Origin of the sequence: Micromonospora musae, from assembly GCF_003626635.1 — a bacterium.
Lineage (GTDB): Bacteria > Actinomycetota > Actinomycetes > Mycobacteriales > Micromonosporaceae > Micromonospora > Micromonospora musae.
The window spans coordinates 1-115,343 of the sequence record NZ_RAZT01000018.1; the positions used below are offsets into that span (position 1 = coordinate 1).

95 protein-coding genes, 4 tRNA genes and 1 riboswitch (1 of these 100 running past the window's edge) are annotated in these 115,343 nt (G+C 72.0%); of the genes, 49 read left to right on the forward strand and 50 right to left on the reverse strand.

Annotation, left to right across the window (positions count from 1 at the left end):
- From D7044_RS32495 to D7044_RS27895, 4 genes are all read left to right on the forward strand, one after another.
- Positions 1 to 193: hypothetical protein (locus D7044_RS32495; RefSeq protein WP_199716793.1), on the forward strand; the 193-nt coding region annotated here is incomplete at its 5' end.
- Positions 194 to 418: 225 nt separating this feature from the next.
- Positions 419 to 1,039 carry an L-threonylcarbamoyladenylate synthase gene (locus tag D7044_RS27885; protein ID WP_120680693.1) on the forward strand — a complete coding sequence of 207 codons (621 nt, stop codon included), beginning with the start codon at positions 419 to 421 and terminating at the stop codon, positions 1,037 to 1,039.
- Positions 1,040 to 1,069: 30 nt separating this feature from the next.
- Complete coding sequence (locus D7044_RS27890; RefSeq protein ID WP_120690667.1) at positions 1,070 to 1,528, forward strand: SRPBCC family protein; 459 nt, start codon at positions 1,070 to 1,072, stop codon at positions 1,526 to 1,528.
- Positions 1,518 to 2,081, forward strand: a complete 564-nt coding sequence (locus D7044_RS27895; protein WP_120690668.1) for a TetR/AcrR family transcriptional regulator — start codon at positions 1,518 to 1,520, stop codon at positions 2,079 to 2,081. The genes D7044_RS27890 and D7044_RS27895 overlap by 11 nt, the downstream gene beginning before the upstream one ends.
- 9 nt (positions 2,082 to 2,090) lie before the next feature.
- On the opposite strand, the gene D7044_RS27900 is transcribed toward D7044_RS27895, so the two are convergent.
- The 3 genes from D7044_RS27900 to D7044_RS27910 all read right to left on the reverse strand — a co-directional run bounded on the left by D7044_RS27900 (position 2,091) and on the right by D7044_RS27910 (position 5,435).
- On the reverse strand, positions 2,091 to 4,277 hold the full coding sequence (locus tag D7044_RS27900) for an FUSC family protein (RefSeq protein WP_120690669.1): 2,187 nt from the start codon (positions 4,275 to 4,277) through the stop codon (positions 2,091 to 2,093).
- 120 nt (positions 4,278 to 4,397) lie between these two features.
- Complete coding sequence (locus D7044_RS27905; protein ID WP_120690670.1) at positions 4,398 to 4,730, reverse strand: putative quinol monooxygenase; 333 nt, start codon at positions 4,728 to 4,730, stop codon at positions 4,398 to 4,400.
- Positions 4,731 to 4,865: 135 nt separating this feature from the next.
- A complete protein-coding gene (locus D7044_RS27910) occupies positions 4,866 to 5,435 on the reverse strand; it encodes a DinB family protein (protein ID WP_120680703.1) in 570 nt (189 codons plus the stop codon).
- 89 nt (positions 5,436 to 5,524) lie between these two features.
- Between D7044_RS27910 and D7044_RS27915 the strand changes: the two genes are divergently transcribed.
- Positions 5,525 to 6,478: a helix-turn-helix transcriptional regulator gene (locus D7044_RS27915; protein WP_120690671.1), complete on the forward strand. Its 954-nt coding sequence runs from the start codon at positions 5,525 to 5,527 to the stop codon at positions 6,476 to 6,478.
- A 246-nt stretch (positions 6,479 to 6,724) separates the two neighbouring features.
- Here the strand turns inward: D7044_RS27915 and D7044_RS27920 are convergent, their stop codons facing one another.
- The 3 genes from D7044_RS27920 to D7044_RS27930 all read right to left on the reverse strand — a co-directional run bounded on the left by D7044_RS27920 (position 6,725) and on the right by D7044_RS27930 (position 9,183).
- Complete coding sequence (locus D7044_RS27920) at positions 6,725 to 7,468, reverse strand: N-acetyltransferase (protein WP_120690672.1); 744 nt, start codon at positions 7,466 to 7,468, stop codon at positions 6,725 to 6,727.
- Positions 7,469 to 7,563: 95 nt separating this feature from the next.
- Positions 7,564 to 7,866, reverse strand: coding sequence for a hypothetical protein (locus tag D7044_RS27925; RefSeq protein WP_233563304.1), 303 nt, complete (start codon positions 7,864 to 7,866; stop codon positions 7,564 to 7,566).
- A gap of 300 nt (positions 7,867 to 8,166) precedes the next feature.
- On the reverse strand, positions 8,167 to 9,183 hold the full coding sequence (locus tag D7044_RS27930; protein ID WP_120690673.1) for a methyltransferase: 1,017 nt from the start codon (positions 9,181 to 9,183) through the stop codon (positions 8,167 to 8,169).
- A 316-nt stretch (positions 9,184 to 9,499) separates the two neighbouring features.
- Positions 9,500 to 9,687, forward strand: a riboswitch (cyclic di-AMP (ydaO/yuaA leader).
- Here D7044_RS27930 and D7044_RS27935 point away from each other — a divergent pair.
- Positions 9,685 to 10,299 carry a LysM peptidoglycan-binding domain-containing protein gene (locus tag D7044_RS27935; RefSeq protein WP_120690674.1) on the forward strand — a complete coding sequence of 205 codons (615 nt, stop codon included), beginning with the start codon at positions 9,685 to 9,687 and terminating at the stop codon, positions 10,297 to 10,299. (Overlaps the previous riboswitch by 3 nt.)
- Before the next feature lie 165 nt (positions 10,300 to 10,464).
- Here the strand turns inward: D7044_RS27935 and D7044_RS32730 are convergent, their stop codons facing one another.
- Complete coding sequence (locus tag D7044_RS32730) at positions 10,465 to 11,961, reverse strand: hypothetical protein (protein WP_199716795.1); 1,497 nt, start codon at positions 11,959 to 11,961, stop codon at positions 10,465 to 10,467.
- Positions 11,962 to 12,278: 317 nt separating this feature from the next.
- Here D7044_RS32730 and katG point away from each other — a divergent pair, with 317 nt between their 5' ends.
- From katG to D7044_RS27965, 5 genes are all read left to right on the forward strand, one after another.
- Positions 12,279 to 14,507 (forward strand): catalase/peroxidase HPI, encoded by a 2,229-nt coding sequence (katG, locus tag D7044_RS27945; protein WP_120690675.1) that lies wholly within the window; start codon positions 12,279 to 12,281, stop codon positions 14,505 to 14,507.
- 779 nt (positions 14,508 to 15,286) lie between these two features.
- A complete protein-coding gene (locus tag D7044_RS27950; protein ID WP_120680724.1) occupies positions 15,287 to 15,949 on the forward strand; it encodes an ABC transporter permease in 663 nt (220 codons plus the stop codon).
- Positions 15,949 to 17,148: a betaine/proline/choline family ABC transporter ATP-binding protein gene (locus D7044_RS27955; RefSeq protein ID WP_120690676.1), complete on the forward strand. Its 1,200-nt coding sequence runs from the start codon at positions 15,949 to 15,951 to the stop codon at positions 17,146 to 17,148. The genes D7044_RS27950 and D7044_RS27955 overlap by 1 nt, the downstream gene beginning before the upstream one ends.
- Positions 17,149 to 17,248: 100 nt before the next feature.
- Positions 17,249 to 17,950, forward strand: coding sequence for an ABC transporter permease (locus D7044_RS27960; protein ID WP_199716796.1), 702 nt, complete (start codon positions 17,249 to 17,251; stop codon positions 17,948 to 17,950).
- A gap of 46 nt (positions 17,951 to 17,996) precedes the next feature.
- A complete protein-coding gene (locus tag D7044_RS27965; RefSeq protein WP_158610039.1) occupies positions 17,997 to 18,968 on the forward strand; it encodes a glycine betaine ABC transporter substrate-binding protein in 972 nt (323 codons plus the stop codon).
- Positions 18,969 to 19,136: 168 nt separating this feature from the next.
- Here the strand turns inward: D7044_RS27965 and D7044_RS27970 are convergent, their stop codons facing one another.
- On the reverse strand, positions 19,137 to 19,970 hold the full coding sequence (locus D7044_RS27970) for an aldo/keto reductase (protein WP_120690678.1): 834 nt from the start codon (positions 19,968 to 19,970) through the stop codon (positions 19,137 to 19,139).
- 215 nt (positions 19,971 to 20,185) lie between these two features.
- Between D7044_RS27970 and D7044_RS27975 the strand changes: the two genes are divergently transcribed.
- The 4 genes from D7044_RS27975 (at position 20,186) to D7044_RS27990 (ending at position 26,465) form a co-directional block, all read left to right on the forward strand.
- Complete coding sequence (locus D7044_RS27975) at positions 20,186 to 20,947, forward strand: hypothetical protein (RefSeq protein ID WP_120690679.1); 762 nt, start codon at positions 20,186 to 20,188, stop codon at positions 20,945 to 20,947.
- A gap of 121 nt (positions 20,948 to 21,068) precedes the next feature.
- Positions 21,069 to 22,037, forward strand: a complete 969-nt coding sequence (locus tag D7044_RS27980) for a hypothetical protein (protein ID WP_120690680.1) — start codon at positions 21,069 to 21,071, stop codon at positions 22,035 to 22,037.
- Positions 22,038 to 22,161: 124 nt separating this feature from the next.
- A complete protein-coding gene (locus D7044_RS27985) occupies positions 22,162 to 25,515 on the forward strand; it encodes an ATP-binding protein (protein ID WP_199716797.1) in 3,354 nt (1,117 codons plus the stop codon).
- A gap of 281 nt (positions 25,516 to 25,796) precedes the next feature.
- Positions 25,797 to 26,465: a hemerythrin domain-containing protein gene (locus D7044_RS27990; protein ID WP_120690735.1), complete on the forward strand. Its 669-nt coding sequence runs from the start codon at positions 25,797 to 25,799 to the stop codon at positions 26,463 to 26,465.
- 139 nt (positions 26,466 to 26,604) lie between these two features.
- Here the strand turns inward: D7044_RS27990 and D7044_RS27995 are convergent, their stop codons facing one another.
- The 5 genes from D7044_RS27995 to D7044_RS28015 form a co-directional block, all read right to left on the reverse strand.
- Positions 26,605 to 27,642, reverse strand: coding sequence for an SEC-C domain-containing protein (locus D7044_RS27995; protein WP_120690681.1), 1,038 nt, complete (start codon positions 27,640 to 27,642; stop codon positions 26,605 to 26,607).
- 208 nt (positions 27,643 to 27,850) lie between these two features.
- A complete protein-coding gene (locus tag D7044_RS28000) occupies positions 27,851 to 28,678 on the reverse strand; it encodes an SDR family oxidoreductase (protein ID WP_120690682.1) in 828 nt (275 codons plus the stop codon).
- A 213-nt stretch (positions 28,679 to 28,891) separates the two neighbouring features.
- Positions 28,892 to 29,545 carry a response regulator gene (locus D7044_RS28005; protein ID WP_120690683.1) on the reverse strand — a complete coding sequence of 218 codons (654 nt, stop codon included), beginning with the start codon at positions 29,543 to 29,545 and terminating at the stop codon, positions 28,892 to 28,894.
- Positions 29,542 to 30,759, reverse strand: coding sequence for a sensor histidine kinase (locus D7044_RS28010; RefSeq protein WP_325050922.1), 1,218 nt, complete (start codon positions 30,757 to 30,759; stop codon positions 29,542 to 29,544). The genes D7044_RS28005 and D7044_RS28010 overlap by 4 nt, the downstream gene beginning before the upstream one ends.
- A gap of 78 nt (positions 30,760 to 30,837) precedes the next feature.
- The gene (locus tag D7044_RS28015; RefSeq protein WP_233565146.1) at positions 30,838 to 31,812 is read right to left on the reverse strand and encodes a hypothetical protein; all 975 of its coding nucleotides are present in this window, start codon (positions 31,810 to 31,812) and stop codon (positions 30,838 to 30,840) included.
- Positions 31,813 to 32,107: 295 nt separating this feature from the next.
- Here D7044_RS28015 and D7044_RS28020 point away from each other — a divergent pair, with 295 nt between their 5' ends.
- Positions 32,108 to 34,177, forward strand: a complete 2,070-nt coding sequence (locus D7044_RS28020; protein WP_120690684.1) for a hypothetical protein — start codon at positions 32,108 to 32,110, stop codon at positions 34,175 to 34,177.
- 59 nt (positions 34,178 to 34,236) lie between these two features.
- On the opposite strand, the gene wrbA is transcribed toward D7044_RS28020, so the two are convergent.
- The 4 genes from wrbA to D7044_RS28040 all read right to left on the reverse strand — a co-directional run bounded on the left by wrbA (position 34,237) and on the right by D7044_RS28040 (position 39,186).
- Positions 34,237 to 34,836 (reverse strand): NAD(P)H:quinone oxidoreductase, encoded by a 600-nt coding sequence (wrbA, locus tag D7044_RS28025; RefSeq protein WP_120690685.1) that lies wholly within the window; start codon positions 34,834 to 34,836, stop codon positions 34,237 to 34,239.
- Between the two features lie 200 nt (positions 34,837 to 35,036).
- Positions 35,037 to 36,347, reverse strand: coding sequence for a Na+/H+ antiporter NhaA (gene nhaA, locus D7044_RS28030; RefSeq protein WP_120680749.1), 1,311 nt, complete (start codon positions 36,345 to 36,347; stop codon positions 35,037 to 35,039).
- A 361-nt stretch (positions 36,348 to 36,708) separates the two neighbouring features.
- Positions 36,709 to 38,208 carry an MFS transporter gene (locus D7044_RS28035; protein WP_120680752.1) on the reverse strand — a complete coding sequence of 500 codons (1,500 nt, stop codon included), beginning with the start codon at positions 38,206 to 38,208 and terminating at the stop codon, positions 36,709 to 36,711.
- 402 nt (positions 38,209 to 38,610) lie between these two features.
- Positions 38,611 to 39,186, reverse strand: a complete 576-nt coding sequence (locus D7044_RS28040; protein WP_120690686.1) for a helix-turn-helix domain-containing protein — start codon at positions 39,184 to 39,186, stop codon at positions 38,611 to 38,613.
- A 325-nt stretch (positions 39,187 to 39,511) separates the two neighbouring features.
- On the opposite strand from D7044_RS28040, the gene D7044_RS28045 reads away from it, so the two are divergent.
- From D7044_RS28045 to D7044_RS28095, 11 genes are all read left to right on the forward strand, one after another.
- Positions 39,512 to 41,473, forward strand: a complete 1,962-nt coding sequence (locus tag D7044_RS28045; RefSeq protein WP_233565147.1) for an ABC transporter ATP-binding protein — start codon at positions 39,512 to 39,514, stop codon at positions 41,471 to 41,473.
- A gap of 626 nt (positions 41,474 to 42,099) precedes the next feature.
- The gene (locus D7044_RS28050) at positions 42,100 to 43,398 is read left to right on the forward strand and encodes an ABC transporter substrate-binding protein (RefSeq protein ID WP_120680756.1); all 1,299 of its coding nucleotides are present in this window, start codon (positions 42,100 to 42,102) and stop codon (positions 43,396 to 43,398) included.
- A 152-nt stretch (positions 43,399 to 43,550) separates the two neighbouring features.
- Positions 43,551 to 44,429: a carbohydrate ABC transporter permease gene (locus D7044_RS28055; protein ID WP_233565148.1), complete on the forward strand. Its 879-nt coding sequence runs from the start codon at positions 43,551 to 43,553 to the stop codon at positions 44,427 to 44,429.
- A 5-nt stretch (positions 44,430 to 44,434) separates the two neighbouring features.
- The gene (locus D7044_RS28060) at positions 44,435 to 45,349 is read left to right on the forward strand and encodes a carbohydrate ABC transporter permease (RefSeq protein ID WP_233563310.1); all 915 of its coding nucleotides are present in this window, start codon (positions 44,435 to 44,437) and stop codon (positions 45,347 to 45,349) included.
- A 2-nt stretch (positions 45,350 to 45,351) separates the two neighbouring features.
- Positions 45,352 to 47,286: a glycoside hydrolase family 127 protein gene (locus D7044_RS28065; protein ID WP_120690688.1), complete on the forward strand. Its 1,935-nt coding sequence runs from the start codon at positions 45,352 to 45,354 to the stop codon at positions 47,284 to 47,286.
- Positions 47,287 to 47,461: 175 nt separating this feature from the next.
- Positions 47,462 to 52,195: a discoidin domain-containing protein gene (locus D7044_RS28070; protein WP_233565149.1), complete on the forward strand. Its 4,734-nt coding sequence runs from the start codon at positions 47,462 to 47,464 to the stop codon at positions 52,193 to 52,195.
- Positions 52,196 to 52,254: 59 nt separating this feature from the next.
- Positions 52,255 to 55,434, forward strand: coding sequence for an OmpL47-type beta-barrel domain-containing protein (locus D7044_RS28075; protein ID WP_120690689.1), 3,180 nt, complete (start codon positions 52,255 to 52,257; stop codon positions 55,432 to 55,434).
- 38 nt (positions 55,435 to 55,472) lie between these two features.
- Positions 55,473 to 56,105: a hypothetical protein gene (locus tag D7044_RS28080; RefSeq protein ID WP_120680764.1), complete on the forward strand. Its 633-nt coding sequence runs from the start codon at positions 55,473 to 55,475 to the stop codon at positions 56,103 to 56,105.
- 64 nt (positions 56,106 to 56,169) lie between these two features.
- Complete coding sequence (locus D7044_RS28085) at positions 56,170 to 57,219, forward strand: WxL protein peptidoglycan domain-containing protein (protein WP_120680766.1); 1,050 nt, start codon at positions 56,170 to 56,172, stop codon at positions 57,217 to 57,219.
- 162 nt (positions 57,220 to 57,381) lie between these two features.
- The gene (locus D7044_RS28090; RefSeq protein ID WP_120680768.1) at positions 57,382 to 57,885 is read left to right on the forward strand and encodes a levansucrase; all 504 of its coding nucleotides are present in this window, start codon (positions 57,382 to 57,384) and stop codon (positions 57,883 to 57,885) included.
- A 163-nt stretch (positions 57,886 to 58,048) separates the two neighbouring features.
- Positions 58,049 to 59,788 (forward strand): amidohydrolase, encoded by a 1,740-nt coding sequence (locus tag D7044_RS28095; RefSeq protein WP_120680770.1) that lies wholly within the window; start codon positions 58,049 to 58,051, stop codon positions 59,786 to 59,788.
- Positions 59,789 to 59,809: 21 nt separating this feature from the next.
- On the opposite strand, the gene D7044_RS28100 is transcribed toward D7044_RS28095, so the two are convergent.
- A complete protein-coding gene (locus D7044_RS28100) occupies positions 59,810 to 60,937 on the reverse strand; it encodes a hypothetical protein (protein WP_147434732.1) in 1,128 nt (375 codons plus the stop codon).
- Between the two features lie 178 nt (positions 60,938 to 61,115).
- Here D7044_RS28100 and D7044_RS28105 point away from each other — a divergent pair, with 178 nt between their 5' ends.
- Positions 61,116 to 61,631 carry a GNAT family N-acetyltransferase gene (locus D7044_RS28105; protein ID WP_199716799.1) on the forward strand — a complete coding sequence of 172 codons (516 nt, stop codon included), beginning with the start codon at positions 61,116 to 61,118 and terminating at the stop codon, positions 61,629 to 61,631.
- Between the two features lie 31 nt (positions 61,632 to 61,662).
- On the opposite strand, the gene D7044_RS28110 is transcribed toward D7044_RS28105, so the two are convergent.
- The 5 genes from D7044_RS28110 to D7044_RS28130 all read right to left on the reverse strand — a co-directional run bounded on the left by D7044_RS28110 (position 61,663) and on the right by D7044_RS28130 (position 67,036).
- On the reverse strand, positions 61,663 to 62,634 hold the full coding sequence (locus D7044_RS28110; protein ID WP_199716800.1) for an NADP-dependent oxidoreductase: 972 nt from the start codon (positions 62,632 to 62,634) through the stop codon (positions 61,663 to 61,665).
- A gap of 180 nt (positions 62,635 to 62,814) precedes the next feature.
- Complete coding sequence (locus D7044_RS28115) at positions 62,815 to 63,750, reverse strand: PfkB family carbohydrate kinase (protein ID WP_233565150.1); 936 nt, start codon at positions 63,748 to 63,750, stop codon at positions 62,815 to 62,817.
- Complete coding sequence (locus tag D7044_RS28120; RefSeq protein WP_120690691.1) at positions 63,747 to 65,270, reverse strand: purine-cytosine permease family protein; 1,524 nt, start codon at positions 65,268 to 65,270, stop codon at positions 63,747 to 63,749. The genes D7044_RS28115 and D7044_RS28120 overlap by 4 nt, the downstream gene beginning before the upstream one ends.
- 30 nt (positions 65,271 to 65,300) lie before the next feature.
- Complete coding sequence (locus D7044_RS28125) at positions 65,301 to 66,320, reverse strand: ADP-ribosylglycohydrolase family protein (RefSeq protein ID WP_233565151.1); 1,020 nt, start codon at positions 66,318 to 66,320, stop codon at positions 65,301 to 65,303.
- A complete protein-coding gene (locus tag D7044_RS28130; protein ID WP_120680776.1) occupies positions 66,317 to 67,036 on the reverse strand; it encodes a GntR family transcriptional regulator in 720 nt (239 codons plus the stop codon). The genes D7044_RS28125 and D7044_RS28130 overlap by 4 nt, the downstream gene beginning before the upstream one ends.
- A 242-nt stretch (positions 67,037 to 67,278) precedes the next feature.
- Between D7044_RS28130 and D7044_RS28135 the strand changes: the two genes are divergently transcribed.
- A complete protein-coding gene (locus D7044_RS28135; protein ID WP_120680778.1) occupies positions 67,279 to 68,271 on the forward strand; it encodes a suppressor of fused domain protein in 993 nt (330 codons plus the stop codon).
- 40 nt (positions 68,272 to 68,311) lie between these two features.
- Here the strand turns inward: D7044_RS28135 and D7044_RS28140 are convergent, their stop codons facing one another.
- Positions 68,312 to 69,586 (reverse strand): hypothetical protein, encoded by a 1,275-nt coding sequence (locus D7044_RS28140; protein WP_120690692.1) that lies wholly within the window; start codon positions 69,584 to 69,586, stop codon positions 68,312 to 68,314.
- 194 nt (positions 69,587 to 69,780) lie between these two features.
- On the opposite strand from D7044_RS28140, the gene D7044_RS28145 reads away from it, so the two are divergent.
- The 5 genes from D7044_RS28145 (at position 69,781) to D7044_RS28165 (ending at position 73,416) form a co-directional block, all read left to right on the forward strand.
- Positions 69,781 to 70,146: an ADP-ribosylation/crystallin J1 gene (locus tag D7044_RS28145; protein ID WP_120690693.1), complete on the forward strand. Its 366-nt coding sequence runs from the start codon at positions 69,781 to 69,783 to the stop codon at positions 70,144 to 70,146.
- A 103-nt stretch (positions 70,147 to 70,249) separates the two neighbouring features.
- Entirely contained in the window at positions 70,250 to 70,798 is a 549-nt protein-coding gene (locus D7044_RS28150; RefSeq protein WP_120680784.1) for an RNA polymerase sigma factor, read from the forward strand.
- 1 nt (position 70,799) lies between these two features.
- Positions 70,800 to 71,837, forward strand: a complete 1,038-nt coding sequence (locus D7044_RS28155) for a CU044_5270 family protein (protein WP_120690694.1) — start codon at positions 70,800 to 70,802, stop codon at positions 71,835 to 71,837.
- A gap of 65 nt (positions 71,838 to 71,902) precedes the next feature.
- Positions 71,903 to 72,313: a cupin domain-containing protein gene (locus D7044_RS28160; RefSeq protein ID WP_120680788.1), complete on the forward strand. Its 411-nt coding sequence runs from the start codon at positions 71,903 to 71,905 to the stop codon at positions 72,311 to 72,313.
- Between the two features lie 212 nt (positions 72,314 to 72,525).
- Positions 72,526 to 73,416 carry a universal stress protein gene (locus D7044_RS28165; RefSeq protein WP_120690695.1) on the forward strand — a complete coding sequence of 297 codons (891 nt, stop codon included), beginning with the start codon at positions 72,526 to 72,528 and terminating at the stop codon, positions 73,414 to 73,416.
- Between the two features lie 95 nt (positions 73,417 to 73,511).
- Here the strand turns inward: D7044_RS28165 and D7044_RS28170 are convergent, their stop codons facing one another.
- The 12 genes from D7044_RS28170 to D7044_RS28225 form a co-directional block, all read right to left on the reverse strand.
- Positions 73,512 to 74,225 carry an alpha/beta fold hydrolase gene (locus tag D7044_RS28170; protein ID WP_120690696.1) on the reverse strand — a complete coding sequence of 238 codons (714 nt, stop codon included), beginning with the start codon at positions 74,223 to 74,225 and terminating at the stop codon, positions 73,512 to 73,514.
- A gap of 122 nt (positions 74,226 to 74,347) precedes the next feature.
- The gene (locus D7044_RS28175; protein WP_120680794.1) at positions 74,348 to 75,112 is read right to left on the reverse strand and encodes a DUF427 domain-containing protein; all 765 of its coding nucleotides are present in this window, start codon (positions 75,110 to 75,112) and stop codon (positions 74,348 to 74,350) included.
- A 117-nt stretch (positions 75,113 to 75,229) separates the two neighbouring features.
- Complete coding sequence (locus D7044_RS28180; protein ID WP_120690697.1) at positions 75,230 to 76,432, reverse strand: vWA domain-containing protein; 1,203 nt, start codon at positions 76,430 to 76,432, stop codon at positions 75,230 to 75,232.
- The gene (locus D7044_RS28185) at positions 76,432 to 77,601 is read right to left on the reverse strand and encodes an AAA family ATPase (RefSeq protein WP_411711006.1); all 1,170 of its coding nucleotides are present in this window, start codon (positions 77,599 to 77,601) and stop codon (positions 76,432 to 76,434) included. The genes D7044_RS28180 and D7044_RS28185 overlap by 1 nt, the downstream gene beginning before the upstream one ends.
- The gene (locus tag D7044_RS28190; protein WP_120690699.1) at positions 77,598 to 79,256 is read right to left on the reverse strand and encodes an ankyrin repeat domain-containing protein; all 1,659 of its coding nucleotides are present in this window, start codon (positions 79,254 to 79,256) and stop codon (positions 77,598 to 77,600) included. Before D7044_RS28190 ends, D7044_RS28185 begins: the two co-directional genes overlap by 4 nt.
- The gene (locus D7044_RS28195; RefSeq protein ID WP_120690700.1) at positions 79,253 to 80,389 is read right to left on the reverse strand and encodes a leucine-rich repeat domain-containing protein; all 1,137 of its coding nucleotides are present in this window, start codon (positions 80,387 to 80,389) and stop codon (positions 79,253 to 79,255) included. Before D7044_RS28195 ends, D7044_RS28190 begins: the two co-directional genes overlap by 4 nt.
- A complete protein-coding gene (locus tag D7044_RS28200; RefSeq protein ID WP_120690701.1) occupies positions 80,386 to 81,735 on the reverse strand; it encodes an SDR family NAD(P)-dependent oxidoreductase in 1,350 nt (449 codons plus the stop codon). The genes D7044_RS28195 and D7044_RS28200 overlap by 4 nt, the downstream gene beginning before the upstream one ends.
- Positions 81,736 to 81,759: 24 nt before the next feature.
- A tRNA-OTHER gene (locus D7044_RS28205) sits at positions 81,760 to 81,832 on the reverse strand.
- Between the two features lie 36 nt (positions 81,833 to 81,868).
- Positions 81,869 to 83,428 carry an ankyrin repeat domain-containing protein gene (locus tag D7044_RS28210; protein ID WP_120690702.1) on the reverse strand — a complete coding sequence of 520 codons (1,560 nt, stop codon included), beginning with the start codon at positions 83,426 to 83,428 and terminating at the stop codon, positions 81,869 to 81,871.
- Positions 83,429 to 83,454: 26 nt separating this feature from the next.
- Positions 83,455 to 83,527: transfer RNA gene (locus D7044_RS28215), tRNA-Ser, on the reverse strand.
- A gap of 27 nt (positions 83,528 to 83,554) precedes the next feature.
- Positions 83,555 to 83,630 (reverse strand) — tRNA-Asp (locus D7044_RS28220).
- Between the two features lie 31 nt (positions 83,631 to 83,661).
- Positions 83,662 to 83,734, reverse strand: a tRNA-Gly gene (locus tag D7044_RS28225).
- A 61-nt stretch (positions 83,735 to 83,795) separates the two neighbouring features.
- On the opposite strand from D7044_RS28225, the gene D7044_RS28230 reads away from it, so the two are divergent.
- Positions 83,796 to 84,314 carry an HAD domain-containing protein gene (locus D7044_RS28230; RefSeq protein WP_120690703.1) on the forward strand — a complete coding sequence of 173 codons (519 nt, stop codon included), beginning with the start codon at positions 83,796 to 83,798 and terminating at the stop codon, positions 84,312 to 84,314.
- Positions 84,315 to 84,380: 66 nt separating this feature from the next.
- Here D7044_RS28230 and D7044_RS28235 read toward each other — a convergent pair whose 3' ends face one another.
- On the reverse strand, positions 84,381 to 84,845 hold the full coding sequence (locus tag D7044_RS28235; protein WP_233565152.1) for a MarR family winged helix-turn-helix transcriptional regulator: 465 nt from the start codon (positions 84,843 to 84,845) through the stop codon (positions 84,381 to 84,383).
- 107 nt (positions 84,846 to 84,952) lie between these two features.
- Between D7044_RS28235 and D7044_RS28240 the strand changes: the two genes are divergently transcribed.
- Positions 84,953 to 85,369, forward strand: coding sequence for an SRPBCC family protein (locus D7044_RS28240; protein WP_120690705.1), 417 nt, complete (start codon positions 84,953 to 84,955; stop codon positions 85,367 to 85,369).
- 115 nt (positions 85,370 to 85,484) lie between these two features.
- On the opposite strand, the gene D7044_RS28245 is transcribed toward D7044_RS28240, so the two are convergent.
- Positions 85,485 to 88,715 carry a S8 family peptidase gene (locus D7044_RS28245; protein ID WP_147434733.1) on the reverse strand — a complete coding sequence of 1,077 codons (3,231 nt, stop codon included), beginning with the start codon at positions 88,713 to 88,715 and terminating at the stop codon, positions 85,485 to 85,487.
- Between the two features lie 183 nt (positions 88,716 to 88,898).
- Here D7044_RS28245 and D7044_RS28250 point away from each other — a divergent pair, with 183 nt between their 5' ends.
- Positions 88,899 to 89,399: a SigE family RNA polymerase sigma factor gene (locus tag D7044_RS28250; protein ID WP_120690707.1), complete on the forward strand. Its 501-nt coding sequence runs from the start codon at positions 88,899 to 88,901 to the stop codon at positions 89,397 to 89,399.
- On the forward strand, positions 89,392 to 90,120 hold the full coding sequence (locus D7044_RS28255) for a hypothetical protein (RefSeq protein WP_120690708.1): 729 nt from the start codon (positions 89,392 to 89,394) through the stop codon (positions 90,118 to 90,120). Before D7044_RS28250 ends, D7044_RS28255 begins: the two co-directional genes overlap by 8 nt.
- A gap of 9 nt (positions 90,121 to 90,129) precedes the next feature.
- Here the strand turns inward: D7044_RS28255 and D7044_RS28260 are convergent, their stop codons facing one another.
- On the reverse strand, positions 90,130 to 91,941 hold the full coding sequence (locus D7044_RS28260; RefSeq protein WP_120690709.1) for a glycoside hydrolase family 15 protein: 1,812 nt from the start codon (positions 91,939 to 91,941) through the stop codon (positions 90,130 to 90,132).
- Positions 91,942 to 91,971: 30 nt separating this feature from the next.
- Positions 91,972 to 92,448 (reverse strand): hypothetical protein, encoded by a 477-nt coding sequence (locus D7044_RS28265; RefSeq protein WP_120680822.1) that lies wholly within the window; start codon positions 92,446 to 92,448, stop codon positions 91,972 to 91,974.
- A gap of 392 nt (positions 92,449 to 92,840) precedes the next feature.
- Here D7044_RS28265 and D7044_RS28270 point away from each other — a divergent pair, with 392 nt between their 5' ends.
- Together D7044_RS28270 and D7044_RS28275 are read left to right on the forward strand one after the other, a co-directional pair.
- Positions 92,841 to 93,920, forward strand: coding sequence for a glycosyltransferase family 2 protein (locus D7044_RS28270; protein WP_120690743.1), 1,080 nt, complete (start codon positions 92,841 to 92,843; stop codon positions 93,918 to 93,920).
- On the forward strand, positions 93,907 to 95,067 hold the full coding sequence (locus D7044_RS28275) for a glycosyltransferase (protein WP_120690710.1): 1,161 nt from the start codon (positions 93,907 to 93,909) through the stop codon (positions 95,065 to 95,067). The genes D7044_RS28270 and D7044_RS28275 overlap by 14 nt, the downstream gene beginning before the upstream one ends.
- 110 nt (positions 95,068 to 95,177) lie before the next feature.
- Here the strand turns inward: D7044_RS28275 and D7044_RS28280 are convergent, their stop codons facing one another.
- The 4 genes from D7044_RS28280 to D7044_RS28295 form a co-directional block, all read right to left on the reverse strand.
- Positions 95,178 to 96,779 carry a hypothetical protein gene (locus tag D7044_RS28280; protein ID WP_120690711.1) on the reverse strand — a complete coding sequence of 534 codons (1,602 nt, stop codon included), beginning with the start codon at positions 96,777 to 96,779 and terminating at the stop codon, positions 95,178 to 95,180.
- Positions 96,776 to 97,639 (reverse strand): hypothetical protein, encoded by an 864-nt coding sequence (locus D7044_RS28285; RefSeq protein ID WP_120680828.1) that lies wholly within the window; start codon positions 97,637 to 97,639, stop codon positions 96,776 to 96,778. Before D7044_RS28285 ends, D7044_RS28280 begins: the two co-directional genes overlap by 4 nt.
- A gap of 190 nt (positions 97,640 to 97,829) precedes the next feature.
- Positions 97,830 to 99,677, reverse strand: a complete 1,848-nt coding sequence (locus tag D7044_RS28290; protein WP_120690712.1) for a glycoside hydrolase family 15 protein — start codon at positions 99,675 to 99,677, stop codon at positions 97,830 to 97,832.
- 175 nt (positions 99,678 to 99,852) lie between these two features.
- A complete protein-coding gene (locus D7044_RS28295) occupies positions 99,853 to 101,100 on the reverse strand; it encodes a hypothetical protein (protein ID WP_233565153.1) in 1,248 nt (415 codons plus the stop codon).
- Between the two features lie 658 nt (positions 101,101 to 101,758).
- On the opposite strand from D7044_RS28295, the gene D7044_RS28300 reads away from it, so the two are divergent.
- Complete coding sequence (locus tag D7044_RS28300) at positions 101,759 to 102,691, forward strand: hypothetical protein (protein WP_120690713.1); 933 nt, start codon at positions 101,759 to 101,761, stop codon at positions 102,689 to 102,691.
- Between the two features lie 136 nt (positions 102,692 to 102,827).
- On the opposite strand, the gene D7044_RS28305 is transcribed toward D7044_RS28300, so the two are convergent.
- Positions 102,828 to 103,484, reverse strand: coding sequence for a hypothetical protein (locus D7044_RS28305; RefSeq protein WP_147434734.1), 657 nt, complete (start codon positions 103,482 to 103,484; stop codon positions 102,828 to 102,830).
- A 25-nt stretch (positions 103,485 to 103,509) separates the two neighbouring features.
- Positions 103,510 to 104,385: an alpha/beta fold hydrolase gene (locus tag D7044_RS28310; protein WP_120690714.1), complete on the reverse strand. Its 876-nt coding sequence runs from the start codon at positions 104,383 to 104,385 to the stop codon at positions 103,510 to 103,512.
- Between the two features lie 405 nt (positions 104,386 to 104,790).
- Here D7044_RS28310 and D7044_RS28315 point away from each other — a divergent pair, with 405 nt between their 5' ends.
- Genes D7044_RS28315 through D7044_RS28330 form a run of 4 tightly spaced genes read left to right on the forward strand, consistent with a single transcriptional unit; the run spans position 104,791 to position 110,265 of the window.
- Entirely contained in the window at positions 104,791 to 106,647 is a 1,857-nt protein-coding gene (locus D7044_RS28315) for a methylmalonyl-CoA mutase family protein (protein WP_120690715.1), read from the forward strand.
- A complete protein-coding gene (gene scpA / locus D7044_RS28320) occupies positions 106,647 to 108,866 on the forward strand; it encodes a methylmalonyl-CoA mutase (RefSeq protein ID WP_120690716.1) in 2,220 nt (739 codons plus the stop codon). The genes D7044_RS28315 and scpA overlap by 1 nt, the downstream gene beginning before the upstream one ends.
- 8 nt (positions 108,867 to 108,874) lie before the next feature.
- On the forward strand, positions 108,875 to 109,876 hold the full coding sequence (gene meaB / locus D7044_RS28325) for a methylmalonyl Co-A mutase-associated GTPase MeaB (RefSeq protein ID WP_120690745.1): 1,002 nt from the start codon (positions 108,875 to 108,877) through the stop codon (positions 109,874 to 109,876).
- 20 nt (positions 109,877 to 109,896) lie between these two features.
- Complete coding sequence (locus tag D7044_RS28330) at positions 109,897 to 110,265, forward strand: hypothetical protein (RefSeq protein ID WP_120690717.1); 369 nt, start codon at positions 109,897 to 109,899, stop codon at positions 110,263 to 110,265.
- Between the two features lie 66 nt (positions 110,266 to 110,331).
- Here D7044_RS28330 and D7044_RS28335 read toward each other — a convergent pair whose 3' ends face one another.
- The gene (locus D7044_RS28335; RefSeq protein ID WP_120690718.1) at positions 110,332 to 110,787 is read right to left on the reverse strand and encodes an HIT family protein; all 456 of its coding nucleotides are present in this window, start codon (positions 110,785 to 110,787) and stop codon (positions 110,332 to 110,334) included.
- 117 nt (positions 110,788 to 110,904) lie between these two features.
- Here D7044_RS28335 and D7044_RS28340 point away from each other — a divergent pair, with 117 nt between their 5' ends.
- A complete protein-coding gene (locus tag D7044_RS28340; RefSeq protein ID WP_199716801.1) occupies positions 110,905 to 111,363 on the forward strand; it encodes a hypothetical protein in 459 nt (152 codons plus the stop codon).
- 28 nt (positions 111,364 to 111,391) lie between these two features.
- Here D7044_RS28340 and D7044_RS28345 read toward each other — a convergent pair whose 3' ends face one another.
- Positions 111,392 to 112,126 (reverse strand): GNAT family N-acetyltransferase, encoded by a 735-nt coding sequence (locus D7044_RS28345; protein WP_120690719.1) that lies wholly within the window; start codon positions 112,124 to 112,126, stop codon positions 111,392 to 111,394.
- 240 nt (positions 112,127 to 112,366) lie between these two features.
- Between D7044_RS28345 and D7044_RS28350 the strand changes: the two genes are divergently transcribed.
- The gene (locus D7044_RS28350) at positions 112,367 to 112,987 is read left to right on the forward strand and encodes a dihydrofolate reductase family protein (RefSeq protein WP_120690720.1); all 621 of its coding nucleotides are present in this window, start codon (positions 112,367 to 112,369) and stop codon (positions 112,985 to 112,987) included.
- Between the two features lie 66 nt (positions 112,988 to 113,053).
- Here D7044_RS28350 and D7044_RS28355 read toward each other — a convergent pair whose 3' ends face one another.
- Positions 113,054 to 113,407 carry a hypothetical protein gene (locus D7044_RS28355; protein ID WP_199716802.1) on the reverse strand — a complete coding sequence of 118 codons (354 nt, stop codon included), beginning with the start codon at positions 113,405 to 113,407 and terminating at the stop codon, positions 113,054 to 113,056.
- Between the two features lie 18 nt (positions 113,408 to 113,425).
- Positions 113,426 to 113,551, reverse strand: coding sequence for a hypothetical protein (locus tag D7044_RS33335; protein WP_267901617.1), 126 nt, complete (start codon positions 113,549 to 113,551; stop codon positions 113,426 to 113,428).
- Positions 113,552 to 113,720: 169 nt separating this feature from the next.
- On the opposite strand from D7044_RS33335, the gene D7044_RS28360 reads away from it, so the two are divergent.
- A complete protein-coding gene (locus D7044_RS28360) occupies positions 113,721 to 114,998 on the forward strand; it encodes a CehA/McbA family metallohydrolase (protein WP_199716803.1) in 1,278 nt (425 codons plus the stop codon).
- A gap of 160 nt (positions 114,999 to 115,158) precedes the next feature.
- Positions 115,159 to 115,343: the 5' portion of a GNAT family N-acetyltransferase gene (locus D7044_RS28365; RefSeq protein ID WP_158610040.1), read on the forward strand. Its footprint extends 574 nt past the window's final position; 185 of the gene's 759 nt are visible here — the first part of the coding sequence; it begins with the start codon at positions 115,159 to 115,161; its stop codon lies beyond the right edge, outside the window.

The following is a 115,343-nucleotide window of genomic DNA, read 5'->3' on the forward strand; positions in this document are numbered from 1 at the left end:
TCCGGACGCTCCCGAGGGACACCACGGCTACGGGCAGTACCGCGAGACCTACAAGAAGGTCGACGGGCAGTGGCTGATCGACTCGGTGCTGCTCACCCGCTTCTGGATGGACCCGCTTGAGAGCTGGACTCCGGCGGAAACCGTGACACCTTCGGACACCAAGAGCGCGCCGAAGACCACGAACGGCGAGTGAGGGATGCGGCGTGTCAGGTCAGGCAGCCTGACACGCCACCGCCCTTCCAGGGCGCCTGCCTGATCGATTGGGGCCAGGCGCCTCTTGGCAGCCGGAAGTCAATCCGGTCACGGCGAGCCCGGGGCCTAGGGACGTCGCGTGGGCTGCGGGCGCTCCGGGAGCACGAGTGCGGTGTCCAGTCGTTCACCGGGCCGACGTTCCTGGACACCCCACTATTCTCGACGCATGGCGAGGTACTACGACGTGCACCCGGACAACCCGCAGCCCCGGGCCATCGGCCAGGTCGTCGACCTGGTCCGTGGCGGCGGCCTGATCGCCTATCCGACGGACTCGTGCTACGCCCTCGGTTGCCAGCTCGGCAACCAGGACGGGCTGGACCGGATCCGGCAGATCCGGCAGCTCGACGAGCGACACCACTTCACGCTGGTGTGCCGGGACTTCGCGCAGCTCGGCCAGTTCGTCAAGGTCAGCAACTCGGTCTTCCGGCTGGTGAAGGCGTCGACCCCGGGCAGTTACACGTTCATCCTGCCGGCCACCCGGGAGGTGCCGCGTCGGATGCTGCACCCCCGCAAGCGCACCGTCGGGGTCCGCGTACCGGACCACACGGTCACCCAGGCGCTGCTCGCCGAACTCGGCGAGCCGCTGGTCTCGAGCACCCTGATCCTGCCCGGCGAGGAGGAGCCGATGACCCAGGGGTGGGAGATCAAGGAGCGGCTCGACCATCTCGTCGACGCGGTGCTCGACGCCGGCGAGTGCGGCAAGGAGCCGACCACGGTGATCGACCTCTCCGAGGACGAGCCGGAGATCCTGCGTCGCGGGGCCGGGGACACCGCCCGCTTCGAGTAGGGTGACAGTCATCTATGTACCATCTGGTACATGGACTACGCGGAGAGCATCGCCACGACAGCCGGAGCCGGCCGCGCCTGGAAGGCGCTCGCGGACGTGACCGCATATCCACGCTGGACGGCCTCGATGTCGTCCGTCGAGCCGCTCGACGCTCCGTCGCTCGCCGTCGGCAACCGGTTCCGGATCCGGCAGCCCGGTCTCCCGGTCACGGTGTGGCGCGTCCGCGAGGTACGCGAGGGCGCGTCGTACGTCTGGGAGGCGCACGCCCCCGGTGTGCACACCGTCGCGTACCACCGGGTGGAGGCCGAGCCGGGCGGAACGACCCGGATCACCATCGGGATCCGGCAGACCGGCCTCCTCGCCGGGCTGGTCGCGCTGCTGACGTCGGCGAAGACCCGGCGGTACGTACGGCTGGAGGCGGAGGGTCTGAAGGCCGCCGCCGAAGCCGGCGACGCCTCGCACCCGGACGACGACGCCGATGGCCGCTGACCGGCGCGCCGCCCTGCTCGACCGCTGCCTCGCCTTCCTGACGGAGGACGGCTTCAGCCACCTGAGCCTTCGGGAGATCGCCGCCGGCGTGGGCACCAGTCACCGCATGCTGCTCTACCACTTCGGCAGCCGGGAGGGCCTGCTCACGCAGGTCGTCGATCGGATCGAGGCGGAGCAGCGGGCGGCGCTCGCCGCGCTGGCGGTCGGGTCGGACGACCCGGCCGAGGTCAGCCGGCGATTCTGGCGGCGCCTGGCCGACCCGGCGCTGGCACCGGCGGAGCGGCTCTTCTTCGAGGTCTACGTGAACGCCCTCTACGACCGATCCTGGACCGAGCCGTTCCGCGCCTCGGTCGTCGCCGCCTGGACGGCGCCGGTCGAGGAGCTCTTCGTCCGGCTCGGCTTCGACGAGGCGCAGGCCCGCACGCGAACCCGGCTCGCCCTGGCCGCGACCCGTGGCCTCCTGCTCGACCTGCTCATCACCGGTGACCGGGACGTCCTCGACGGCGCTGCCGACCTGTTCGCGCGGGTCATCACGGCGCCGTCCCCCGAGTGAGACGACCGGTCACCGCGAGGGACGCTGGGACGGGCCGATGCGGCCGATGCGGGCGATGTGGTCGGCGAGGTTGGCGAGCAGGAAGTTCACCTCGACGAGGTAGCGGACCTGTTGGCCCGCGTTGCGTTCGTCGAGCAATGGGCGACTGCGGTTCAGCTCGTCCACGCAACGGGTCGCGCTGACCATCGGATGCGGCGCCTCCCCACGGGAGATCTGGTCGGCGACCTCGTCGTACGCCGATCGGACCCGGCCGGCGGTCTCACGTAGCTGGGCGGCCGCCTCCGGCCAGCCGGCGAGGCGGCCAGGCTGGTTTCGGAACAGCGTCACCGGCACGGCGTGCAACGCGTGGTGCCCTGCGGAGAGCACCGCCTGCCAGTCCACCTGGCCGGCCGGCGGATCGTGGCGTTCACCGTGGTACTGGGCGTAGGAGGCGTCGGCCAACGCGACCGCCCGGCGCGCCCGCTGGAGCGCGTCATCCGGTCGCGGGCCGCCGAGCGTCGCTGCCACGGTCTGTTCGATCAGGTCACCGACCGCGCGGAGGTAGCCGGCGGTGTTCTCCCGCAGGTCGTGTCGGGCGCCTCGGGGCCAGACGAGCACGCCGGCGAGGATGCCGACCGCCGCGCCGAGCAACACGTTCACGAGACGGGCCTCGGCGAGCTGCACGCCGGCGGGCATGAGCTGAGCGAAGACGAAGGTGAGCAGCAGGGTGAAGAGCGCCTGCGCCCAGGACGGCCCCAGCAGCTTGCCGAAGGTGAAGGCCAGCACCATGGTGACCGGCAGCGCGACGACGTAGACGATCGAGCGGTTGACGAAGAGCATCAGTACGCCACTGGCGACCGCGCCGCCGATGGTGCCCAGCACCGCCGGCTTCAGCGCCGTGCGGGTGTCCATGGCCGAGGTGCGCAGCACGGTGAGCGTCGCCAGCAGCACCCAGAAGCCGTGTTGGAGGGGGAGCACACCGGCGACCACCCGGGCGGCGGCCAGCGCCACGGCGAGCCGTAGCGCCGACTGGAACAGGGCGGAGCGGATCGTCAGATGCGCGCCGAACTGCCGCCAGTACAGCCGCCACCGAGGCTGCCGCACGTCTCCGACCACGCTCGTGTAGCCGGCCACCGCGGGATTCGTGTCGGCGGTCGTCAACCCGACGGCGGCCCGGGCGGAGATGGCGAGAACGCTCACCTGGTTGGCGAGGCTCAGCGCTCCGGCATCCAGGCAGAGTCGCGACAGGTCCGCCTGCGTGACCGGACCGGTCGGAGCGGTGAACGCCCGTTCGGACGCGTCGATGGCCGCGTCCAGCTCGTCGAGGGAGACCGGCGGCCCGTCGTGCCGCAGGGTCCGGCCGGTGGCGCGGGTGGTGTCGGCACACGCCCGGAAGAGCCGCGCCGCCGCCAGGCCGGGAGGTGGCTGCGGTGGGGCTTCCGCCAGGATCCGCGTCACCTTGACCAGCACGCCCTGTAACGCCGCCTCGCAGGCCCGCAGCGCACGGTCGCGCGCGGCGGCGCTGGTCGGCCGCTCCGCCGGGGGGAACTCCGCCAGCCTGAGCCGGGCCACCGCCTCGGCGGCCTGTTCCTGTCGCGTCAACCGCTCGCGCCGGCCGTCCTCGGTGCCCGCGAGCACGTCCGCGGCGACGTCGAGCAGCACCGCGAGACGGTCCGCGGCGGAGACGAGCCGCCGGGGGTACGAGACGGGGGTCGGGTCCGGCCAGAGCAGCATCTCGGCGACGGCGAGCAGCAGCACGGCGACCGTCACGCCGATGAGCCGCTGCGGCAGGGTGCTCGGCTGATACGGCGGGAAGGAGGCGAGAATGTAGAAGAGCTGCAAGGCGCTGATCAGGCCGACCAGGCGCGGACCGCCGGCGCCGGCGAACGCCACGGCGAATCCGACGACGAGCATCCCGCCGGCCGCCGCCCAGAGGTTCCCCGCCAGCGCGGTGCCCAGGGAGATCAGCACCCAGGCGACCGGGAGCGCCGTGAGCAGGATCCGGGCGCGCTCGCGGGCGGCGCCCGGCAGCTGGGTGAAGGCGCCCATCGCGATCGCGCCGAAGAGTCCGTACGTGGCCAGGGTCGGGTTGCCGAGGCCGTAGCGGCCGCCGTAGAAGACGGCGGAGGCGACGAGGGTCAGCCGGGCGGCACGTCGTAGGACGACGTACCGCGGGTCACGGTGACGCACCCAGGCCAGGAGGCCGCTTCCGAGCACGCCTGGACTCCCGTCGCGCGTACCTCAGTCCCCGAGGCAATCTTCCATCCACGGGTCGCGGCGGGATCGGCTTTCGGCGTAATCGCCGCCGATGGAGGCCGTTGCCGGGCTCCCGCTATGTCAGGGGCGGTCCGGGACGGCCATCTCGCCGAGCTCGGACCAGTCCTCCTGCGGGACCGTCACGTTGACGATCTTCGGAGTCTCGGCGAGGTACGGCGGCAGGGTGCGCTGCGCCGTCCGGAAGTGCTCGGACTGCACGTGCGCCCCGCCCGCGTCCGCGTCCCGAAACGCCTCGACCAGGACGTACTCGGTCGGGTCGGCGAGGCTGCGGGACCACTCGAACCAGAGGCAACCCGGCTCGGCGCGGGTGGCGTTGGTGAACTCGTCGACGATCTCGGGCCACCGGTCGGCGTGCTCCGGCAGCACCCGGAACTTCGCGGTAATGAAGATCATTCATTCCTCCCCACGGTGGCGGCGCGGAGCGCCGGACGGACGGCGTTCACCGTACCGGCGTCGGAACGCCACCGCAGCCGCCCGCGCGCTCGGTGTGGGGGCGCGGCTCACCGAGCCCCCACACCGTGCTGCTGGTCAGCCCATGCTCTTCGCCCCGTCCAGGGACTCGCGGAGGATGTCGGCGTGGCCGGCGTGCTGAGCGGTTTCGCCGATGATGTGCATCAGCACCCGCCGGGCCGACCACCGCGCGCCCGGCTCGAACCACGGGGCCTCCGGTAGCGGGTGGGTGGCGTCCAGGTCGGGCAGGGTGGCGACCAGCTCGTCGGTCCGGCGGGCCACCTCGGCGTAGTCGGCCAGCACACCGGCCAGCGTCTCGTCGGGTAGCAGCCGGAACTCGTCGGCCCGTTTGGCCCAGTCGGCCTCGGTCATGGCGGTGAAGTCGTCCATCGCCGACGGGCCGGCCACGATGAAGTCAGCCCAGCCCCGCTCGGTCGCGGTGACGTGCTTGATCAGGCCACCCAGGCACAGCTCGCTGACGGTGGTCTGCCGCCCGGCCTGTTCGTCGGTGAGGTCGCGGGTGGTGAAGCGCAGAAAGTGCCGAGACTTGGCCAGCATCGCCAGCAGATCGGCCCGCTCACCCGTGGCGGCCGGCTCGTCTGCCCGGTCACCGGTGGCCCGCTCGGTGGCGGTCGTGGTCTCGCTCATGGTCTCACCCTCCGTTGTCCTGTATCAGGACCCACGCTAGGGCGCACTGCGGACACTTCCTGACCTCTATTAGCGGAAGAATCACGGACATGGCGAACACCAGCACCCGGACGCTGCGGCTGCTCTCCCTGCTGCAGAGCCACCGGTACTGGCCGGGCGAACAACTGGCCGAGCGCCTGGGAATCTCCGTCCGCACCCTGCGCAGGGACATCGACCGCCTGCGCGAGCTGGGCTATCCGGTCGAGTCGCAGCGCGGGGTGGACGGTGGCTACCAGCTCACCGCCGGTGCGGCACTGCCGCCGCTGGTGGTCGACGACGAGGAGGCGGTCGCCCTGGCCGTGGGGTTGCAGGCCGCCGCGCAGAGCGCGGTGGAGGGCCTCGCCGAGTCCTCGGTGCGCGTCCTGGCCAAGGTGGTGCAGGTGATGCCGGCCCGGCTGCGGCGCCAGGTCGAGGCGTTGCGCGCGATGACCCTGCCCGCCGGCTGGGACGGCCCGACCAGGCCGGAGGTAGACCCGGGAATGCTCACCGCAGTGGCGTTGGCCTGCCGGGACAGCGAGCACCTGCGGTTCTCCTACACCGCCGCCGACGGCCAGCACACCGACCGGCATGTCGAACCACATCGGCTGGTCTCCCTGGGCCGCCGCTGGTACCTGGTCGCCTACGACCTCACCCGGCATCAGTGGCGCAGCTTCCGGGTCGACCGCCTCACCGCGCCAAACGGCACCGGCTCCCGGTTCCGACCCCGCGACCTGCCCGCCGCCGACGCCGCCGAGTTCGTCCGCACCAGCCTGGGCAACATGCCCCACCCGTACCGGGTGGAGGCCCTCGTCGACGCCCCGGCCGCGGCCGTGAGATCGCGGATCGGCCGGTGGAGCAGAGTCGAGGAAGTCGACGCCGAGCACTGCCGGGTATTCATGACCGCCGACTCTCTGGACTGGCCGGCCATGGCGCTGGGCACGCTCGACGCCGACTTCCGCGTCCTCGACCCGCCCGAGCTGCTCGAACTGCTGCGGAACTGGGCAGCCCGGTTCAACCGGGCCTAGGGTCTGTTTCATGAGGCTCGCCCGAGCGAACCGAGGCCCAGGCGGCGGTCCGGCGAGGCGGAGGTTCGTGCGGATACCGGTGTGGTATCCGGACGAACCTCCAACGCGGCCGGTCGTCGCTTGGGGCCGGCGCAGCCGGGCACGGTCTCATGAAACAGACCCTAAAGTCTGCTGCGCGCACTGCGGTGACAGCACGAGCGGTGCGGGCCTGGCCAGGCCACACCGCCACGCTCTGCTGAGCTGGAGCTAGAGGCGGTGCCGGACCCAGACGTTCGGCTCCACGTAGACGGCGTGATCGTGCGCCACGTCGCAGTGCACCGGTACGAGCGCACCCGGCACCCGCACCGGCCCGCTCGTGTCGAAGGGCAGGCCGGTCCAGCGCCGCCAGTCGGCGAGCGTGCCGGAGATCGTCATCGACCGCGTCGCCACCCGCTCGATGCGTCCACCGGCGCGTACGTGCACCCGCAGCCAGGGGTCGACCGGCAGCCCGTCCGGGCGGACCCGCCTCGCGTACTCGGTCATCGGCAGGTCGGGCTGGGCGTGTTTGCCGTTCGGCCGCACCGGCGCCACCAACGTGTCGTACCCCTGCTCCGCGGCGGCCCGACGCATGGCGTCCAGCATCAGCGCGGAGAGCCCACCGCCGCGCCGGTCGGGCCGGATGCAGATCTCCAACGCGGAGACGATGTTGGTCTCGGCGCCGCTGAGTCGGTCGACGGTGGCGCGCTGGATCATCCGGTCCCAGCCGCCGTCGGGCAGCTCCGGCTCGGTCCAGCGCAGCGGCACGGCGTACGCCCGGGCGACCGCCCGGCCCGGCTCCGCCGGATCGACGGCGGCGAAGACGAACTCCGGATACAGCTCGTGGGCGACGCTGTAGTAGACCGAGCCCATCGGATCCCAGAGCATGAACGGCGGCCACGCCCCGTCGAAGTCCTCGTCGAGCAGGGCAGCGAGCTCCGGCCGCTCGGCGAGGCTGGCGATGTCGATGGTCACGGCCGCACGGTAGGGGCCCCGCCCCCGCGCCCGCACCTCATATTTCGACGCCGACGGCGCTCCCGGGCCGCGCTACGGGACGGCGCGGCCCCGCCTCACGCCGCGGTGCGGCGGTTCGCCGGCGGCATCGGGACACCGGACCAGGCGGCGGGGGAGTTGTAGGTGACCGCGACGGCGGGTTCACCGGCCGGGCCACCCTGCGCCGCGCTCAGCGCCCGCTGGGCGTTGTTCCACGCCGTGCACGGCCACGGCTCACCGGCGCACAGCAGGTTGCGGCAGCCGCCCTCGCCGTCGGGCTCGTGCGCGTCGGCCACCTCGAGCGCGAGCTTCCACAGCAGCGGGTCGGTCACCTCGTCAGGGCGATCTGTGACGGCCTCGCTACGGCTTGTTTCGGACATGGCTGTCCCCCTCGGGTTCGTGTCCGCCCTACCTTCACCACTGTCTCCCCCCGGTAAACCCCGGTGGCTGGGCGCTGAGCTGCCGGGGTCTCCGTTCCGGATTGTTGCCGACGCGGCCCGGTCCACCCCAGCTCTGACCGCCCACCTGTCGCAGTCATCACGGGAGGTACGCCCCGATGACCACCGCGGATCACCGTCCGCAGTGTCCTGGTGCCGTACGGTCATCGCCGGTGGCGCAGGCGCGTGGGCCCGGCGGCGGCCGGGCGAAAGCATCCGGCCGCCGCACCCACCGTCCCGCGGTCAGGCCCGGCGGGCCACCACCGCGCCGTTGGCGCCCGGAGCGTCGAACAGCACCGTGCGGATGTCGACGAAACCGGTGTCGGTGAGCCAGGTCGCGTACTCGGCGCGGGAGTAGTTACGGCCGCCCTCCGTCTCGACCACCATGTTCATGCCCATCAGTGCCGCCGACGGCGGGCCGGTGCGCTCGTCGTTGAGCAGCAGCTCGCAGATGACGACAGCCCCGCCGGGTGGCAGCGCGGCGTGGCACTTCGCCAGCAACGCCCGGTTCGTGGGCTCGTCCCAGTCGTGCAGGATCATGCTCAGCAGGATGACGTCGTATCCCTGCGGCAGTGCGGGGGCGGCGAGGAAATCACCGGCGACGGTGCCGATCCGGTCGCTCAGGTCGGCGGCCGCTATCCGCTCCTCGGCCCGTACGCAGACATGCGGCAGGTCGAGCACGGTCGCCTGCAGCTCGGGCAGGGTCCGGCACAGCTCGATCGGGAATGCTCCAGCCCCGCCGCCGACGTCGAGCAGCGATCGGTGCGCGCCGAAGTCGTACGCGCCGGCCAGGGCCCGCGCGGTGAAGCTGGACGTGGAGTACATCGCGTCCCAGAACTGGCTGATCATCTCCGGGTCGCTGGTATCGAACATCGACTGCTGGCTCTGCGGGTCCCAGGTCAGCGGCCGGTCCGTGCGCAGCGCTTCGGAGATTCGATGCCACGGCAGATACGTACGCAGGTCGGAGTAACGGATCTGGCCGCCGAAGTAGTACGGGCGCCCCTCGACCAGGAACTGTTCGGCGAGTTCGGAGTTGCGGTAGCCCGCGCCGGAGCGCTCCAGCAGGCCGAGTGAGGCGCACGCCGCCAGCAGCATGTCCGCCGGGCGCTCGGCCAGACCGAACTCGGCGGCTGCCTCGCCCACGGTGATGGTGCGCCCGCCCGCGAGCCGGGTGAACAGGCCGAGCTCGACGCCGACGGCGAGAGTCTTGAAGCCCCAGACACCGGCGACGAGATTCATCAGGGGAGTTGGATTGATCATGAAGACATCAGAGCATGCGCATCTGTTTGACATGTCGGGGGTGCCGGGAGTTGGTCGGCTGCTGGCGATCTGATTCGCGCGGCGCGACCGGCGATGTCACGTCTGGTCGTCGTTCGGTGGGCAGGTCGTGACCATCCTCCCTGTCGGACGGTTCGGTCCCGCCGGAAGCGTCCGGTTCGTCACTGCCGCACAGCCGGGCGAGGCGCGCAACTCGAGCGCCGGCCGCCCCGCGCGACCCGGTGAAGAACTTCACAGGAAGTGGGCAATCGTCGCGAATGGTGCCTAGCGTCGGTCGGGTTCGCCGACGCGAACACCGCGACCGGTAACGCCAAATCCTGCCGCCGGCCGTCGGAACGTCACCCGGGCAGGAGCGGGGGACCCACCGTTTCCCGGCGCCGCCGACCCTCCGTGTCGGGGCGCCTCGGGGTGAAGCCGCCCATCGTGCGGCCGGGCTCCTCAGTCCGAACCCGACAGCTCACCTCGTCGGCGTGGAGGAAACCAATGGCATCTGCCTACCATCCCCGTCACCGTGCCGTCACCGCCCGTCGCCTCGCCGTGGGCACCCTGGCCGCCGGCGCGATCACCGGCGCCGTCGCGCTCTTCGGTGCCGCCCCCGCGCAGGCGGCGGTCAACTGGGACGCCATCGCCCAGTGCGAGTCCAGCGGCGACTGGCACATCAACACCGGCAACGGCTACTTCGGTGGCCTGCAGTTCTCCCAGAGCACCTGGGAGGGGTACGGCGGCACGAAGTACGCCGCCCGCGCCGACCTCGCCTCCCGTGCCGAGCAGATCGCGATCGCCGAGAAGGTGCTCGACGGTCAGGGCATCGGCGCGTGGCCGACCTGCGGCAAGGAGGGGGGCTCGACGTCGTCGAAGTCGACCGGCGCGTCGAAGCGCCCCTCGGGCGGCGAGACGAAGTCCACCACCGGCACCCGGCGGCACGACACGTCGACCCCCGGCGGCGAGACGTACGTGGTGAAGCCGGGGGACACCCTCTCGGAGATCGCCGCGGCGCAGCACGTGGCCGGCGGCTGGCACGCCCTGTACGAGCGCAACAAGCGAGTGGTCGGCGACGACCCGGGATTGATCTTCCCGGGTCAGCGTCTCGCCGTCTGAGCCCGCAGCGCGTGGCTTCCTGATCTCCGGATCCGGGTCGCCGGCCGTGGGTGGTCGGGGTCGGTCCGACCGACCCCGACGGCCGCGGCTCGTCGTCCACCGCGCCGTCCAGCCGAGCGGTCCGGCCGACCCTGAGCCGCCTGAACGCCGAGCAGTCGGCGGCGCTCAGGCGGTCAGCAGCCCGGCGAGGCTGAGCTGGTTGACGGCGGCGCCGACATCGGCCCCGGGGACGCGGGTGAAGAGCGCCGCCACGTGGTGCGCGGTCGCCCCGCCGTTACCGATGGCGGTCAGCAGGGCCGCGCAGGCGGGGTCGGTGCCAGGACCGGTCTGGCTGGTCATCGCGCGCACCGTCTCGTCGAAACTCCGGACCGGCGGAAGGGGCACGTCGAGTTCACCGGACGTGTCGGTGGCTCCCCGGTGCCAGCGGCCACCGACCCACCAGAGGCAGAACGTCAACAGCCCATTGCGGTTGCGGGTGTTGAGAACGCTGTCGGTGACCCAGGCGGGCGCTCCGGAGTAGAGGTCGGGCAGCGGCCGGCCGCCGTTGTAGGCGGCTTCGAGCAGGGGAGAGTCCCACTTCCCGCCGGAGAGGACCGCGCGTTCACCGGGGAGCACGAAGAGGACCGAGCCGCTGCGACGATCGCTCTCGTACCAGGCGTGGCCGGGGAAGATCCGCGGACCCCAATCCGACCTGACGCCGACGTACACGGCGGAGAGCGCCGCCCATCGGGCCCAGACGTCCGCCAGTTGGGGGACGCCGTCGACGGCGACGCCGTTGCGGCCGGTGGCGGCGTCGGCGGCGGCTGCGGCGGCCGCCCGCTGCGGATCGCGTCCCTGGGCGGCGGGCCCGGCGACGTATCCGGCGAGCCAGACCGGTACCCGCGGGCGGGGGTAGGCGGCCAGGTCGTTGCGGTAGTGGTCGGCGTTCAACAGTTGGTCGTCGGGGAAGGGCTGGTCGCCGTAGTCGTACTCCACGGTCAGCACACCGCGGTTCGTGACGGTCAGCAGCAGCCGCCACCACGGCCCGGCCGGCATCTGCGCGGCGACGTCGCGTTGGTGGCGAACCAGTTCGCCGATGCTCAACGGCACGGGCGCCGCCGCCGACCTGTCGCCGGAGAAGAACCACAGCTGGGCGACCTCGGCGGAGACGGTGAAGGCGAATTCCGCCGTGAGCCGGTCCCAGCCGGGCGGTCCGAGTTGGGCCAGCTGTTGGGCGATCGGCTCGAGCAGCCGGGACGCCTCCGCGGCGATGGCGGCCTCGTCGGGTGAACCGTCGACCACGGTGAAGCTGCTGACGGCCGGCGGATGCCCCGCCGCGGCCTGGTGGAACGCCCGCTCGAACTCGGCCATGAACTGTGCCTCGTCCGACCCGGCGGAGGCGTGCGCGTTCGCGATCTCCTGCGTCGTGAACCGGTCCTGCGCCGCCTGGGGAGGGACGGAGGAGGAGACCTCCTCGATGCGGCCGGAGTCTCCGACCAGGAACACCGACCGCCCCACCGGCATGTCGAGGAACGCCATCGGGTCACTCTCGTCGACGATGACCGGCGCGTACACGCTCCAGCCCGCCTCGAAGCGATCCGCCGCCAGCCCTTCGGTCGGGTAGTCCAGGCCGTGGGACCGGATCCAGTTCGCCACCAACGAGATGGCTTGCGCCGCGTCCATGCATGATCCTCTCGCCGGGCCCTCACCCTATGCGGGCCGTCGAGGATCCGGAAGGACTCCCAACCGGCGTCGGCAGGGCAGGCTGAGTGACGTCCAGCCCATTATCTTGACTGATTCCAGAAAACGAAGAAGACTCCCGGGCGCGCGGTGCATACGCATTCGTGCCCCGACCCGGACCCGCACCCGGCCTGACCGCCGCCGACGACCACGGCTCCACGATCGGCGAGACCCAGGCCGGCCACCGGGGCCGTTCGCCCCGGCCGGTCCGTCCCGAGCAACACCTGATCCCTCTGAAAAGTAAGCACGGAAGGAACCCGATGTCCGAGAACCACGACGCCGTCGTCCACGACGCGGAGGCGGGCAGCGAGTCACGCTGCCCGGTCGCGCACGGACGCGCCCCCCACCCGACCCAGGGCGGCGGTAACCGCGGCTGGTGGCCGAACCGGCTCAACCTGAAGATCCTCGCCAAGAACCCGGCCGTGGCGAACCCGCTCGGGGTGGAGTTCGACTACGCCGAGGCGTTCAAGTCCCTCGACCTGGCCGCCGTCAAGCAGGACATCGCGCAGGCCCTGACCACCTCGCAGGAGTGGTGGCCGGCCGACTTCGGCCACTACGGCCCGTTCATCGTTCGCATGGCCTGGCACAGCGCGGGCACCTACCGCATCAGCGACGGCCGTGGCGGTGCCGGCGCCGGCCAGCAGCGCTTCGCACCCCTGAACAGCTGGCCGGACAACGGCAACCTCGACAAGGCCCGCCGCCTGCTGTGGCCGGTCAAGAAGAAGTACGGCAAGAGCCTCTCCTGGGCCGACCTCATGATCCTCGCCGGCAACGTCGCCCTCGAGTCGATGGGCTTCAAGACCTTCGGCTACGCCGGTGGCCGCGAGGACGTCTGGGAGCCCGACGAGGAGGTCTACTGGGGCCCCGAGACCACCTGGCTCGGCGACGAGCGCTACACCGGGGACCGGGACCTGGAGCAGCCGCTCGCCGCGGTGCAGATGGGCCTCATCTACGTCAACCCCGAGGGCCCCAACGGCAACCCGGACCCGCTCGCCTCGGCCCGGGACATCCGCGAGACGTTCGGTCGGATGGGGATGAACGACGAGGAGACCGTCGCCCTGATCGCCGGCGGCCACACCTTCGGCAAGACCCACGGTGCGGGCACCACCGACCACGTCGGCCCCGAGCCGGAGGGCGCCCCCATCGAGGAGCAGGGCCTCGGCTGGAAGAACAGCTTCCGCACCGGCAAGGGCGCGGACACCATCACCAGTGGCCTGGAGGTCATCTGGACCACCACGCCGACGAAGTGGACCAACAACTTCTTCTGGAACCTCTTCGGCTACGAGTGGGAGCTCACCAAGAGCCCGGCCGGCGCGCACCAGTGGACGCCCAAGCACAACGGCGGCGCCGGAACCGTGCCTGACGCCCACGACCCGTCGAAGCGGCACGCCCCCGGCATGCTGACCACCGACATCGCGCTCCGCGTCGACCCGGTCTACGAGCAGATCTCGCGGCGCTTCATGGAGAACCCCGACGAGTTCGCCGACGCGTTCGCCCGGGCCTGGTTCAAGCTCACCCACCGCGACATGGGCCCGGTCGTCCGCTACCTCGGCGCGGAGGTCCCCGCCGAGACGCTGATCTGGCAGGACCCCATCCCGGCAGTGGACCACGAGCTCGTCGACGCCGAGGACGTCACCGCCCTCAAGGCGCGGATCCTCGCCTCCGGCCTCTCCGTGTCCCAGCTGGTCTCCACCGCGTGGGCGTCCGCGTCGACGTTCCGCGGCGGCGACAAGCGCGGCGGCGCCAACGGCGCCCGCCTCCGCCTCGAGCCGCAGAAGAGCTGGGAGGTCAACAGCCCGGACGAGCTGGCGCGGGTGCTGGGCGTCCTGGAGGGGATCCAGGAGGCGTTCAACGCCACCCAGGCCGGAGGGAAGAAGATCTCGCTGGCCGACCTGATCGTCCTCGCCGGTTCTGCCGCCGTCGAGCAGGCCGCCCGGGCCGCCGGCGTCGACGTCGAGGTGCCGTTCACGGCGGGACGTACCGACGCTTCGCAGGAGCAGACCGACGTCGAGTCGTTCGCCGCGATGGAGCCGACCGTCGACGGGTTCCGCAACTACCTCGGCAAGGGCCACCGCCTGCCGGCCGAGTTCCTGCTCGTCGACCGGGCGAACCTGCTGACCCTGAGCGCGCCCGAGATGACCGTCCTCGTCGGTGGTCTCCGCGTCCTGGGTGCGAACCACCGGCAGTCGGCGCTGGGCGTGCTCACCGACACCCCCGGCGCGCTGACCAATGACTTCTTCGTCAACCTGCTCGACCTGGGTACGACGTGGAAGGCGACGTCCGAGGACGCGAACACCTTCGAGGGCCGCGACGCCACCGGCGAGGTCAAGTGGACCGGTAGCCGGGCCGACCTCGTGTTCGGCTCCAACTCGGAGCTGCGGGCGCTCGCCGAGGTCTACGCGAGCGACGATGCGCGGGAGACGTTCGTGCACGACTTCGTGCGGGCGTGGGTCAAGGTCATGAACCTGGACCGGTTCGACCTCGTCTGAACCTCCTGACAGTCCAGGCCGGCCCCGCGCGGGGCCGGCCTGGCTGTTCCTCGGCTCGGATGGCTTACCGCAAATGTGCGGGTCACCACCGGCCAGGTGAGACGGCGCGTACGCCCTTCCTTCGCCACCGACGAGCGGACTCACCTGATTGGTCGGCCGGAGATTCGACGCGCCACCGTTGCGGCCTACCTCCTGATGGCCTTGCGGCCCGGTGGGTGCGGGGACTGCCGAGCCGGGACGGGGCGCTCGGTAGGACCCCGGTTGACACACTGAGCAGCTTCGACCTCGCCGTCGGCGAACGGGAGGTCAGGACCACAAGGGCGTGGAAGCGGCCGAGCTCCACGGCTGCCCCGCGATGTGCCGTCACGATCGACGTCGAAACGGTCGGGAGGTGCGGACCAGGCCCTCCTGGCTGCACACTCAATGAGTTTTCCCGATATGACCAGGACCATTGTCGACCAATGTCGGCTGGCGAATGCGTTGCAACGGTCGCCTGGTATTAGATGTCCGGATCTCTCAATACCTCGGGACGTTCGACAACTTACTCCGGCTCCACCTGGATGCGTTAATCAAGCCGTCGGCCGGCCCATGACACGAGGTCCAATGGCGACCGTCGCTCGCTGCGCACGGGTACGTCCCGCACCGGTAATTGCGTAGTCACTTCACGAGCGTGCGCCGCCGTCGTCGAGCCCGGACGGACCGGCCACGTGACAAGCGGCCCGGCCGCAGGCCAGGGCCCCCGTCAAACGTGAAACGTCATCCGTTAAGCTGGCTCGCCAATGACGTTCCTCGACTACATCTCCGGCGTGCCCGCATATCTGGAACGAGAGTGGCCTGACCTGCTCGAGCTGACCGTCGAGCATTTGCTTGTGGTATTCGTCACAATTTTGCTGGCGACTGTGATCGCACTCGGGTTGGGCCTGGCAACTTATCGCAATCGAAGCGGAGCCAGAACTGTACTCACGGTGACCGGCGCCTTCCTGACCGTGCCGTCGTTTGCCCTGTTCGGACTGTTCATACCTATTTTCGGTCTCGGGGCGGTGCCCACGGTCGTCGCGTTGGTGCTGTACGCACTGCTTCCCATCGCACGCAACACCATCACCGGGCTGCGTTCGGTCGATCCGGCTGTCGTCGAATCGGCACAGGGCATGGGGCTCTCCCGCCGCCAGCGGCTGCTCCGCGTCGAGCTACCGCTCGCCTGGCCGGTCATCATGGCCGGCATACGTGTGTCCACACTGATGATCGTCGGGATCGCGGCCATCGCGGCCATCGTCAACGGGCCCGGCCTCGGTGGTCCGATCTTCCAGGGGCTCTCGGCGATCGGCACCCAGCGCGGATTCAACCTTGCCTTCAGCGGAACGCTCTTCGTGGCGGTGCTGGCGCTGCTGCTGGACGGCGTCCTTGGCGTGGTCTCGAGGATGACGACATCGAAGGGGCTGTGATGACTGAGCATGAACAAGGGACCATGGCGGCGGCAGCACCCATCCGCCTCGAGTCGTTGACCAAGCGCTATCCGGGTCAGGCCGAACCGGCCGTGGACAACCTCACCATGGACATACCGGCGGGCGAGATCGTGGTTCTGGTCGGACCCTCCGGCTGCGGCAAGACCACCAGTCTGAAGATGATCAATCGGATCATCGAGCCGACCTCGGGACGCATCTTCATCGACGGCGAGGACGTGACCGACGTCAACGCCGATCAGCTACGCCGCCGGATCGGCTATGTCATCCAACAGATCGGCCTGTTCCCGCACATGACGATCGCCGAGAACATCGGCATGGTGCCTGGGCTGCTCGGGTGGAGCCGGTCCCGGATCTCCCAGCGCGTCGACGAACTGCTGGATCTGGTGGGTATGGAGCCGTCGGCCTACCGCAAGCGATACCCGAAGGAACTGTCAGGCGGTCAGCGCCAACGGGTCGGGGTCGCCCGGGCGATGAGCGCCGATCCTCCGGTGCTGCTGATGGACGAGCCGTTCGGCGCCATCGACCCGATCACACGCGAGCGCCTCCAGAACGAGTTCCTCCGCCTACAGAACGACCTTCGCAAGACCATCGTCTTCGTGACCCACGACATCGACGAGGCGATCAAGCTCGGCGACCGGATCGCGATCCTCACGAAGGGGTCGAAGATCGCGCAGTACGACACCCCGGAGGCGATCCTGACAACTCCGGCCGACGACTTCGTCGCGGATTTCATCGGCTCGGGCGCCTCCCTCAAGCGACTGAGCCTGAGCCGGGTCCGGGACGTGGAACTCAACCAGTGGGCGGTCGGCCGGCTCGACGACGATCGGGCACACCTTCGCCGGACGCTCGCCGACGGCGATCACGCGTCGCTGCTCTTGCTCGACGAGAACCAGCGACCGGTTCGCTGGGTCACCGGCCACGACCTGGCCCGTTCGGGCGAATCGCTCGACCGGGTGGGGCTTCCCGCGGCGGCCACAGTGGAGCCACATGCCACACTGCACGACGCACTGAACGAGATGGTCACCTCACGGGTCGGATGCGCCATCGTCGTCGACGACCAGCGCCGGTACCAGGGCATCGTCGACATGCGCACAGTCATGCGGGCCATCGACGAGATGCGGGAGGGCGTGCAGGCTCGGGACCGGGACACGGCAGGTCGGCCGACGGAGGCCGTTTAAGGTGGCCATCCCAGCATTCGGGGCCAGGACCCGCGAGGCCGCGCCCAACGCCGACGAACTCCTCACCGAACTCGGCGGACCGTCACGGTTCTGGCGTCGGTTGGGCACCCCGGCGTTGCTCGCCGCCGTCTGCCTGGCGCTCTACCTCTACGTGCGCAACCAGGATCTCGACAGGATCTCCCAGGCGAGCCTCAACGCCGACACTATTCGTGAGAAGTTGATCGAGCATGTGGAGCTCACCTTCGTCTCCACAGTGATCGTCGTCCTCCTGGCGGTGCCGTTGGGGGTGGTGCTGACCCGGCCGGCGGTCCGGAGGTTCTCCCCAGTAGTGCTCGCCGTCGCCAACATCGGTCAGGCGACGCCGTCGATCGGGGTTCTGGTGCTGATGGCGATCACCGTCGGCATCGGCTTCGACCAGGCTGTCTACGCCCTGGTCATCTATGCCGCGCTGCCGGTCCTCCGTAACACCATCGTCGGTCTGAACCAGGTCGATCGCATGCTCGTCGAGTCGGGCCGGGGGATGGGTTTGAGCGGCTGGCAGGTGCTTCGCCGCGTCGAGCTGCCGCTGAGCGTGCCGGTCCTACTTGCCGGTATCCGCACGGCGCTCATCATCAACGTCGGCACCGCCACTCTGGCGACCTTCGTCGGTGCCGGAGGCCTCGGCTTCCTTATCGACCAGGGGATCCGCTTCGACCGGATGCCCGTTCTCATCACCGGAAGCGTCCTCACCGCCGTTCTGGCACTGCTCCTTGACTGGGTGGCCGGCATCGTCGAGGACGCTCTGCGCCCCAAGGGGCTTTGACCCACCGCGGCTTCGTCCGATGTCGTTGGGTATCAGAGGAGGAAACATGAGCAACACGAAAAAACGAGGACGGTGGCCTGTGCTCGCCGGCGCACTCGCGCTGGTGATGTTCGTCGCCTCGTGCGGCAGCGACGGCAACGACGATGTCGCGGGTAGCGGAAGCATCGGCGAGAAGTTCGACCTCGGCGGTGCGACGGTGACCGTCGGTTCCAAGGAATTCACCGAGCAGCTCATCCTCGGGAATCTGACCAAGCTCGCGCTCACCGCTGCCGGCGCCAAGGTGGATGACCAGATCGGCTTGCAGGGCAGTACGACCGTCCGCGGCGCGCTGACCTCCGGCGAGATCGACCTGTACTGGGAGTACCTCGGCACCGGCTGGGTGACCTACCTGCAGAAGGAGAAGGGCATCCCCGGGGCGAAGGCGCAGTTCGAAGCGGTCCGCGACGCCGACGCCGCCAACGGTGTCGCCTGGCTCGATCCGGCCCCTTTCAACAACACCTACGCGATCGCGGCGAGCAACGAGACCGCTGAGCGGCTCGGCGTCGCCTCGATCTCCGACGTCGCCGCGCTGGTCGCCAGCAACCCCGGGGAGGCGACCTTCTGCGTCGGCGGGGAGTTCTCCACCCGGCCCGACGGTCTGCCCGGCCTCGAGAAGGCGTACGGCTTCAAGCTCGCACCGGGCAACGTCTCCAACGTGCAGGACGCCCTCGTCTTCAACCAGGTCGACAAGGGTGATTGTGCCTTCGGCTCGATCACCTCCACGGACGGCCGGGTGAGTTCTCTCGGTCTCACCGTGCTGACCGACGACAAGCAGTTCTTTCCGCCCTTCAACGGATCCGTGAACGTTCGGGCCGAGGTGCTCGACAAGCACCCCGAAATCAAGGAGATCTTCGCGCCGATCGCGGCCGCGCTCGACGACGCAACGATGGTCGAGCTCAATGCGAAGGTCGACGTGGATGGTGAGGATCCGGCGGATGTCGCCAAGTCCTGGTTGACGGAGAACGGCTACATCGGTTGACAAGACTGTCTCGTAGGGCTTCGAAGCCCTCCGGGCGCGCGAACGATCAAGGCCGTGACCTGTGGAGCCACAGGTCACGGCCTTGATCGCTCATGCAGTTGGTGGAGCTGCTACTGCAACGGCCGGCGTCGTCGGCCCCAGGGCAGCGCCGGCAGGGAGATCCTGCCGTCAGAACTCCTCGTACACCGCCGGATCCTGGTCCGCGAGGCGCCCGTCGGGGCGGCCCAGCGCGGTGATGGCAGCGATCTCGGCGTCGGTGAGCTCGATGCCGAAGATGTCGAGGTTCTCCTGCTGCCGCTTCGGCGACGCGGCCTTCGGCAGCGGGATCACCTCGCGGGCCACGTGCCAGGCGAGGATGGCCTGCGCCGGAGTGACGCCGTGCGCGGCCGCGATCTCGGCGATGGTCTGGTTGTCCTGCAGGTCGTTGCCGCGACCGAGCGGACTCCACCCCTGCACGAGGATCCCGTGCGCGCGGTGGTAGTCGAGGGCCTCCTGCTGCGGGAAGTAGGGGTGGATCTCGATCTGGTTCACGACCGGGGCGACGCCGGTCTCCGACAGCAGCCGGTCGATGTGCTCGGGCAGGAAGTTCGACAGGCCGATGTGCCGGACGAGGCCCCGCTCGCGCGCCTCGATCAGGGCCCGCCACGCCTCCACGTAGAGGTCGACCTTCGGGTTGGGCCAGTGGATCAGGTACAGGTCGATCCGGTCGCGGCCGGTGCGGTAGACGCTCTCCTCGATCGTGGTCAGCGCCTCGGCGTAGCGGTGGTGTCGTCCCGGCAGCTTCGAGGTGACGATCAGCTCGTCGCGTACGGCGGCGGCGCGCGCGGCGCGACCCACCGCCCCCTCGTTCTCGTAGTTGACCGCGGAGTCGAGGAGCCGGTAGCCGGCCTGGATCGCCTGACCGATCGACTCGACCCCGTCGGAACCGGTCAGCCGGTAGGTGCCCAGACCGATCGCCGGCAACGAGGTGCCGTCGGCGGCGGTGAGATGCGGAATCGCCATCGTTGAGGTGCCTTCCCTTCGAGCCTGGTCGGCCGGTCCGGGTGGCCGCCCCGCCGGGTGGCCCGGTCGCCGGTTGCCGGCCACCGTGACCCTACCGCCCGCCGGTGACCTGGTCGGGCCGCAGGTGACAGCTCCCCGCCAACGCGTTCCGGTCCGGCTCCGCCGGGCGGGGCGGGCCGACGACGTCGGGATCGACAGGCGCTATCGTGCGCCGCGTGGTCGACGGCTTCGTGTACGCCAACAATGAACCGGACCATCCGCTGGCGGGCGCGCAGGTCGGCGCCCGGGTCCGGCTGCCGTCGTTCGACCCGCCGTGGATCGTGCTCCACCACCGGCTCGACGTCGTACGCCCGGCGCGCTGGCCGGGCCGGCTGTTCCGGGTCCGAAGCGTCCCCGCGGAGACCGAGGAGGAACGGGTCGCCCTCGAAGCTGCCGGGTGGAACCTGCGCACCGACGCGAGCTACCGGCGGGTCTTCGCCGTCGACGTCCTGGCGGAACTCTCCCCCGCGCTCCTGTTCGGCCCGAACGGAGCCGCCGTGGTGGAGGTCCTGGACCGGGCCGACCGGCTCACCGAAGTGGTCGCCCGTGACCTGGCCGCGGCGCGACATCCGGGGGCCGCGGGCGCGTACCGCCGTGCCTGGGAGCGCTGGTTGAGCGGCCAGCCCAACGGCGCCGCCTACCGCGACGGCGATCACTCCGGGGTGCTCGCGGTGCCCGGTGCCAGTCCCGCCGGGTCCCCGATCGGTATCGGTTTCGCCGCCATCTCGATATGCGTGACAGCAAGCGCCCGGCAGCGCGCCGGGTCGGCCGCCTTCATCTTCGACGAGGACGACGACGAGGAGCTCCTCGTGGAGCCGTGGAGCACGGCCGGCGCGGCCCTGATCGAAGCGGCCATGGCACTCGGCGCGCCGGAGCTGGTCGACGAGGCTGACCGGGCGGCGCTCACGGCCGCCTGGCGGGCGATCCGCCGCTCCTGAGCGTCTCGGCCGGCGGCCGCGGCCACGCCGGATAGCTGCGGCGGGCTCGAACTCGGTGTCCGGCCACGGGAACCGGGGCCAGCCGTCGCCCGTCTCAACGGTCGGGAGCGAAGGAGGTCGGATGTTCGTGCGTACGGTCGGCGGCCGGGTAGCGATCGTGCTCGTCGGTCTGGCGTTGGTGGGCTGCGCCCCTGTCCAGCACGGCCCGGCCGTGGGCATGGTGGCGGGTGATCCGGCGGGGCGCTGGAGCTCGTGTGTCGAGGTCGCTCCGGAGACGACGACGGTGGGCTTCATGGTCACGGCCCCGGACGCGGGCGCGCTGCCCCGACTCGACGACGGTTTCACCCCGGTCGCGGCGGTCCTGTGCGGGCAGGAGACGCAGCAGCGTCCCGACGGCGGCCAGGACAGGGTGCTCACGGAACGTCGTACCGAGGAGGTGGATGCCCTCACCGCCGCGCTCCGCCTCGCGGACGAGCCGCCCACCAACGGGCTGTGCACCATGGAGATGCCGCTCGCCCCCTGGCTCGTACTGGTCGACGCCGACGGCCGCTGGATCCGTCCCGGCCTGCCGCTCGACCGGTGCCGCAAGCTCCGGGCCGAGGTACGCGACGCGCTCGCCGCACTGCCGACGACCACCGTCTCGACGCGGCCCGTCGCCGAGCTGGTCTCGGCCGAGGCGGCCGCCGCGGGCTGCAGCCAGCAGTGGAAGGACGTGATCGCGCTGGAGACGACGATGAACCCAGGCGCCCCGCGCGAGGCGCTACCGGAGCCCCTCCCCACCGGCCGGCAGATCCGCCTCTGCGTCTACGAGGTGCGCAAGAGCGAGCCGGGCACCGGCAACTTCGTACACGGCACGGTGCTGCCGCCGCAGCGCGGCGCGGCGATCGGGCGGGCGCTGCGGGAAGCCGGGCCGGTGGCGGTCTGCACGGAGCAGGCCAGCCGTTTCGCGCTGCTCTGGGCCATGACCGGCGAGGACCCGCAGACGTATGTCGAGCTCGACGGCTGTCACCGGGTCATGGTGGTCGGGGTCGACGGTTCGGTGCTGGCGCAGGGTGACGCCGCCCTGGCGAAGCTGATCGACGAAGGGTGACCCTCCGCGGCCCGCAGGGGCGCGGTGGACGCCCCGCTGTCGGGTCACCTCTTCGGTGACGTGGGCGACCTCCCCGGCGGGAAGGTCCTGGACCCGGTACGCCGCCGATACGATCGACCCCGTCATGCTGCTGCGGGTGCTCGGACCTCTCGAGGTCGAGGTCGACACGGGCGGAACGGTCGACCTCGGTGGCCCCCGCCAGCGTGCCGTACTCGCGTTGCTGCTCTCGGCGCGCGGTGAGGTCGTCCCCGTCGGTCGGATGATCAACGACTTGTGGCGGGGTGCGGCGCCACCCCGGGCGATCGCCTCCCTCCAGGCGTACGTGTCGAACCTGCGTCGCCTGCTGGAGCCGGATCGGGAGCGTCGGGTGCCGGCCCGGGTGCTGGTGACCGCGCCGCCCGGGTACGCGCTGCGGGTGAGCGCCGACGCCGTCGACGCGGGGCGGTTCGAGGCGATGCTCGGGCAGGCGCGTTCGGTCGGCTCGGCGGATCCGGGCCGGGCCCGCCTGCTGCTGGGCGGGGCTCTCGACCTGTGGCGTGGCCCGGCGTACGCCGAGTTCGCCGGAGAACCGTGGGCGCAGCCGGAGGTGACCCGGCTGGAGGAGCTGCGCTTCGCCGCTCGGGAGTTGCTGCTCGACGCGACGCTGCGCTCCGGCGCGGCGGCCGAGGCGGCCGCGGAGGCGGAGGTGTTGACGAGGCAGGCGCCGCTGCGCGAGGAGAGCTGGCGGCTGCTGGCGCTGGCGTTGTGGCGTGCGGGTCGGCAGGGGGACGCGCTCGCCGCGCTGCGGCGGGCCCGGGAGGTCCTGGCGGAGGAGCTGGGCCTGGATCCGGGGCCGGCGCTGGTCCAGTTGGAGCTGGCCATCCTGGGTCAGCGTGTCGATCTCCTTCCGCCCGCCACGGCGGAGCCCGGAACACCGGCGCCGCCGCCCGGCGAGGCGGCCGCCGCGCCGACCGAGGCGGACGCGTCCAGCCGGCCGGAGCCGCCGACGTTGCGTCCCGCCGGCTCCGACGAGCTGTTCATCGGGCGGGAGGCGGAGCTGGCCACGCTGCGGCGGACCGCCGCCGAGGCGGTGATTGCCGGACCCCGGATCGCGCTGGTCAGCGGGGAGGCCGGCGCCGGCAAGACGAGTTTGCTCGCCCGCTTCCGGGCTGAGCTGGCCGCCCAGGGGTGGCTGGTCGTGGTGGGCCGCTGCCCGGAGGTCGAGGGTGCGCCACCGGCCTGGGCGTGGGTGGAGGCGCTGCGGCAGCTGGCCGGGGAGGCGCCGCCGGGTGATCTCGCGCCGACCCTCGCTCCGCTGCTGGGCGAGGGTGAGTTGGGTGGGGACGTGGCTGCCGGCCGGTTCCGGTTGCACCAGGCCGTCGTCGCCTGGCTGCGTGCTGCCGCCGTGCGCCAGCCGATCGCCGTCGTCCTCGACGACCTGCACGCCGCCGATGACGAGACGCTGCTGCTGGTACGCAGCGTCGTCGAGCTGGCCGACGGGGCCGTGCTGTTCGTCGCGGCGGCGCGGCCCGCCGACAGCCGCGAGCGGCTCACCGAGACCATGGCCGCGCTGGCCCGCCGGACCCCACGCCGGATCAACCTCTGCGGCCTGTCGCCGGCCGAGGTCGAACGGCTGGTCGGCAGCGTCGCCCGCACGAGCGTCGACGCGGAAACGGTCGCCGCGCTGGCGGAGCGCACCGGCGGCAACCCGTTCTACGTCTGCGAGTCGGCGCGGTTGCTCGCCGCGGAGGGCACGCTCGTGGCGACCTCGGAGGTGCCGGAGGGGGTACGCGACGTGCTGCGGCGGCGCCTCAACCGGCTACCGCCGCCGGCGGTGGCCGTACTGCGGCTCGCCGCGGTCGTCGGGCGGGAGGCGGACGTGGCGACGCTCGTGGCGGCCGCCGACACCGACGAGGCCCTGCTTGTCGAGGCGTTGGAGGCCGGGTTGGCCGCCGGGCTGCTCACCGAGCCGGCGCCCGGGCGGGTGCGGTTCGTGCACGGCCTGGTCCGCGACACCGTCTACCAGGACCTGTCCCAGTTGCGGCGCGTTCGGATGCACGCCCGGGTCGCGGCCGCGACCCGCCGGCTGCGTCCGGGCGACTATCCGGCCCTGGCCCACCACTACGCCCGTGCCGCCTCGCCCGAGACCGCGCCGCTCGCCGTCGACTACGCGGTCCGGGCGGCGGAGCTGGCGCAGCGGCGGTTCGCCCACGACGCGGCGGCGGAGTTGCTCAGCCGGGCGGTGGACGCCGCGGAGACGATCAGCGGGGACCGGGATGCGCTCCGGGTCGACCTGCTGGGCCGGCTGCTGCGCGCGCAGGCTCGGGCCGGAGCGTTGACCGCCGCCCGGCGGACCCGGGCCGAGGTGGTCGACGTCGCGGTCGCCTCCGGCCGGGACGAGCTGCTCGTCGCGGCGTTCACCGCGTGGACGGTGCCCACGCCGTGGCTAACCCGCCCGTACGGTGTGGTGGACCGGCGGATCGTCGATCTGCTGGCGCGGCTGCTGCGCCGGGGCGACCTGGAGCCGCCGGTTCGCTGCCGGCTGCTGGAGGCGTTGACCGTCGAGCTCGACGGCGAGGCGGACCCGCGGGGTCCGGAGGCCGGCCGGGAGGCGCTGGCGATCTCGCGTGGGCTGGACGACCCGGAGCTGCGTGCCCTCGGGCTGGCCGCCCGGGTCCGTACCCTGTCGTACGAGCTGGCGGCGGCGCAGCGGCGCGAACTGGCCCTGGAGCTGCGCGACCTCGCCGACGAACACGGCCTCGTGGCGTACCGCTGGCTGGCCGAGCAGGTGATCGGGCAGGCCGCGGCCGCGCTGAACGAGCCGGCGGAGGTACGCGCCAGCGTCGCCCGGCAGGGGGCGATGGCGCGGGCGTACCAGCTCAACGAGGCCTGGGCGATCCACCTCACCTCGCGGGCCGGTCTCGCGCACGTGGCCGGCGACTTCGCCACGGCGTGGCGGTACTACGGCGAGGCCGCAACCGAGATGCGGCGGCAGGGCTCGCTGCACGGCGAGAGCCTCGACTACTTCGCCGGGGCGATCCTGCTGCTCGGCCAGCGGCGACTCGGCGAGTATCTGGACGCGACCCGGCGGGCGCGCGAGACGTTCGGGCCGATCGTCGACGACCTGCTGGCGCTGGCCCTGATCGAGAGCGGTCGGGCCGACGAGGCGCGGGCCATGCCGCTCGGCGAGCACTGCTACCGTCCCGACTACTTCCGTTCGCTCCTGCTCACGGTGCGCGCGCTGGTCGTGGTGGCGTTGGAGCGCCGGGACCTGGCGCAGTCGGTGATCGACGACCTGCTCCCGGTACGCGACCAGCTGGCCGGCTTCTCCACCACGACCTTCGTGGCGCGTCCGGTCGCGCTGACGCTCGGGGAGCTGTTCCGTCTGCTCGGGCGCACCGAGGAGGCGACCCGGCACTTCACGCTCGCGGCCACGGTCGCCCGCCGGTGGGGCGCACCACACTGGCTGGCCGAGGCGACGGCCGCGTCGACCGCCTGACGCCGGTGCCGGCCGCGGCCCGCCCCCAGCCGGGACGTCCCGGTTCACCGGGATGATCGGGGCCGGAGACGACCGGCTCCCGCGGGGGCCCGGCGCCGGGCCGTTGGTGGATTCCAAGCCGGTTGCAAGTGGCGCCGGGAAGGATCAACTCGTCTGTGCCTGCGCGGTCACCGGCCTTCGGCGCGGTCGCGCCACGGGTCGGGCGAGCCGAGGCGGGCACGGGGTGAAGACAGTCGAATTCCTTCCGAAAGGTCGCCGTGAACCGGAACCACAACGAAGCCATGGCCGACATCCGTGACATGTTCATGGCGCACACCATGCTGCGTCGCGAGTTCAGCCTGCTTCCGCAGCTCGTCCGTGGTGTCGCCGCCGGGGACACCCGGCGCGCCGCCGTCGTCGCCGAACACGCCGAGCTGCTGTGCAACATCCTGCACCGGCACCACGAGGGCGAGGACCTGGAGCTGTGGCCGCGGCTGCACGAGCGTGCCGGCGCGGCGGCCGAGGCCATCGTCGCGACCATGGAGGCGCAGCACCACGCCATCGAGGAGGCGCACGCGGAGGTGGTCGGGCTGCTGCCCGGCTGGCGGAGCACCGCGCAGGGCGGTACCGAACTCGCCGACGCCCTGGAGCGCCTGCGTGTCGCGCTGATCGAGCACATGGCCATGGAGGAGACGGAGATCCTCCCGTTGGCGGAGAAGTACGTGACCGCGGCGGAGTGGAAGAAGCTCGGCGAGCACGGGATGGCGAGCACCCCGAAGAAGGACGTTCCGCTGGCCGTGGGCATGGTCCTGTACGAGGGGGACCGCGAGGTGGTCAACGAGGTGCTCGCGGAGGCGCCGCTACCGATCCGGCTGCTCATGCCGATCATCGGGCGTCGTCGTTACGCCGCGCACGCCCGGCGGGTCCACGGCACGGCCACGCCGCCGCGCATCGGCGCGGGAACGAACTGACCTCCGCATCCGCGGGATCGCGGTAGGGACGTCGGGCGGCCCGGACGGGAGGGGCGCGCCCGCCGCCTCGTCGTCGCAGTCCCCGCTGCGGGTCCGAGTCGGGACCCGGATCCGCAGCGGGGGACGGCGGGGCTGCTACTCAGCCGCGCGAGCGCGGCAGGCAGCACTTCTTGTACTTCAGGCCGGACCCGCACCAGCAGGTGTCGTTGCGCTCCGGTGGCCAGGGGATCCGCGCGTCCGAACGCGTCGACAGCTCACCCGCGTACCCGACCCGGGTCTGCCGGTCCGTCGGGTCGCCGTCCTTCCGGTCGGCGTAGCCGGTCAGCCCGGCCACCGACGCGCGCAGCACGTGCAGGCCGGTGCCGCCGGCGTCGGCCTGCCGGACCAGCTCCTTCTCCAGCCGGGCCCGGTGCGCGTCCCAGTCCGGCCCGTACGTCTCGGTGAGCGCGGCCTGCTCGCCGAGCAGGCGGTCGAACTCGGCCTGCGGGAAGAACAGCAGATCGGTCTCCCCGCTCTGCTGGGCGCGCTGGACGAGCTGCGCCTCCAGCCGGTCGGAGAGGTCGTCGTTGCGGTCGTGCGGCAGGTTGAGGTTGCGGCGTACCCGGTGGCGCTGCTGGAGCAGGAAGAACGTCACCCCGGGCGCCTCGGGCGGGCCGACCTCCACCACCGGTTCGGTGGAGGTGATGGCCTGGGCCTCCGCGGCTGCCGCGGCGCGCTGGCCGAGCAGGGTGTCGAGGGCCTCGCTCAGCCACTCCTCGGAGGTCTTCGCCCGGCCGCCGGTCTCCAGCGCGGCGCTCAGGTACGCGGGGGCGTCGGGCTGCTCGGTCAGCAAGGGGCGCAGGGCGGTCAGCTCCGCCATCGCCTCGTCGTCCCGCCCGCCGGTGCGGAACAGGATCCGGGCCCGCACCGCCCGGGCGATCCCGGCCTTCGGGTCGTCCGGGGAGGGGTACGCGGCGACGGCCCGGTCCGCGTAGCGCAGCGCGGCGTCGAGCCGCGACCGGATCTCGGCGATCTCGGAGGCGAGGGTCAGCGCGTCCCCGGCGCTGTCGGGCTCCGCCAGTCGGCCCTGCTCCACGGCTTCGGCCAGGTCGCTGGCGATCCCGAGCGGGTCGGCCGCCCCGAGCGCGGTGCGGCGGAGTTCGGCGAGGTCGGCGGTCGTGATCACGTCTTTCGGCACGATCTCACGGTACGTCCGTTACGGCCGCGTCCGCCGCATGATCACCTGTTACGCCGCTCTCACGACGGGTCGGCCGGGAGCCGGCTCTCGGCGGGTTTTCGGAAGAGCGGGGACGTCGGGGCGTCCGGGATCGTGGCGCCCGCCGGCCCGTACGCCCGCAAGATCGGTGACCTTGACGTCGGGAGCGGCCGGCGGGCGGTGCCGTGGATCAGGCGAGCCGGTGGTGGCCGGCCTTGACGACCTGGTCGTACTCGCTGCGACGGGCGTCGTACGAAGCCTCGAGGAAGGCCTCCGTGTCCGGTCCCACCGGCAGGCGCAGCGGCGGCGCCTCCAGGCGGCTGAGCCGCCACACGACGTCGGCGAAGAGCTCCGGCGGGTTGATCTCCGCGTTGCTGTTCATGGCGCGCAGCGCGCCGAGCATGCCGTCGCTGACCGGCGTGTAGTCGGCGATCCGGGTCTGCGCGATCGCCAGGTTGGCGCTGTAACCGGTGGCGAAGCCGCCCGGCTGCAGGATCGTCACGTTCACCCCGACGTGGCCGGCCTCGGCGGCGAGCGTCTCGGCCGCGCCCTCCAGCGCGGACTTGCTCGCGTTGTACGCGGCGAGACCGGGGAAGGGCACCGTGCCGGCCACCGAGCTGACGAAGATCGCGTGACCGGAGCCCTGGGCCCGCCACAGCGGCAGCACCGCCCTGGTCAGCCGCCACGGCCCGAACAGGTTCGTCTCGAACTGCCCGGCGAGCTCCGCGTCGGAGACCTCCTCGAAGGTGCCGAACTGCCCGTACGCGGCGTTGTTCACCAGCACGTCGATGCCGCCGAACGCGCCGACGGCCCGCTCGACCGCTGCGGCGCACTGCGCCGGGTTCCGCACGTCCAACGCCGCCGTCACCAGGTTGCCGGGGTGCCGCGCCGACAGGTCGGCCAGCGCCTCCGGCCGTCGCGCCGTCGCGACCACCTGCTCGCCCTCGGCGGCGAGCCGGGCCACGAGGGCCTGACCGAGCCCGCTCGAGCATCCCGTGACCAACCAACGCTTCGTCATCGCCCCGACCCGCCCATCCGCTAGGTGACATTCCGGTAGCAGAGTGTCAGCGCCGATGGTCGAGGTGAAAGGGAGAGGCGCTGTCACCAACCGGATTCGTCGGGTATCCGCCGTCGAACACGCCGGCCTCGCACCCGCCGGCGTCGCAGACGCCGGCCTCGATTCGCCGCGGCCTCGACGCCGCGCCGGTCCAGGTCCGGGCCGCGCGGCGGTTCAGTCCTCGACGACCGGGCCGGACTGCGCGGCGAGCAGCGCGAGCCGGATCCGGTTCGTCGCGCCCGTCTTGGCCAGCAGGCTCGTCACGTGGGTCTTCACGGTGGTCACCCCGAGGTGCAGCCGATCAGCTATCTCCCGGTTGGACAGTCCGGCGCCGATGCAGGCGAGCACCTCCCGCTCCCGGGCCGTCACGGTCGTCGGCAGCGACGGGGCCGGGGCGTCGCCGAGCCGCGCCCGTACCGCCTGATCGACGAGGCGGCGCAGCACCGTCGGGCTGAACGGCGTCTCACCGGCCGCCGCCTGACGGATCGCGGCGAGCAGCTCGTCCGGGGAGGCGTCCTTGACGAGGAAGCCGCAGGCGCCGGCGGCGAGCGTGGGGAAGAGGTGGTCGTCGTCGTCGAAGGTGGTCAGCACCAGCACCCGGACGGCGGGCCGGCTCGCGTGGATCCGCGCCGTCGCCGTGGTGCCGTCGACCAGCGGCATCCGCAGATCCATCAGCACCACGTCGGGGGCGACCTGCTCGACCAGCCGGATCGCCTGCTGCCCGTTCTCGGCCTCACCCACCACCGTCAGATCCGGTGCGGAATCGCAGAGCATGCGCAGGCCCGCGCGGACCAGCCGCTGGTCGTCGACGATCAGTACCCGGATCACCGGCCCGTTCCCGCCGGTAGGACCGTCCGCAACCGCCAGCCCGGGCCGTCCGGCCCGGCGACCAGGCTGCCGCCGAGCAGCTCGACCCGCTCCCGCATCCCGATCAACCCGTGCCCGGCCTCGACCATCGTCGGGCCGACTTCGGCGCGTCGTCGGCCCTCACCGTCGTCGCCGCCCCGCCGCGGACCGGCGTCGACGCTGCGGCCTCCGCCGTCGTCGCTGACCTCCCAGTGCACGTTTCCGTCGCGCATCCGTACGCAGACCCGTGCCCGTGCCGCCGGCCCGGCGTGCCGGGCCACGTTGGCCAGCCCCTCCTGCGTCAGCCGGAGCACGGCCAACCCGCGCACGGCGTCCAAGGTCGCCACCTCCGGGTCGATCGCCGCCTCCACCGTCAGGCCGCCCTTCACGGCTCGGCACACCGCCTCCGCGAGCGCCTCGGGCAGCGCGCCCGGCTCGATCGGCACGTACCCCGCACCGCCGTCGGCCAGGGCGGGGTTGCGCAGCACCGCCACCAACCGGCGCAGGTCGGCGAGGGCGGTGCTGCCGCTGGCGTGCAGGTCGTCGAAGACCTCGGCGACCCGCGGATCGGTGCCGCTCAGTACGTGCCGGGCGACTCCCACCCGGAGGACCATCGACGCGACGTGGTGCGCCACCAGGTCGTGCAGCTCACGAGCGATGGCGGTGCGTTCACCGGCCCGCGCAGCCCGCGCCTCGACGGCCACCCGCTGCTCGGCCTGCCGGGCGAGCCGGTGGCTGGCCCGGACGTTCAGGCCCACCAGCAGCGGCACCCCCACCACGACGGTCACCCCGTACAACCAGGTCGGCAGGCCCGACGGCAGTTCGTGCGCCGAGTCGACGAGGTAGCCGACGAGCAGCGCGCCCGCGCCGACAGCCACCTGTCGCATCGGCGCCCGCAGGGTCAGCTCCAGGGCCGCCCAGGTGGCGCCCACCTGGGGGACGATCGGCTCGGCCTGACCGAGCCAACCCGCCGCGGCGAAGACCAGCGCCGCGCCGAGCGCGGCCGGGAACGGCCACCGCACGCCCACCGGGGACACCGCGAGGGCGGCCGCCGCGAGCGCCCAGTCGACGGGGGAGTAGGGGCCGTCGGCGACCGGGCGGAACAGCAGATAGCCGACGCCGCTCAGGGCCAGCAGGGACAGCCGCAGCCAGGCGTACCGGTCGTCGAAGAGTCGCGACACCCAGCGAATGAGCACCACGTCAGCGTAGGCCCGTCGCAGCGGCGGCGGGGAGAGCGCCGCGTCGGCCGGGCTCGACGCTCCGGGGTGCGCGCTTCACGCGTACACCTTCGGCGACTCGTCCTGAGTCGACGATGCCGGGGCGGGCCGGCGCAGCGCCAGCAGGACACCGACGGCCGTGACCGTGGCGAGCACCCCGGCCGCGACCAGCGTCGCGGCGTCCGGGTGGATCAGCGCCTGACCGCGCAGCGCCTGCCAGGTCACCAGCGCGACCAGGCCGGCGTACGCGATCGCGGCCACCACGGTCAACCGGAGCCGGACCCGATCGTCGCGCAGCCGGGGGAGACGCACGGCCAACGCGCCGAGGGCGATCGCGAGCAGCGGCAGCAGCTGCAGGGCGTGCATCCCCACGAAGTGTGGGATCCGCAGGTCGCCGCCGGTGGTGCTCCAGCCGGTGATCGGCATACCCGGTCCGCCGTCGGGGACACCGACGCTGTGCGCCCCCACGAGGGTGACTGGGTCGGCGGCCTCCTGTGCGGCTGTCGGAATCACCATCAGGTAGCCGAGCCCCATTCCGGCGAGCGCGATGAGCAGGCCCAGGCGCAGGGTCCAGGTCGTCACCGGATCGGGCAGACGCTGGAACATCAGCAGTACGGCGAGGACCAGTGATGCGGTGTACAGCACGGCGATCAGCAGCGCCATCAGCCCGAAGATCGCGGTGTCCAGAGTGGTGGCGACGTTGAAGTGGCTCTGCCGGCCGCGGCCCGCCTGCACCGCGATCAGCCCCACCTCGACGAAGCCGGTCACGGCGACCACGTTCCCGGCCCACCAGCCGATCCGCCGGCCGCGCCGCATCAGCGAGATCAGCCAGGCCAGCGTCACGAGGTAGATGAGAAGCGAGACGGCGAACTTGAACGGCTTCAGCCAGATCGGCGCCCCGACCAGCACCCGGTCGTCGACGACCAGGCCGACCAGGGAGACGAGCCCGAGCGCCACCATCGTGGCGGCCACGAACATGAGCGGGCGGTGCCAGCGGTAGACCTGCCGCAGCGAGATCGGTGAGTACGTCATGCTCTCACGGTCGCGGAGCCGGCCCCTTCGAGCGCCCGCCCGCGGTCCCGGCCGCCGGCCCGCGGGACGAGTCGGCCTCCTCCCACGGTAGGAGGAGTCGAGCCTCGGTCGGGCCCGGGCCTTCGGCTCTTCCGATCGTCCCCGGTGGATCTCCGACCGGATGTGCCGCCCCCCTAGACTTGGCGCCCGGCAGCCTGCCTCGATCGCACCTGCTTCCTGGGTCACCTCCATTGGACCGGTGCAGTCGGCGTGCTGGACGGAGACCGGCGAGGACGACCGAGGGACTGGAGGCGGCATGGGTTCGGAGCCGACGGAGTCGTTCCACGACTTCTGCCTCAGCTTGCACAACACCCCGTTGCCGGGGAAGGGCACCGAGGCCTTCGGGATTCCACTCAGGACCGGTGAGAGCTTCTTCGTTCCGCCGATGCTTCTGGAGAAGGACGACCAGCCGGAGCCGCTGGTGACGCTGGTCTCCGCCCGGGGCGCCGCCGGGAAGAGCACCACCGCATTCGAGCTGGCGGCGCGGATCGACGCACCGCTCTGGCGGCTGGACCTGGACAAGGCGGTGGGCGCGACGTCGCTGGAGTACGCGCTCGGGCGCTACCTGGGCACGCACGACGTACGGGCCGAGCTGGACGGGAGGCAGCGCCCCATCGTCGTCATCGACTCGCTCGACGAGGCGCGGGCCCGGGTCTCCGGCGTGTCCTGGACCGAGTTCATCGGGTCGCTGGGTGACCTCGCGGAGCAGGGCCTGCGCTACGTCCTGTTCGGGCGGGAGCGCACGCTGGAGGACATCTGGGTCACCCTGGGCGACCTCGATCTTCCGGTGGCCTGGTGGGAGATCTCGCACTTCGCGGCGCTGCAGTGCGCCGACTACGTCGACGGCGTGGTGAAGCGCCGTGACCCGCAGACCGACTGCGCCGCCGCGGAGTACGGTGCCGCGCGCGACGCGCTCATCGCATCGCTGCGCGGGGCGGCCGAGGGCGCCTACGCCGACGCGTTCGTCGGCTACGCGCCCGTGCTCGACGCCGTCGCGGCGATGCTGATCAGGCGGCCGAACTTCCTGCAGATCCGGCGACGGTTCGAGGACGCGGGGCCGCAGGCGGAGGGGCGGATCGCGCTCCTGCGGGACATCCTCGACAACCTGCTGAAACGGGAGCAACTCAAGATCAAGCCACTGGCGGAGGAGCTTGGGGCGGACGCCACCCGCACGTACACCCCTCGGGAGCAGATCCGCTGGCTCTGCCACTTCCTGGACGGAGCCGAACCGCCCGACCTGTCGTACCTGCCGAGCGCGAGCACTCGGCAGGAGTACGTCAAGCGGATCTCGACGTTCGGCGCGGAGCATCCGTTCCGGGCGGAGCACAACTGGGCGAGCCCGGTCTTCGAGGCGTACGTGGCGTCGGTCGAGTTCGACGGTTCGGTCTTCTCCCCGGAGCGGATCGTCGAGATCGGGCACGCCTCCGGACTGCTGCTCGACTTCGTCGGGGCACGCAGCGACCAGCTGATCAGCGAGTCGCAGTTCGCGGCCCTGCACGCCTCCATCATGGCGTCGGAGTGGGCCGAATCGATGACCAGCATCAGCGTCGACGAGGTGTCGGAGGACGTCTACGAGGTGACCTTCGCGATCAAGCGGGGCGCCGAGCGGCCGCACGTCACCCGCTTCGACCTGATGCCGGAGGCGACCGGCGTGCTGCAGATCCTCGGCCCGCTCGCGGAGCTCTCGGTGCGCAGCCGCGGCACCGTCGCGGTGCCGGGGAAGCCGCAGGGCACGGTGCTCGGCCCTGACTTCTTCGTGCACGCCGCCGCGGTGCGGTTCGAGGGGCCCGCGCTGGAGTTCGCCCGGCGGTCGGAGGCGGAGACCCGGGGTGGCGACAACGACGCCTCGGTCGTGATCGAGGTGTACGAGTCGTTGCAGCTTCCGCCCACCTCGACGCAGCTGCCGCCGGCGTCCGATCTCGAGCTGCGGGTGCCTGCGCACCTCAAGCTGGGCCACCCGTGGTACGAGTACCGGGCCGAGTCGGAGCCGGTCGACGAGGCGAGCCCGGACCAGAAGGTCATCCGCTTCCTCAACAAGCTGATGAATCTCACCCGCAACCACGGTCACTCCGGTGAGCGGGGGGTGTTCATCAAGAAGTTCGAGGGTCGGCAGCCGTTCACGCCTACGGATTTCACCGTCGCGCTCACCGCCCTGGTCGACGCGAACGTCGTGCGGATCGAGAACGACATGGTGTTCTTGAAGATGGAGTGGGAGCCGTACCGGTACAACGGCAAGGCCCTGCAGGGTCAGCGGCAGTTGACCGACGTGCTGGACGCCTGGGGTCCGGTGATCCAGTCGATCGAGCAGCGGGTGTCGGGGAGGTAGGCGACCGTGCGCGTGGCGCCCGGCCCGGGTTGCCGGGAGCCGGACGCCACGCGGGCGGGTCAGGCGGAGAGCTTGCCGGCGAAGGTGACGACCCGCTCGGCCATGTGGTCGAGCGCGGCGAGCTGGGCGTCGCCCAGCGGAGCGTCGTTGTTGCCGCCGGTGACGTGCGAGACGCCGTACGGGTTGCCGTCGGCGAACTTCACCGGGTCGGTGTAGCCCGGGGGAACGATCAGACCACCGAAGTGGTAGATCGTGTTGTAGAGGGCGAGCAGCGTCGACTCCTGGCCGCCGTGGGCGGTCATGGTCGAGGTGAAGCCGGCGTACACCTTGTTGGCCAGCAGACCCTGGCTCCACTGCGGGCCGAGGGTGTCGAGGAACTGCTTGAGCTGGCTGGAGACGTTGCCGTAGCGGGTCGGGGTGCCGAAGAGGACCGCGTCGGCCCAGACGACGTCGTCGGCGGTCGCCTTCGGCTCGTTCTTGGTGGCGTCGAAGTGCTGGCTCCACGCGGCGTTGGAGGCGATGGCCTCCTGCGGGGCGAGCTCCGGAACCTGGCGCAGCCGAACCTCGGCGCCGGCCTTCTCGCCGGCCTCGGCGAGCCGCTTGGCCATGCTGTGGATGGTGCCGGTCGAGGAGTAGTAGATGACGGCGAGCTTAGTCATCGAAGAAGTCCTTTCATTGGATAGTTGCCGACGCTATATTTGCGCCAGCAACAATCACGGAGTCTAGCCGACATACCCGGTGCCGTACCTGTCGGCCCGGAGGTCGCCCGGGTGAGGAGCAGCACGTTCCGGAGGAGTACCCGGGACCGTCGCCGGAACTCGGGGCGGCGGCGCCGAGGGGCCCGATCGGGCCGCGCCGGTCAGGTCAGGCCGGGCCGCCCCTGGTAGACGTCCGGCACACCGTCCGCGTCGCTGTCGCGCTCCTCGATCGTGCAGAGCCGCCGGTAGTGGCGGTTGCGCACGCGCAGGACGACGGTGGCCAGCAGCGCCGCGATCACCGACCCGAGCAGTACGCCGATCTTGGTGTGGTCGTCGCGCTCGCTGCCGGTGCCGAACGCCAGCTCACCGATGAGCAGCGACACGGTGAAGCCGATTCCGGCCAGCAGCGCCAGCCCGAACACGTCCCACCAGTCGATTCCCTCGGCGAGCCGGGCCCGGCTAAACCGCTGCACCAGCCAGGTCGCGCCGAAGACGCCCACGGCCTTGCCGACGACCAGCCCGACGATCACCCCCATGGCGACCGAGTCGCTCAGCGTCGCGCCCAGCCCGCCCGCGCCCGCGATCGACACCCCGGCGGCGAAGAACGCGAAGACCGGCACGGCCACGCCCGCGGAGAGCGGGCGGAACCGGTGCTCGAAGTGCTCCGCCAGGCCGGGACCGGGCCCCGGCTTGCGGCGCAGCACCGGCACGGTGAAGGCGAGGGCCACCCCGGCGACCGTGGCGTGCACCCCGGAGGCGTGCACGAGGGCCCAGGTCACCACGGCCAGCGGCAGCAGTAGCCACCAGGAACGGACGCGCCGCTGCACCAGGACCCCGAACGCCGCCAACGGTACGAGCGCGAGCAGCAGCGGCCCGAAGTGCAGCGAACTGGTGTAGAAGATCGCGATGATCACGATGGCGAGCAGGTCGTCGACGACCGCCAGGGTCAGCAGGAACGTCCGCATCGCGGCCGGAAGATGCGTGTTGATCACCCCGAGCACGGCGAGAGCGAACGCGATGTCCGTGGCCGTCGGGATCGCCCAGCCGGCCAGCGCACCGTCTCCGGCGCGCGCGTTGAAGATCGTGTAGATCACCGCCGGCACCGTCATGCCGCCGAGCGCCGCGGCGACCGGCAGTACCGCCCGTCGGGGTTCGCGGAGGTCACCGGCGACGAACTCACGCTTGAGCTCCAAGCCGGCGACGAAGAAGAAGATCGCCAGGAGGCCGTCGGCGGCCCACTGCGCCAGCGACAGGTCCAGGTGCAGTCCGGCCGGGCCGACCTCGAGGTCGCTGATCTGCCGGTACCCCTCCGACCAGGGCGAGTTTGCCCAGACGAGGGCGATCACGGCGGCCGCCAAGAGCAGGATCCCGCCCACGGTCTCGGCGCGCAGGATGTCGCCGATCCGGCGTACCTCCGGCCAGCTGCCGCGGCTGAGCAGGCGCGGCGTGCGGTCGGCGGGGGGCATGGCCATGCGGAACTCCTCCGGCTGGGGTCGCTGAATCAACCGCCGACCAGACTTCCCGGCACACCTGTCTCCACCCTACCCGGCAGCGATCATCGGCCCCGGTCGACCGTGACCGGAGGCCTCCGCGATCGCCGGGGGACGCGATGTCCCATAGGCTGCTGACGCCTATCGACCGAAGATCCTCCGTGAAAGGTCGCCGATGGAGATCAAGCCCTGGCACATCGCCGCACTGCTGGTCGTCCTCGCCGCTGTCGGCTTCGTGGCGTGGATCGTCACCGCGTTCAAGCAGGGCAACCGAGAGGACTGAGGGTTCGGCCCAGGTGCCCACCCGCGTTCTGATGGGCGGGCACCCGACAGTGGCGAGACGTCACGGAGCCAGGGGCGAGGCCGATCCACCGGCGTCCTGGTTCGCGCCCCCTTCCCGGGCGGCCCTGCCGCGCAGGACGGTGAGGCTGACGGCGGTGGCAGCGATGAAGAGGACTCCGGCGGCGAGGAACGCGGAGCGGTACCCGGCCAGGTACGCGCCGAGTCGATCGGTCGGGTCGTCGCCGAGACCCGAACGCGTGGTGATGGTGTAGAAGGTGTTGAGCAAAGCCACCCCGAACGCCCCGCCCAGCTGCTGCGTGGCGTTGAGCACGGCGCTCGCGACGCCGGCGTCGGCCGGGTCGACGCCGGTCAGGGCGGCGCTGTTCATCGGGGTGAAGACGAGTCCGAGGCCCACGCCCATGAGCAGTTCGGGCAGGAGCGCGCCGCCCAGCCAGGCGGGCGATCCGTCGATCGTGGTCAGCAGGAACATGCCGACCGTCGCCAGGGCCATGCCGGTGACCATGAGCGGTTTCGGGCCGGTGCGCGGCAGGAGCGCGGGCATCGCCAACGCCATGAGGATGATTCCGGCGGTGAAGGGCAGGAAGGCGAGCCCGGCCTCGATCGGCGAGTAGCCCAGGTTGACCTGCAGGTAGTAGGTCAGGAACAGCAGCATGCCGAACATGCCGGCGCCGGCGAGAACGGCGGTGGCGAACGAACCGGCGCGGTTGCGGTCGGTCAGCACGCGAAGCGGCAGCATCGGATGGTCGGTACGGGCCTGCCGGAGCACGAAGCCGATCAGCAGCGCCAGTGCGGCGCCGAGGGTGAGCAGCGTGCTGGGGCGCAGCCAACCGCCGTCGCCGGCGATGGTGAAACCGACGACCAGGGCCACCGAGCCGGCCGTGGCCAGTACCGCGCCGAGGATGTCGTAGCGGCGGTCGCCGGTGACGCGGCTCTCCCGGACGGTGGGGACGGCGCCGAGGATGGCGAGCACCGCGATGGGGACGTTGATGAACAGGCACCACCGCCAGTCGAGGTATTCGGTGAGGGTGCCGCCGAGCAGGAGTCCGATCGCGCCGCCGAGTCCCTGCACCGCGCCGTAGACACCGAACGCGCGGGCCCGTTCGGCCGGGTTGACGAAGGTGACGGTGACCAGGGAGAGCGCGGCAGGCGCGAGCGCGGCGGCGAAGATGCCCTGGAGCGCGCGGGCGGAGACGAGCATGGCGGGGTTGGCCGCGAACCCGCCGAAGGCGGAGGCGACGGCGAAGCCGGCCAGGGCGACCAGCATGGTGCGTTTGCGGCCGAGCACGTCGGCGAGGCGGCCACCGAGCAGGAGCAGGCCGCCGAAGGTGACCGCGTAGGCGGTGACCGCCCAGTGCCGGTTCGCGTCGGAGATGTGCAGCGACTCCTGCGCCCGCGGTAGGGCGATGTTGATGACCGAGGCGTCCAGCACCACCATGAGGGTGGCGAGGGCGATGACCCCCAACGCGAGCCATCGGCGTGGATCGGGGTGCTCGGCGGTGCTGCGCGGGGGGTGGCCCGCGGTCGTCGGGTGCACGGACATCAGAGACGTTCCTTCGGATGAGGAGAGCCGTCGGGACGCGCGTCGTGGGCAGCGTCGAACGGCTCGGGATCGAGCGGGTGGAGTGGACGGCGGTCGGCCGTGGGCGTGCGGCTCCGCCGGCGGGACGGCCGGAGGGCGGGACGCGCAGGAGGCTGCCTCAGCTCTCGAGCGGTCTCCGTGGCCGGCTCGCGCCGTACGTCGTCGGGGTGGTGGCGGTGGTCCGGCGGACGGTCTCCGTCAGGTCGGCGGCCCCGCGGGTACGACGGTGTGTCGCCGGTGACGGCGCGTCGGGATCCGCGCGGCGTTGCGGCGATCGCTGTTCACGCGCCCTACTGTCCGCGCCGGCGCGGACGTCCGCAAACAGCTTTGCTGATCCCGCAAACGCCGGCCGTGGGCCGGGCCTTACGAGTCCCGGATGTGGATGCGCTCGCCCTGCGGGCTGAAGAGCGCGATGATCTCGACGGGCTGCGGGCCGGCGCTGGCGATGCTGTGCGGGGTGCGGGTGTCGAACTCCGCCGCCTCGCCCGCCGTGAGTGTGGTGAGGCTGTCGCCGAGCGCGAGGTGCAGCGTCCCGCTGAGTACGTAGATCCACTCGTAGCCTTCGTGGACCCGCTGCCCGATCCGCTTCTCCTCCTGGCGTGGCGGCAGGATCAGCTTGAACGCCTGCACGCCCGAGGCGTCGCGGGTCAACGGGATGTAGATCATCCCGTCCCGACGGACGGGCTTGGGGTGGATCCGGGGATCGCCGGACTGGGGTGCGCCGACCAGATCGTCGAGCGGCACCCGGTACGCCTTGGCGAGGGGGAGCAGCAGGTCGAGCGAGGGCCGGCGAACGCCGGACTCCAGCCGGGAGAGGGTGCTCACCGAGATGCCGGTGCGTTCGCCGACCTCCGTGAGCGTCAGCCTGCGTCGGGTCCTCAGGTGCCGCAGGCGCGGTCCGACCCCGGCCAGCGCGGCGTCCACGTCCTCGTCGGTCATCTCGTATGCACCTGCTCTGTTGCGGAGACGGCAAGTCTACTTGCGGCCCGGCCCGCCCCGGGCGGGGCGGCTTCGTCGCCTTTCGGTCATCGGACGCCTGGGAAACGGGCCGGCGTTGACACGTCTGTTCGACACGCCGATAACTGCGTGACTCGATCTGGTTGCGGAACGTAGGCTTTTCGGCGCGCGGATCCCCCCGCCGACCCCCGCAACGACCTCTCCGGCCTCCGCCCCGATCGCCACGGCCCGTGCGATCGGTGGCGCCTCGTGTCCGAAACCGCCCTACCGCAACGTCGAGCGCCACCCGCCGATCGAGGAGGCTGCCGTGGAGACCGTGACCCGCCCGCCCGACTCCCCCGTCCAGGAGGAGAGCCCCGACCCCGACACCGAGCCGGTCCTGCCGGAGCTGCAGGACCCCGACTGGATGCACCACGCCCGTCAGGTCGCCCAGACGGGATTCTGGGCGGTGGCCCGTCGGCTGCCCCGCATCGTCCGGGAGGCCATCGGCGTGGCCTGGGCGACCAACCGGTTCGACACGGTCGCCTCGCTGGGCCTCAACATCGCCGCCGGCGTCATGACCACCTTCGGGCTGTTGGCCACCACCAGCGTGCTCACCAAGCTCTTCGCCGCCGGCCCCACCCCGGACCGGGTCCGCGCCGCCCTGCCGGCGCTGCTCCTCGCCGCGGCGGCCATCTCGGCCCGCGGTGGACTGACCATCGCCGCCGGTTGGGCGCAGGCCCGGCTGATCCCGCAGATCAACTACCGGGTCGAGCTGCGCATGTTCGAGGCCACCACCGCCGTCGACCTCGCCGCGTTCGACGACGCCGGCTTCGCCGAGGAGATGGACCGGGCCCGCAATCGCGGCCTGCGCGAGGCCGCCGCGATCGTCGACGGCACCGTCAACCTGGTCACCGGAGTCGTCGGCGTGCTCGCCACCGCCGCCGCGGTCACCGTCATCCAGCCGATCCTGCTGCCCTGCCTGCTCCTCGCGGCCGTGCCGCAGGCGATCACCGCGGTGCGGATGGCCCGCCGCCAGTACCTGAACCTGCTGGGCCGCATCACGCGCCGCCGTCGCATGTGGATGCTGGCCAACCTCATGGCCAACCGGCGCTCCGCCGTCGAGGTCCGGACGTACCAGATGCGCGCGTACCTCCTCGACGAGTACCGGCGGATGATGCGGGCCGAGACCCGCGCCGACTTCGACCTGGTCCGCGCGCAGACCATCACCCGGATCTTCGGCGCCTCCATCGCCGGGCTGGCCACCTTCGCCGTCTACGCCGTGCTCGGTAGCCTGCTCCTGGCCGGCTGGGTCGCCCTCGCCGCCGCCGCGACCGCGTTGCTGGCGTTGCAGGCCGCGCACGCCAGCCTCAGCATGGCCGTCTTCGCCACCAACTCGCTCTACGAGGACGCCCTCTACTACCAGGACTACCTGGACTTCATCGACCGGGCCCGGCTGCGCACCTCGCCCGCGGGTGGCAAGTCGACCACCGGCTTCGACACCATCGAGCTCGACGGGGTCAGCCTGAGCTATCCGGGCACGGAGACCCCCGCGGTCGACGAGGTCAGTCTGAGCCTGCACCGTGGTCAGGTCGTCGCGCTCGTGGGCGAGAACGGGTCCGGTAAGACCACCCTCGCCAAACTCGTCGCCGGTCTGTATCGGCCGACCTCCGGCGTCATCCGCTGGGACGGCACCGACACCGCCGAACTCGACAGGGACGGCCTCGCCGCACACGTCGCCGTCATGAGCCAGGACTGGTGGAGGTTCCCGTTCACCGCGCGACAGAACGTCCTCGTCGGCCGCTACGACCGGGCACCGCACTCGTCGGGGCCGAGCGTGGAGGACGCCGCGCGGGCCACCGCCGCGCACGAGATGATCATCGACCTCCCCTACGGGTACGAAACCCTCCTCGACCGCGAGTTCAAGGACGGCCAGGAACTCTCCGGCGGCCAGTGGCAACGGCTCGTCGCCGCTCGCAGCATCTACCGGCACGCCCAACTCCTGGTCTGTGACGAGCCCTCCGCCGCCCTCGACGCGCGCGCCGAGCACGCCATGTTCCAGAACCTGCGCCGCCATCCCGACCGGCTGGTCATCCTCATCACCCACCGGCTCGCCAATGTCCGGCACGCCGACCAGATCTTCGTCATGCGTGACGGGCGGCTGATCCAGCAGGGCGACCACGACCAGCTGATGGCCGAGGACGGCCTCTACCGTGAACTCTTCGACCTGCAGGCCGCCGGCTACCTGGCCGGGCCCTCGTCGCAGGCGCCGGCCGGGCCGGCTTCCTGAAGCCGGGACGGTGAGCGGTGCCGACCGCCGAACACGGCCTGGGCGCCGATCGACACCGGTATCAAGGAAGTCGGGGTGTCCGGCTAGGCGAGACACCCCGACTTCCTTGAAGACGTGCGACTCCGACTCGGCTCGGCGGGCCCACCCGGGCCGAGATGTCTGCCGCCGAAAGGCTTTCGCAAAGATTTCAGGCGCACGGGCGGCGCGCAATCTACCGCTTGGGCGCGGGCGTAGTGCCCAGACTCGACATTGGGCGGATGGCGGGGCCCGCCGAAAGCTGCTCTTGTTTTACCCGTTGGACACCTTGCCGAAATCGTTTTCGTGCGACACGCTAGCGGCGGACAGTGATACCCATCACCTCGGGCGCGGCGGTAACGATCGATGCGCGAGCCGCGCCGGATCCGGCGGGAGGCGGGTGCGAGATGGCGAGGTACGAGCATCACGCGCTGGGGTCGTGCGGTCAGGGGTCGCCCGCCCCTCATCGCCGCAGCAGCGCACACCGCCGCTCCGCGCGCCGGTGTGATCCCGCCTCGCCGTACCCGACCTGCACGAACGGATCGAGCTTCCACACTCGCGGGAACCGCGCTGCGGCTCCCTCTGATCGATAGACCCCGAGGAGAGGAATCATGAGGAAGGCCCTGGGCAGGCGCACCGCCCTGCGTTCCATGGCAGCAGTCCTGGTGGCGACGCTGACTCTCGGCGCCGCCGCGTGCAGCGACGACGAACCGGGCGGCTCGACCGCCGCCGAGGCGGGACCCGAAGGCGTCGACGACGGCAGCGAGCTCACCATGTGGACCCGCGCGCCGCTGGAGAAGCAGGCGAAGCTCCTCGTCGAGGCGTACAACGCCAGCCATCAGAACAAGGTCAACCTGACGGTCGTACCCAACGACGACTACGTCGCGAAGGTCGGCGCCGCAGCCGGTGCCGACGGCCTGCCGGACCTCTTCGCCGCCGACATCGTCTACGTGCCGAACTGGGTCAACCAGGGGCTGTTCCAGGACATCAGCGCGAACATCAACGGTCTCGGTTTCAAGGACTCCATCAACAAGGGGCACCTGTCGGCCGGCACGGTCGACGGCAAGGCGCACGTCCTGCCGTTCGTCCTGGACCTGTCGATGCTGTTCTGGAACAAGCAGCTCTTCAAGGAGGCCGGGCTGGATCCGGAGAAGGCGCCCGCCACGCTCCAGGAGTACGCCACCGCCGCGAAGGCGGTGCAGGGCCTCAAGAAGGAGGGGGTCTACGGGACGGCGGCCGGGCTCAACTGCGGTGGCTGTCTCGTCTTCACCTGGTTCCCCTCCATCTGGGCCAGCGGCGGCGAGGTGCTGAGCGAGGACGGCCGGGAGGCCAAGCTCGCCGACGACACCGCGCAGCAGGTCTACCGCACCTGGAACGACCTGTGGAAGTCCGGTGCCGTGCTGCCCGCCTCCGAGGGGGAGACCGGTCCGACGTGGACCGCCGCGTTCACCGAGGGGAAGATCGGCCTGATGCTCTACCCGGCCACGCTGCTCTCCTCGACTCCGTTCGACGTCGGCGTGGCCGGCATCCCGGGCCCGAACGGCGGCGCCTCCACCTTCGTCGGCGGCGATGGGATCGGCGTCTCGAAGGACTCGAAGAAGGCGGCGCAGGCCTGGAACTTCCTGAACTGGATGATGTCCGAGCAGGCGCAGGTCGAGGTGCTGGCGAAGAACAAGGACGTGGTGTCCCGCTCGGACCTCGCGAGCAACAAGTACGCCGCCGAGGACCCGCGACTGGTCACCATCAACGAGGTGGCCGGCAAGGGTGACACCCCCGTCGCGCTCAACTTCCAGCAGGCGTTCAACGCGCCGAGCAGCCCGTGGCTGACCCTCATCCGCAATCAGGTGCTCACCGGCGGCGGCGACCTGCAGAAGGACAACGGCGAGATCACCGCCGTTCTCCAGCAGTAGCCGACCGTCGTCGCGGGCGTGCGCCGGCAGGTACGGCACACGCCCGCGACGCCGATGCCACCCGGGTAGTCGCCCGCCCCGTCCCACCTCACGCAAGAAACGGAAGGTCCCCGATGACAGTCACCGCGCCGTCTCGCCCGCCCAGTGCGGCGATGCGGGGCCCCGCCCGACGCCGTGGCCGTCGAGGTCTGCTCGGCTGGCTCTACGCGACACCGACAGCGGTCTTCGTCGGGGCTCTCTTCGTCGTGCCGCTGCTGCTGGTCGTCAAGATGTCGCTGTCGAGATGGCCGCTGCTCACCGGCGACCAGGGGATGAACGCTCCGGACAACTTCACCAAGGCCGTCGACCACCGCTTCTTCACCGACTCGGTGGTGTTCACCGTGAAGTACACGGTGCTCGCCACCGTGCTGCTGCTGGCGCTCGGGCTGGGGCTGGCGCTGCTCGTGCAGGAGTCGAGCCGGTGGAACAGCCTGCTCCGCGCGTCCTTCCTGATCCCCAGCGCGCTCGGCCTGGCGTCCGCGTCGCTGCTGTTCTACGTGCTCTACTCGCCGTACGCGAGCCCGCTGGCACCGGTGATGGAGAGCCTGGGCTTCACCTTCCTCGGTTCGCCGACCGCGGCGCTGCTCTCCACGACCTTCCTCATCGTGTGGCGCTACGCCGGCTTCTACATGGTGCTCATGCTCGTCGGCCTGCAGGGCATTCCGGCGGACGTCTACGAGGCCGCCCGCTCGGACGGCGCGAGCCGGTGGCAGACCTTCACGAAGATCACGCTGCCGTTGCTGCGCCCGACGCTGGCGCTGACCACCGTGCTCTGCGTGACCGGCTCCCTGCTGGCGTTCGAGCAGTTCTACATCCTCACCAAGGGCGGCCCGGACAACAGCACGATCACCGTCGTGCAGCTCATCTACATGGTGGCGTTCCAAGGGCAGAACGATCTCGGGGTGGCGGCGGCGCTCTCGGTGATCGTGCTGCTGGCCCTGATCGTCATGAACGCCCTGCAACTGCGCGCGTTCCGGTCCGAGGAGAGGTGACGCGGATGGTCGCCGATTTCCGTTCCCGCCCGACCACCGTCGACGAACCGGCCTCGCCCGGCACACCGCCGGCTGCTCCGGCCAGGTCGACCGGGGTCACCATCGCCGGGATCGCGCTGCGCACGCCGTACTGGGTGTTCACCGGGGCGGTTGGGCTGATCTTCCTGGCGCCGCTGGTCTGGACGGCGGTGGCGTCGGTCGCGCCGCAGGCCGGCACGAACCAGGTGGACGGCTGGGGGCTGGGCAACTACGAGACGCTGGCGAACTACCAGGCCGGCATCTGGCGTTACCTCGCCAACTCGGCGTTCGTCTCCCTGCTGACGGTCGCCCTGACCCTGCTGGTGTCCCTGCTCGGCGGGTACGCGTTCGCCCGGTTCCGATTCCCCGGCCGGAACATCCTCTTCCTGCTCACGCTCGCCATCCTCATGGTCCCCTACGCGACGCTGCTGATCCCGCTCTACGTCCTGCTCAACGAGGTCGGGTTGCAGAACTCGCTCGTCGGCGTGGCCCTCGTGCTCACCATGTTCCAGCTGCCGTTCGCCACCTTCCTGATGCGCATCTCCTTCGAGGCGGTGCCCCGCGAGCTGGACGAGGCAGCGCTGGTCGACGGCTGCTCGTCCTTCGGCGCGCTCTGGCGGGTGCTGTTGCCCGCCGTGAAGCCGGGCCTGATCACCGTGGGGCTCTTCGCGTTCCTCGCCGCGTGGAACGACTTCATGGCGCCGCTGATCCTCATCAACGACTCCGAGCGGATGACCCTTCCGCTCGCGGTCTCGAACCTGCGCGGTCAGGTCCAGGGTGTCGTCGACTACGGGGCGACCGAAGCGGGCGTGGTCGTCCTCGCCCTCCCGTGCATCGTGCTGTTCCTGCTGCTCCAACGACACTACGTGCGCGGCTTCATGTCCGGCGCGCTGAAGGGATGACCATGAGCGGCACCGCACCCACGGCCGCGCCCGTGCTGCCGGTCCGCGGCCGGCTCCGGCCGCTCGGGCTGGACGCCGTCCGGGTGACCGGTGGCTTCTGGGCCGGGCGTCAGTCGGTCAACGCCACCGCGACCCTCGCGCACATCGAGCACTGGCTGGAGCGGGCGGGTTGGCTCCGGAACTTCGACCTCGCCGTGCGGGGTGACCTCGCGGGCGGTCGCCGTGGCCGCGAGTTCGCCGACTCGGAGATCTACAAGTTCCTCGAGGCGATGGCGTGGGAGATCGGCCGGAGCGCGGACGCCGAACTCGAGGCGAGGTTCCGAGCCGTCGTCCGGCGGGTGGCGGCGGCGCAGGCGCCCGACGGTTACCTCAACACGAACTTCGGCCGGCCGGGGCAGGCGCCGCGCTGGTCCGACCTCGAATGGGGCCACGAGCTCTACTGCGTCGGTCATCTGCTCCAGGCCGCGGTCGCCCGCGCGCGGACGCGTCCCGGCGCGGACGACGGGCTGTTGGAGGTCGCCCGCCGGGCCGCCGACAACGTGTGCGAGACGTTCGGGCCGGACGGCATCGACGGCGTCTGCGGCCATCCGGTGATCGAGGCGGCGCTGGTGGAGCTCGCCCGGACCACCGGGGAGGACCGCTACCTGGCCCAGGCCGCGCTCTTCGTCGACAGGCGTGGTCACGGCCGGCTCAGCGACGTGGAGTTCGGTCGGGAGTACTTCCAGGACGAGCTTCCCGTGCGGCAGGCGACGGTGCTGCGGGGGCACGCGGTCCGGGCGAACTATCTCGCCGCGGGCGCGGTCGACGTCGCCGTCGAGCTGAAGGACGCCAGCCTGCTGGAGGCCGTGCGGAACCAGTGGACCAACGCGGTGGCGTGCCGGACGTACGTCACCGGTGGCCAGGGCTCCCGCCACCAGGACGAGGCCTTCGGTGGGGACTGGGTGCTGCCGCCCGACCGCGCCTACTCGGAGACCTGCGCGGGGGTCGGTTCGGTGATGCTGGCGTGGCGGCTGCTGCTCGCCGACGGCGATCCCCGGTACGCCGACCTCATCGAGCGGACGCTGTTCAACGTGGTGTCGACGTCACCGGCGGCGGACGGGCGCAGCTTCTTCTACACCAACACGCTGCACCGTCGCGAGCTCGGTACCCTTCCCGACCCCGATCGGCCCAGCCTCCGCGCGGCCTCCTCGCTGCGGGCGCCCTGGTTCGAGGTCTCCTGCTGCCCGACCAACGTCGCCCGGACGCTGGCCAGCCTGTCGGCGTACGTCGCCACCTGCGACGACGAGGGCCTCCAGCTGCACCAGTACCTGCCGGCCACCGTGGCGCACCGGCTCGGCGACGGGCGGGACGTGAGCGTGAGCATCGCGACCGGTTACCCGTACGACGGGGAGGTCCGGGTGCGGATCGACGGTGACGACGAGCGCCCCTGGTCGCTGGCGTTGCGGGTGCCCGATTGGGCGGCCCAGGGGGCGACGTTGACCGTCGACGGCGACAGCCGGCCGGTGGGGCCGGGGCTGGTCACCGAGCACCGGCGGTGGCGGCGCGGCGACGAGGTCGTCCTCTCCCTGCCGGTGGCGCCCCGGTTCACCTACCCCGACGCGCGGATCGACGCGGTCCGCGGCTGTGTCGCGGTGGAGCGGGGGCCGCTGGTGCTCGCGCTGGAGTCGGTGGACGTACCGGCCGCCGAGAGCGTCGACGAGCTTCGGGTCGACGTCGACCAGCCGCCCCGCCTGGTGGACGGGAGGGTGACGGTCCGCTGCCGCCGCGTGCACCCGGAGCACCACGAGTGGCCCTACCTCGCCGAGGGCGGCGGGTCGACGCCCGTCGTGGGCGAGGAGTTCGACGGGGTGGCCCTGGTGGAGTACCACGCGTGGGCGAACCGGGGGCCCTCGACGATGCGCGTCTGGCTCCCCGTCCTCACCGACCAGGCCGGCTGACCGGCGCGCCTGACACCGACGCCCGACCGGCCCGACCACGCCCGATTTTGTTAACGCTAACACCAACGTCCACCTCCTCCCGCCACGACAACGCCAGACCGCGCGAGACCGACCACCGAGGTGCAGCACGGCCTCACCAGCAGTCCAGCCGCACCGACGACAAGGAGGAAGGAACATGAGCCGTAGACGCGTGAGGAGGGTGCCCCTCTGGGTCGCCCTGGCCGCGCTCGTGATGGGAGGAACGGTTGGCGTGGGCTCCCCGGCCCACGCCGACGGCCCGGTCCTACCCGGCAACGAGGGTGACGTCGGGGTCTACACCGACGGGCAGAGCCACGTCATGGAGATCGGTGACCCGGTCTACAGCAACGTCGGTGACGTCGCCGAGCAGCTCAAGCCCGGCGTTCCCTTCACCGCCGGCAACATGCACCAGTCCATCTTCGACAAGGACCTCGCCGCCGGCGGCACCGACTACTACCTCGACCGGGTCCTGGGCGTCCAGGGAACGGTCGGCTCGGCCGTGCTGATGACCCGGGGCCGCTCGCTGTACATGCGCGGCGCGAGCAACAACAACTTCACCGTCATGGGCTTCGCCGGCAGCGCGTTCGTCGGCGGCCCCAACAACCTCGGCAACCTCTACACCGTCACGGTGCCGGGTCAGACCGTCACCGAGGTGAACGCGAACCGGTTCAACGCGCCCAGCCACGCGAAGAGCCGGTACACCGTCGGCACGAGCGGGGTCACCGCCGACCTGACCAAGTTCATCACCTACGACAACGTCGCCGTCACCGCCATCACCTTCAACAACCCCGGCGAAGGCCCGGCCACGTTCACCGTCCGCGCCGCCTCACCGCTGGCCACCCAGGCGGGTGCCGGCCCGGCCGAGCTGACCGGTACGCGCACCATCACCAGCGGCTCGAACAACGGCCTCGTCGACACGCCGTGGAACTCGATCAAGGTCGACCTCACCGGCGCCGGCTTCAGCCGGACTGGAACCAACCTCGACCGTGAGATCACCGTGCCCGCCGGTGGTTCGGTGGCGCTCTCGGTGGTCGGCGCCGTCTCCTCGGCCACGCTGCCCGCCACCGTCGAGAGCTACCAGGAGTACGCCGGACTGTCACCGGCCGACGCGGTGCGCACCGGTGTCACCGAGTTCAACCGCCGCTGGGCGCAGGACGTCCCCTACATCGACGTCCCGGATCCCGCCCTGGAGAAGGCCATCGTCTACCGGTGGTGGGGGGAGCGGTACAACACCCTCGACGCGAACGCCTCCGGTCACGTCTACCAGTACCCCACGACGATCGAGGGGGTGAACCTCTACCAGAACGCCGTCGCGCTGACCCAGCCGATGCACCTGCAGGACACCAAGTGGCTGCGCACGCCCTACCTGCCGTACGGCCAGGTGCTCAACATCGGCGAGCTCTCCGGCTCGTCGGCCTTCCTGGACAGCCCGGGGCACACCAGCTGGAACAACCACTACTCGCAGTACCTCGGCACGGCCGGACTCGAGGCGTACAACGTGCACGGCGGTGGCAAGGAGATCGCCCGGAAGTTCGCCGGCTACTTCGAGGGCGACGGCGTCGGCCAGCTCGAACACTACGACGGCAACGACGACAAGCTCATCGCCTACGACACCAACTACATGCCCGGCAACGACGCCGACGCGATCACCTTCGGCTTCCCGAAGGCCAACGCGGGCGCGCCGGGCGCGCGGACCATCGAACGCCCCGAGTCGGCGTACGTGTGGGGCGCGTTCGACGCCGCCCGGCAGCTCTACCAGATCGCCGGGGCCGACCAGGCCAAGGTCGACCAGATGGCGACCGGGGCGAACGAGATCCGCGACGCGATCCTGGACCGGTTGTGGAGCCCGGACATGCGGATGTTCCTCGCCGGCACCTCCCACGGCGCGAGCAGCGCGGCGAGCGCGAACGGACGGCCGAACCCGCTGCCCGCCTCGGCTCGCGACCTCATCCCGGCTCGGGAGTCGAACCTCTACGACGTCTACGCCGAGAACCTCATCCCGTTCGACCAGTGGCAGACCTACGTCGACGGGTTCCGCTTCCTGACCTACGGCGACAACTTCCCGATCTTCCCGTTCTACACCGCCAACCAGTACGACCGGACGGCCTACGGGATCGGCGGCTCCAACAACTTCTCCAACATCAACTTCACGGTGCAGTACCGCGGTGTCCGGTCGGCGCTGCGCCACTACGACCCGGAGCAGAAGTACGTCAACCCCGCCTACGCCAAGCGGCTGCTCGACTGGATGGCGTGGAGCATCTACCCGAACGCGGACCTGCGCGCCCCGAACCAGGCGGAGTACTACTCCAACTGGAACGCGACCGCGAAGACCTACAACCGCAACAACCCGAACCACGTGATGCTCGGCAACATGAACTACATCTTCGTCGAGGACATGGCGGGCATCCAGCCACGCTCCGATGACAAGATCGAACTTTGGCCGATCCAGTTCGGCTACGACCACTTCATGGTCAATAACCTGCGTTACCACGGGCAGGACGTCACCGTCGTCTGGGACCCCGACGGCAGCGAGTACGGCCTGGGCGCCGGCTACAGCCTCTTCCTGAACGGCGAGAAGAAGGTCAGCACCGACAAGCTCGGCAAGCTCACCTACGACCCGAACACCAACCAGGTGCAGGCCGAGGAGGGTGTGACCGTCACCTTCACCGCCGACGACGGCACCGAGTTCCCGAGCGCGGTGAACACGCCGATCTCCGACGACCGGGTCGTCTCGTACCTCAAGACGGCCGGCGTCGACCTCACCGAGGACGCGCCGAACCTGGCGGCGGGCGCCGAGCTCAGCTCGTCGTACACCCAGCAGGGCGTACGGCCGACGCCGTGGCGGCAGTTCCACACCCCCGGCTGGAGCAGCACCTCGATGAACTACACGCCCGGCGCGATCAAGGAGACCGAGCGGCCGGTGTCGCTGAACGCGGTCAACGACGGTGTCACCGCCAACGAGCCGTACTGGGGCAACTACGGCACGACGGAACGCAACGGCTACGTCGAACTCGACCTGGGCTCGGCGAAGTCCTTCGACAACGTCAAGGTGTACTTCGTCAGCGACCGGCAGGCCGGCGGCTACCGCGAGCCCGCGCGCTGGTGGATCCAGGTGCCCGACGGCGACGGCGGCTGGAAGGAGGTGCCGAACCAGTTCAAGAACCCGACGGTTCCCTCGGCGAAGTTCAACGAGGCGCTCTTCCACAGCGTGACGTCGGACAAGCTGCGCATCGCGTTCACGAACAGCCCCACCCTCTTCACCGCCGTCTCGGAGATCCAGGTCTTCGACTCCGGCCGCGACGTACCGGACGTCTCCAACCAGGCGCCCGTCGTCACCGCCGCGCGGGACGGCTCGGCGGACGGCAACCTCTCCACCCGGCTGGTCGGTACGGCGACCGACGACGGCATCCCCTACGACAGCGAACTCACCTTCGGCTGGGAGACCGTCTCGGCCCCGCAGGGCGCGGGCGTCATCTTCGCCGACGCGAAGGCCCTCGCCACCCGGGTGACGGGCACCGTACCGGGCGACTACGTGTTCCGGTTCCACGCCAACGACGGTGCGAAGCGGTCGGAGGCGACAGTCGCGGTGACCCTCGCCGAGCGGGAGGTCGTCGCCGAGTTCGGCCGGTCGGCGACGATCACCACGAGCGGCACCGCGTCGTGGGAGAACCACCAGCGGGTCAACGAGACCAGCACCCCGAACAGCTCGAACCCGGGCGCCGGGAACGGCTGGGGTAACTGGGGTCAGCCGCAGAACGGCACCAGCCCCGAGCGGGCGGCGTGGATCCAGTACCGGTGGGAGGCGCCGGTGCGGCTCTCGTCGACCGACGTCTACTGGTACGACGACAACGGCGGCACCCGCCGGCCCAACGGCACGACGTACGCCGTCGAGAGCTCCGCGGACGGCACCACCTGGACGCCGGTCACGCTGACCAACGGATCGGCGTACGCCGACGCGCTGGCCACCAACAGGTACAACCGTCTGGAGTTCGAGCCGATCACCACCAGCTACCTGCGCATCCGCATCTCCGGCGTGATGGGCGAGGGGGCCGGCACGGGCGTGCTGCGCTGGCGCGCCAACGGCGAGACCGTCGACTCGGTGCGCTCGCCGGTGCTCATCCGCACCACCGTGGGGCAGGTGCCGACCCTGCCGGCCACGCTCGACGCGGTCTACGCCAGCGGAGCGCGCGGTGACGTCGCGTTCAACTGGCAGCCGATCACGCCCGAGATGGTCGCGGAGACCAACGTCGAACCGTTCGTGGTGTACGGCACGAACGACGCGTACGGGCTGATCGCCGAGGCCCGCGTCTACGTGCGGCCGGAGACCGCGCCGCGCGGCATCTCGATCCAGGGGGCCGAGACGTTCGAACAGGCCGTCGAGGTGGGGGAGCTGCCCTACCTGCCGGACAAGGTGGAGGTCTCCTACAACGACGGATCGCGGGACAACCAGGCCATCGGCGTCGACTGGAACTTCGACGAGAGCATCGTCGACACGCCCGGTCGCTACACCATCATCGGTGACCTGATCCTGCCCGAGTACGTCAGCGAGGCCGGCACGACCCGCACCACGCTGACCCTCACCGTGGGCGACCCGGCGCCGGCGTGGGACGTCGAGGTGCAGGCCCGCACCCAGTGCACCGGCGGCAAGGTCTACGTGCTGGTGACCGCGCGCAACGCCGACGACGTGCCGCTCACCATCGAGCTGGTGACGCCGTACGGGTCGCGCACGGTCTCCGACGTCGCTCCCGGCAAGTCCGCGTACCAGGCGTTCACCAGCCGGGCCGTGGCGGTGCCGGCCGGGACCGCGACGGTCAAGGTCACCGGGACCGTCGACGGCGCGCCTGTCACTGAGCAGGTCGAGGCGCCATTCGGCGCGCTCAGCTGCGACTAGCCCTTCACGGGTGGCGGCGCCGGGACGGCGCCGCCACCCTCAGGCTCGACAGTGAGGAGATCGACACCGTGAACACCACAGCGGTGCGCGGCGCCGCGCCACCAACCCCTCGGCGGTCGCGCCGGTTCGGCCGGGCGGTCGCCGTGGCGGCGGTCGCCGGGCTCGTCGCGGGCGGCCTGGTCGGGGTCGCCGCACCGGCCTACGCGGCCGACCCGTACACCTTCACCAACACCACCAATCCGATCCTCGGCGACGGCAGCTACTACTCGGCGGACCCCGCGCCGATCGTGGTGCCGGCCGGCGCCCCGGGCAACGACAGCGGCACGGATCAGCTCTACATCTACACCGGTCACGACGAGGCGGGACCGACCACCAACGACTTCATCATGAACGAGTGGGGGGCGTTCCAGACCGCCGACGTCGAGGCCGGCGAGTGGACCCACCACCCGTCGCTGATGCGCCCGGAGCAGGTCTTCGACTGGGCCACCCCGGGGCGCGCGTACGCCGGTCAGGTGGTCCGCGGCGTCGACGGGCGCTACTACTGGTACGTCCCGATCCACGAGCGGGACAGCCCGGCCTCGGACAAGTTCGCGATCGGCGTCGCCGTCTCGGAGAGCCCGACCGGCCCGTGGACCGACCACGCGGGCGGGCCGATCATCTCCCAGCGGGTGCCCACCCCGAACACCATCCACAACATCGACCCGACGATCCTCGTCGACGGCACCGCCCCGAACCAGCGGGTGTACCTCTGGTGGGGTTCGTTCAGCCAGCTGCGCATGATCGAGCTCCAGCAGGACATGAAGACCCCGGTCACCACCCCGCGCTCCGTCACCGGGCTGACCGGCTTCTTCGAGGCGGCCTGGGCCTTCAAGCGCAACGACACCTACTACCTGGCGTACGCCGGGAACAACGCCGGACCGACCTCGCAGTGCACCCCGGCGAACTACCACGCCTGCATCGCCTACGCGACGGCGTCGTCGCCGCTGGGGCCGTGGACCTACCGGGGGACCGTCCTGCGGCCGGTCTCCTCGACGACGAGCCACCCGGGCATCCTGGAGTTCAACGGCTCCTGGTACATCGCGTACCACACCGCGGACGCGGCGGGCGGCGGTCACTTCCGCCGGTCTGTGGCGATCGACCCGGTGGAGTGGGACGACACGCAGAACCCGCCGCGGATCAAGCCCGTCACCACCACACCGGTGCGGGGACCCGACCTCACGCCACGGCCGAACATCGCCCAGGCGGCGAAGGTCACCGTCTCCAACGAGCCGGTGCCCACGCAGTACTGGGTGAAGGCGCTCAACGACGAGATCGTCCGGCCGAACCCGCTGCCGCCGGACATGTGGGGGACCTGGACCGGCAACAACCCGCCCCAGCAGTGGGTGCAGTACACCTGGGACCAGCCGATGCGGATCGCCGGCTCGCAGATCGAGTTCTGGAACGACAGCCCGCAGGGCAGCGGCGTGGGCGTCGCGGCGCCCGCGAGCTGGCGGATCCAGTACTGGGACCTCGACGCGGGCCAGTGGGCCGACGTGCCGAACCCGAGCGGCTTCCCGACCGCCACCCGGGGCTTCCAGGACACCACCTTCGACCCGGTCACCACCACCCAGGTCCGCGCGGTCTTCGACGCCTCCACCAACGGCAGCACCTACTCCGCAGTGGCGGTGGAGGAGTGGAAGATCCTCGCCGCCCAGCCGGAGTCCGCCGTCACCGCGCCGGCGATCAAGGTGGAGGTGGGGGAGACCGAGCTACCCGACGGCATCCCGGTGACCTTCGGCGCCGAGACGCTGCGGGTACCGGTCCGCTGGGATCCGGTGCAGCCGGAGGACGTCGCCACGCCCCGCACGTTCACCGTCCAGGGCACCGTCCTCGGTTACGCCGCCGGGCGGGTCTCCGCGCAGGTCACCGTCATCTCACCGGACGACACCGACGGTGACGAGACCGCGCCGACGGTGACGCTCGCCCCGAGCGGGAGCGCCGGCAGCGCCGGCTGGTTCCGCTCTCCGGTCCGGGTACGGGTCGCCGGCGTCGACGACCGCGGTGGCCGGCTGAGCATCGAGACCCGGGTGGACGACGGCCAGCCGGTCGTCGCACGCGACGTGCGCTCCGTCGACGTGGACGTCACCGGCGACGGCCGGCACACGGTCACGGCGACCGCCACGGACCGCGCGGGCAACACCTCGCCCGCCGTGGACGTCGCCGTACGCATCGACGCCACGGCGCCGGTCAGCGCGGCCACCGTGCACAGCGACTCCCGGACGGTCACCATGACCGCGAGCGACGCGACCTCCGGGGTCGCCCGGATCGAGTACGCCATCGGCACCGGCGCGTGGACCGGCTACACCGCGCCGGTGGCGGCGCCGGACGCCAACCGGCACACCGTGTCGTTCCGTGCGCTCGACGCGGCCGGGAACCTGGAGACCGCCAAGACGGTCAGCATTCCGGCGGACCTCTCCGGCCCGCTCACCGGCAACATCGCGCCCATCGCGACGCCGACCGCCTCCTACACGGCGGGTTGGAACAGCGTCACCGCCCTCAACGACGGCGCCGATCCGGCGAACCCGAGCCAGGCGCAGATCTGGGGCACCTGGTCCGGCAACCGGCCGGCGACGCAGTGGGTCCAGTACGACTGGTCCCGACCGGTGCGGCTCACCGGCACCGAGCTGAAGTTCTGGCGGGACGTCGGCCAGGGCACCGGCGACGGCGTCGCCGAACCCGACGGATGGGTGCTGCAGTACTGGGACGAGGCCGACTCGGCCTGGCACGACGTCCCGAACCCGTCCCCGTACGGCACGAGCACCACCGCCTTCAACACCGTCACCTTCGACCCGGTCGTCACGCCGAGGGTGCGCGCCACGATCCGGGCCGACGGCAACGGCACCACCTACTCGGCGGTGGCGGTCACCGATTGGCGGGTCTTCGCCGACGATCCGGGTGTTCCGCCCGCGTTGCCGGTGACCGTGACGGCGCAGGCGCGGTGCGTCGCCGGCAAGGCGTACGTCGCGGTGCAGGCCCGCAACGACCACGACGCGCCCGTGGACCTCGCCCTGGAGACCGCGTATGGCGAGCGCACCTTCGCGGACGTGGCCGCGGGCGCGAACGCGTACCAGTCGTTCGCGGTGCGGGCGGCCACCGTGGCGGCGGGTTCGGCGACGGTCCGCGTCAGCGGGTCGATCGACGGCACCGACGTGACAACCGTACGCACCGCCGAGTACCCCGGCGTGGACTGCGCCGGCTGACCTCTCAAGCCCAGTAACGACAACGTATGGAGTGTCGAATGACCAGATGGAATCGGAAACGGTTGGTCGCGGCCGGTGCCGCGGGGGCGGTGCTGGCGGGGAGCGTGGCGCTGCAGACGCCGGTCCTCGCCGAGCCCGGCGACAGCGCCGACGTGCAGGTGACGGTCGACATCGAGGAGATCGAGGAGCCGGGCGTGCTCGCGCTCTCGGTCGCCGGTGACTCGGTGGCGCTCGCGGAGGACGGTTCGACCCTGACGGTGCGTCAGTTCGTCGGTGAGCTGCCGACGGTGACGGTCACGGACACCCGTACCCCCGACGAGGTGCCCGAGAACGCGGCGTGGGCGGTGCTCGGTAGCGCCACCGACTTCGTCGGCGGCGCCGGTCAGGCGCCGATCAGCGCCGGACATCTGGGCTGGAAGCCGCAGCTGATCGACGGCGGCGACACCGGCCTGGTCACCGAGGGCGAGGAGGTCGTGACCGTCCTCGACGAGCCGACCCAGCCCGGGAACAACGTGGGCCTCGTCGACCAGGAGCTGCTGGTGTCGACGTTCGACTCCGGCGCCGTGGCCGGTGACGCGTACACGGTGAACGCCGATCTGTTCCTGCGTACTCCGGCGGATGTCGCGGCCGGGTCGTACACCTCGACGTTGACCTTGTCCCTCTTCGAGTAGAAGCATGGTGGGGGCCGTGCGGCAGCGGCCCCCACCGCCACCCCCGCTGCCCGGAGGACTCGTCATGACCCGAACCACGCCAGGGATGCTGCCGCGGTTGCTCGCCGTGCTGGCCGCGCTGCTGGTCACCGTGCCGATCGCGCCCTCCGCCGCGCTGGCGCAGCCGGCGAACCCCACCCTGACCTGGGCGGTGCAGCCGGCCAACGCGAGCGGGCCGGACGGCCGCCGCTGGGTCGAGGTCGCCCTCGACCCCGGGCAGGTGGTGACCGAGCACCTGGCGGTGCGCAACTTCAGTGACGGTGCGGTGGTCTTCGCGTTGAAGGCGGCCGACGGATACCTCACCGACAAGGGTCGGTTCAACATGCTGCCGTCCAACCAGGAGTCGGTGGACGGCGGCACCTGGATCGACGTGCAGGAGAAGGTCACCGTCGGGCCGAAGCAGACGAAGGTGGTGCCCTTCACCATCACCGTGCCGCGCGACGCCAGCCCGGGGGACCACCCGGCCGGCATTGCGGCCACGGTCACCAGCAGCGGAGGCACTGTCGCCGTCGAGAGCCGGGTCGGCTTCCGGGTCATGATGCGCGCCACCGGCACGGTCGTGGCGGCCCTGGCGATCGGCGACCTCACCACCCGGTACGAACGTTCGTGGAACCCGTTCTCGGCCGGCACCGTCCACGTCACGTACACCGCGACGAACGGCGGCAACGTCGCGGTGACCGGCGGCGGCCGGGTCACCGCCGCCGAACTGTTCGGCCTCGCCGAACCGAACGCGCGCACCGACGTCGCGGAGCTGCTGCCCGGCGGCAGCAGGAGCACCGAGGCCCGGGTCGGCGGGGTGTGGGGGCTGGGACCGGTCCGGACGACCGTGGAGGTGACCCCCGCCCTGCTCGCCGGCGATCCGACCGGCGCCGAGGTCCGCCGTGGCTCGGCGACCGCGACGGTCTGGGTCCTGCCCTGGCCGCAGCTGGCCCTCGTGGCGGTCCTGGTCGGGCTCGTCCTCGCCTACCGCGTCATCGTCCGGCGACGCCGGCGGCGGCTGGCGCAGCTCCTCGCCCGGGCCCGGGACGAGGGCCGGGCCGAGGCCCGGGGGTCCGTGCTGACCGGCGGCTCATGACGACGACCCGCTCGCTTCGGTCCGGTTGTCCGGCGAGGAGGTTGTGGACAGCGGTCGGCGTCTCGCACCTGCCCGCGGAGACACCGCCCCCTGCCAAGCCTGGCGATGGTGTTGAATCAACGGCCAGGCGGCCAGGCGGCCGGGCGAAGGGTCTGAGGCGAGATGGACACCACCGTGACGGAGAGCGTGCGGGCGTATATCGACACGACCGGGCAGCGATTGCGGGCGGACGGGTGCGAGGTGAAGACCGAGGACTGGGCCGGCCTGCCGGTGCTCGTCGGTTACCGTGCCGACTTCAAACTGCGATGGATGGCCACCAAGCTGCACCTGTTCACCATCGTCGCGCCGGCCACCTCGATCACGGAGAGCGCCATGCAGGCGTTCACCACCTCGGCCTTCGACTACGTGCTGGCACGCAAGGGGCAGCTGCGCGGCCTGCAGAGCGGAGTCGCGGTGTTCCCCGCGTTGGTGGGCACCCAGATCGAGCCACGGGCACTGGCCTGGGCCCAGCAGAAGCAGCAGGTCCGTTTCGCGGCGCTGGCGCGTCCGGTGGTGGTGGACGCGAGCACGGGCGCCGCCGGCGCGTTCCGCAGCACCACAACCCTCGGATTCGTCTACTCGGCTCACCTGCGCCGAAAGCTGGATTGCTACTTCCCGGCCGCATGACGGCTTCCGTGGTCACCCCGTGAACCGATCTTGACCATCGATCTTCGTCGCTGATAGCGTCGGCGAGGAAGGAAGCCGTCGATGGGACGGACCTCTGCCGGGCCCACGCCGCCCGCCCGTCGCCTGGACGACTCACGCCGCTCGAATTCGCCGAGGAGTCTCCGTGTGTGAGGCCTGCGCCACCCCACCCCCCACCCCCACCCTCACCCGTGCCCAACTCCTGAGACTGCTCGGCGTCGGTGTCGGCGCCGCCGTGCTCCCGGCATTGCCCGGCGGCGCGGCCCAGGCGGCCACGACGCACGGCACGGGACGCGGGCCGGTGCTGGTGGAGAACGTCCGGGGCTACACCCTCACCCGCAAGGGGCGGCTGCGGGAGTTCTCCAGCATCCTGATCTCCGCGAACGGGAAGGTCGCCGGGCTCGACGCCCACGCCGGTCGGGGCGTACGCCGCGTCAACGGCAGGGGCCGCGTGCTGCTGCCCGGGATGCACGACGCGCACGGCCACCTCTGGAGCTACGGTGCCCTCGCCTCCGAGCTGGACCTCAGCGGCACCCGGACCCTCGCGGAGGCGCAGCAGGCCCTCGCCGCGTACGCGGCCGCCAACCCGGACCTGACCTGGGTCACGGGACGGGGCTGGAACCAGGTGATCTGGGGGCTGGGGCGGTTCCCGACCGCCGCCGACCTCGACGTGGTCGTCAGCGACCGGCCGGTGTGGCTGACCCGGGTCGACGGCCACGCGGGCGTCGCGAACAGCGTGGCGCTGGCTCTCGCCGGCGTCACCCGGGACACCCCCGATCCCGCGGGCGGCCAGATCATCCGCGACGCGGACGGCAACCCGACCGGAACGCTCGTCGACAACGCGATGGGGCTCGTCTCCTCGAAGCTTCCCGCTCCGACCATCGAGGACGTTCGACAGCGGGCCCTCATCGCGCAGCAGAAGCTCAACGCCGTCGGCATCACCTCCGTCTCCGACGCCGGCACGGACGCCGCCGGCTACCTCGTGCTGCGGGAACTGGCCCAGGCCGGCACCCTCACCATGCGGGTGAACGCGTTCCTGACCTGGGACGCGTTCAGCGAGGTCGGCGCCGACGTCCGTACCGACTCGTTCGCGGCCGACATGCTCCGCGTCCGCACCGTGAAGCTCTACGTCGACGGGGCGTTGGGCAGTCGGGGCGCCGCCCTGCTCCAGCCCTACAGCGACGACCCCGCCAACACCGGCCTGCTGCGCATCGAGCCGGAGGAGCTGGACCGGCGGGTGCTGGCGATCCTCCGCCAGGGCTACCAGGCCGCGGTTCACGCCATCGGCGACCGGGGCAACCGGCTCGTCCTCGACGCGTACGACAAGGCGTTCCGCAAGGTCGGCGACCGGGGCCTGCGGCACCGGATCGAACACGCCCAGGTCGTCGCGCTCGACGACATCCGGCGGTTCAAGAAGCTGGACCTCATCGCGTCGATGCAGCCGGTGCACGCGACCGACGACATGAACATGGCCGAGGACCGGGTGGGCCCGGAGCGCATCAAGGGCGCGTACGCGTGGCGCAAGCTGCTCGACCAGGGCACCGTCATCGCCTCCGGCTCGGACTTCCCGGTCTCCTCCGCGCTGCCCTTCGAGGGTATGCACGCCGCCGTGACCCGCACCGACCGGGAGGGCCGACCGGCCGGCGGATGGTACTCCGAGGAGGCCATGACGCCGGTCGAGGCGCTGCGGTCGTTCACCCTCGACGCCGCGTACGCGGCCCACCAGGAGCGGGTGATCGGCAGCCTCGAGCCGGGCAAGTGGGCCGATTTCGTGCTCACCGACCTGGACCCGTTCTGCCTGCCGGCCAATCGGGCGATGTGGCAGACCGGCATCCTGCGGACCTGGGTCGGTGGCCGGCAGGTCGGCGAGTACGGCGACCTCTGATCCGGCCCCGGCGAACTCCCCTCAGGTGACCTTCACGGTGAAGGCACCGAGCTGGTTCCCGCGCTGCGCGTTGTGCGGCAGGTAGAGCTTCCAGGTGACGGTGAGCTCCCGCCCCGGGAACATCGAGGCGGGCACCTCCGTCGTCATCTCGAAGACGGAGGTGCCGCCGGCCGGGATCTGCGGGAGCGGACGACAGTTCAGCCGGTACAGCTGTAACGTGTTGACCGGCTCGTTCGTTGCGTCGCCGAGGGAGAAGCGCTCCATGGAATAGCCCGGGCAGGGGTCCAGCGCGAGCGGGCGGCCGGTCGGGTTGCCGAGCGTCACGCGGAAGGTGAGCCGTGACCCGGCCGCGGCGGCTGTAGGCCCGGCGACCGCGACGGTGAGCTGCTCGAGCGGCGAGGACGGGGGTGTCGATACCGCGACCGGCTCGGTGAACCCGCTCGCCGACAGCGCCGCACGGGCGTTCGGGTTGACTCCTTCGCCCTGCTGGCAGCCGGGCCGGCCGTCCGCGCTGATCGGTGCGAGCAGCGTCCCGCCGTCGTTCGGCAGCTCGATCGCCAGCTCCAGCGGGCCGTCGGTCGGCTGGCAGAACGGCCCGGACCAGTCCAGGCGCAGGCTGGCGTGGCCACCGGCGGGCACGGCGACCACCCGGGTGCGGCCCTCTTCGTTGATGCCGTGCGTGTACAGCATGGGAACCCTGCTGCCACCGGCGAGCAGGGTGGTGGGCACCTCGCCCTGCAGCGTGCACTCCACCTTCGACGCGTTCCGGACGTCCACCTCACCGATGAGGTTGCCGATCCTGGCGTCCCTGCCGTGCGGGGTCTCACCGCCGTTGCCGGGGCGCACCCAGTCGGTGAGCCGGCCGGACAGCTGCTCCGCCCGGCACGGCCTGCTCCCGGCTGCCGGAGACCGTGGCGCGGCCGGTCGCCCGTTGAGGTCCTCGGCGGTGATCTTCAGGTCGGCCCAGGGGACAGTGCCGTCGGCGAGCAGCGAGGCGGGCGCCTCTGCCGGATCGGAGCAGCCCGCCGCGAGGGCGAGCACGATCAGCAGCAGCGACAGCCGACGGACGCCACCGCACGCACCCGACGGGGCAGGACCGCGCCTGAGCAGCGGCGCCGAACGGCCGGCTTCCGGATGCCAAGATCTCATCGACATACAATTGCAGCAACACGCGGTCCCTGTTGCCCCTTGGAACCGGACACCCTGGTTCCGGCGGCGATTTGATCCATCTGCCCGGGGCAGCTCGTCGGTTCGCTCAGGGCATCGGTCGGCTCTGGCGTCCGGCCCGCGCGCTTCTCGTGGGGTCGCCCGCAGTAGCGTCTACGCCATGTCTGACCTGATCACGGTCCACCCGGCGGAGCCCGGGGACGGTGACATCCTCGGCGAGATCCACGCCCTCTCCTGGGGCGTCTCGCACGGCCCGTTCTGCACGCCAAAGGTCGCCGCGGCCGGGGTCGAGGAGCGGCGTACCAAGTGGCACGGGATTCTGGCCGAGGGCGGGGACCCGATCCTGCTGGCGCGCCTGAACGAGCGGCCGGGGGCCTTCGCCCGGTTCGGTGCCTCCACCTTCCGTCCCGGCCTCGCGGAGATCCATACCTTCTTCGCCCACCCGGACGTCTGGGGCAGCGGCATCGCGAAGGTCCTGTTGACGGCCGTCCTGGACCGGGCGCGCGACGCCGGGTACGACGACGTGCATCTGTGGACGCTGCGGGACTCCGCGCAGGCGCGTCGCTTCTACGCCAAGAACGGCTTCGTCGAGACCGGCAGGACCCACGACCACGACTTCGGCGAGGGCCCTCCGCTGGCCCTGGTCGAGCTGGAGCGAGCCCTGCCCCGCCGTTGACCCGCTCGATCGAAGACGGTCTCACCAGCGCTTAGCGCACGGTGAGCAGCAGCTTCCCCGGGTAGGAGGTCTGCAGCCGCCGGTGGGCTTCGGCGGCCCGTCCCAGCGGGAACTTCTCGGCGACGTGCACCTGGAACGGCCCCGCCTCGATCAGCTCGTTGAGCCGCCGCAACTGCCCGGGGTTGCTCTCCCCGTCGTACGCCTGGGTCGTCATGCCGGGTCGCTCGCTCGGCTGCGGCTGTACACCGTTGGGGTACGCGAGCGTGCCACCGTCGCGTACCGCCTCGGCGAGCCGGTCCAACGTCGCGCCGCCCGCCATCGCCAGCAGCCCGTCGACCCCGTTCGGCGTCACCTCGCGGATCCGTGCGAGCACGTCGTCGAGGTCGCCGTGGCCGTCGAGGGAAACGTCGGCGCCGAGCCGGGTCACCAGCGCCACGCCTTCGCGGCCGGAGGCCACGGCGATCACGTTGAGGTTCTGCCGCTTCGCCAACTGCACGGCCAGGTGTCCCTGACCGCCGCTCGCGCCGAAGATCAGCAGCCACGCCCCGGCCGGCAGGGCGAGCGCATCCAACCCCGACAACGCGGTCAACGCGTCGGTGGGCATCGCCCCCGCGTGCTCCACCGGCACGCCCGCCGGCAGCTTCGCGACGTACTGCGCGTTGGTCGCCGCGTACTCGGCGTAGAAGCCGCCCTTCGGCACCATGGAGTCGGAGACGTAGACCACGTCGCCCACGGTCAGACCGGTCACCTTCCCGCCCACCGCGGCGACCGTTCCCGCGGCGTCGGTGCCGGGCACGAGCGGAAAGGACGCGCCCTCGGGCACCAGCATGCCTTGACGGCGCAGGGCGTCCCATACCCCGACGCCGGCGGTCCAGACCTTGAGCAGGATCTCGTCGTCGGCGATCTGCGGCACCGGCAGCATGCGCGGCGTGATCACCTCTGGGCCACCGAACTCGTCGAGGGCCGCGACCTGCATCCGCTCGGGCACGTCGCCGTCTGCCATCTGGACTTCCTCTCCGCCCTGCTCTCCGCGGCCGCGCGATCAGGCAGCCGTTGCGAGGCCGAGCGCACAGCGGTCGCCGTCAACCGGTGGTGAGCACGGCCGCGCCGCCCCGAACCGCGCCGGCATCGTCGATCGCAGCATGCCGTACGCCCACCCCGGACGGCCCCCACCGGGCGTCGTTCACCCGGTCGGGCTACCGAGCAGCTCGTCGACCTCGCCGGCGGTGGGGGCCGTCGCGGGCCCCTGCCGGGTGACGGCCAGCGCCGCGGCGGCGTTGGCGCGACGGACGGCCTGGACCGGGTCGAGACCGCTGACGAGGGCCGCGATGAAGGCGCCCAGGTGGGCATCCCCGGCGCCGTTGGTGTCCACGGCGGTCACCGGGAAGGCGGGCACGGGTACGGTCCGGCCGGCGGTGGCGACCACGGCGCCCTCCGGTCCGGTGCGGACCACCACCCCGGCCCGCCCGGTGCGGGCCACCAGGGCGGCGGCGGCCGACTCCGGATCGGCCTGCTCGGTGAGGATCCGCGCCTCCCGCTCGTTGCAGCTCCACCAGTCGGCACGTTCCAAGGCGGCCGAGAGGACCGGCCCGGGGATCTCGGCGACCAGCGGACCGGGGTCGACGACGACGGTGACCTCCGGGGCGAGCGTCGGCAGCCAGGCCGCCAGCGCCGCCCCGTTGGACGGGTAGGCCAGGCTGTATCCGGAGACGTAGACGACGTCGCCGGGTCGCAGGTCGACCCGCGCCAGGTCCGCCGCGCCGAGCCGCGCCTCCGCGCCGACGCTGGTGGCGAACGTACGCTCCCCGGTCGGGTCGATCAGCGCGACGCTGAACCCGGTGTCGACGTCCGGGAGCGCCGGCTGCACGACCTCGATGCCGGCCTGGGCCAGCTGCTCGCGGGCCAGGTCCCCGAAGGGGCCGGTGCCGTGCAACCCGGCGTACGCCACGGGCAACCCCTGACGCGCCGCGCTCACCATGACGTTCAGCCCGCCCCCGGCGGTGATCCGGCTGCCCGAGGCGAGGACGTCCCCACCGACCTCGGGCAGCCGCGGCAGGTACATCACCACGTCGACGACGACGTTGCCGGTGTGCACCAGCCGGGGCGATTCGCCGCTCACCGCTCGGCCCCCGCGGTCCGCTCGCCGGTCGCCTGCTCGGCGACGGCCTGTCCGACCTGACCGGTCGGGCTGCCGCGCCGGGCGCTCCTGGCGCCCAGCAGCAGATACATGGCGCCGGCGACGACGAAGGCCGCGACCCAGCCGAGGCCGTTCGTGCCGAGCCAGGAGTCCGCGAGCGGACCGCTGAACCAGACGTCGTCGGCCGAGGTCGAGGCCGTGAGGAAGAGCAGCCCGACGACGGTGCCGGCGAGCCACGGCAGCACCGCCGACCAGCGGAACCCGCCGTGGTACCAGTAGCTGCTCGTGCGGGTGGTGTCCATCAGGCCGCGCGGGTCGTACTCCCGCCGGAACAGCATGTCGCCCAGGAAGACCGCCACCCAGGCGGTGATCGGTACGGCGAGCAGCGAGATGAAGGTGATGAACGGGCCGTAGAAGTTCCCGGCGATCAGCATGAAGTAGACGCCACCGGCCAGGGTGAGCACGATGTCCAGGCCGACGGCCACCACCCGGCGGGTCCGGACCCCCAAGGTGATCATCGTGAGTCCGGCGGAGTAGACCGAGAGGTTGTTGGAGAGCAGCAGTCCACCGAACGCGGCGAGCAGGTACGGCACCGCCATCCAGGACGGGAGCATCACCTGGATCGCCGATACGGGGTCGCTGGCGGAGGCGAGGCTGCCGTCGCCGGCCGAGAGCAGGCCACCCAACCCGATGAGCAGGAAGAGCGGGATTCCGGCACCGGCCGAGGCCGCGGCGACGATCCGCCCACCCCGCACGTTCCGGTGCTGGTAGCGGGCCATGTCCGCGCCTGCGTTCGCCCACCCGATGCCGGTGCCGGCGGCGATCACACCGACGCCGGCGATGACGACGCTCAGCGGGGCGGCCGGGGCGTCGAGGACGGCGTCCCAGTCGACCCGGGCGATCAGGAACGCGGCGACGATGATGTTCAGCGCACCGAAGACGTACGTCGCCCACTGCTGGATCCAGACGAGCGTGGCGTGTCCCAGGCCCGAGACGACCAGGGTGAGCGCCACGAAAACCAGCAGGCTGATCACGGTCAGCACGGGGCTCGCGGTGAGCCCGAACGCGATGTCCAGCAGGGCGAGCAGCGCGTACGCGGCGGTCGTGGTGTTGACCGTCTCCCAGCCGACCCGGGACAGCCAGGAGATCACCGTGGGCCCGTGGTTGCCGCGCGGCCCGAAGATCGCGCGGGACAAGGTCATGCTGGGCGCGCCGCCCCACTTGCCGGCCAGGCTGATCAGGCCGACGAGGGCGAAGGAGCCGAACGAGCCGACCGCGGCCACCAGCAGCGCCTGCCAGATGTTCATGCCGCGCAGCGCGACCAGGGTGGCGCCGAGGGGCAGCCCCAGGATGGAGATGTTGGCCGCGAACCAGACCCAGAAGAGCTGGCCCGGGCCGCCCGTGCGCTCGGCGGGGGGCACCGGCTCGATGCCTCTGGTCTCGATGGTGCCGACCCGGTTGGTGTCGGCCGGGATCGTGCCGGCCAGTTCAGTCGTGGACATCGTCGTCCTGCCTTCTTGTGCGTACCGGCGTCAGCTGCGCTGACGAAGGGTGAGTAGGCGTGTCGCCAGTTCTGCCAAGGGAAGGTCGTTGACTTTCTCGATCGTTTCCCGCGCGCTGCTCGGGAAGGAGTCGACGCCGTGGCCGGCGCCGGCGATGGCGCCGACCATGGCGGCGATCGTGTCGGTGTCGCCGCCGAGGCCCGCCGCGAACAAGCACGCCTGCCAGGGGTCGTCGGGGTGGACGGCGAGCACCGCGAAGGCCGCCGGGACCGATTCCTGGGTCGCCACGCTCGTTCCGACGAGGCGATAGATCAGGTCGGCGGCCTGCTCCGGCGTCCGCCCGGCGACCAGTTCGGTGGCCCAGCCGATCCGGGTGGCGATGTCTCCCGCCGCGATCCAGTGGCCCCGCCCGGCGGCGAGCCGCGCCGCCCGTACGGCGGTGCCGGTCGCGGTCGCGGTGTCCGCGCCGTCCAGGCCGGCGCTGACCGCGGCCGCGACGGCGGCGGCGCCGGCCAGGGCGACGCCGGTGTTGTGGGTGACCCAGCTCGCCTCGACGACCCGATCGACGAGCCGGTCCAGGTCGGTCGCGGGTACGGCGATCCCCACCGGGGCGATCCGCATCGCCGCCCCGTTGGTCGTGCCGAACCGGCCGGCCTCCTCGAGCGGACGGCCGGCGGCCACGGCGGCGACGGCGGCCCGGGTCGACGGGCCGAGCAGGTCCAGCGAGCCGCGTCGGCGCATGTCGTCCTCCCAGGCGAGCAGCGCCCGGGCGAGCCGGTGCCCGTCGACGTGCCCTTGGCCCTCGACGAGCAGCTGCCCGAGCAGCAGGGCCTGTTCGGTGTCGTCGGTCACCGACCCGGCCGGCATTCCGGGCGCGATCGGCTGGTCCGGGGGGCCCGGTTCGAAACCGGCCAACCGGGGGTGGCGGGCGACGATCCGTTCCCGGGGCATCGACTGGGTCGGCATGCCGAGCGCGTCGCCGACGGCGAGCCCGGTCAGGGCGCCGACCGCGCGCGACTCGATCGTCAGGTGCGGATTCGGAGCGCTCATTCCGACGCCTCCCCGAAGCGAAGGTGCAGCCGGAACCGGTCCGGCTTCAACAGGCTCTCCACGTACTCGACGAATTCGCCGCGCGCGTCCAGGCTCAGCCGCTGGGTACGCAGGAAGAGATCACCGTCGGCGCAGCCGAGCAGCTGCGCGTCGGACTCCGCCACCGGGGACAGGTCCACCCACTCCTCGCCCTGCGCTGGCGCGAGACCGGCCGAGCGCAGCGCCGCGTACAGGGAGCCGGCGAGACCCTGCTCGGGCAGGTCGCGCAGCGGACCGACGGCCGGAATCCGGCTCCGCTCGATCGAGATCGCCGGGCCGCCGTCGAGCGACCGGAGCCGGTCGATCGCGACGAATTCGGCCGAGGGCAGCCCGAACCGCTCCACCAGCTCGGGCTCGTGGACCAGCTCGAGGCGGAGCGTGCGTACGGTTGTCGGGACGCCCTGCTCGGCCAGGGCCCGTGACCAGCCGAGCCGGTCGTCGATGGCCCGGCCGTCGAAGGTCACGAACGAGCCCTTACCGGAGCGGGTCTGGATCAGCCCCTGCCGGGTGAGGTCGATCAGGGCCTGGCGGACAGTGTTGCGGCTCACATCGAACCGGGTCGCGAGCGCATGTTCCCCGGGCAGCTGGCTGCCCGGGGCCAGCCGGCCGCCGCGGATCTCCCGGGCGAGCTGCTCGGCGACCCGCTCGTGCTTCAACTTGAGCACCTGTCCAAACATGTCCAGTAGGGTAGCTCTGGCCTGGGCGATCGACAACGCCGAAGATCAAGCTCTACCGGGGTCCGGTCCGATCCCCGCTGCGGCCCTACGGGTGCGAGCTGACGGGCGGAACAGCCGCGACCGGCGGTCCCTCCGGTCGCACGTACGGCCTCCTCGGACACTGCCGGTAGCGACGGCGGTGCCGCCTGGCGGCCGAGCGGGTCGGGGCGTCGCGCCCGCCGTCGGCATGGTCTGATCTTGCGATGACCTCCGAAGCGCCCGGCTGGGACGCCATCGACGCTCGCCTCGCCGAGCTCTACCCCGATGTCGAGCCGAAGCACTACGGCACGCTGCACCGATTCGCCCTGGGCGGCCCGGACCCGCTCGACGGCGTCAGCTTCTACCCACGTGACGAGCCGGTGCCGCATTGGCACGTCGTCGGGTACGGAATGAGTGAGCTGTACGCCAAGGAATCCGACAACCCCGACGAGTCGGGCTGGGGCTTCGAGTTCACCATCCGGCCCGCCCGCGACATCGGCGAAACCGAGCCGCCGATGTGGGCGGCGAGTCTGCTGCAGAACCTCGCCCGCTACGTCTTCAGCAGCGGCAACTGGTTCGAGCCGGGCCATCACATGAACGCGAATGGACCCATCCGGCTCGACTACGAGACCGAGCTGACCGCGCTGGCCTTCACCGAGGACCCGGAGCTGGGAACGATCCCCACGCCGCACGGCCGCGTGCAGTTCCTGCAGGTGGTCGGTCTGACCGGCGACGAGTATGCGGCAGCTCGGCAGTGGGACACCGACGGTGTGCTGCACTTGTTCGCCGAACGGGTACCGATGCTCGTCACCGACCTGGACAGGCCATCGATCACGGATGATCCGGCGGTGCGGGCCGCGATCGAAGAAGGCCGCGCCCGCGACGGCTCGTCCACCGGACTACTCATGATCGCGGGCTTCGACTGGACCGCCGAGCAGGACACCGTCCGCCTGCGGTTTGCGGACGTGACGACCACCATGGTGGCCGAAGCGGTACGCGATCGGCTGTCCCACGGCCGCGTACTGCTCCTCGACAACACCTCCACCCGCGTGGTTCTGCAGAGGGCGGAGGTCTTCGCCGCTCGGCGACCAGACGACGGCCTGCTGGAGGTGGACCTGCCGGCGGAAGCCGTCGCCGCCCTGCCTGACGTGCTGGTGCCGGGCGTCCATCCGGTTCCCGGCACCAGCCACCTCGTCGTCGAGGTATCGACCGACTGACCACCCCCGCGGCCATGCTCAGCGCGGCCGTCGGGCACTCTCAAAGCCGGTCGTACTGACTCCGCAAGAGCGTGTTGACCCGAGCAACGTCGGTCGTTCCGGGCTGCGCCTCGGTGATGAGCAGGACCACGTCACCCCGTTGGGCAACGCCGTCGACCCGGACCCGGTCCTTGTCGTCGCGGGCCGCATCGACGAACGAATGAGCCCCTTGCAGGCCGGGAATCTCCGTACTGTCGCTGCCGGTTCTCTCCTGCGTCCGAAGGCCATAGGTGTACAGGAACCCGCTCGCGTCATCGTCCGAGCTGAACTGGATCAGCGTCACCGTCACCGAGACCCCGTCCGGCTCGACCCAGCCGCCCATCACGGCGCTACGCATACCGAGCAGCGTGAACACGTCTGCCGGCCCGGCATCGATCAGCTGCGTCACCTGGCTCACGCTGAGCTGTCCGTCGCTGGCCTGGACCTCGGCGTTGAAGGTCGAGCCGACCGGGGCGGTCACCAGAAATTCCCGGAGGTCACCGGAGTGGTCCCGAGGCGTGGCCGGCCGATGCAGCGCCAACCAGACACTCGCCCCTGCTGCGACCACCGCAACGACCACTCCGAGAACGAGGGCGGTAATCGGGCCACGGCGCCGCCACCACGGCACCCAGACCGGTCGCGCGGACCATCCGGTAGTGACCGGCGGCCGCGACGCGGGCGCCTGCGTACCGACCGTCGGCTCCGGGGCGTGCGCCGCCGACCCCGACACGGACCCTGGCCGAAGGGCCGATGCCTGTGACGTGGACCGTTCCGCGCGGGCCCGTACAGGGGCCGTGAGCGCCGCCACAGCCGCGGTCACCAGCAGCACGCCGAGCAGCGCCAGCAGCGCCCCGGACCGGATGTCGGCCCTGGGGTAGTCGCTCGCCCGCAGGCCGCTCGCCTCGACAGCCGGTCGACCGATGTCGAGGACCAGGAAGACGATCGCGAGGTCGACGAGGCAGACGAGACGAAGCAGGGTTCGCCGCCAGCCCGGCTTGACCCAGCCTGCGGCGAACGCCCCGAACAGCATCAGCCAGCCGACGTACAGCGGAACTGCCGTCTCCGACAGGTCGAGGAGGCGATACGTCCGCAGAGGCTGCTCCGGATCCTGCCCGAACAATCGATCGAGCGCGCTCCCGGCCAGCACCGCGACCCACGGTAGGAAGTGGGCGCCGATCAGCGCCGCCAGGGCCAGTACGGCCAGCGCAAGCGCGCCAATGTGTTGACCGGGGCGCGCCACGCGAGGCGGCGCCTCGGGCGCGGCGTCCACCTGTGCCGCCGAAAAGCTGATCTCCACGCGGGCATGATGACAGTGCCGATCGTGATCGTCCATCCGCTTGCCGCTACGGCCACGTATGGTCGGTGGCCGCCAGGCATTGAGCCGGCACCGGCCACCGCGTCTTACCCGGAAGTCGCGGTGGGGCGGCAGGAAACCGTTGGCCGCTGCGAAGATCCCACCGCTAACCTGCCCCGACCAGGAAGGAGACAGCGGTGAGCGAGACGATGACCCTGTGGCGGCCCACCGGTCCCAAGGAGCTGGACCTCGTACGCGCCTCCGGCTGGACAGCGTGGCCGCCGCGCCTGCCGGACCAGCCGATCTTCTACCCGGTACTGAACGAGCAGTACGCGATCATGATCGCCCGGGACTGGAACGTGCCCGCCTCGGGCGTCGGCTACGTCACGCGGTTCAAGGTCGATCGGGAGTTCGCGTCCAGGTACCCGGTTCGGCAGGCCGGCGGTCGCGACATCCTCGAACTGTGGGTGCCGGCCGAGGAGCTCGACGAGTTCAACCAGCACATCGTCGGGCCGATCGAGGTCGTCCACGAGTTCCGACCCGTCGGCGGGGCACCGGGGTGAGCGGTTCGCGTTCTCCGGCAGGCCAGCGCCGCTGACAGGCAACTCCTTCGTTGCTGGGTGTGATGTTCCGGTTGATGCCGGACATAAGCCCGTAGGAGGTGCCATGGACGTGGCGAAGCAGCACTTCACCGAGCTGTACGAACGTCATCACGGTGACGTGTGGCGGTACGTCGCTCGGCGGATCGTCGCGTCCGACGTCGGCGACGTCGTTGCCGAGGTCTTCCTCGTGGCCTGGCGTCGGTTCGGCGACGTGCCGTCCGGGTCGGCGTTGCCGTGGCTGTACGGGGTGGCCCGGCTGGTGCTGGCGAACGAGGCCAGAGGTCGTCGGCGGTGGCAGGAGTTGACGCTACGGGTGGCGGCGGAGCCGGACCGACTGGTCATGGTGGACCACGCGGACGGGGTGGCCGGCCAACGCGACGTCGTGGTGGCCTTCGGCCGGTTGTCCGGCGGCGACCAGGAGATCCTGCGGTTGGTCGCCTGGGAGCGGCTGACCGCCGCGCAAGCGGCGGCCGTGCTCGGCCAGTCCCGGGCGGCGTTCGCGATGCGGCTGCTGCGTGCCCGCCGGCGGCTCCGGGCGCAACTCGGCGCGACCAGTGACGTGGTCGAGCCGAGGCCGTCGGCGGCGCCGTCGATGTCGAATCGAGGTGGATGACGTGAAAGTCACCGACGAGGTACGGCAGATGCTGGGCGGCCTGGACCCGGCCCGGAACATCCCGCCTCCCGAAGAGAGCCGTCGCGAGCGGGACCTCGCCCGGATCCTCGCCACGGACCGCGCGGCGGAGACGGGCCGCCGAGCGGTTCCCCGTCGTCGGTTCGTGCTGGCGGCGGCCGGCGCGGTGGTCGTGGCGGCCGCCGGTGCCGTGGTGGCGGTCGAGACGTACCGCCAGCCGCCGCCCGCCTACGCGGCCACCCCGGCGATGCTCAGCTACGGGCCGCCGGCGAGCACGGAACCGGCGAGCATCCGGCTTCGGCGCCTGGCCACCGTGGCGGCGGCACAGCCGGTGCCCGCGCGGCCGGCCGGGACGGTGGAGCACCTGGAGTCGGCGAACTGGTTCCTGAACTCGTCCATCTCGGTCGGTCGGACGGCGTCTGCCGTCGTACCGCAGCAGTGGCGGTCCTGGCGCACCGACGACGACGCCGGCCGCATGGTCCGACGGGATCTGCCGCCGGTCTTCCGGTCCGACGCCGACCGCAGGCAGTGGCGGAAGTGGGGCGGCCGCCTCGGGTCGTCGGAGGAGGTACGCGACTACCCACCGGGCGAGTTCTACAGCGTTCTCCGCGGTGAGGTGCCGGCGCGTGCCGACCTGCTACGGCACTGGCTCAGCGCGGATACGTCGGCGGTGCCGGCGCCCGTGCAGTACCTGGAGGATGTCGCCCAGCTGGTCGGCGTGCGGCTGCTGAACCCGGCTCAGCGCGCCGCGGCGCTCACCCTCCTCGCGGACCTCCCGGGCATCACGGTGACCGGCACCGTCACGGACCGCGCCGGACGGGTCGGTGAGGCCTTCTCGATCACGTCCGACGCGCACGGTCTGCCCGCCCAGTACACCGTGATCGTCGATCCGCGCTCCGGCGCCCTGTTGGGGTACGAAGAGCTGCTCACCACGACAGCCGGGAAGCTGAACGTGACCATCCCGGCGGTGATCACCTACCGCTCCTACCTGACGGCCGAGTACGCCCCCATGCCCCGCTGACGGGCTGTCACAAACAGGGAAGCCGTCTTGTCGTTCCGATAGACAGTCTCTGTTTGGAGGAACGCATGAGTGGTGAGCACGCACACCTGCCCCCGGGTGTCGAGGTGATCACGACCCAGCCGGAGGCGACGGCCGGGATCCCGGCCGGCGCGGAGGCGAGGACCATCCGGGTCACGCTGCAGCCCGGTGACCCGGGCGCGCCGCCGCACCGGCACCCCGGGCCGCTCTTCGGCTACGTGACCCAGGGCGAGATCCTCTTCGAGCTGGAGGGGCAGCCGCCCCGGGTGCTCAAGGCCGGTGACGCCTTGTTCGAGCCCGGCGGCGACGTCATCCACTACCAGGGCGCCAACAACCTCCCGGATGCCCAGTCGCAGCTGGTGGTGACCATGTTCGCGCCGCCCGGCTCCCCGGTGCTGACCGTGGTCAGCGCCGAGGAGCTGGCCGAGCGGCGGCACCTGCGATACACCCAGCCCTGACCGGCGCCGGCATCCCGATCTCCCGTTGAGCCGGTCGTAGCGGCCTCCGGCGCCGGCGAACTGCTTCTGCCGGCGATCGACGGCCAGGGGCCGCAGCGATGACGCGGCGGCTCGGACCGACCACGTCCAGGCGAGTCACCACCCCGTGCGCGCAACCTCCGTCGACGACGACTGACAGGTCGCGGCATGCCCCCTGTTGAAAGAGAGAAGTAATGACGATCAGTGCTGGCGCCCCTGTCGTGGTGGGTGTGGACGGCTCCACCGTCGGGTTGGACGCGGTACGGGTGGCGGCCCGAGAGGCGGCCCAGCGGCGGCGGCCGTTGCGGGTGGTGCACGCCTTCATCTGGCCGCTGATGGGTGTGTCGGGTCGCCCGGCGCCTGGCGGTCCGGTGGGTGGCGGTCTGCGGCATCAGGCTGAGCGGTACGTCGTGGAGGCGGTCGCCGAGGCCGGAAAGGTCGCGCCGGAGGTGCCGGTCACCGGCGCCGTCGTCGACGGTGAGGCGGCCACGGTGATGTTGGCGGCATCCCGGCAGGCCGCGCTGGTGGTGCTCGGGCACCGTGGCCTGGGTGGGTTCGCCGGCCTGCTGATCGGCTCGGTGACGGTGCAGGTCGCTTCCCGGGCGCTCTGTCCGGTGCTGGTGGTCCGGGGTGAGCCGCGGGCCGACGGTCCGGTGGTGGTGGGCGTGGACGGCTCGGAGTTGTCCCGTGCGGCGGTCGGGTTCGCGTTCGAGGAGGCCGCCTACCGGGACGTCCCGCTGGTCGCGGTGCACGCCTGGCGTTACCCCACGCCGCTCGGTTCCGGCGACTTCGTGCCTCTGACGTACGACGTGGACGCGTACGGCGACGAGGTGGGTCGGGTCCTCGCCGAGTCGGTCGCCGGTTACGCCGAGCGTTATCCGCAGGTGGCTGTGCGGTACCGGCCGGTGCGCGGCACCGCGGCCCATGCACTGACGCAGGTGTCGAAGAGCGCCCAGTTGATGGTGGTCGGCGCGCACGGGCGCGGTGCGCTGGGCGGCCTGGTGCTCGGCTCGGTCAGCCACGCGGTGCTGCACCACGCGCACGCCCCGCTCGCCGTCATCCGCCAGGCAGCCGGCCGGCCCTGACCAGTCGCAGTGCCGAGCAGGGACGTCCACATCGGCCGTGCCAACAGGCGAGCAGCTGGAGCCGGCCGTAGTGGCCGGCTCCAGCTGGCTCTGGTTCAGGCCGCGACGGCGTCGAGGATCGCGGCGGTGACCGCGTGGGGCTGGGAGACGGTGAGCGCGTGGGAGGCGCCGGCGATCTCGCGTACGTCCTTGGCGCCGGCCCGGTCGGCCATCTGCCGGTGCAGGGCCACCGGGATGCAGAGGTCCTGGTCGCTGTAGACGAACCAGGAGGGGAGCGCCCTCCAGGCGGGAGTGTCGGTCGGCAGGCCGGTGGTGAGGGCGATCTCGGTGACCGGGCGTTGGGTTGCGCTCATCACGGCGGCCTGAGCGGCTGAGGTGTCGGCGGCGAACTGGTGGTGGAAGGCGTCGGGGCGAATAGCCAACTCGACTCCGCCGGTCGTGACCGGGCGCGCGGTCAGCGTCTCGCCGAGGGTGCTACCGGGGAACCTGGTCGACAGCTCGAACGCGGACTCGCCGTGGTCCGGGGCGAACGCGCAGACGTAGACCAGGCCCGCGACCTTGTCGTGGCCGGTAGCAGCCTCGGTGATCACCATGCCGCCGTAGGAGTGGCCGACGAGCACCACGGGGCCGTCGACGGCGGCGATCACGTCGCTTAGGTAGGCAGCGTCCCCGGGCAGGCTGCGCAGCGGGTTGGCGACCGCGATCACGGGTACGCTGCTCGCCTGTAGCTGCTCGACGACTCCCGCCCAGCTTGCGGACTCGGCGAAAGCGCCGTGGACGAGGACCACGGTTGGCTTCTGGTTGGTCATGATGTCCTCCTGGCACGCCTCTTGCTTGTCGGCAGCCGAGACAGCGCAGGTACGGGACTTGTGACAGGGGTGTGCTCGCCATCACCGATGGCGCTTGGGCGGGGCGTGCTGGACCGACGCGATCAGGAGAAGTGCGTCTTCGGCCGGGCCAGCCGCTCCCCGTCGACGATCAGGTCGACCTTCTCGTTGTAGAAGGCGATGAGCCCGGCGATCGGCAGCAGCGCCCCGGTGGGGAACTCGTACGACCAGGCCAGGTCCGGATGGATCGTGCCGTTGCCACGGACGGACCAGTATTGGCTGGTCCGGCCCTTGTACGGGCAGGCGGTCCTGGTCCCGGACGGGACGAGGTGCGCGAGGTTCACCTCGGTGCGGTTGAGGTAGTACCGGGTCGGCAGGCCGGTCTCGAAGAGCAGCACCGGCGACGTCGACTCGGCCAGGACGATCCCGTCGAGCTCCACCCGGACGCGGCGGGTGGAGCGCAGCGCGTCCACCCGCGCGTACGGGTTGCGGGGATGAACGAAGACCTCCTCGTCCTCCTCGAACCAGCTGTCCAGGGCGGCCCAGTCGAACCGGACGGTCTCCGCCAACCCGGGTAGCGCGTCGTCGCCGTACCAGCGGACGGACGACGGGCGGGAGGTCTCGCCCAGTCGTACGCCGTGCACCCGTCCGGTCCCGCACCGGATCCGTTCCGTGCGGTGCTCGTCGATCAGGATGCTGCGGTTCACGTCGTCGATCGGGATGTAGTAGTGGGGGTAGAAGGGCCACTCCCACACGTACTGCGCCCGTCGGGTGTCCAGCACCAGCTCACCCGCGAGGTACGCGCGGAGCCGGCGGGGCACCGGCTCGACGCGGTCGTCCGGGACGAACGCTCTCGGGTAGTCCGGCACTTCTCCTCCGTTTCACAGCAACTGGGTCGGGAGAGGTACTGGCTCAACGATCAGCAGGCCCAGCGTGTCGCGCCCGCTGCGGCACTACGACCCCGGCGGCGACCCGGGCCGTCCAGGTCAGGGTGTCGCCGGCCGACCGGCCTCGGCCAGCTCGTCGATGCGTACGGTGGCGATCCACTCCGGCGGGGTCGGCGCGTCCATCCCGATCAGGCCCGCGATCAGCCGGGCGGACTCCAGCGGCGCCGCCGGCCAGGGCGTGTACCCGTCGGTGAGTACCACGATGATCTGCGGTCGGTGCCGCAGCGCCTCGTCGACGCCGACCCGCATGTCGGTGCCGCCGCCTCCGGCGAGCCGCACCTCGCCGATGTTGTGCACGGCGCGCACCACGTGGACGGCGGCGTCGCAGGAGAGCACGGTGACCCGGTTACCGCCGATACCGACGGCCCGCAGCACCCCGCTCACCTCGGCCAGCGCCGCCGCGAGCCGGCCGTCCGACATGGAGCCGGAGGTGTCCACCACGATCGCCACCCGGGGCACCGGTTGCCGCAGCCGGGGCAGCACCACTCCGCGCATCGACTGGGAGCGTCGCGACGGCCGCTGGTAGGTGTAGTCGACCGCGCCGCCGGCCCACGCGGCCGCTTCCCGTACCGCGCCGCTGAGGGCCCGTCGCCAGTCGACGGTGGGTTCCAGCACGGCGTCCGCCCACCGTCGCCAGCCCGCCGGCACGTCGCCCCGGGCGCGGGACGCGGAGCGGATCTGCTGGGCGCTGTCGCGGCGGATCGCGCCCGCCTCCACCTCGCTGACCCCCTCGCCCCCGCCGTCGCCGGTCTCCCACGGCCGGGCGACCCCGTGGGCGCCGGAACCGCAGTCGTGCCCGCCGGTCACCTCGGGTGGAAGCAACGTCAGGTAGCGCTCGAAGAGCAGCCCGGACGGCAGGCTATAGGTCTTCGGTTCCAGCCGGCCGGGGGGCAGTGGCAGCCGGTCGGCGAGGAGGTCGTCGTTGATCTCGCAGTCCTGGGCCACGTTGATCCGATGATGGTCACGGCCCTGTGCGGCGGCGAGCCGGTCGGCTCGGGTGTGGTGGTCGCGCAGCAGGTGGGCGACCTCGTGGATCCAGACCGCGGCGAGCTGCGGCACGGGCAGCTCCGAGACGAAGTCGGGGTTGACGTAGCAGCGCCACCGCCGGTCGACGCCCATCGTCGGCACGGCCCGGGACTCGACGACGGTGACGCTGTAGAGCGCCGAGGCCAGGTAGGGCCGGTCCTGCGCGGCCCGGAACCGGGCGGCGAGCAGCTTCGTCCGGTCCAGCGCCGGGCTCATCAGCTCAGGCGTCCGGAGAGGTGCAGCACCTCCGCGAAGGCGTCGATCGCCGCGGGTACGGGCCAGGACGGTTGGCGGAGGGCGGCGAGGTCCATCGCCGCGCGGGCGGCCACGTCCGGCACGCCGGCCTTCACCGCCTTCTCCAGCACCACCCAGGCGGCCTCCCAGCGTCGCTCGTCGACCCGGCCCTGCACGGCGGAGATCACGGCGGTGAGGAAGGCGAGCTGCCGGTCGCCCCGTTCCGGCAGCGTGAAGGCGTCGGGGTCGGCCAGCACCCGCTCCGGGTCGGGCAGGTCGAGGTTGTCCAGGTAGGTGACGAACTCCAGGCCGGCGCCGTCGCCCACCGCGCCGACCAGCGTCAGCGACAACGCCTCGCGGCCGGTGCCGCTGCAGTGGTGGAAGGTGAGCAGCCGCAGCGCCATCTCCCAGGTGCGCGGCGACGGCCAGGCGCCGCCGCGAGCCTCCGCGTCGGTGGGCAGGTGGTGGGCCAGCCCGGGCCGGGCGGTGAGGAAACCGGCGACGGCGCCGCGCGCCCGGGCCAGCGCCGACGCGGCCCGGGCCGGTTCGACCGTCGGCACGGTCACCGCCGGCCAGGTGCCGGCCAGGCCCCGCGCCACGGTGCGGGGGTCGTGCGTCCAGTGCAGGTGTACGAAGCGGTTGGCCAGCGGCGGCGCGAGGTGCCAGCCGTCGGCGGCGCTGGTCGGCGGGTTGGCCGCGGCGACGATCCGCACGGCGGCCGGTAGGTGCAGGCTGCCGATCCGGCGTTCCAGCACCACCCGCAGCAGCGCCGCCTGCACCGCCGGCGGCGCGGAGGAGAGCTCGTCGAAGAAGAGCAGCCCGGTGCCGCCCCGGGCCAGTCGTACCGCCCAGTCGGGCGGCGCCATCGGCACCCCGTCGGTGGCGGGGGAGTCGCCGACGATCGGCAGCCCGGAGAAGTCGGACGGCTCGTGCACGCTGGCGATCACGGTCTCCAGCGGGGTGCCGAGCCCGTCGGCGAGTTGTTGCAGGGTGGCGGACTTGCCGATGCCCGGCTCGCCCCAGAGCAGCACCGGCAGGTTGGCCGCCACCGCGAGGGCCAGCGCCTCGACCTTCGGGTCGCGGGCCGGCTCGGAGCGCCAGTCGCGGGTGGCGGCGACCAGCGCGTCGGCGTCGGCGAGTCGAGCGTTCACTGCTCCATCCACTCCTCGAGGATCTGCAGGATCAGGCGCGGGCCCGGAGGCTCCTCGTCGTCCTCTTCGTGCATCTCGACCTTGTAGCCGGCCACCTCGACGGCGCCGAACCCGTTCTCGTCCTCCACGGTCGGGTCCGCGCCGGCCTCCAGCAGGGCGCGGACCATCTCCGGGGTGCCCCCGTCGCCGGCCGCGACGTGCAGCGCGGTGCGCTTGCGGCGGTCCTGCGCGTCGACCGGTACGCCCGCGTCGACCAGCCGGCCGACCAGGGCGGCGTCGTCGAGGGAGCGGACGTGGTGCAGCAGCGTTCCGCCGCGGCCGTCGCCCATCCGCGGGTCGAGTCCGGCGTCCAGCAGCGCGGCCAGCGCGGCGGTGCCGCCGTGCTGGATGCGCAGCAGCACTTCGCGGCGGAGCTGCTTCAGCGGTCGGGGCAGGTGGTCGGTCGAGCCACGCCAGGCCGCCACCGCACTCAAACAGCCGGCGACCTGCCCGCCCAGACCGCCGAGCAGCTGCTCGCGGCGAACCTCCTCCGGCGGGTGCGACGTCGGGTCGAGCCGGCCGTCGGCGTGCCGCAGCGTGTGCCACTCGCCCCGGCACCGCACCGGGACGTCCCGGCGCAGGTCTATCCGGTCGTGGGCGGGCGCCGCCGGGGTGGCCGGGAAAAGCACCTCGCGGACCAGGGGGTGCAGCTCGGCCGGGTCGAGCAGGCCGTGCCGGATCAGTTCGAGGTCCGCCGGTCGCTGGTAGACCGGGCCGGCCAGCACGGGGGAGTAGTAGTGCTGCCGGTCGTAGTCGAGCAGTCGCGCCGTGACGCGGTGCGGCTCGTGGCGTACCTCGGCCGTCGGCTGCTCGTCGTGCCGGATGACCAGCCGGTCGAGGTCGTAGCGCTCGCGCAGCCGGGTCAGCTCGGCGGCCAACCCCACCGGCAGGGCCAGTTCGATCAGCGCGGTGGCGAGGTAGTTGCGGCGGCGCCCCTCTGGTGGGGTGGTGTCGAGGTCCACGCCGGCCGCCGACCAGGCGCCGACGGGGTCGCCCGCGGCGATCAGCCGGTCGAAGACCTCGGCTCGGGTCGCCGGATCCGCCTCATCGACCTGCGTCGGGTACGCCTCGAACGGCCGCACCGACCCGTCGGCCTCGAAACCCGGCAGGCGTTGCGGCGTGCCGCCGTACGCCGCGCGGAGCCCGTCGACGTGCTCGGTGCTCCAGAACACCGGCGGTAGGTCCGGCCAGCCGGGGTTCGCCTCGGCGCCGGCCCGCACCTCCAGCCGCAGTCGCTGCGACCCGTCCACCGTCTTCGGGGCTCGTAGCACCAGGATCGCGTCGTCGGCGCCGATCCGTCCCGCGCGGGTCGACAGCAGCCAGTCGTGGTGGGTGGCGAGGCTGGTGCGCCCGCCGAGGACCCGGGGTAGGTGCCAGCGCAGCAGGTCCGGGGCGAGCGCGGCCAGGTCCGCCTCGACGAGGTCGGCCTGCCGGGCCCCGTGGGCGCGGCGCACCTCGGCCAGGTCGAGGTCGACGTCGATCCGGCCGGCGGCGCAGCCTGCCCGCCAGTCGCCGTCGGCGCGGGCGGCCGCCGCCGCCTCGATCATCGCCGGTGGTACGGCGTACCGGCGGATGCGCTGCCAGACGGGCAGCTCGGCAAGGGTCGGTTGGTTCACCGGTAGACGCTCGCGATCGCCTGGATGTCCTCATGGGGCAGCGGTGCGGGTTGCTCGGCGAGCAGAGCCGCGGCCCGGCGGCGCTGCTTGCGGGGCACCCCGCCGTTGATGCCGAGGTAGCGCAGCGTCGGATGTCCCTCGATCGCCGCGACGAGTCGCCGGGCTCCTCGACCGCCGATCTCGGTACGCCGCACGTCGAGCCGGCGCAGCCGGGCACCCGGCAGCGCCTCGGCGAGCGCCTCCGCCCCGTCGTCACCGACCACGTTGCCGTGCGCGCCGAGGGCTCGTTCGGACGGTGGCCGGGCCAGGTCCAGCGCCTCCCAGGCGGCCAGGTGGCGGGTCAGCGCCGCGACCCCGGCCGGGGTGATGCCGTTGCCGCCGAGGCCGAGGGTCATCGGCACCCCGTCGGCGAGGTCGGCCAGCGCGGCGACCCCGGTGTCACCGAGGTGGTTGGCGGCCAGGTAGAGCTCGCGGACGCCGGCGGCGTGGATGAGGGTGCCGAGCACCGGCACCGCGTCCGGGCCGAAGCCGTTGCCGCCGAGGAAGAGCCGCTGCACCGGGACCGGCCGCTCCGCCAGCGCCGCCGCCAGCATGGTCAGTCCGCGTACGGTCATCCCCACGTTGACCAGGTCCAGGGTGCGCAGGGTGGTGTTCGTCCGGAGGGCGTCGGCGAGCCGGCGCACCCCGTCGTCGCCGACCGGGTTGCGTTTGAGCCAGAGCGCCCGGAGCTGGTCGTCGGCAGCCAGCCGCTCGGCCAGGGCGGTCACGCCGGTGGAGTCGATGAGGTTGCAGCCCAGGTAGAGGGTGTGCAGCCGGTGGCCGGGGCGCAGCGCGTCGGCGACCGCCCGCGCGCCCGTCTCACCGAGCGCGTTGGTGCCGAGCAGCAGGTGCCGGACCAGCGGCGAGTCGACAGCCGCCGCCACGATCCGGGCGGTCTGCACCGGGCCGACGCCCTGCTTGCAGAGGTCGAGGCGGCCGTCGGCGCGGACGGTGCCGCGTGGGTACACCTCGCTGTCGGCGATCGGGGCGGGCGTGGCCAGGCGGGCCAGCAGCGGGTCGAAGTCGGCCGGGTCGGCCAGGCCGGCGGTGGGGTCGGCGATGATCGGGCAGCGCACCGGCGTCGGATCGGTCACCAGGGCACACTCCGGTAGTCCTTGAGGAACTGGCCGCTCACCGGCGCGCCGGTGACCCCGCGTACCACCGGGTCGTAGATGCGGGCGGCGCCGTCGATAACGTCGAGCGGGGGGCGGAAACCGTGCGCACGCTGGTGGCTCTTGCTCGGGTGCGGGCGTTCGTCGGTGACCCACCCGGTGTCCACGCTGTTCATGTGGATTCCGCCGGTCAGGTAGTCGGCGGCGACCGTGCGGACCAGCATGTTGAGCGAGGCCTTCGCCATGTTGGTGTGCGGGTGGCGGACCGTCTTGCCGGCCCGCGAGTAGCTGCCCTCCATCGCGGAGACCTGCACGACGTGGCGCTGCGGATGCGGGCTGGCCTCCATCACCGGACGCAGCCGGGAGGTGAGCAGGAACGGCGCGAAGGCGTTGACCACGTGCACCTGCAACCACTCGTGCGGAGTGACGTCCGCGTCGCGCAGCACCCACGAGTTGACCTCCCGCAGGTCGAGCGGCTGCCCGGTCTCGTCGGTCCGCCCGGCTGGGAAGTACGCCGCCAGCAGCGCCGGCAGGCCGGCCGGTTCGACTCGGGCGGGGGCGGCGCCCACCGCGATCCGGGCGGCCGGCCCGGCCAGCGGCGTCGCCTCGGCCTCGCGTACCTCCCGGTGGTAGGCCGGTGGCCGCCACAGCGTCTGCGCGGCGTTGTTGACCAGGATGTCCAGCCCGCCGAACCGCTGCCCGACCAGCGCCACGAAGTCCAGGGTGGCCGGCAGGTCGAGCAGGTCGAGGCCGTGCACGTAGAGCCGGTCGGCCCAGTCGGCGCTGTCCGGCACCGCGGCGTAGCGGCGGGCGGCGTCACGCGGGAAGCGGGTGGTGACGATGACCTGCGCGCCGTCGCGGAGCAGCTTCAGTACGGTGTGGAAGCCGATCTTCACCCGGCCGCCGGTGACCACGGCGGTGCGGCCGGTCAGGTCGCAGCGGGCGTGCCGGCGGACCCGGTTCTCCCGGGCGCAGTCGGGGCACATGAGGTGGTAGTCGGCGTCGACGCTTCGGTACACGGCCTTGCAGACGTAGCAGCAGCGGTCCCGGCGCAACGTGCCGACGCTGCTGTCGCCGGGGGAGGGCTCGACCGGTTGCGGGGTCGGGTCGGGGATCTCGTCGTGGAACCGGGTGGCCGCGGCGAGGATCGCCCGGTCGGCCGACCGGGTGGCCGCCTCGCGGCGCGCCTTCGCCCGCTTCTTCACCCCACGCGCTGCTGCGCCGACGGCACGTTCGAGCGTCTGCCTGGCGTGCTCGTCGAGGTCGGGGTCGTCGAGACGGGCCAGCACGGCGAGGCAGGTCGCCAGCTCGTCCTGTTCGACAGACACCCTGCCTCCCTGTGGGTTGTGCGGCGAGACCGGCCGGATTCGAACCGGCGTCCTCCAGCTTGATGTCAAGGCGCGTCGACCTCTGCGCTACGGCCTCGCCGCGCGGCAGCATAACCAACCGCACCGACAAAGATCAGCCCCGGCGGCGGGTCTCCTGCAACAGTCGGGCCGGGGTGCGGTTCGAACCGTTCACGGCGCGCCGGTCCGCACCCGCGTCGACCAGGGCGGTCATCACGTCCTCGGCTCCGGCTGCGGCGGCCCGGTGCAGCGGCGTGTCGCCCTCGCCGTCGCGGGCGTCGAGCGAGAGGCCCGCGGCCAGCAGCGCCGGCAGGGCCCGGACGTGGTCCAGGTGCGACAGCCAGTGCAGCAACGTGCTGCCGGTTCCGTCGCGCAGCTCGGGGTCCAGACCCGCTTCGACGAAGGCCAACACGGTGTCGGTGTCGCCGTGGAAGAGCCGGGCGTGCAGGTCGCTGCGGGTTCGGCGGATCTCCCTCGGCACCGGCTTGGCGCCGGTCCGCCAGGCGCGTACCGCGTTCGCGCAGCCGTTGATCGAGCCGCCGAGCTGAGCCAGCAGCAGTTCCCGCTCGATCTCCGCCGGGTCGTGCCGGGTGGCGGTGAGGTGCCCGCCGGTCAACCGGAGCAGATGCCAGTCGCCGCCGCAGCGGACCCGGAACTCCTTGCCGGTCTGCGATCGTGTCACCGGGCGACGCTGGTCGCGGTCGGGGAAGAGCGCCTCGTGCACCAGCGGATGCAGTTGGTCTGCGGTCAACGCGCCGCTACGCAGCAGCGCCGCCTCCGACGGCGCCGGCACCCCGACCAGTGGCCCCGGCAGCTTGTACGCCGATGGATGGGCGTACAGGCGCAGCACGCCGTCGTCCTCGGCGACCGCGAGCTGCGCCGCGAACCGCAGCGACCGGTGGCCGTAGCGGTGCGCCAGCCGCCGGTACTCCGCCGCGAGCAGCGGCAACGTCGACGCCGACCGGGTCAGCTGGTGGGTGACCAGGAACGCCGAACCGTACCGGGGTGGGGTGTGGTCGACGACGAAGCCGGCAGCCTGGTAGGCGGCCAGCACCTCGCCGGCCTCCAGCAGCGCGGTCAGCGTCTCCATGGCGGCGGCCCGATCGGCAGGCTCGCCCGGGCTCGTCTCGTCCGGCGCGTACGGACGGCCGTCCGGGTGATGCCACGGCAGCCGCTCCGGCGACGCCCCGTACGCCCCCCGCCGCTCCACTGACGCCTGCGCGTGCCAGCACCAGTCGGGCAGGTCCAGCCAGCCGTCGCCCACTTCGGCCGCGTCGATCACCCGTAGCCCCAGCCGTTGCGGCGCCCTGACATCCGCCGGGAGCGACACCACCAGCACCGCGGCGCGGCCCGGGCGGGTCGGGAACGGGACGTTCAGCCGGGAGAGCACCACCTGCTGCCGGGGCACCAGGGCCAGCGTGTCCATCCGGGGCAGGAACCGGCGCAGCAGGTCCGGCGCGAAGCCGTGCAGCTCCGCCTCGATCCGTTCCGCCTCGCCCGCGCCCCACCGGCGGGCCACGTCCGGCAGGTCCACGTGCGGGTCGACCATCCCCGCCGCGCAGACGCCACGCCAGTCCCCGACGGCCCGACGTTTTCTGATGGAGGCCACCATGGCCGGCGGCGACACCAGCGAGAGCCGGCGTACCTCTCTGTCGTGCGTCCGTCGGCGCCGCACCTGACCGTCCTCTCCCCGTCGTGCGGGCGGACCGGCCGGATTCGAACCGGCGTCCCCCTCCATAGCAGGGAGGTGCGTCGACCTCTGCGCTACGGCCCGCCGCGGCGCAGTGTAGACGGAGGACGGTGGGCGGGCCGACCGGATTCGAACCGGCGTTCCCCTCCCTGATCAGGAGGTGCGACGACCTCTGCGCTACGGCCCGCCGCCGCGCAGTGTAGACGGGAAGCTGAGGAGCGGGCCGACCGGAATCGAACCGGCGTCCTTCGTCTGGGAAGTACGACGCGTCGACCTCTGCGCTACGGCCCGCCGCCGCGAGTGTAGAACCGGTTCACCGCGCGGGAGTGTCCCGGATACGGTTCGACCCGTGATGCCCGGCTCGGTAAATCGTCACTTGCTCTTCCTCGATGTGGACGGACCGCTGATCCCGTTCAACGCCCGCCCGGGGCGGCGCAGACCTGCCCCGGCACTGTCGCGGGACGTCATCGGCAATCCGCTGCTCGATCGGCTCGATCCGGCCGACGGTCGGCGGCTGTCGGCCCTCGGATGCCAACTGGTCTGGGCGACAACGTGGATGGCGGAGGCGAACGAGGTCATCTCGCCACTGCTCGGGCTCCCTGACCTGCCGGTGGTCGAATGGCCGGACGGCGACGAGGAGCCGGAGCGCGGCGTGCACTGGAAGACCCGCCACCTGGTCCGGTGGGCGGCGGGACGTCCGTTCGTCTGGCTCGACGACGAGACGACAGATGTCGATCGGCGATGGGTCGCGGCACACCATCCGACGCGGGCTCTGCTCCGCCGTGTCGACCAGTACGTGGGCCTCACCGATGCCGACTTCTCGGCCGTGCGCCGCTGGCTCGCACAGGAAACACAGCTGGACGCCCGCTAGCGCGGAGCCCTTCGCCGTCCTCGGTCGAGCTGATCCGCGTCGAGTGTTGAGGCGCGGGGGGCCGGCTCAGTCGACGACTTGACGGCTCTCCCGCCAGGCCTGCTGGTGGCCGGTGACCTCCTGTAGTGCCTCGCGGAACGCGGCGAAGCGCTGCTCGCCGAGGGTTCGCTCGAGGCGCTGCTCGATGGTGGCCAGGATGGCGCGAGCCTTGGCGATCTCGTCCAGGCCGTGTTCGGTGGGGACGATGCGTTTCGCGCGGCGGTCGGCGGGGTCGGGCTCGCGGCGTACGTAGCCGAGGCTGACCAGCTCGTCGACGATCGTGCCGATGATCTGTTTGTGTTGGCCGGTCCGGGCCGCCAGGTCGGTCGCGCGGACGCCTTCGGCGTCGAGGAAGGCGAGCACCGAGCCGTGGCGTGGGCGGACGTCGGGGTGCCCCTGCTCGGCGAGGGTCTCGAAGAGCTCGTTCTGCAACGCCCGCATGAGCTGCCCGGTCAACATTCCCAGGTCAGGGTGGTGCTGTGCGGTGTCCACCGAATCGCCTCCGAAACTAGTCACGATGCTTGACTATCAAGGAATATGACTATACCGTGGTCTCAGTTGATCCCCCAAGCCAGCCCGTGCAGACGGAGGAGATTGCCATGAGCGCAACCGGCCACGACTACGCCATCACCCGCACCCTCGACGCCCCGGTCGAGAAGGTCTGGGCCGCCTGGACCGACGCCGAGAGCTACGGCCAGTGGGCCAGCGCCGAGGAGGTCGTCCTGGACGTACGGCCGGGCGGTGCCTGGAGTTCGGTCATGGTCATCCCGGGCGGCGCCCGCATCCCGCTCACCGGCAGCTATACCGAGGTCGTGCCGAACGAGCGACTCGTGATGGGGATGAACGTGCCCGGCCGCGACGAGCCCGTCCTGATGGCCCTCGACCTGACGCCCGACGGCGACCGCACCAAGATCACTCTCTCGCAGACCTTCGACCGGGCCGAAGACCGCGACCAGTCCGAGCAGGGCAGCAACATGCTGCTGGACGGCCTGACCCGCTTCCTGGCCGCCGCCTGACCGACACGACCGCGCGGGGTGAGGAGAGCCCTCACCCCGCGCAGTCGTACTTCACCGGCATCTCCAGCTCCGACCGGCGGCGAGAGCGCCGAGTGCGAGCAGTCGCAGGCCCTGCTCAGGCGATCCGGTACGCCCGCTGGATCGTCTGCGTCACCGAGTTGTCGGCGGTGTCGGTGGCCGTCACGCGCAGCGACACGAAACCGGGCCGACGCGGATGGACGACGATTGCGACATCGTGGATCACCGGCAACGGGATCCACGTCTTGCCGTCGTCGAACGACGCGCTGACCCCGAGCGTCCGGTTGCCGGCGGCGGCCGAGCCCGCCTGCCGATCCAGGGCCACGGGGATGGTCGTCACCCGACCCGCCCGCGCCGTGTTCGTGTCGTCGAGCACCGGCGTCGGCCGGGCCGTCGTCAGAGGCAGCCGCTCCGGCTTCGACGTGTGGGCCGAGGTGAAGGTCCACGCCACCGAGACCGCCGTCGACAGGGTGTCCGGGGCGGCGCGGGTGACCGTCGCCTCCAGGCGGTACGTCGCCTTCTCGGCGGGTACGGAGAAGTCCGCCCACGGGCCGTCCGCGGTGGCGATCTCCTTGCCGTTGCGCAGCAGTCGGAGGCGGACCGGCAGGTCGTCGCGGCTGGCCGGCCGGCCGCTCGCGTCGGCGAACATCGGTGGTGCCGCGATCGAGATGGTGTCGCCGTCGCGGCCCGCGTATCCCAAAGGCGACCATTCGGGGGCGCCGGCCATGGTGGGTCCGAACGGCGCGGCGTTCCAGGTCCGGGTGTACGTCTCACCCGGCTTGAAGGTGGATTCCTGGGTCGTGACGTTGTCGCCCTCGGCGAGGGTGGACGTCCAGACGATTCCGCCGTCGGTGTTGTAGTACTCGGTGCCGTGGAAGGGCAGGTCGATCGGCGTGCTCGAACCGATCGGGCCGGGGCCGCCGGGGGCTGCCGCGCGGTGCAGGCGGACGCCGGTGGCGGTGGTGGACTGGCTGCGGTAGGTCGCCTTGACCGTGGCGAGGTTCTTCGGCGACAGCTTCCGGGTCAGTCCGGTGAACATGTCGCCCTTGAGCACGTAGGCCAGGTCGTAGGTGTAGGGGCTGTTGCGGAAGGTGCCGTCCTTGCCGGGGCGGGCGAGTCCGATGCCCAACGTCACGGCGAGTTCGGGGGCCGTGCCGGCCGGCCCGACCCGCCCGAAGAAGACGTTGGCGAACGACTCTCCGTCGAGCTGGACGCCCGGGTAGCGCAGGCCGTCGTTCCAGTTGGCGCTGATGTGGACGGCGAGCGGTGCGGCGTCGTGCTGGGGCAGGGTGAGCGAGACCGGCCGGGCCGTGCGGGCGTCGATCGCCTCGGTGATCGGGCCACGTACGTCGAGCACCGGCTGCACGAGCAGGCTCGACTTCTCGCCGTCGTTGATGGTGCTGTAGAGCGCGTAGCGGCCCTTGGGCAGCCGCAGGGTGCCTCCGCCCGGTTGCCCGTCGAGAGTGCTGAACTCGCCGGTCGTCAGGCTCGCCGCCACGGTCCGGTAGTCGGTGGCCGGTCGGCCGTCGCGGCCGGTGTGGTCGAGCCGTACGTCGTAGCTCTCGATCTCCCGGTTCAGCGCGAACGGCGTGCGTACCCGCAGGTCACCGGCGCCGGTCGCGGTCAGCGCGCCCTGGTAGACGCCGTCGGGGGCGTCCACGCGGGTGTCGACGGTGATGGTCGCCTCGGCGCGGCCGCCGGCCGGTACGACGAGGGTGGCCGGGCTGACCGTGAGCATGCCGGCCGGGGCCGGGGCGACGCTCAGCGACAGGGTGACCGGCGCGCTGCTCGTGTTGCGGTAGCCGACGACCTGGGTGATCGGCTTGTCGTCGGCGTGCGGCCAGCGCTGGACCGGGAAGTCGATCGCGGCGATGTCGGCGGCGATCGGCTGGGCGACGGCGCGACCGATGTCCACCCGGCCCGCGCCCTGCTCGTAGAGGCTCTCCTCGCCGGTGGGCTTGGCCGAGTCCATCAGCGCGGCCTTCAGCTGCGGGCCGGACCAGTCCGGGTGCTGCCCGGCGAGGATCGCGGCCGCGCCGGCCACGTGCGGGGTCGCCATCGACGTGCCCGACATGGGAACGTAGCCGCCGCCGGGGGCCGCGGCCACGATGTCGACACCGGGCGCGCTGATCTCGGGCTTGATGTGGTTGTCGCCGACCCGGGGTCCCTTGGCGGAGAAGTAGGCCCGCTGGTCGTCGGCGTCGACGGCGGCGACGGCGAGGGCGTCGTCCGCGGAGGCCGGCGTGTTGACCGACTTCGGCTTGCCCTCGTTTCCGGCGGCGACGACGAAGAGCGTGCCGTACCGGCGGCTCAGGTCCTGGACCGCGGTCTCCAGCGGGTCGAGCGCCGGGGTGTCGGTGTCGCCGATGCTCAGGTTGACCACGCGGGCCTGCGGCGCGGCCCACTGCATGCCGGCGATGACGTCCGAGTCCTGGCACTCGGTGGTGGCGCAGACCTTGCCGACGACCAGCTTCGCGCCCGGGGCGACGCCGCGGTACCGGCCGTCGGAGGCGGCGCCGGTGCCGACGATGGTCGACGCCACGTGGGTGCCGTGGCCGACCGTGTCGGCGGGGTCGTCGCCGCCGGTGAAGTCGCGCACCGTGGTGAGCTGTCCGGCGAAGTCGGGGTGGCCGGCGTCGATCCCGGTGTCGAGTACGCCGACGGTGACGCCGGTGCCGTCGAAGCCGGCCTGCCAGGCCGCCGGGGCGCCGATCTGCGGCACGCTGCGGTCCAGCGTCACCCGGCGCTTGCCGTCGAGCCAGACGGCGTCGACGCCGGCGGTGAGCGTACGGGCGGTCGGCGTCGCGCGGGTGAGGGACGACCAGAGCTCGGCCCGGTCGGTCCGGTCCGCCCGTACGGCGAGCGCGTGGGCGGCGGGCAGTTCGGCGCGTACCCGGGCGGAGCCCGCGACGGCGGCGGAGCGCGCCTGCGCCGGCTTGTTCTGCGGGTACGTGACCAGCAGCGGCAGCTCGGCGGTGCGGTCGTCGTAGCCGAACTCGCCGAGGACGGTGAGGTCGAACAGCCGCCGGTCGAGCCGACCGTCGCGCAGCAACGGTGCCGCGTCGGCCGGGATGACGTACTGGTGGCCGCCCTCCCGGCTGCTGACGAAGCGCATTCCGGTCCGTCCCGGTCCCCGCTGGATCTGCGGGTGGCCGTCGGCGTCCAGCGTCACCCGGTCCCCGGTGATCAGCGTGAAGGTGCCGCCGGGTCCGGTGACCGGGGCCGTCGGCTGCTCCTGCGCGCCGGCTGGGGTAGCCGACAGACCGGCCGCGGCCAGTGCGGTCGCGAGCACTGCGGCTGTCAGGGCGCGTCGTTGCCGTCGTCGCACATCGTCCTCTCCGCCACGGGTCCATCCCGGGTCGGCACGATGACGTCTGGCCCAATCCCCGGGTTGATCATCGACAGTGTGACGGGCGTCACAAATCGGCACCGCGCGCGTGGGGCTGATCCTCCCTACGGGGTTGCATGCGGCGGTGACCAGGGGACGAGGCTTCGAGGGGGCGCCGGTCGGATGCGTGACGCTGAGGAGTTCGACGCCCTCTACACGGCCTGCGCCGGCCGGATCGTGGGCCACCTCTATCTGCTGACCGGCAACCTCAACGAGGCGGAGGACGCCGTCGCCGAGGCGTTCACGCGGGCCTGGCAGCGCTGGCAGACGGTGCGGGAGGCGGACAGCCCGGAGGCGTGGGTACGACGCGTCGCCTCCCGGATCGCGGTGAGCAGCTGGCGCAAGGCGACGAACCGGATCCGCGCGCACCACCGGGCCGCCGTCGACCAGAGCGTTCCCGGCCTGAACGAGAACCACGTCGCGCTGCTGCAGGCGCTGCGGCGGTTGAGCGCCGACGAACGCCGAGCCGTCGTGCTGCACCACCTGAACGATCTCAGCGTCGCCGAGGTGGCCGCCGAGATGCAGCGGCCCGTCGGGACCGTCAAGACGTACCTTGCTCGCGGCCGCAGGGCGATGGCCGGGATGCTGACCGAGGAGCCCCAGGAGGAGGCGTCCCATGGCTGATCAGCGCGACGACCTCACGGCCATCGCCGACGGTGCGCGCCGGGTCACGAAGCTGCCCCCGGCGCAGGCGCTGCGCGAGCGTGGCGAGCGGCGTCGCCGCCGTCGGACCGCCGTCACCGGCGCCGGCCTGGCCGTGCTCGCCCTCGTCGCCGGGGGTGTGGTGCTGCAGGCGCGGGAGCAGCCGGACCGGAGCGTGGTGGCCCCGGCGGGGGAGGTTCCACCGTCGGCCGTCCCGTCGGTGACCGCGTCGGCGGGCCCGCAGGAGATCCTCGCCGGCCGGCGACGGATCGCGATCGTGGTGCCCGGGATGAACCGGGCGGTGCTGGCGGTCGACCCCGCCGGTGACCAGGTGCGGGCCGCCACCGCGCCCGGTGTCGACGACCGGGCGCAGTGGGTGCTGCGGCCCGAAGGGGACCGATTCCGGATCACGCTCGCCGAGCCGGGTGGCGCCGGCCGGAGCTGCATGACGGTGGTGCACGACGCCGCGCCGGGCAGCGTCCGCAACCGGGCGTGCGATCCGGGCGCGCAGGCGCAGCTGTTCACCATCGAGCAGGAGGCCGACGGGAGCTACTCGCTCTTCCAGGGCCGCCGGTACGTGCAGGTGGTCGACGGCACCAACGCCCTGGTGCCCGACCTACCGGAGGCGCTCACCACCACGTACGAGTTCGAGGACCGCGGCCCCGCCGCCGAGGAGCAGCCAGGAAGCGACCCCACCGGCTGAGCCTGACACCTAGGTGGGTGCGTCCCGGATGGCGAGCGCGGCCTGGACGAGCGCGGCGTGGGTCAGCGTCTGCGGGTAGTTGCCGAGGTGGGCGCCGGTCGCCGGGTCCAGCTCCTCGGCGTAGAGGCCGAGGGGTCCGGCGTGGTCGAGCATGGCCTGGAACAGCTCGACCGCCTCGACGCGCCGCCCGGTGCGGGCGAGGGCTTGAACGAGCCAGAACGAGCAGGGTAGGAACGCCCCCTCGGTGCCGGGGAGGCCGTCGCGTCCCGGCGGGTAGCGGTAGAGCAAGGGGCCGCTCGCGGAGAGCCGGTCGCGGATGGCGTCGATGGTGCCGCGTACCCGGGGCGAGTCGATGCTGTCGAAGTTCAGCAGCGGCAGGACGAGCAGGGCCGCGTCGAGCTCCGCTGAGCCGTAGCTGCGTACGTAGCTGACCGCGCTCGGGTCGAAGCCGCGGGTGCGGATCTCGACGGCGATCGCCTCCCGGGTCTCCTGCCAGCGTCGCCGGCGGCGCTCCGACAGGGGGTGCGTCTCGGCTATGGCCAGCGCCCGGTCCAGGGCCAGCCAGCCCATGAGCTTGGAGTGGACGTGTTGGGCCGGTTCGCGTACCTCCCAGATGCCGGCGTCGGGCTCCCGCCAGCATTGGGTGACCACGTCGGCGAATCCGCGTACCGCCCGCCACGTCTCCGAGTTGAGGCGACGCCCGGCCTGCACGAACGCCCAGGCGGCGTCGATCACCCAGCCGTAGCCGTCGAGCTGGTGTTGTCCGGCGGCGGCGTTGCCGGTCCGTACCGGGACGCTGCCGCGGTAGCCGGGCCAGCCGGGCACCTCCCGTTCCCGGGGGACGGTGCGCCCGTAGAGGGTGAACAGCGCTGGCAGGCGCGGACGCTGCAACCGGCTGGCGTGCAGCAGCCAGGCGAGGAACCCGTGGGCCTCTTCGGGTTTGCCGACGCTGAGGAAGGCGCTGACGCCGATGCTGGCGTCGCGGGGCCAGACGTAGCGGTAGTCCCAGTTGCGTTCCCCGCCGGGGTCCTCGGGCAGCGAGGTGGTGGGCGCGGCCACCGGTGCCCGCGACGGCGAGTAGGTCAGCAGCCGCAGGGTGAGCAGGCTTCGTACGACGTGTTCCCGGAAGGGCAGGGATTCGTCGATCTCGGCGGTCCAGGCCCGCCACCGCTGCTCGTCGGCGAGGAGCAGGTCCCAGGCGGCGCCCGGCTCCACGTGGATCAGCGGTTCGCGGTGGGCCACGGCCAGCACCAGGGTGACCGGGCGGCCGGGGTCGACAGTGATCCGGGTGGGTCGGCCCGGTTCGACGGCGAGTTCGGGGGTGCCGGCCAACGAGACCGCCAGGGAGCCCCACTGACAGACCAGGCCCTGAGGTCGCCGTTGGATCTGGGGGAGCCTGTGATGTTCACCGCGGCGGGGGTCGAACTCGACGACGGCGTCGATCGGCGCGTTCTGGGCCGAGAGTCGCCGCACGATCAGGGTGGTGGGCAACAGGCGGCCGCCGACCTCGGCCACCATGGCCTCGGTTAGGGTGAGCCGGCCGCCACCGACCGCCCAGGTCGTCTCCAGCGTGGCGGTGTGCTGCCGGTACCGCCGTTCGACCGGCGGCGCCGGTTCGGTGGGGCCGACCCGGAACGTTCCCGCGTCGGGGCCGCCGATCAGCCGGCCGAAGAGCGGCTCGCCGTCGAAGCGGGGTACGCAGAGCCAGTCGATGCCGCCGTCACCGGCGACGAGCGCGGCGGTGCGGGTGTCGCTGAGCAGCCCGTAGTCGCTGATCGGCGTGGGGTCCCGGGGCCACGCCGGGTGGGGTCCACCGGTCATGGGGATCGGTCCTCACCTGTCGTGCGACGGTCACCCGGCATGGAGAAGCACCCCGAGGACCAGCCCGTAGACGACGTGGACGACGGCCACGACCACCGGCGTCTGGTTGCCGTAGTTCAGGGCGAACAGACCGGGCGGCTCCAGCATCGCGGTGCTGGCCAGGCCCGCCCGCTGGGAGGCCATGCGCGGGTGTACGCCGGGCAGCAGCGGCAGGAGCACGGTCAGCGCGATCGCGACGTGGACGAAGCCGAGCAGCGCCCCGATCCACCAGGTGGCGCGGTGCAGCAGGGCGAAGGTGGCCGCGTAGCCGAGGGCGAAGCCCTGACCGGCGCCGAGGTGCAGGAAGAACCCGATGACGCGGGCTCGGTCGGGGTCCTCGGTGACGAGGGTGCCGAGGGCCAGGGGAAAGTCGATGCGGGTGAGTCCGGCCAGCTGGGCGGTGGTCAGCGCGGCGGTCAGCGCGGTGGTGGCGACCAACCCGAAGAGCGCCCATCCGGTCCAGTCCATCTCAGTGGCGGTGGACGGCGCGCGGGTTCGGGGCCGTCGGCGCGGGGCACGGCGGCGTTCTCGCGGTCATCGGTCCGTCCTTCGGCTGGCCGGCGTGCGGCTGCGCGACCCTGATCGGGGCGCCCGCGTCGCATCGTCGTCGAACGACCCGGGCCGCGCCGGTTTTTTACCATATGTCACGGCGCTGTGCTGCGTGGCCGGCTCGTCGAGATGCGTCCGCCGCCGGGACCGCCGGTGCCGGGAGCGGGGATCGGCCGGGGCCGCGTCGCCGGTGTGACAGCAGCACCACTCTCGTTGTGCGCCTGGACGCCGGTTTCCATTCACCGGCACGACGGCTGGGCTCCCTAGCGTCACCGGCTGACAGTTCGTCTCCGGCCGGATGAGTGGTGATCATGTCATCTGCACCCGAGGTAAGCGTCGTCATTCCCACGTTCGCGCGTCCCGACCTGGTCACCCGGGCCGTCCGCAGCGCCCTGGCCCAGACGGTCACCGACATCGAGGTCATCGTCGTGATCGACGGGCCGGACCAGGCGACCCAGGACGTGTTGAGCGGGATCGACGACCACCGCCTGCGGCTCGTGCAGCTCGCGCAGAAGGGCGGCGCGCCGAACGCCCGCAACGTGGGCGTCGAGCACGCCGCCGCGCCGTGGACGGCCCTGCTGGACGACGACGACGAGTGGCTTCCGGAGAAGCTGTCGGTGCAGTTGGCGTACGCGCGGACGGCCACCGTCGCGCTGCCGATCATCGCCAGCCGGCTGATCAACAAGACTCCGCGCGCGGAGTTCGTCATGCCCCGCCGCCTCCCGTTCGACGGCGAGCCGGTGTGCGAGTACCTCACCGTCCGGCGTGGCCTCTTCCACGGCGACGGCTTCATCCAGACCTCGACGATCATGGCGCCCACGTCGCTGCTGCGTCGGGTCCCGTTCACCGTCGGCCTGCGCCGGCAGCAGGAGCTGGACTGGACGCTGCGGGCGCTGGACCACGACGGCGTCGACCTGGTCATCGCCGCCGAGCCGCTGGTGCTGTGGCATCAGGACGAGGACCGGCCGCGGATCAGCCTGAACTCGCCGTGGGAGGCGCAGCTGGAGTGGGTGCGCAAGATGCGCCCGCGGCTCACCCCGAAGGCGTACGCCGCGATCATGATGAGCATCATCAGTTCGATGGCGGCGCCCACGCGGAGCTTCCGCGTCTTCCGGATGCTGCTCGGTGACGCGCGGCGGCACGGCCGCCCGAGCGCGATCGACTACCTGACCTTCTTCCAGATCTGGCTGATCCCGCCGCAGCTGCGGCACACCCTGCGCGACTGGATCCTGAGCCGCCGACGCCCGGCCCCCGGGCCGGCCGTCGAGCCGACCCCGGCCACGTCCGCGACGCCCGACGGCCGGCCGTCGACGGCCGAGCACACGGTCCGCACGGCAGCCACCACGTTGCCGGTACCGACGAGCAGCCCGGGGAGCGATGTCCACGTCTGAGGTCGCCGTCATCTGGCGCAGCGGTCTGCTGCCGGTCTCCGAGACGTTCGTCCGCAACCAGGGTGACGCGCTGCCGTCGTGGCGGCCGGTCTACCTCGGCGCGAACAAGGTCGCCTCACCGATCGCCGAAGACAGCGACGTCATCGCCTACCCGAACACGCCCGCCGGCCGTCGCGGCTGGCACCAGCTGCGGGCGACCGGCCGCTCCGCGCGGCTGCGCCGGCTGCTCACCCGACTGAAGCCGACGGTGGTGCACGCCCACTTCGGCGGCGACGGATGGCTGATCAGCCGCACCGCCCAGCAGTTGGGCGTACCGCTGGTCGTCACCCTGCACGGGGTCGACGTGACGCGGCAGCCGGCCGTGCCCGGTCTGCGCGGTGCACGGCACCGCCACAAGCTGCGGGTCACGTTCGACCGCGCCGCCGTGATCATCGCCGTCTCGGGCTTCATCCGCGACCGCGCGGTGGAGTTGGGCGCCGACCCGGCGAAGGTACGCGTCCACTACACCGGCGTGCCGATCCCGGCCGAGCCGTCGACGGCGCCGAAGACCTGGGACGTGGTCTTCGTGGGCCGGTTCGTCGACAAGAAGGGCGCCGACGACCTCGTCGAGGCGCTCGGACTGATCTCGCCGCTACGGCCCCGGGCCCTCTTCATCGGCGCGGGACCGCTGGAGGAGTCGACCCGGACGCGGGCGGCCCAGCTCCAGGTCGACGCCACGTTCCTGGGCGCGCAGCCGCCGGAGGTGGTCCTGCAGCACATGGCGCAGGCCAAGATGCTGGCCGCGCCGTCCCGCACGGCGTCGGACGGCGACTGTGAGGGGCTTCCCACGACCGTGCTGGAGGCGGCGAGCCTCGGTCTGCCGGTCGTCGCCACCCACCACAGCGGCATTCCGGAAGGGGTCCGCCACGGGGAGACCGGCCTGCTCTGCGCCGAACGGGACCGGGCGGCGCTGGCCGAGAACATCCGCCGGCTGCTCACCGACGAGCCGCTGCGGGAACGTCTCGGACGGGCGGCCCGCGAGCACACCGTGCAGACCTTCGACCTGCGCCGGCAGACACAACTGCTCGAGGAGCTGTACGAGAGCGTCGCCTCGTCCCGCATCGCCGCGCCGGAGAGCGCCGACGCCGCCGGCCCGGCTCCGCGCTGAGGGCCGTGCCGGAGACCGGCGACGCCGCCGCCCCGGCTCCGCGCTGAGCGCCGCGTCGGAGAGCACCGCCCCGGCTCGGCCTTGAGCGCCGCGCCGGTGCGGGCCGGCGGTCAGTCGCGGGGCAGGACGCGTCGGGCGACGGCGCCGGCGGTGCGGCGGGCCCGCCGGGCACCGGCGAGCATGAGCTTGCCGGCGCGGGCCGTCGGCGACCCGCTGAGCAGCGCGACGAGCCCGCGGGCCCGGCGCAGCTCCGTCTCCCGGTCGGCGAGGGCCTGTTCGTACCAGGCCTCCCGCTCGCGGGCCTCGGCCAGCTCCTGGGCCAGCCGGTCGCGGCTCGCCAGCAGCTCCCGGACCCCGGGTGTGCCCGGCCGGCTCGGCTCGTTGCCGGTCCCGGCGACCGGCTCGGGGGCCCGCCCGGCGAGAGCCGCCAGCGTCAGACTCAGTTCGGCCGGGTCAGCGGGAGACGGCCAGAGGTAGGCGAGCCCGGCGTCGAGCAGCCGGACGGCCAGCCGCCGCAGGGCGGCGTGCGGAAGCACCGCCGGGGTCAGCGGTGCGAGGTCGTGGCCCGGCGTCACGACGATCTGGTCGGCGGCGACACCCGCGTGCGGGCTGCTCTGCCACCGGTGCAGCAACTCCCGCACGGTGGGCAGGTCACGCCGCAGAGCCGCGACGATCAGCAGCTGTTCGAGGAGGTGACCGCTGGGCAGCAGCGCCGTGCCGTCGGCCGGGCTGTACCAGTACAACCTCCCTTCGGGGTGACGCATGACCTCGACGCGATCGCCGTCGACCATGACCATCGCCTCGGGCGGCGGCGGGAACGGCAGGAGCGCGGCCGGGGCCTCGAACGGGGCCGGCCCGGCCTCCGGCGCCTCGAACCAGAGCCGGCCGGTGACGCGAGCCGGCTCGGAGGCGGTCCGTTCGGCCTGCAGGATCCAGGCCGGCGCGAGGATCGTCGCCGCGTCGTGGCGCAGCGACTGGGCGACCAGCCGTCGCGGGTCGGTCAGCACCGTCGTCGAGGGTTCGCAGGCCCGGTCGAGCGCGACCGTGAGGAATGCCCGCGCCTCCGGCTCGACCAGCAGCTCCGGCGTCACCAGCGCGGTGGGGGCGATCGGCGTCGGCCAGGCCGTGTAGGTGCGCGTCACGGTCAGGCCAGTGTCGGCGAGCCGGTCCCGGAGACGCTCCAGGCCGGCCGGCCGATCCGGGTCGTACTCGCCCGCCTCGGCCCAGTCCGAGTCGGTCACCTCCGGCGGCAGCGCGACCAGCCGGTGCATCCCCAGGTGGTTCTCCGCGGCGAGGAGCAGCCGCCCGCCCGGGCGCAGCACGGCCGCCAGCAGCGCGAACGTCTCGTCCCAGGTCAGGTCGGCGCCCTCGGTCGAGGCGAGCCGCTGAATCCCGTCGAGCGCCACGATCGTGTCGTACGCGGGTTCCGTCGCGAGCTTCTCCGGGCTGCCGCAGAGCACGGTGACGCCCGGCCGGGCCGCCAGTCGGGCGGCGAGCGTCTCCGCGTCCGGTATGCCTCGCACCAGGACCGTCAGGTCGTCCGCCGGCACCGCGTCGAGCAACGCCGGGTCGAGTGGTCCGACGACGAGGGCGCGCCCGGTCACGGTGGCCAGCAGCGGGGCCAGTACCTCCCCGCGGACCGGACCGGGGCCGTGCCGGCCGTCCAGGTCCGACCAGACCGGCATCTCGCCGCCGATCAACCGCAGGCTCATCGCGCCCCCTCCAACAGTGCGGCCCCGGTGGGAGCGGCAGCCGGTTCGGGCCAGTGGAACATCCGGCGCAGCGCGGCGGCCGGGAGCAGGATGTCGGCGCCCAGTTCGGCGACCGCGACCTCCCGGGCCACCACCGGGTCGACCTGCGGGCCGTGCAGCTGCGCCCACTGCCGGCGGATCCGGGGCTGCCCACCCCAGATCGGCACCTCCCCGTCCAGCTGCATCGGGTCGCCGTACACGGCCGGTTCGCAGCCGGCGAGGATGGCGTAGAGCACGGCGCTGCAGAGCCGGTTGGAGGCGACGCGGCGGTGGCGGCGCTGCTCCGCGAGCTGCCGGCGCAGGAAGTCCGGGTCGAGGCTGTCCCACTTGCTGCCCCGGTAGCCGTGGCAGATGACCCGGAAACCGGCCCGCTCGTACTGCTCGCGTACCCGCGTCGCGCGGTACTCCTGCCAGTAGAGGCAGACGGTCACCGGGCCGGGTTCGGTCGCCTTGATCTCCGCGATGAGCCGGTCGTGGTCCCCCACCACGTGCTGGCCCTCCCAGCCGTGGAAGGGGTACCAGATCGTGCCCTCCCGCGGTGCGGCCGCGTCCGGCTCCGGCTCCATCGCCAGCAGGTACGCCCAGGGCGAGCCGACGGCGTACGTGTCGCGTCGCCCCAGCGACCAGGCCCGCCGACGGGTCCGCTCCGACCAGACGAAGAGCGGCAGACCGGGTACGAACTCGTGGTCGGGGGCCATCCCGTGGCCGATGTTCCAGCCGTGCTGGAGGTAGCCGTGGATGCGCTGCGGGGACCGGTCGTCCAGCCCGCAGTAGCGGGCCAGCACGTGTGAGTGGCCGTAGTAGTGGTTCGCGTGATGCACGGCGGTGCCGACCGTCCCTGGTCCCGGGTAAGAGCGCGTCCCGTACCGTAGCCAGGCCATATGAATGCCGTGCCACGCGCACATGGCCGCCCGGGGACGGGACGACACCGGGGGCGCCACCTGCGGGCTTGGGTCGCCGGCGGCGGGCCCGACCGGCCCGAGCTGCTGGCGCGGCCGGCGGCGCTCGGCGTCAGCGTTTTTCCGCCGACCGAGCGCTCCGCTCCTCGGCGGGGATGAGCCGCCCCGGCGCCAGCGGAAGTTCCCGGTGTCCGGAATCCAGGTCGGTGAGGTCCCCTGCGGCGTTGATGAGCCCGATGTGCGAGAACGCCTGCGGGAAGTTCCCCAACGCCTCCCCGGTGCGCGGGTCGATCTGCTCGGCGAGCAGGCCCAGGTCGTTGACGCAGCCGGCGATCCGCTCGAACATCTGACCGGCCCGGCCGCGCTCGCCGGCCAGGGCCAGGCAGCTGACCAGCCAGAAGGAGCAGATCACGAAGCCGGCCGGGTCGCTCTCCCAGCGGCGCAGCAGTCCGTTGTCGGAGAGCCGCTCCTCGATCACCCGGATGGTGGAGCGCATCCGCGGGTCGTTGGCGGGCAGGAATCCGACCAGGGGCATCAGCAGGACCGACGCGTCCAGGTCGGGGCTGTCGAACGCGCCGGTGAAGGCCTGCAGCCGGTCGTTCCAGCCCTGGGTCAGCACGGTCCGTCGGATCTCGTCGCGTACCGCCGCCCACCTGGCGACCTCCGCCTCCGAGCCCAGGTGGGAGCCGAAACGCACGGCCCGGTCCAGCGCCGTCCAGCACTGCACCTTCGACGACACGTAGTGGCGTTCGGCGTCGCGCGCCTCCCACATCCCGGCGTCCGGCAGCTGCCAGTCCCGGGCGGCCCGCTCGGTCATCGCGCGGAGCAGCTCCCGGATTCCCGGCGGCATCGGATCGAGGTGGTCCCGCATCAGCCAGGAGGCGCTCAGCGGCTCGCCGTGCACGTCGTTCTGCCGCTGCCGCCAGGCGTCGTTACCCACCAGCACGGGGCGACTCTCGGCGTACCCGGTCAGGTGGTCCAGGTGGTGTTCGGTGAGGTCCCGTTCCCCCTCCACCCCGTACATGATCGGCACGATGCCCTCGTTCATGCCCATTGACCGGGTCAACCACCCGATGTGCAGGTTGAGCTCGTCGGTGCAGCTCACCCGCCACAGCGCCTCAAGCGTGAAGCTGAAGTCACGTACCCAGGCGTAGCGGTAGTCGTAGTTGCGCTCGCCGCCCAACTCCTCGGGCAGGGCCATCGTCGGGGCGGCCACCACCGCGCCGCTGGGCCGGTACGTCATGCCCTGCACCACCAGCGAGCTGCGCCGCACCTGATCCCGGTAGAGGCCGCGGTAGTCGTGGTCGCCCATCCAGGAACGCCAGCCCTCGGCGGCGTTGTCGATCACCTGTTCGGCGTCGAGGACCGCGGGCGGGCCGGAGCCGTACGCCGGCGCGTACCCCAGGGTGAACCGGTACGTCTCGCCGGCCCGTACCGTGAACGACCCGAACGCCTCCCCGACCTCGCAGGTCAGGGGGATGCTCGTACGCAGGTCCAGCCGGGCCGACGCGGCGCTGGCGGTCAGTGCGTCGTCCTCCTGCACCAGCTGGGGGATCATCCGGCCGTACTCGAACCGCGGCCGGTAGTGCATCCGCATCCGCACCTCGCCGGAGACGCCCCGCACCACCCGGGCCAGCACCCTCGGCGAGTGCAGACCGACCGAGTGGCTGCGCGCTCCCGGCTCCAGGGCCAGCGCGTCGGTCACCGCCACGCTGCCGGTCTCCGTGCTGAAGACGGTACGCAGCACGAGCGTGTCGGTGAGATAGGCGCGTTCGGTGTTGAAGCGGCCCTCGGGGCGGATCGCCCAGTGCCCGGCGTTGTCGTCGAGCAGCCGGGCGAACACCGACGGGGAGTCGAACCGCGCGGGGCACCACCAGTTCACCGACCCGGTGCTGTCCACCAGCACCGCGCTGCGACCATCGGCCAGGAAGCCGTGATCCGCGATCCGTGCGCGCCCCATGGGGCGGACTACCCGAGCCCGGTGCGGTGACACCGCCACGCCGTCCGCGTCGGCAGGGGCGGGATCCGCGAAGGCGACAAAGAGGCAGGTACTCCCCAGTCGTCGCGAAGCCGGCCAGAGCTGCCGTGACACGAGGCGCCGCCCTCGCGGCGATGGAAGGCGCAGTAAAGCTCGATCACCGCACCGAGACGACGGGATTTCCATGGATGCCACCGTCGGCGCACGGCCACGGGCCGGCGGCGAGCGGAGCCAGCCCGGTGCCGCGGACGATGAGCAACTCGTCGGCGACGCTGAACGCGACGACCCCCTCGTCGAGCAGGAGGACGCGGCTTAGGACAGCACGGTCGTCGTCACGGCGGAGAAGTTCACGCTGGCGCAGCTCCTCATCGACCGCGAGGAGTCGCCCGTCCCGCCAGAACACGGTGGTGCCGTCGTCGTCGAGAGCGGGATAGGTGGTGTGGTAGCCGGTGAGCGGCGGCCCGTCGCGCATCGAGCCGTCACGGTTCAACACCCGGAACCGTGACCGGGACGGCATCGTGTTCTCCGACTCGGGGCCGCGAATCGTGCCCCGAGCGTCGACGAGCATCTGACCGTGACTGGGCCACGTCTGCGCTGCTCGACCGTCATGGTCGTAGAGAGTGCTGGTCAACGCGCCGTAGCCCTGAGCGCCGACGAGGAAACGGCCCGGCCCGGCGATAGCCTTGTGGTGGTAGGGCCCGGGCTCGGTGGTCGCGACGATGTCCCCGGACTCGGTGTCGACGATGAAGCACACGCCGATCCCGCTGCTCCCGTCCGTGATCCCTGCCAGAACGCGGTCGCCGGCGACGAGCAGCGGCTCCCAGTGGGACACCTCCAGGGTGGAGGGCTTCCACGTCCGCTTGGGTCGGAACTGCCATCCCGTCGTCGCGGAGGCCTCGACGACGCCGCCGAACGAGACCCTCTCGAGGGGCAGGGGAGTGGACCAGACGGTGCCTCCGGTGTCGTCGTGCCGGGCGAGGCGCGCCGTTGCGCCGTCGGGAAGCACATATCGTCGCCCGGTCGGTAGCCACAGGACGTAGCACCCGTCGGGCGCCCGGACGACAGCCCCCAGGTGCTCCGAAGGCCTCTGCTGCGGGGTCACGGAACGCAGCGTCACGCCGTCCGCGCCGACGCAGGTGAGGGTGAACTCGGGTGGGTCGCCGCCATCCTGGTGGACCACCCACACCGTGCCGTCCCCGTCGACCCGGGGCGGGAAGGGATGGCCGGTGAAGGTGCGCTGCCAGATCGTGGCCCCGGTCAGGTCGACCGCACTGAGCACCGTCGTGTCCAGATCGCGGGCGGTCGGGCTGCGGCCGGCATAGCTCGTCAGATAGATCGGCCCTGTCGAAGCAGGGGACGCCAAGCCCCAGGCCTGCCCGGGCAACCGCGTGACATCCAGCTTCATCGCCAGGCCACCTCCCGCGCGCACCCTACCCGGATCATGACCACCAGCGGGCCGATCGCGGTGGCGGCCGTGCAGCTCAGCTCGGCACCCCGGCGTCCAGGAACGACGGTGAGCGGCATCGGCGGAGGTAGCGGCTTGCGCGGACCGTGACCGTGATCCATGATCTGCTCGTGTCTGAGCTGAAAGGCGACTCCGCCTCCACTCGATGAGCGGCCCGCCGCCGACCAAGGCGTCGGCCGAGCCGGCCTGGTTGACCGAAGCCCGCGATGCGGGCGAAGCCGCGACGTACGGCGCGGTCCGGTCCCGCGTCTTCTCCGAAGTCAGGGCGGAGCGCGACGGCGACGTCGTACTACATCTCCTCCTCCGTGCAGCGGACCCAGCCGCGAAGATCCGGCTGACGGTGCGGAAGCCCCAAACCGATCTCTGCTCGCACCCGGACGCCCGGCCGGCCTTAGCTGAACTCGCGGTCGTCGCCCTCGGCGGCCCCGACGACCGCGTGCGGCGAGACCACCTGGGGGCACTGCGTTCCCCCGGCACCCATGCGGCTCTGCTGCGTGCCGATCCGTTCACGACTCGGGCGCTGCTCGGCAGAGCGTCCGCTGGCTGGTCCACGCGCTGGTCCAGTCGCCACATCCGAACTATCTGGAGGAGATTGTCTGTGCACCTGAGCCGAGAGGAACGCGAGCAGGAGAGCCTGCGGCGACGGCTGGAGGTCCTGAAGCTGCCCGTCGCGCCGCTGCGCCACGCCGGCTACCTGTCGGCCGGTTGGGGCGACGGGCGGTGGCACGGGACGCCCGAGGCGGTCGGGGTGGGGCCGGACAACCAGTGCCTCGCCGTCTGGGCGAGCAGGGAGCAGCCTGGGCTGCGCCTGGTCACCGTGCACGACGGCAGCCCGGATCCGGTCCGGTCGGTGCAGCTCGATGGATGCCTGGAACCGCGGTTCGTGCAGCTCCTACCCGACGACCGGATCCTGCTCGTCCGCTCGCGAAATCGTGGCGGCGCCAACGCCGAGGTGTGGACCTTCGACGGACGGCGGGAACACGAAGGAGACCTCGGCGACGCGATCGAGGACGTGCTGACCACCCCGACCGGGGCGATCTGGGTGAGCTACTTCGACGAGGCGTTGGCCGGTACCGGCCCGCAGACGCACGGTCTGGCCCGCTTCACCCCTGACCTCGAACCGGAGTGGCTCTATCCGCACGGCGCGGGGCTACCTCCGATCTTCAACTGCTACGCCCTGAACGTGGCGGGTGAGACCGCGTGGACGTACGCGTACAACAGGTTCCACCTGGTCTCCGTGACCGACGGCGACCCGACCGACCACGGCGCGGCCCCCTATCGCGGTGCCGACGCCCTGCTGACCGACGGCGCGACCGGCGTGCTCGTCGGCGGGTTCGGACCCGACTACGACCTGTTGACCGTCCTGCGCATCGAGGATGGCAAGGTCTCCGGCGGTGGAGAGGCGCGGCTCGTCCTCCCCGAGGGCATCGAGGTACGGGTGGCCCGCAAGTTCTGCCGTGGCCCGGAGCTGCACGTCATCATGGGGACGTTCTGGTACCGCGCCGACCTCGACTCGCTGACTCGCCGGTAGACCCCGATTCACCGGGCGCCTGGGCCGTGCGAAATCGCTCGCCCAAGGGCCCTACGCGGACATCGGCGGTGACCGGCGGCGGCCGGACGTGCCTCACGCCCGGCCGCCGTCGCGGTCGGAGGGGTATACAGGGTCGTCAGTCGCCGGGAAGGACGTACCACCAGCCGTCGCCGAGCTCCTGACCGCCGGAAACCCGAACGGGTACACCGAAGAGGTCGACAGAGAGGTCCGACCGTGGTGTGGCGTCGAGGTAGACGTATCCGCCGGCGTCGTCCGGGATGCCGAGCCACTGGGGCAGGAACACGACAGGCTTGTCGTCCTGACTGCCAACGACCGCCGCCCGTCCGTTGGTCGACAGGTCGCGGAGGTGACGAGGAAGAAGCTCCCCGTAATACTCGCGGGACGCCCCGATCCTGCCGTCGCGAACACCGTCGGCCACCGCGTCGAACGCCCAGCGATGGGTGATCCAGTACGACGCGGGTTGGAACGGTCCCCAGTTGGTGAACCAGCCGAATGCCACGAGAAGGATCGTCGCGACGACGAGCGCCGCCGAGCGACTCTTCGACAAGCGGTACGTCAGAAGCACTGTCAGCGCAACGGCGATCAGCCACACTGCGGCCTCGAACGGGGGGATCACGAAGAGCAGGAGGGAAGCGTTCTGCACGTCCGCCAGCTCGATCCGTGCGACCACGAGCCAAGCCAGCGGAACGGCGATCCAACCGAAGAGTCGTAACCGTTGGACTATTGCTGCTTTCGTCGTCCCAGTGTTTGACACCGCGACATCATCCGCCAACGTCGGGTACCGGTGGGCCCGACGGTCAGCCGGTGGCGAGGACCTCTCGCAGCTTGGCGGCGAACTCCTCGGGTTTGCCCGCGTAACCGGACTCGGCGCCGAGGAATCCGCCGTGGTGGCTCGGGAAGAGTGTGGCCTGCTGCCCCAGCAGCGCCGCGGTGGCGACGCCGGTGCGTGCCGCGTACGTCTGCCCCGACTCCTCCCCGACGGCGATCACGATCCGGGTGGACGCCGCGGTGAGCAGCTCCACGTCTGGGCGGTAGTCGCTGATCGCCCACGAGCTCTTCGACAGCAGGGGATCGTCGCGCCTGCCGTCGTCCTCGGTCGGCATGCCGAACATCGCCGGGTCGGGGGTGGGCTGGGCGAAGTAGGCGTCGGTGAACTCGCCCTGCCAGGACGTCATCGCGATGAACGCGGCCATGCCCGCGCCGAAGCCTTTCGCCTGGTAGGCCTCGTGGAAGCCGGCGCGGGCGCGCTCGCCGTTCGCGGCGTCGGGCAGTACGCCGTTGATCGGCGGCTCGTGCGCCACCAGCGTGACGACGTCGCCGGGGTGGGTCGCGACCAGTTCGAGCGCGGTCACCGCGCCGCCGCTGCTGCCGAAGAGGTCGACCGGGCCGGCGCCGAGGGCCTCGATCAGCTGGTGCAGGTCGGCCGCCTGCTGCTGCGGCGTATGGTCCGTCCGGCCGTCGCTGCGGGTGCTGCGGCCCAGGCCGCGCGGGTCGTAGGTGACGACCGTGCGGTCGGTGAGGTGGGGGGCGAGGGCGTTGAACCCCTCCGCCGTCATCGGCTGCCCGATCAGGAGCAGCGGCGGTTGCCCGCCGGCCGGCGGCAGCGGCCCGCGCACGTCGTAGACCAGATCGACGCCGGGGAGGGCGAGCGTGTGCGTCTGTGTCGTCGTCATGACGGTCAGACTACGGCCGGATGGGATCGACGCGGGGGAATCGCCGCGCGCGGCGGGCACTCGTCCCGGCGGGCACGGGCAGAAGGGACTGCGCCTCGGGCGTCCTCTGGAACTGATGTCGTTGCCGCATCAGGCGATGACGAAACCGACTCAGCTCCAAAGCGCGACCTGGAGACCCGGCCCATCGGTGGGGACGACGACCAGCGCGCCCCGGAGGCATGGCACCCCGACGCACGCCGACCGACTCCGCCTCCGCGCGCCCGACCCAGCCAGCACCGCCGACCATCACGGGCACCGGCTGGCGTGCCGCTGGGTGACCCGGCGGGTACTCCTCGTGAGCGCCGGTGCAGTTGATGTCGTCACATCCGGGCGACGGTGAGCCGGACGGGACTTAGCATCCCGGGCATGACGACGCCGTCAGAGACGCTCCGCCTCGCCGCCGAGTTCCCGGCCGCCACCCACGAGCAGTGGCAGCGGCTGACTCTCGGGGTGCTGCGCAAGGCCGGCCTCGCCGACGAGGACACCCCGGTCGAGGCGGTCGAGGAGCTGCTGGCCCGACGCGGCTACGACGGCGTGACGCTCGCGCCGCTGTACACGGCCGACGATCCCACCCCGTTCCCCGGTCCGCCAGGCCTCTTCCCGTACACCCGGGGTGGTCGGGCGACCGGCGCGGTCCCGGCAGGTTGGGACGTCCGGCAGCGGTACGCCGATCCGGATCCGAAGGCCACCGGCGAAGCGGTCCGCGCCGACCTGGAGAACGGCGCGACCTCGCTGTGGCTGGTGCTCGGCGAGGGCGGTCTGCCGCCGGCCGGCCTCTCGACGGCCCTGGAGGGCGTCTACCTGGACCTGGCCGCGGTGGTGCTGGACGCCGGAGACGCCGCGGTCGAGGCCGTGCCGGCGTGGTTCGCGCTGCTGGCGGAGCGCGGTGTGCCGGCGGCCGAGGTGCGCGGCAACCTGGGCGTGGACCCGCTCGGCTGGCAGGCCCGCACCGGGCGGCGCTGGGACGGACCCGTCGACGAGTGGGCGCGCCGATGCGCGGCCGGCTTCCCGGGCCTGCGGGCGATGACTGTCGACGCGACCGGGTACCACGACGCGGGCGGCTCCGACGCGCAGGAGCTCGGCTGCGCGCTGGCCACCGGCGTGGCGTACCTGCGTGACCTCACCGCCGCCGGGCTGGACGTGCCGTCCGCGCTGGCGCAGCTGGAGTTCCGGTACGCCGCCACCGCCGACCAGTTCGCGACCATCGCCAAGCTGCGCGCCGCCCGGCGGCTCTGGGCCCGGGTCGCGCAGGAGTGCGGGGCGCCGGAGTCGGGCGCGCAACGCCAGCACGCCGTGACGTCGGCGGCGATGATGACCGCCCGCGACCCCTGGGTGAACATGCTGCGGACCACCCTGGCCTGCTTCGCGGCCGGCGTCGGCGGCGCGGACGCGGTGACCGTGCAGCCGTTCGACCACAGCCTCGGCCTACCCGACGGCTTCGCCCGGCGGATCGCCCGCAACACCCAGTCGCTGCTGGTCGAGGAGGCGAACGTGGGCCGGGTGGTCGACCCGGCCGGCGGTTCGTGGTACGTCGAGCGCTACACCGAGGAGCTGGCGCAGGCGGCCTGGGCGTGGTTCACCGAGATCGAACGCCACGGCGGGATGGGCGCCGCGCTGGAGAGCGGTCTGATCGCGGACCGGCTCGCCGCGACGTGGCGGGAGCGCGCCGACAACCTGGCGCACCGCCGGGACCCACTGACCGGGGTGAGCGAGTTCCCGAACCTGGAGGAGCGGCTACCGGTCCGTCCGCCCGCGCCCGCCGCGCCGGAGGGCGGGCTGCCCCGACACCGGTACGCGGAGGCCTACGAGGCGCTGCGGGACCGCGCCGACGCGCACACCGCGACCAGCGGTGACCGGCCGGCGGTGTTCCTCGCGACCCTGGGCCCGGCGGCGGTGCACAACGCGCGCGCCGGTTTCGCCGCGAACCTCTTCGCGGCCGGTGGCGTGGCCACTGTCCGGCCGCCGGTCGGCGACGACGATCCGGCGCGCCTCGCGGCGGAGTTCGCCGCCAGCGGGGCCCGGGTGGCGTGCCTCTGCTCCTCGGACCGCGGTTACGCGGAGTCGGCGGAGGCGGTGGCCCGGGCGCTCGCCGAGGCCGGTGCGGTGCGGGTGTGGCTGGCCGGTCGGCCGGCGAGTTTTGCCGGCGTGGACGACTACCTGTACGCGGGCTGCGACGCCGTGGCGGTGCTGGAGACGACGCTGCGTGACCTGGAGGTGGCGTGATGGACGGCCGGATTCCGGACTTCTCCAACCTCGAGTTGGGCGCGCCGCCCGCCGGCGGTGACCTGGAACGGTGGCGCGACGCGGTCCGCGCGGAGACCGGCGGCGAGCCGGACGCGCTGACCTGGTCGACGCCGGAGGGCATCGCCGTCGCCCCGCTGTACACCGGCGCCGACCGGGCGGGGCTGGACTTCCTCGGCACCTACCCGGGCGTCGCCCCGTACCTGCGTGGCCCTTATCCGACCATGTACACCACGCAGCCGTGGACGGTCCGCCAGTACGCGGGCTTCTCCACCGCCCAGGAGTCGAACGCCTTCTACCGGCGCAACCTGGCGGCCGGCCAGAAGGGACTCTCCGTCGCCTTCGACCTGCCCACCCACCGCGGCTACGACTCCGACCACCCGCGGGTCGCCGGTGACGTGGGCATGGCCGGCGTGGCGATCGACTCGATCTACGACATGCGGCAGCTCTTCGACGGCATTCCGCTGGACAGGATGAGCGTGTCGATGACGATGAACGGGGCGGTGCTGCCGGTGCTCGCCCTCTACATCGTCGCGGCCGAGGAGCAGGGGGTGGCGCCGGAGCAGCTCTCCGGCACCATCCAGAACGACATCCTCAAGGAGTTCATGGTCCGCAACACCTACATCTACCCACCGCAGCCGTCGATGCGGATCATCTCCGACATCTTCGCGTACACCTCGGCGCGGATGCCCCGGTTCAACTCCATCTCCATCTCCGGCTACCACATCCAGGAGGCCGGGGCGACCGCCGACCTGGAGCTGGCGTACACCCTCGCCGACGGGGTCGAGTACCTACGGGCCGGCCGGGACGCCGGGCTGGACATCGACGCGTTCGCGCCCCGGTTGTCGTTCTTCTGGGCGATCGGCATGAACTTCTTCATGGAGGTGGCGAAGCTGCGGGCGGCGCGGCTGCTCTGGGCGCGGCTGGTCCGCGACTTCGAACCGAAGAACCCGAAGTCGCTGAGCCTGCGGGCGCACTGCCAGACCTCCGGCTGGTCGCTGACCGCGCAGGACGTCTTCAACAACGTGGTGCGTACCTGCGTCGAGGCGATGGCGGCCACCCAGGGTCACACGCAGTCGCTGCACACCAACGCCCTCGACGAGGCCTTGGCGCTGCCGACCGACTTCTCCGCCCGGATCGCCCGCAACACCCAGCTGCTGTTGCAGCAGGAGTCCGGCACCACCGGGGTGATCGACCCGTGGGGCGGCAGCGCCTACGTCGAGCGGCTCACCCACGACCTGGCCGCCCGCGCGTGGCAGCACATCACCGAGGTGGAGGCCGCCGGCGGGATGGCCCGGGCCATCGACGAGGGCATCCCGAAGCTACGCGTCGAGGAGGCCGCCGCCCGCACCCAGGCCCGCATCGACTCCGGCCGGCAGCCGGTGATCGGCGTGAACAAGTACCGGCCCGACGCCGACGAGCCGATCGACGTGCTGAAGGTCGACAACGGGGCGGTGCGGGCGCAGCAGGTGGAGAAGCTGCGTCGGCTGCGCGCGGAACGGGACGAGGCCGCCTGCACGGCGTCGCTGGAGGCGTTGACGCGGGCGGCCGGTGCCGCTCTCGACGGCACCCGTGGCCCCGGGCTGGACGGGAACCTGCTCGCGCTGGCCGTCGACGCCGCCCGCGCCAAGGCCACCGTCGGGGAGATCTCCGACGCGCTGGAGAAGGTGTACGGCCGGCACTCGGCGCAGATCCGTACCATCTCCGGGGTGTATCGGGACGAGGCGGGCGCGGTCTCCGCCATCGAGCGAGTCCGCGCCGCCACCGCCGCCTTCGCCGACGCGGAGGGGCGTCAACCGCGCATCCTGGTCGCCAAGATGGGTCAGGACGGGCACGACCGCGGCCAGAAGGTGATCGCCACCGCCTTCGCCGACCTCGGCTTCGACGTCGACGTGGGCCCGCTGTTCCAGACCCCGGCCGAGGTGGCCCGGCAGGCGGTCGAGGCCGATGTGCACATCGTGGGCGTGTCGAGCCTGGCGGCCGGCCACCTCACGCTGGTGCCGGCGCTGCGGGACGAACTGGCCGCCCTGGACCGCGACGACATCATGATCATCGTTGGGGGAGTGGTCCCACCGCAGGACTTCGACGCGTTGCGCGAGGCGGGCGCCGCGGCGATCTTCCCGCCCGGCACCGTCATCGCCGACGCCGCGCTGGACCTGCTCGCCCAGCTGTCCCGACGGCTCGGCCACCCGGACGCGTGAGCGGCGCCATGCGCGCGGTGCCGGTCGAGGCGTACGTCGAGGGGGTGCGGGCCGGCTCGCGGGCCTGGATCGGCCGGGCCATCACGCTGGTCGAGTCGACCCGCGCCGACCACCGGGCGGCGGCGCAGCAGTTGCTGGTCGCGCTCACCCCGCACGCGGGGAACGCCCGCCGCATCGGCATCACCGGGGTACCCGGAGTCGGTAAGTCCACCTTCATCGACGCCCTCGGCAGCCGGCTGACCGCCGACGGGCACCGGGTGGCGGTGCTCGCGGTCGACCCGTCGTCCACCCGCACCGGCGGCAGCATCCTCGGCGACAAGACCCGGATGGCCCGGCTCGCGACCGACCCGGCCGCGTTCATCCGGCCCTCACCGACCGCCGGCACCCTCGGCGGCGTCGCGAAGGCCACCCGGGAGGCGATCGTGGTGGTCGAGGCCGCCGGCTACGACGTGGTCCTGGTGGAGACCGTTGGGGTCGGCCAGTCCGAGACCGCCGTGGCGGAGATGGTCGACACGTTCCTGCTGCTCACCCTCGCCCGCACCGGCGACCAGCTGCAGGGCATCAAGAAGGGCGTGCTGGAACTCGCCGACGTCATCGCCGTCAACAAGGCCGACGGGCCACACGCGACCGACGCGCGCCGCGCGGCCCGGGAGCTCGCCGGAGCGCTGCGCCTGATCCACCCGCCCAACGGCGGATGGCAACCCCCGGTGGTCACCTGCAGCGCGCTGGAGGAGACCGGCCTCGACGACGTGTGGGGGCAGATCCGCGGCCACCAGGATGCCCTCGGCGCCTCCGGTGACCTCGCCGAACGTCGCCGGCGGCAGCAGGTCAACTGGGTCTGGGAGATGGTCCGGGCCGAGCTGCTCGACCGGCTCCGCAGCCACCCCACGGTGCGGGCCCGCACCCCGGAGGTGGAGCGGCAGGTCGTCGACGGCACGCTCACCCCGGCGCTCGCCGCCGAGCGGCTGCTGGCCGGCTTCACCGACCAGCCCGGCACGCCGCTCGCATAGCCGTGCCAGGATTCCTACCCGTGCCGCACGCTCGGTTCTTCTTCGACGCCGGTTCCGCGGGCGTCCTGTGGCCGTCCGAGCCCCCGGACCAGGAGGCCTACGGGTACCCAGCACGTCTTGCGGCGTTACCGATCAGCGCGACCCTTCGGGATGAGCTGGCTCGGCTGGCCGAGTGGTACGACGCCTCGTTGAACTGGGACTATCCACCTGACCCAGGGCCGTGGCGTGAGTCGGAGTGTCGAACCTTCAACGCGGCGGTTCGGCGGGCAGTTGACCGACTGCGCATCGAACTCGGCGACCAGTGGTTCGTCGACGACGGCTTCGAAGAGGTGCACGAGGATCCGGACCTGGACCGGTACCTCGCCGACCCGGCCGGTTTCCGGCGGTGATGCGGATCGTCGCGAATCCCGATCAGGTAGATCGGCGTCACCTGCGCTGGCGGCGGCGATCCGGCCCTATCCGAGGTCGGTGCGGTCGAGGTGTTCGTGGAGCGCGGCTGCGAGTTCGTCCTGCTGCTGCTCGGTGACGCGATCCTGCTCCGTCGCGCCCAGGTAGCTGAAGACGCGGGGTCCGCGACGGTCGGCGGGCAGGTCGGGCATCCGTGGCACCACGTGGAAGTGGACGTGCGCGAAGCCCTCCTTCTCGGCGAACTGCACTATGTAGGTCTTCGCGCAGCCGGTCACGGCCCGTAGCGCCCGGGAGAGCCGGACCTGCCACGTGCCGAGGGTGGCCGCTTCGGCGTCGGTCAGGTCGGCGATCGAGGTGACGTGTCGGCGCGGAACGAGTACCAGCCAGCCCGGCAGGGCCGTGTCGAAGGCATGCGCGACCCGCCAGTGGTCGTCGGCGGCGATCACCTCACGGGGCGGCAGCGCGTTGATCCGCGCGTTGTTGCGGCAGGTGAAGCAGTCCATGATCGAACACTAGGCGGAGCGTTCCACCGTTCTTCTGTCCAGCGCGCTGAACCGGTAGCCTCCCGAGCACCGGCGGGCGGGCCCGGTGGCCCGCCCAGGACGGGGAGCGTGCAGGCGGTGAGACCGACAGCGTCCCGGCGGTGGGCCGGCGTGCCCCGGTGGGTCCGGGCCGTCGTGGTCGCCGCTGGGTGCGTCTTCGCGTACGGCGCGATCGTCCACCTCGGTGACCTGCTCGGCCTCCGGCCGGGTGGCCCGAGCCCGTCCACCCCGACCTGGCTGATGGTGTACTTCACCTCGCTCACCGTGCTCAACCCGCTCGCGGCGCTGCTGCTGGCGCTGCGCCGGATCGAAGGGCTGCTGCTCGGCTGTGCCGTGCTCGCCAGCGACGCGGCGGCGAACGGATACGCGAACTACGTGCTGGAGACCGCGCCGGGAGTCACGCCCGGCCGGATCGGGCAGGCCGTCATCACCGCGCTCGCGGTCGCCCTGATCGCGGTGGCCCCCAGGGTGACGCCGTGGCTGCACCGCCCGGAACGTCCGGGCCGGCGCGCACCATCGCACCGGCCGGGCCGCTGACCGCGACGGTGGAGCGCGGTCGGGGTGGTCAGAACGACAGCAGCTGGAAGGTGCCGACGGTGCGGAAGCCCAGGTTCCGGTAGACGGGTTCCCCGATCGGGGTCGAGGTGAGGGCGGCGGTGCGGATGCCGCGTTCGCGGGCCAGGTCGAGCGCGGCGTGGGTCATCGCGGTCCCGATGCCCTGCCGGCGGTGCTCCGGTTGGGTGCCCACGTAGTAGAGGGTGAGCAGGCCGTGGCTGAGCCAGGCGACGGCGGTTCCGACGATCCGGCCGTCGTCGAGGCGGCCCGCCAGCCGCACCACCGTGCCGTCACCGCGGAACGACCGCTCCCGCGCGATCGCTGTCGGCACACCGGCCTCCGGAATGCCGGAGACCCGGGCGTAGGCCGTCACGAACTCGTCGACGTCGCTGGTCTCCGCGATGCGCAGAGCGGTGGGGGTGGGGGCGGGGGTGGCCTGGTCGATCGAGGTCGCCATGATCGGCAGGTTGAGGACCGGGACGCCGCCGAGGGACGCCAGGGCGTCGGCGGTGCCGGTGTCGCTGTCCGGTCCGGCCCACCAGATCCGAGGCACGCCGTCGAGGCGGCGGCGGGCCTCGGCGAGCGCGTCCGCCGGGTCGCGTCCGACGAGCCGTAGCACGCCGTTGAGCGGCGGGTGCGGCACCTCGCTGCGGTAGGTCACCAGGTCGTCGTCGCCGGCTTCGCCGACGTTCCAACCGAGAAGGTACGCCCGGTGCGCCGCGAGTAACGTGTCAACCGACTCCACCCGTTGATCTTATCGAGGATCGCCTCGGCGGCCCATGTGACCTGCGACAACCTGGCACGGGAGCCGGCGTGGGTGGGGGCCGTTTCCTGCTGCCGTGCGCCACCAGGCGGCGAAGCAACCGACGCGCGGTGGCGGGGAGTTGACGACGTCGGCGGCTGCCGGCGGAGATACTGTCCCCCGTACCTGTCCCGGGTTCCGCTGCCGCCGTAGTGCCGACAGATCACGACGCGAGGAGATGCAGTGAGCAAGGTGATCATGGGCTGTGCCGCCGTCTCGATCGACGGGTTCATCGCCAACGACAGCGACGAGATCGGCCCGCTGTTCGACTGGGCGACCAACGGTGACGTCGAGTGGACCTGGAGCGGCGAACCGGAGGAGTACCCGATGCGCAGCACGCGCACCTCCTTCGAGTTCGTACGATCCGTCTACCCGCGTATCGGCTGCGTGGTGATGGGCCGCCGGACTTTCGACCTCACGGACGGCTGGGATGGCGTGCCGGCCGCCGGTGAGCACGTCTTCGTCGTGACGCACGAGGCGCCGACGGACTGGAAGCATGCCGAGACCGCCCCGTTCACCTTCGTCACCGACGGCGTCGAGTCGGCGATCAAGCAGGCGCGGGCGTTCGCGGGCGACGACCGGGTCGTCGACCTGGCCGCCGGGCAGATCGGAGGTCAGGCGCTGCGGCTCGGGCTCGTCGACCAGGTCGTGATGAACGTCGTACCCGTCGTGTTCGGATCGGGTCGTCCGTTCTTCGGCGCGATGGGTGCCGGCGACGTCGTCCCGTTCGACAATCCCGCCCGCGTCGTGCAGGGCGACCGGGTGACGCACCTGCTCTACGACGTCTCCCGCCCGCCGGCCTGATCAGCGACGAACCCCTGACGCCCTGCTCGAAGAAGTCGGCCGCACCGGCCCGCCGCCCGCGGCTGTCTACCGGAGCCAGCGCAGTGCGGCCTCCGCGCTGCCGTCGGGGGTGCGGTTGAAGGCGATGGCCGCGCCTGACCCATGTCGCGCCACCAGGTTGACCACCCGCTCGAAGAGTTCGAGCAGTGGCTCATGGTTGCGGAGGCCACCCCCGATCACCACGCAGGCGTAATCCTTTCCGGTCAGCGCCGCCACGATCACCGCTTCGACGTCCTCCTCTGGTGTCACCAGACACAGGTCGGCCTCGATGCCGAGGTCGGCGAAGCGGGCCTGGCCGCGCGCGATGGCCGCCACCACCGGCTCAGGATCCCAACCAGGGATCCTGACGGGATCCAAACCGATCACCAGCACTCGCCCCATCCCGCGCATCCTCCCTTCCTACCGTCCTTCCCGGATCCGCGCAGGTATCCCGCTCCGGGCGGTCTTCCCGCCGAACTGGACGGTCACGAAGCAGAGCGCGAAGGCAGGCGTGCTGGTCTGCGCCGACAAGACGATCGTGCTCACCTGCACGAAGGAGGGTTGATGGTGTGCGGGCAGGCCGGCCAGTCGCCCGCCTGCCCGCCCGGTCGCGAGCAGCGCTGACCGGGGTCGTGTCGAGCCGTACCGCACTGTTCGCCTGGCCGACGGTTCGGTGTGGTGTCCCCGTCAAATCGATGAATGCTTATATCTTTCTATGAGCGGACATCACCCCCACCACTACCATCACGACCACGCACCGACTGACGAGGTGCCGTACGGCCAGGTGAACGTCGTCGGCTCCTTCGGCCGGCGTGCGATGCTGGCCGGTACCGGCGGAATGCTGATGCTGGCCGCGCTGCCGGGCTCGGCCCAGGCGGCCAGGACGACCACGGCCACCGCCCCGACCGCGACCGCTTCGGCCGGCGCCGCCCGGACGTCCCTGATCACCCAGGGCACCACGCTCGTGCACGCCGACATGCACAACCACACGGTCATGTCGGATGGCGACGGCAGCGCGGACGCCGCCTTCGCGTCGATGCGCGAGGCCGGTCTGGACGTCGCCGCGCTGACCGACCACGCCACCCTCTTCGCCATCGACGGGCTCAGCTCGTCGGAGTGGCGGACCACCGGCGACCTGGCCAACGCCGCCAACGACCCGGGTCAGTTCACGGCGATCCGCGGATTCGAGTGGTCGCATCCGCTGCAGGGCCACATCAACGTCTGGAACACCTCCGACTTCGCCGACCTGCTGCGGGCCAGCAGCCCCGGCAACCTCTACGACTGGCTCACCGGCCGCGCCGGCGGTCTGGCCAGCTTCAACCACCCCGGCCGGGAGCCGGGCCGGTTCAACAACTTCTCCTTCGACGCCTCGGTCCGCAACCAGTTCGTCGGGCTGGAGATGTTCAACCGCACCGACGACTACCTCTTCGAGGGCTGGTCCTCGGGTATGACCTCGCCGCTGGTGGCCTGCCTGAACGCCGGTTGGCGGCCGGGCCTGACCGGTGTCACCGACGAGCACGGCACGACCTGGGGCTTCCACGAGGGCAAGGGCCGCAGCGGCCTCTGGGTCACCGAGAACACCCGCGCCGCGGTCTTCGAGGCGATGGCCGCCCGCCGGTCCTTCGCCACCCGCGTGTCGGGGCTCCGGGTGGACGCTACCGCCAACGGGGTACGCATGGGTGGCGTGCTCAACGTGACCTCCGGCGACGTACGGTTCCTGCTCGACGTGGACCGCGGCCCGGTCTGGGACGGCATGCCGCTGCGGATCCAGGTGTTGCGTCCGGGCACCTCCGCGCCGACCGTCGTCGACGTCATCGACACAGTCAGCGGGCAGGTCGCCGACTTCACGGTGCCGCTCGACGTCGCGGACGGCGACTGGGTGGTGCTGCGGGTCTCCGACCCCTCCCAGCCCAACGGCAGCCCCGGCCCGGCCGGTCACCCGTGCAACGACTTCGGGGTCGCCTACACCAGCCCGTGGTGGCTCCAGCCCTGACCATTCCCTTCGTGGCCCTGGCCGGCCTGCACGGGTTGGCCAGGGCCACGACGCTTCCCCGCGCTCTACCGAGCGACTCGACTTCCCTGGCCCACGTCCGGCGGGTCGCGTCGACCCGGCTACCGTTGCCGTGGCCATGGGAAACGCGAGGGGGCAAGCCATGAACAGCACCGCTGACCGGATGACGGCGGCGTACTTCGACGCCATCGAATTCCTCTGCGGGGTGACCCCGAAGGGCTGGTACGCCGAGCAGGGCACCGCCCGCGCGGCGGTGACCCAGGCCGGCGTCGCGGCGCTCAACGTGGCCTACGACACGACGCGGGAACCGGATCTCGGGGCGCTCGA

Coding starts and splice junctions, on each gene's coding strand:
- D7044_RS28270 (WP_120690743.1), top strand. CDS start 92,841: ATGTCATCTGCACCCGAGGTAAGCGTCGTCATTCCCACGTTCGCGCGT.
- D7044_RS28065 (WP_120690688.1), top strand. CDS start 45,352: ATGAGCGGCACCGCACCCACGGCCGCGCCCGTGCTGCCGGTCCGCGGC.
- D7044_RS28090 (WP_120680768.1), top strand. CDS start 57,382: ATGGACACCACCGTGACGGAGAGCGTGCGGGCGTATATCGACACGACC.
- D7044_RS28240 (WP_120690705.1), top strand. CDS start 84,953: ATGAGCGCAACCGGCCACGACTACGCCATCACCCGCACCCTCGACGCC.
- D7044_RS27925 (WP_233563304.1), bottom strand. CDS start 7,866: ATGTCCGAAACAAGCCGTAGCGAGGCCGTCACAGATCGCCCTGACGAG.
- D7044_RS28125 (WP_233565151.1), bottom strand. CDS start 66,320: ATGAGCGCTCCGAATCCGCACCTGACGATCGAGTCGCGCGCGGTCGGC.
- D7044_RS28255 (WP_120690708.1), top strand. CDS start 89,392: ATGGCTGATCAGCGCGACGACCTCACGGCCATCGCCGACGGTGCGCGC.
- D7044_RS28000 (WP_120690682.1), bottom strand. CDS start 28,678: ATGACGAAGCGTTGGTTGGTCACGGGATGCTCGAGCGGGCTCGGTCAG.
- D7044_RS28180 (WP_120690697.1), bottom strand. CDS start 76,432: ATGAGCCCGGCGCTGGACCGGACGAAGCTGCTCGCCGCCCGGTTCCGG.
- D7044_RS28040 (WP_120690686.1), bottom strand. CDS start 39,186: ATGACCGACGAGGACGTGGACGCCGCGCTGGCCGGGGTCGGACCGCGC.
- D7044_RS27950 (WP_120680724.1), top strand. CDS start 15,287: ATGACGTTCCTCGACTACATCTCCGGCGTGCCCGCATATCTGGAACGA.
- D7044_RS27930 (WP_120690673.1), bottom strand. CDS start 9,183: ATGATCAATCCAACTCCCCTGATGAATCTCGTCGCCGGTGTCTGGGGC.
- D7044_RS28170 (WP_120690696.1), bottom strand. CDS start 74,225: ATGACCAACCAGAAGCCAACCGTGGTCCTCGTCCACGGCGCTTTCGCC.
- D7044_RS28280 (WP_120690711.1), bottom strand. CDS start 96,779: ATGAGCCTGCGGTTGATCGGCGGCGAGATGCCGGTCTGGTCGGACCTG.
- D7044_RS27890 (WP_120690667.1), top strand. CDS start 1,070: ATGGACTACGCGGAGAGCATCGCCACGACAGCCGGAGCCGGCCGCGCC.
- D7044_RS27990 (WP_120690735.1), top strand. CDS start 25,797: ATGGCCGACATCCGTGACATGTTCATGGCGCACACCATGCTGCGTCGC.
- nhaA (WP_120680749.1), bottom strand. CDS start 36,347: ATGGCCATGCCCCCCGCCGACCGCACGCCGCGCCTGCTCAGCCGCGGC.
- D7044_RS28360 (WP_199716803.1), top strand. CDS start 113,721: ATGAGCGGACATCACCCCCACCACTACCATCACGACCACGCACCGACT.
- D7044_RS28150 (WP_120680784.1), top strand. CDS start 70,250: ATGGACGTGGCGAAGCAGCACTTCACCGAGCTGTACGAACGTCATCAC.
- D7044_RS28355 (WP_199716802.1), bottom strand. CDS start 113,407: ATGGGGCGAGTGCTGGTGATCGGTTTGGATCCCGTCAGGATCCCTGGT.
- D7044_RS27985 (WP_199716797.1), top strand. CDS start 22,162: ATGCTGCTGCGGGTGCTCGGACCTCTCGAGGTCGAGGTCGACACGGGC.
- scpA (WP_120690716.1), top strand. CDS start 106,647: ATGGACGGCCGGATTCCGGACTTCTCCAACCTCGAGTTGGGCGCGCCG.
- D7044_RS28335 (WP_120690718.1), bottom strand. CDS start 110,787: ATGGACTGCTTCACCTGCCGCAACAACGCGCGGATCAACGCGCTGCCG.
- D7044_RS28050 (WP_120680756.1), top strand. CDS start 42,100: ATGAGGAAGGCCCTGGGCAGGCGCACCGCCCTGCGTTCCATGGCAGCA.
- D7044_RS27915 (WP_120690671.1), top strand. CDS start 5,525: ATGGCGAACACCAGCACCCGGACGCTGCGGCTGCTCTCCCTGCTGCAG.
- D7044_RS28100 (WP_147434732.1), bottom strand. CDS start 60,937: ATGAGATCTTGGCATCCGGAAGCCGGCCGTTCGGCGCCGCTGCTCAGG.
- D7044_RS28315 (WP_120690715.1), top strand. CDS start 104,791: ATGACGACGCCGTCAGAGACGCTCCGCCTCGCCGCCGAGTTCCCGGCC.
- D7044_RS27885 (WP_120680693.1), top strand. CDS start 419: ATGGCGAGGTACTACGACGTGCACCCGGACAACCCGCAGCCCCGGGCC.
- D7044_RS28080 (WP_120680764.1), top strand. CDS start 55,473: ATGACCAGATGGAATCGGAAACGGTTGGTCGCGGCCGGTGCCGCGGGG.
- D7044_RS28160 (WP_120680788.1), top strand. CDS start 71,903: ATGAGTGGTGAGCACGCACACCTGCCCCCGGGTGTCGAGGTGATCACG.
- D7044_RS28310 (WP_120690714.1), bottom strand. CDS start 104,385: ATGACGACGACACAGACGCACACGCTCGCCCTCCCCGGCGTCGATCTG.
- D7044_RS27955 (WP_120690676.1), top strand. CDS start 15,949: ATGACTGAGCATGAACAAGGGACCATGGCGGCGGCAGCACCCATCCGC.
- D7044_RS32730 (WP_199716795.1), bottom strand. CDS start 11,961: ATGGACGCGGCGCAAGCCATCTCGTTGGTGGCGAACTGGATCCGGTCC.
- D7044_RS28070 (WP_233565149.1), top strand. CDS start 47,462: ATGAGCCGTAGACGCGTGAGGAGGGTGCCCCTCTGGGTCGCCCTGGCC.
- D7044_RS28290 (WP_120690712.1), bottom strand. CDS start 99,677: ATGGGGCGCGCACGGATCGCGGATCACGGCTTCCTGGCCGATGGTCGC.
- D7044_RS28110 (WP_199716800.1), bottom strand. CDS start 62,634: ATGGCAGACGGCGACGTGCCCGAGCGGATGCAGGTCGCGGCCCTCGAC.
- D7044_RS28105 (WP_199716799.1), top strand. CDS start 61,116: ATGTCTGACCTGATCACGGTCCACCCGGCGGAGCCCGGGGACGGTGAC.
- D7044_RS28250 (WP_120690707.1), top strand. CDS start 88,899: ATGCGTGACGCTGAGGAGTTCGACGCCCTCTACACGGCCTGCGCCGGC.
- D7044_RS27910 (WP_120680703.1), bottom strand. CDS start 5,435: ATGAGCGAGACCACGACCGCCACCGAGCGGGCCACCGGTGACCGGGCA.
- D7044_RS28295 (WP_233565153.1), bottom strand. CDS start 101,100: ATGAAGCTGGATGTCACGCGGTTGCCCGGGCAGGCCTGGGGCTTGGCG.
- D7044_RS27905 (WP_120690670.1), bottom strand. CDS start 4,730: ATGATCTTCATTACCGCGAAGTTCCGGGTGCTGCCGGAGCACGCCGAC.
- katG (WP_120690675.1), top strand. CDS start 12,279: ATGTCCGAGAACCACGACGCCGTCGTCCACGACGCGGAGGCGGGCAGC.
- D7044_RS28120 (WP_120690691.1), bottom strand. CDS start 65,270: ATGTCCACGACTGAACTGGCCGGCACGATCCCGGCCGACACCAACCGG.
- D7044_RS28135 (WP_120680778.1), top strand. CDS start 67,279: ATGACCTCCGAAGCGCCCGGCTGGGACGCCATCGACGCTCGCCTCGCC.
- D7044_RS28130 (WP_120680776.1), bottom strand. CDS start 67,036: ATGTTTGGACAGGTGCTCAAGTTGAAGCACGAGCGGGTCGCCGAGCAG.
- meaB (WP_120690745.1), top strand. CDS start 108,875: ATGCGCGCGGTGCCGGTCGAGGCGTACGTCGAGGGGGTGCGGGCCGGC.
- D7044_RS27935 (WP_120690674.1), top strand. CDS start 9,685: ATGGCATCTGCCTACCATCCCCGTCACCGTGCCGTCACCGCCCGTCGC.
- D7044_RS27965 (WP_158610039.1), top strand. CDS start 17,997: ATGAGCAACACGAAAAAACGAGGACGGTGGCCTGTGCTCGCCGGCGCA.
- wrbA (WP_120690685.1), bottom strand. CDS start 34,836: ATGACTAAGCTCGCCGTCATCTACTACTCCTCGACCGGCACCATCCAC.
- D7044_RS28035 (WP_120680752.1), bottom strand. CDS start 38,208: ATGTCCGTGCACCCGACGACCGCGGGCCACCCCCCGCGCAGCACCGCC.
- D7044_RS28055 (WP_233565148.1), top strand. CDS start 43,551: ATGCGGGGCCCCGCCCGACGCCGTGGCCGTCGAGGTCTGCTCGGCTGG.
- D7044_RS28015 (WP_233565146.1), bottom strand. CDS start 31,812: ATGACGTACTCACCGATCTCGCTGCGGCAGGTCTACCGCTGGCACCGC.
- D7044_RS28230 (WP_120690703.1), top strand. CDS start 83,796: ATGCCCGGCTCGGTAAATCGTCACTTGCTCTTCCTCGATGTGGACGGA.
- D7044_RS28260 (WP_120690709.1), bottom strand. CDS start 91,941: ATGACCGGTGGACCCCACCCGGCGTGGCCCCGGGACCCCACGCCGATC.
- D7044_RS28060 (WP_233563310.1), top strand. CDS start 44,435: ATGGTCGCCGATTTCCGTTCCCGCCCGACCACCGTCGACGAACCGGCC.
- D7044_RS27970 (WP_120690678.1), bottom strand. CDS start 19,970: ATGGCGATTCCGCATCTCACCGCCGCCGACGGCACCTCGTTGCCGGCG.
- D7044_RS28020 (WP_120690684.1), top strand. CDS start 32,108: ATGGGTTCGGAGCCGACGGAGTCGTTCCACGACTTCTGCCTCAGCTTG.
- D7044_RS27895 (WP_120690668.1), top strand. CDS start 1,518: ATGGCCGCTGACCGGCGCGCCGCCCTGCTCGACCGCTGCCTCGCCTTC.
- D7044_RS28165 (WP_120690695.1), top strand. CDS start 72,526: ATGACGATCAGTGCTGGCGCCCCTGTCGTGGTGGGTGTGGACGGCTCC.
- D7044_RS28275 (WP_120690710.1), top strand. CDS start 93,907: ATGTCCACGTCTGAGGTCGCCGTCATCTGGCGCAGCGGTCTGCTGCCG.
- D7044_RS28265 (WP_120680822.1), bottom strand. CDS start 92,448: ATGGACTGGACCGGATGGGCGCTCTTCGGGTTGGTCGCCACCACCGCG.
- D7044_RS28085 (WP_120680766.1), top strand. CDS start 56,170: ATGACCCGAACCACGCCAGGGATGCTGCCGCGGTTGCTCGCCGTGCTG.
- D7044_RS27980 (WP_120690680.1), top strand. CDS start 21,069: ATGTTCGTGCGTACGGTCGGCGGCCGGGTAGCGATCGTGCTCGTCGGT.